Below are 115343 nucleotides of genomic sequence, written 5' to 3' on the forward strand. Positions count from 1 at the left end.
CATTAAAACCCGAATATACGCATGCATCTAATCTATTCTCGCTAAACAAGTTGTAATAACTCGGGAGTCCATATACTAGAATGACGAACTCTTTTGATTTAGAAACTGTTAAAGCCATCGTCATTCTGAACAGCGAGGAACGAGGTGACTCAGAATCTATCATCCGGCTGAGCAGTGGTTAGCTGAGCGGGAAAGAATAGGAGCTTGCTGATACCAGATTCTTAGTTTCGCTGCGGCTCGCTAGAATGACGGACTCTTTTGATCTAGAGGCTCTTAAAGTCATCGTCATTCTGAACAAAGAGGAACGAGTGTGATTCAGAATCTATCATCCGGTTGAACAGTGGCTAAGCTGAGCGGGAAAGAATAGGAGCTTGCTGTTACCAGATTCTTAGTTTCGCTAAAGCTCGATTGAGTGACGAGCTCCTTTGATTTAGAGTCTGTGAAAGCCATCGTCATTCTGAACAACGAGGCACGAGTGTGATTCAGAATCTACGCATAGAGCGCTCCGAGTTTGAAATAAACTGACTGAGCTTGCGAATTACAATGGAAAAGTAACAGCGAATAATGAAGGAGAATGAATCATCGATAAGACACCTTGCGTTTATATCCTAACGTCGAATAACAACGCCGTTCTCTACATAGGTGTTACCAGTCAGCTGCCCCAAAGAATATGGCAACATAAAAATGGAGTGGTGGAAGGGTTTACTAAGAAATACAACGTTCATAAGTTCGTTTACTTTGAGTTATTCGACGATATGGCTAATGCTATAAACCGAGAAAAGCAGCTCAAGCAGTGGAAGCGTGAGTGGAAGTTAGCCTTGGTAAGAGAAACGAACCCTAACTTTCTCAATCTATCTACTGAGTATCAGTAAAAATCATCCCTATCTTTAAACGCGTTTAAGCTAACCACATCCGCTTTTTGTGTCGGTGCCGCTTCCCCTTCTAGCGCTGCTTTGAACTTTACGACCTGTTTTCGCAACTCGTTCATCAATACCACATTGGTGTGATGAGGGTTTTTACACGTGCTGATGACTCTATCAATGTGGCTTTGTTGAGCCCACAATCTTTCTTTCATATCTTCTGATGCGCTTTCGATCATCTCTTTCGCCATCTCATGACGAAATTGCTCAAAAGCTTCTGGATCTCGCTCTGCCATTCGAACCATTTCATCGAATGGAGGAAGCGTTTGGGATGGGATATGACGTAGATTAGACATCGATGCTCTCCAAATCCTTATGGAAATTGCCTTTAGTTACTAAAAGCCTATACCACTAGAAAGAGGAGAGAGGATGAATTCTTCAGCCGTCTCACTTATAAGAGAAGCTTTCAAGCTTGAGATTGAATAAGTGCGGCATGTCGATGTTTGGTTGTGGTGGTTACTGCAGTTGTTGGATGCGGTAAACGCAGCGTCTTTGGCCACTAATGATGTGTTCGGTACGCTCTACTTTGGTGTCACGTCCAAGTAAAGACTGAAAGACACTTAATTCTGATTGGCACAAGCTTGGGCAGCGAGTTGCGGCTTTACAAATCGGACAGTGATTTTCGATCAAGATAAATCCATTCTCATCTTTCTCGAGCTCGGCCATATAGCCTTCTTGCTCTCTTAATGTGACGAGTATTTCTAGTTTGCTTTGCAGAGAGTCGCATTGCTCAAGATGCTGACGATAACTTTGTAATGTGAGTTTTTCCCTTTCTGATGTGACTTTTTCCAGTCCATCTTTGCCAAAGATATGTTCGACAGCTTCTATAAACTGAATGGTCAACTCACCGTGACGGTCAGCAAATTGCTCATGACCTTTTTGAGTGAGAGACCAATGACGAGCAGGGCGACCAACTTTTACTTTTACGTCATGGATAGAAAGAATGCCATCATCTTCTAAACTTTGCAGGTGCTGACGAGCCCCCATAGTTGTCATCCCTAGCTCAGAAGAGAGTTGTTTTGCAGTGACGGAGCCATCACGCTTAACGATTTGCAATATCCTATCTACGGTCTTCATATACCCACCATTTATACGTCAGTACATATTATGCGCGATAGGGTTAGTAAAGAAAAGTGTTGACTTAATTTGAGTGTGGATTTGTAGGGGCTATGTTCATATGAGCCAATATATGTCGTCATTCTGAACGGCGAGGGACGAGGTGATTCAGAATCTATCTTTTGGTTGAGCAGTGGTTAAGGTGGTCAGGAAAGAATAGGAGCTTGTTACTATTAGATTCTTAGTCTCGCTGGAGCTCGCTAGAATGACGAGTTCTTTTAATTTAGAGCTTATTAAAGTCACCGTCATTCTGAACAACGAGGAACGAGTGTGATTCAGAATCTACTGTCCGGCTGTGCAGTGGCTTAGTTGAGCGGGAAAGAAGCGGAGTTTGCTGTTACCAGATTCTTAGTCTCGCTGGAGCTCGCTAGAATGACGAGTTTTTTCGATTTAGAGCTTGCTATGGTAGCCGTCATTCTGAACAGCGAGGAACGAGGTGATTCAGAACCTATCGTCCGGTTGAGCAGTGGTTAAGGTGACCAGGAAAGAATAGGAGCTTGTTACCACTAGATTCTTAGTCTCGCTGGCGCTCGCTAGAATGACGAGTTCTTTTGATTTAGAGCTTATTAAAGTCACCGTCATTCTGAACAACGAGGAACGAATGTGATTCAGAATCTACTGTCCGGCTGTGTAGTGGCTAAGACGAGCAGGAAGAATAGGAGTTTGCTGTTACCAGATTCTTAGTCTCGCTGGTGCTCGCTAGAATGACGAGTTCTTTTGATTTAGAGCTAATTAAAGTCTCCGTCATTCTGAACGGCGAGGGACGAGGTGATTCAGAATCTACTGTCCGGCTGTGCGGAAAGAAAGGCTCAAGCTCAGACTGAGCGAGAGCCTCGAGAAATGCTTAAAGAATAATATCGCGTACTTCTGGATCTTTACGATCTAGGTAGTGAGTCGACTTAATGCGACGAATAGTACGGCATCGACCACGCACGAGCAGCGTTTCTGTGGTTGCAATATTGCCTTGACGAGAGATACCTTCCAGCAAGTCACCTTTAGTGATGCCTGTAGCTGAAAATACCACATTGTCGCTACGAGCCATGTCTTCCATTTTGAGTACAACATTTGCTTTTACGCCCATTTCATCGCAGCGTTTTAGTTCATCTGCACCGTAAATGCGGTTTTCTTCAGTATCGCCTTTTACTTCGTGACGAGGAAGCAGGCGACCGTGCATGTCACCGTCTAGCGCTCGAATTACCGCTGCTGATACAACCCCTTCTGGCGCACCGCCAATACAGTACATCATGTCCACTTCACTGTCTGGCATACAAGTTAGAATAGAGGCAGCGACGTCACCATCAGGCACCGCAAAAACACGTACGCCCATTGCTTGCATTTCTGCAATAACGTCATCGTGGCGAGGTTTCGCAAGGGTAATAACGACTAGGGTATCAAGTGGCTTGTTCAGGGCTTTTGCTACGTTCTCTAGGTTTTCTTTTAACGGCTTTTCTAAGTCAATTACGCCTTTTGCACCAGGGCCAACAACCAGTTTTTCCATGTACATATCTGGCGCTTTAAGAAAGCAGCCTTTCTCACCTGCGGCAAGTACGGCTAGTGCGTTCGATTGTCCCATTGCCGTCATACGCGTTCCTTCAATCGGGTCGACTGCAATATCTACTTCATCACCACCAATACCCACTTGCTCACCAATGTACAGCATTGGCGCATCATCGATTTCACCCTCACCAATGACAATTTCACCACTGATATCTGTTTTGTTCAGTAGCGTGCGCATAACTTCAACAGCTGCGCCATCGGCTGCGTTTTTATCGCCACGGCCAAGCCATTTGTAACCAGCCAGAGCTGCACCTTCAGTCACACGGGAAAATGCCATTGCTAAATCGCGTTTCATGATGTCTCCAAGTAAGCAAGAGGGAAGAAGAATTTGCGCGGCGATTCTATCACAAGGTCGAGTAAACGTTTGCCTTTTTGCGAGGCTTTTACTTTATCTAACTTGAATTTGATCAATACTTAGGGCGATTTTCAGCGTAGCGAGACGCAAAATCCTTGCTCAAAAATGCTTCGGCGACAAGAAAAGTCAGCGTTTAGTGAGATTGCGCTGATTTTTTGACCGAATGATGCAAAATATCGAATATAGTGAGTGTTTCTCATCGCGACGCTGAGTAGAATGAACCTTATATAGGTTAGGTGTGCATCAATCTCGCACATCGTCCCAACGGAATAACATAGGTAGGCCAAGATGTCTTTTGAAGTACTAGAACAACTAGAATCTAAAATTCAAACTGCAGTTGACACAATCACTCTTCTTCAGATGGAAGTCGAAGAGCTGAAAGAAGATAAAGCTAAACTTGCGGAAGAAGCGAACGAGCTTCGCTCTCAACGTGAAGAGCTAGAGCAAAAAGCACAACAAGCACAGCAAGAGCACGCACAATGGCAAGAGCGCATTCGTGCACTACTTGGCAAAATGGACGAAGTGGAATAATTCGGCTTCTTCATTCCAAATTAAAAACACCCGCGTTAAGCGGGTGTTTGTGTTTTAGGGAAGTAGAAAATGTTAAGACAAGGCTAGGCGCTAAGAGCCAAGAGAAGACCCTATAACTTAGACACCTAAGACTCGCTATGCTTCTTCATCCAACTCTAAATCAATATTCAATGGTTCAGGCGACAGGATAATTCCGGTGCTATCAGCATAAATATAATCTTCAGGTAAGAAGCTGACGCCGCCAAAGTTGACTGGTACATCCAATTCGCCAATCCCCTGACTGGTCGCTCCAACAGGAATAGAAGCGAGGGCTTGAATGCCTAAGTTCATATCTTCAAGTTCATCTACTTCACGAACACAGCCGTAAACAACAATGCCTTCCCACTCGTTTTCTTCCGCAATGGTTGCGATTTCTGCATCGATAAGGGCTTTACGTAGGGAACCGCCACCGTCAATTAACAAAACGCGACCAAGTCCATCTTGCTCTAATGTCGCGCGGATCAACGAATTATCTTCAAAACACTTGATGGTGGTGATTTGCCCGGCAAATGAAGCGCGACCGCCAAAGTTACTGAACATTGGTTCAACCACATCTACCTGATCGAGGTAGATATCACAGAGTGCTGAGGTATTGTATTCCATAGCGTACCTTTCTAAACAGAAATTGGTTGTCTTTGAGTATATCTAGGCATTAAGTCAATGCAATGACAATCCTTTTTTAACTTACTAGAGTTTGAGCTACCACAATTGTTGCAAACAAAACGTTGGTGACTAAAGAGCATTTCACGATGACTGGCATCATTGGTGCTATCTGAGCGGGCTTTTGTGTATGCCAAACCGCTTTACCATGATCGGCCACGAAATAAATACTAAGTAAAAATGGCAAGCTAATCCAAACGGGTTTGTCTTGAATTAACAAGTAAGCCGCAAAGGCAAGAATAGCACCGCCAAGTAAAACAAAGTGGTAATGCTTGGCTTTGCGTTGACCCAATCGCACTGCGACTGTGCGTTTACCACACTCTCGGTCGTTCTCGATATCACGCATATTGTTGATGTTGAGTACTGCAACGGCGAGTAAACCGCAGCCTAGAGCAGGTAAGAATAGCGTGGTATCTACGTGACCAGTATGCAAGAAATAAGTACCGGATACGCCGAGTAAACCAAAAAACAAGAAAACTGAAATATCGCCAAGCCCCACGTAACCGTATGGTTTGCTACCCATGGTATAAGCAATGGCTGCGAGAATGGCCAGAATTCCCAGCCCGATAAAAGTGACAATGCTTTCCAGTGAACTTAGTGAATAGAAAACCAACACCAAGCCTGAAATGGCGGTCAGAGCGATGTTAAAGATAATCGCCTGTTTCATCTGTTTCGCACTTACCGCGCCTGACTGCATCGCTCGTAATGGGCCGAGGCGTTTGTCGTTATCTGTACCTTGAACGGCATCGCCATAGTCGTTTGCCAGGTTGGACAGAATTTGCAGCAATGTCGCGGTTACGAAAGCCATGATGGCAATCGTCAGTGAGAAATGACCCGCCGAGTACGCGAGCACGCTACCTGTTAAGATAGAGACCAATGCCAGAGGTAATGTTTTTGGACGAGCGGCTTCAAGCCAGATCTGTAGAGATTGTTTCATGGAAATTTCGTGCTAGTAACCAATGTGCCCAGTATAAGCACAAAGAGGCAGATACGCTATTGACCTAAAACAACTCAGCTAGAAGTCAAAGGGTTATTCAGAATCTATCGTCCGATTGTGCAGTGGTGAAGGTAAGTTGGAAAGAAAGGCGTTTGCTGTTAGCAGATTCTTAGTCTCGCTTGAGCTCGCTAGAATGACCAGGTCTTTTGATTTAGGTGTTGTCAAAGTCACCGTCATTCTTAACAACGAGTGTGATTCAAAATCGATCATCCGATTATGCGGTGGTGAAGGTGAGTGGGAAAGAATAGGCGTCTGTTGTTACCAGATTCTTAGTCTCGCTTGAGCTCGCTAGAATGACGAGACCTTTTTGATTTAGGTGTTGTCAAAGTCACCGTCATTCTGAACAACGAGTGTGATTCAGAATCGATCATCCGATTGTGCGGTGGTGAAGGTGAGTGGGAAAGAATAGGCGTCTGCTGTTACCAGATTCTTAGTCTCGCTTGAGCTCGCTAGAATGACGAGAGCTTTTGGTCTAGATGTTGTCTAAGTCACCGTCATTCTGAACAGCGAGGAACGAGTGTGATTCAGAATCCATCATCCGATTGTGCAGTGGTGAAGGTGAGTGTGAAAGAATAGGCGTCTGCTGTTAGCAGATTTTTAGTCTCGCTTGAGCTCGCTAGAATGACGAGATCTTTTGATTTAGATGTTGTCAAAGTCACCGTCATTCTGAACAACGAGGAACGAGTGTGATTCAGAATCTATCGTCCGATTGTGAAGTGGTGAAGGTGAGTTGGAAAGAAAGGCGTTTGCTGTTAGCAGATTCTTAGTCTCGCTTAAGCTCGCTAGAATGACGAGAGCTTTTGATCTAGATGTTGTCTAAGTCACCGTCATGCTGAACAGCGAGGAACGAGTGTGATTCAGAATCGATCATCCGATTGTGCAGTGGTGAAGGTGAGTTGGAAAGAAAGGCGTCTGCTGTTAGCAGATTCTTAGTCTCGCTTGAGCTCGCTAGAATGACGAGATCTTTTGATTTAGATGTTGTCAAAGTCACCGTCATTCTAAACAAAAAGCCCAGAAACAAGGTTCTGGGCTTTGGTAAAATAGATTGCGTTTAAAGAATAAAGCGGCTTAGATCTTCATCTTCAATTGTGTCGCCTAGGCGCGCTTTCACGTAAGCGGAATCAATAATGAATTTAGCGCCAGATTGCTCCGCTGCGTCGTAAGAGATTTCATCCATCAAGCGTTCCATTACGGTGTGTAAGCGACGAGCACCGATGTTTTCTGTGCTCTCGTTGACCGTCCATGCCGCTTCCGCGATTTGCGTGATACCATCTTCTGTGAACTCGATGTCCACATCTTCCGTTTTCATCAACGCAACGTACTGCTCTGTTAGAGAGGCTTTTGGTTCTGTCAGAATGCGTTTGAAGTCGTTGCTGCTTAGTGCTTCTAGCTCAACACGAATTGGTAGACGGCCTTGCAATTCTGGGATCAAGTCAGATGGTTTTGCCACTTGGAATGCACCAGATGCAACAAACAGAATGTGGTCTGTTTTTACCATGCCGTGCTTGGTTGATACCGTGCTGCCTTCAATCAATGGAAGTAGGTCGCGCTGAACACCTTCGCGTGAAACGTCTGGGCCTGAGCTCTCGCCGCGTTTACAGATCTTGTCGATCTCATCGATAAATACGATGCCGTTGTTTTCAACGTTGAAAATCGCTGCTTCTTTCAGCTCTTCTTGGTTAACCAGTTTCGCCGCTTCTTCTTCCGCTAACGCTTTCATTGCGTCTTTGATTTTCAGCTTACGTTTTTTCTTAGTGTCGCCAGCGAGGTTTTGGAACATGCCTTGCAGCTGGTTAGTCATCTCTTCCATACCAGGAGGCGCCATGATCTCTACGCCCATCTGCGGTGCGGCTACGTCGATTTCAATTTCTTTATCGTCTAGTTGGCCTTCACGCAGTTTCTTACGGAAGATCTGGCGAGTGTGAGAAGACTCTTCCGTTTGCTCTGCTTGACCCCAACTATCACGTGCTGGTGGCAGTAGCGCATCAAGAATGCGTTCTTCCGCTTGTTCTTCTGCGCGGAATTTCACTTTTTCCATCGCTTGTTGATGCGTCATTTTCACAGCGACATCGGTTAGGTCACGGATGATGGTTTCAACTTCTTTACCAACGTAACCCACTTCGGTGAATTTTGTCGCTTCAACTTTGATGAAAGGGGCATTTGCCAGTTTTGCGAGGCGTCGTGCGATTTCAGTCTTACCAACACCAGTAGGGCCAATCATCAAGATGTTTTTTGGCGTCACTTCGGCACGCAAGCTTTCTTCAAGCTGCATGCGGCGCCAGCGGTTACGAAGTGCAATCGCAACCGAACGTTTGGCTTTTTCTTGACCGATAATGTGGCGGTTCAATTCATGAACGATTTCGCGAGGCGTCATTTCAGACATATTCTTTCCTTACTTCGTTACGATTACGCGGTTGGTTTTTCAGGCTCTATTGTTGAGTCTAGCTCTTCTACCGTGTGGTGATGGTTAGTGAAGACACAAATGTCACCCGCGATATTGAGAGCTTTTTCCGCGATCTCACGAGCATCTAGATCTGTGTTTTCTAGTAGGGCGGTTGCGGCAGCTTGTGCGTAAGCACCACCAGAGCCAATCGCAATCAGGTCGTGTTCTGGCTGTACGACATCACCATTACCGGTAATGATTAACGATGCGGTTTCGTCGGCAACGGCAAGTAATGCTTCGAGCTTGCGCAAAGCACGATCGCTACGCCAGTCTTTAGCTAGCTCAACTGCCGCTTTGGTTAGGTGACCTTGGTGCATTTGCAGTTTGCTTTCGAAGCGCTCAAAAAGGGTGAAGGCATCCGCAGTACCGCCGGCAAAGCCCGCTAGTACTTGGTTGTTGTATAGGCGGCGAACTTTGCGCGCATTACCTTTCATTACGGTATTGCCTAGAGATACTTGGCCATCACCCGCGATGACGACTTTATTATTTCGACGTACAGATACAATGGTAGTCACAGTCGACCTCTTGATTATTTCTCTTTGGATTTAATTCAGTATATGGGGGAGGAGAAATGGGGATTCAAGGGGGCAAAAAGAAAGGCCCTAGGATCTTAGCTCCTAGGGCCTGAGTTTAAAGATTTTCTTTCCAAATCGCGCACGGCTCGATTTTCGCGCGTTGCAGTTTATGACGGTCACGTTCTGCATCACGTTTGAACTTATACGGACCTAGCACCACACGATACCATGAACTGCCTTCTTTCTTACGAATCTTGCTCGACATCCCTTGGAACGCGATTGCAAGCTTGCGCTCTTCCGCTTGTGCCTGAGTTTTGTACGCGCCACACTGCATGATGTAAGGAATTTTAGAAACTTCAATTTCTTTAGCCACAACTTCAACTTCACGTTTCGGTAGTGACTCAACATATTCCCATTTTTCTTCTGGTGGTGGCGGCAAGTCTTTTTTCGGCTTTGGTTTGCTGACAGTGGTTGTTGGCTGCTTCACGACTGGTTGTTTAGGTTCTGGGTCGCTACTCAAAAGGTAAAGACCATAGCCAAAACCGCCCACGAGCAAGATAGCGAGCAGGCCACTGCGCCAAGGTTTTTTTCTTCTCGGCGGCTGTTTTTTTGTCGACTTTTTTGGGGCGCCTCGCCCCCGTCTTACATAATCTCTATTTGCCACGGTTATTTCTGGTCATCAAGGATTCTTGCAAATATGTTAATCCAGAACGAGTTGAGAAAACACCCTATTGATAGAATCTTGATAGCTAAAGCGCGACAACGCCCGAGTGTAGGAGTGTGTTTCCGTTCTCACTTACATTTATTCAGGGATACACAAAAAGCAGGAGGGGTAAATAAAAAAGCGGCGCCTTAGCACCGCTTTGGGGATGAATACCTAATCTTTAGGTTAAGGGCGCTGTGGTGGCGCTGCACTTCCACGAATGACGAGATTAGTTTCAAGCAGACGCGAGCCTGAATGCACGTCGTGGCCTTTTAACATCTCGAGCATCATTAGCATCGCTTGTCGACCAATCTCATAGCGAGGTTGAGATATGGTGGTCAACGGTGGATCGCAGTACTGAGCGAAGTTAATGTCATCAAAGCCCACAACAGAGAGATCTTGCGGTACTCGTAAGCCAAGCTTTTTCGCTTCTTGAATTGCGCCGATGGCCATTGTGTCACAGTGACAGAAAATAGCCGTTGGTGGTTCTGGCAATTCGAGCAGTTTACGAACGGCTTTTGCTCCGCCATCAAAAGAGAACTCAGTAATGACACTATATTGTGGATCTTTATTGATGCCGGCACGGCGCAGGGCTTGTTGGTAGCCTTGCTGGCGGAACTGACACAATATTGCTGTATCTGGTCCAGAGATTTGAGCAATGCGTTTATGACCTAATTGGGTCAGGTAATTCACCGCTTCAAATGCTGAGGTCAGGTTATCAATATGTACTGTCGGAAGCTCGAGCTCTGGCGCAAATTCACACGCCATTACCATCGGAGGTAAGTTCTTTTGCTCTGGCTTACTGACATCGAATGGTAGATCTGTACCAAGCAGTAGCATTCCATCTGCCTGCTTAGTAAATACGAGGTTTACGAAAGAGCTTTCGCGTTTCTTCTGTTGTCCGCTATCGCCCAGCAGGACTAGATAGCCATGTTCCATGGCTGCATCTTCAATACCGCGAATAATTTCAGAAAAATAAGGATCACAGATGTCGGGAACGATAGTAACAATGGTTTTTGATTCGTTTCTACGTAAGTTACGCGCTAATGAGTTTGGAGAATAACCCGCTTCAAGTACGGCATCTTCTACTCTCTTTCTTGTAGAAGAAGAGACTTTCTCTGGATTCATTAAGGCTCGAGATACCGTAGCCGTAGACACTCCCGCAAGCTGGGCAACATCCTTCATTGTCGCCATAGTTTTTAACCTCTCATTTATTTTTTGCCAAGATGACGTTATTCCGGTTTGAAATCAGAGTAATCAAACCGAGTGAGAGCTGTATTTGCTCTTCGCTCAGTTCGTGTTAACGAGTGGGAAAATGGATTCTTCACCGCGATATCAATTTGTGGGAATAGTCATTGTTTTAATCTAAGCCTGTGCAAACAAGTCACTTTAGACTTTTCTAATTTGGATAGTCTATTCATTTCTAAAGTGAAAGTTACGGTCTGTTTAACAAAAATTGTAATCTTGGTGTGATTCTGGTCACATTAAATGGTAATTCATTACATAGTTAAACGTTTGCTAGCTGAGATCTTGTGGTTCTATGTCTAAATTCCAGCGTACTTTCTTAGCATTTGGCAACAACTCAATAGCAGGTTTGGCACTGGTTAATAACTTTTGCATCAATGAACGATGCTGAGTTTGCAGTAATAGTTGCCAGCGGTATTTACCAGCCCGCTTAGCCAAAGGTGAAGGAGTAGGGCCTAACACCATGCAGGAATCATCGAACAGAGGGTGTGACTCTAACGTAAAGCGAACCTGACGCAGGAAGTCTTCAACTACCTCACTTTGGTTCGCCTCTGCTTTATACAGAGTCAAGAAACTATAAGGCGGAAGCTGAGCCAGTTTGCGTTCTTCCAGAGCAGTCATAGCAAAGTGGCGATAGTCTTTTTGAAGCAGGGCCTGCAGCAAGCTGTGCTCAGGATGGTGGGTTTGTAGGATAACCTCGCCAGGTTTACTTGCGCGGCCGGCACGACCTGCGACCTGAATAAACAACTGCGCTAGTCGCTCGGAAGCGCGGAAGTCACTACTATAGAGAGAGCCATCAACATCCAAAAGAGCAACGAGTGTTACATTTGGAAAATGGTGCCCCTTAGCCAGCATTTGGGTGCCAATCAGAATTTGATGTTCACCTTTACGAATCGATTCAAGGGCATCTTCCAAACTACCTTTGCGACGTGTGCTGTCTCTGTCGATGCGAATGGCGTTGTATTCTGGAAATAACTGAGCCAATTGTTGTTCGAGTTGTTCCGTTCCTACGCCGACGGTAACCAGTTGAGTTGAACCACACCCCTGACATTGATGAATTACCGGTTGTTGTGAGCCGCAGTGATGGCAGCGTATTTCGTTGCTGTAATGGTGGAACGTATAGTACGCATCACAACGTTTACATTCTGCAATCCAACCGCATTCATGGCACATCAAAGCGGGCGAAAAGCCTCGGCGGTTAAGAAACAACATTACTTGATTGCCCGCTTTTAAATGCTTGCGCATCTCGGCAATCAGTTGGGCAGATAAGCCACTTTCTAAATACTGACCTTTTACATCTAACACTTTATTAGTGGTTGGCACGGCAGAGCCAGCTCGTTGGGTTAGTGTTAAATGGTGATATTTGCCTGACAAGGCATTGTGCAATGTCTCCAGTGCAGGTGTGGCTGAGCCCAGAACAATCGGAACTTGTTCTTTATGAGCGCGCATTACAGCAACATCGCGTGCATGATAACGCAAGCTATCTTGCTGTTTGTAAGAGGTGTCATGTTCCTCGTCCACAATGATAATCCCGAGATCAGCAAAAGGCGCGAGTAGGGCAGAGCGTGTGCCGATAATGATTCCGGCCGCTTTGTCGCGTGCAGAAAGCCACGCATTCAGACGCTCCGTCTCGTTTAACCCGGAGTGGATGACGTCAACTGGCACATTAAAACGGCGTTTAAAGCGGTTGATGGTTTGGGGCGTTAAGCCAATCTCTGGTACTAAAACCAAGGCTTGTTTCCCTTGCTCTAAAACTGGCTTGATAAGGTTGAGGTACACTTCTGTCTTACCTGAGCCCGTGACGCCTTCTAATAAATAGCAAGCAAAACCTGTTTGGCTATTTACACTTGCAATAGCCAGCGCTTGTTCGTGGTTGAGCTTTGGCTTCTCGACGTCGCATTCAACGTGCTGTCCCCACTGGGTGATTACAGGCTTCTTCTCGATACGTTCAATCCAGCCTTTCTCTTCTAAAGACTTTAGTACTGTTGAGGCTATCTCTTGGTCGACAAATTCCTGGTGAGGCAAAGCGCCGTTAACCAACATTTGCAAGACCTTCTGTTGTTTGACCGCTCGACGATCAAGCCCTTGCATCAGCTTGTCTTTACCGGATTCGGTAATTTGCCACTCTTGTAACGTCGCAAAATCTGCAGGCTTTCCTTTACGTAGAGCTGCTGGCATCGCATTGTGTAGCGTATCTCCAAGTGGGTATTGGTAGAACTGGCTGCACCAAGTCAGCAACGAATAAAGCTTTTCAGACCATATCGGCTGAGAATCAAGAACTGCTTTGATTGGCTTGAGTTGATCTTTGGGAAAGTCCGAGTGATTAACCATTGCGGTGACGATGCCGACTAAGGTTTGGCGTCCAAAAGGCACGGAAACGCGTCCACCAATGATCGGAAACAGGTGCCCCGGAATGGCGTAATCAAATTGTTTGTCGAGCGGAACGGGTAATGCCACTCTAGCAATGGTTGGACGCATAAATTCTTAGCTATTAAAAAGAGGGAAAGGAAATGAGAGTCTATTAAAATCGGTATGGAAATTCGAGTAAAGCTATGTGATTCAGCGTGAATCGTGCCTCTATGATTAGTCTGGCTAAAAAAGTGGCGAAAAAGTTGCCAAATGTGTTGATCCGAGCAATGTGATTCTTTACTATATCGCGCCTTGAGATATGGCTTCGGCAATTAGTTGATGCGGTATCCCATTTTATTATTAATTGCGTGTGGTGTGCGGCTTAGATTCGTATAGCGACACGGCCTACTATTGAGGTTATCCCATGAAAGCTGGTATCCACCCAGAATACAAAGCAGTAAAAGCGACTTGTTCTTGCGGCAACTCTTTTGAGTTCAACTCTACTCTAGGTAAAGAGTCTATCCACCTAGACGTATGTGACAAGTGTCACCCATTCTACACTGGTAAGCAACGTATCGTTGATACAGGCGGCCGTGTTGATCGCTTCAACAAGCGTTTCGGTGCACTATCAAGCGGTAAGAAATAATAGCAGCCGCTATTACGATTACAGTTTAGAAAAGGACGCTTCGGCGTCCTTTTTGTTTAATGGCTACCAAGCGAAGAGGGATGTATAGGGTTTGGAATATTCCCGATTATTTTTCACTCAGCGCTTGCAACCTAAAGTGTGATCTGTATAATGCAGCGCACTGGTTAAGCCAGTTGTGAACCAATGAGCAGTGAGGAGCGAGCAAATCTAAGGATTTGTGAGGTAATGTATACTCAGCTTATGTTCGCGGTTAATACAATTAGCTATCTTTTCTTCGGAAAAACTATCCTCAAAGGTGACTTTGGCATATAGGGATAGTTAATCGAAAATTAACTGACAATGCGTCCTAATCTTGGATGCTACGGTTTCACATAAATCAATCGGCATTCTCTCGTCTTGACGAGTTTGAGTGGCGATATTGTTTGTGTAATTTATTAAATTTGGAGCTCTGTCTCATGCAGAACCAACGTATCCGTATCCGCCTAAAAGCTTTCGATTACAAACTAATCGATGCTTCTACAGCGGAAATCGTTGAAACAGCTAAGCGCACTGGCGCACAGGTTCGTGGTCCAATCCCACTGCCAACTCGTAAAGAGCGTTTCACAGTTCTTATCTCTCCACACGTTAACAAGAAAGCACGTGACCAGTACGAAATCCGTACTCACAAGCGTCTAATCGACATCGTTGAGCCAACAGACAAGACTGTTGATGCTCTAATGCGTCTAGACCTTGCTGCGGGCGTTGACGTTCAAATTAGCCTAGGTTAAGGGAGATTAGAAGTATGATTGGTCTAATCGGTCGTAAAGTGGGCATGACCCGCGTATTTACTGAAGAAGGCGTTTCTATCCCAGTAACAGTTGTTGAGGTTGAAGCTAACCGTGTTTCTCAAGTGAAAACTCTTGAAACTGACGGCTACGCAGCAATCCAGGTTACAGCTGGTTCTAAGAAAGCTAACCGTGTAAACAAAGCTGAAGCAGGTCACTTTGCTAAGGCTGGCGTTGAAGCTGGTCGCGGTCTTTGGGAATTCCGTTTAGAAAACGGCGAAGAGTTCGAAGTTGGTTCAGAACTAACTGTTGAACTATTCAACGAAACTAAGAAAGTAGACGTTACTGGTACATCTAAGGGTAAAGGTTTCCAAGGCGCTGTTAAGCGTTGGAACTTCCGTACTCAAGATATGACTCACGGTAACTCATTGTCTCACCGTGCTCCTGGTTCTATCGGTCAATGTCAGACTCCAGGTCGCGTATTTAAAGGCAAGAAAATGGCAGGTCACATGGGTGCTGAGCGTGTAACGACTCAAAACCTAGAGATCGTACGTGTTGACGCTGAGCGCAACCTGCTTCTTATTAAAGGTGCAGTCCCAGGCGCAACTGGCGGCAACGTGATCGTTAAACCAGCTGTTAAAGCATAACGTCTCAGGAGTAAGTAATGGAACTAATGGTTAAAGGTGCCGATGCACTAACTGTTTCCGAAACTACTTTCGGACGTGAGTTTAACGAAGCTCTTGTACACCAAGTAGTTGTTGCGTACGCAGCAGGTGCTCGTCAAGGTACTCGTGCTCAAAAAACACGTTCAGAAGTTTCTGGCGGTGGCGCTAAGCCATGGCGTCAAAAAGGTACTGGCCGTGCGCGTGCTGGTACAATCCGTAGCCCAATCTGGCGTACAGGTGGTGTTACTTTTGCTGCGAAACCACAAGATCACAGCCAAAAAGTAAACAAAAAAATGTACCGTGGTGCTATGAAGAGCATTCTTTCTGAGCTTGTTCGTCAAGAGCGTCTAATCGTTGTTGATAACTTCTCAGTTGAAGCACCAAAGACTAAAGAGCTAGTTGCTAAGCTTAAAGAGCTTGAGCTAACTGACGCTCTAATCGTGACTAGCGAAGTAGATGAGAATCTATTCCTAGCTGCTCGTAACCTATACAAAGTTGACGCACGTGATGTTGCTGGTATCGATCCAGTATCTCTAATCGCGTTTGACAAAGTTGTAATGACTGCAGAAGCAGTTAAGCAAGTAGAGGAAATGCTAGCATGATCACTGAAGAGCGTATCCTAAAAGTTCTACGTGCACCGCACATCTCTGAAAAAGCAACTATGGCAGCTGAGAAAGCGAACACTATCGTTTTCAAAGTAGCTAAAGATGCGACTAAAAAAGAGATCAAAGCAGCTGTAGAAAAGCTATTTGAAGTTGAAGTTAAGTCTGTAAATACTCTTATCACTAAGGGTAAGACCAAACGTCAAGGTCTACGCCAAGGTCGCCGCAGCGACGTTAAGAAAGCGTACGTTACTTTGAAAGAAGGTCAAGATCTTGACTTCGTTGGCGGCGCGGAATAACAGGAGTAGTTAAAAATGGCTATTGTTAAATGTAAGCCGACTTCCCCTGGTCGTCGTCACGTTGTTAAAGTTGTTAACGCTGACCTACACAAGGGCAAGCCATACGCACCTCTTCTAGAGAAAAACTCTAAGAACGGTGGTCGTAACAACAAGGGTCGTATCACAGTACGTCACATCGGCGGTGGTCACAAGCACCACTACCGTGTAGTTGACTTCAAACGTACTAAAGATGGTATTCCAGCGACAGTTGAGCGTCTTGAATACGATCCAAACCGTAGCGCAAACATTGCTCTAGTTCTTTACAAAGACGGTGAGCGTCGCTACATCCTAGCACCTAAAGGTGTTGTAGCTGGTGATGTTATTCAGTCTGGTGTTGATGCACCAATCAAAGCTGGTAACACTCTACCAATGCGTAATATCCCAGTAGGTTCAACAGTACATAACGTTGAACTTAAGCCTGGTAAAGGTGGTCAGCTAGCTCGTTCGGCTGGTGCTTACGCTCAAATCGTTGCTCGCGACGGTGCGTACGTAACTATCCGTCTACGTTCTGGCGAGATGCGCAAAGTTCTTTCTGAAGGCCGTGCAACAATCGGTGAAGTTGGTAACTCTGAGCACATGCTACGTGAACTTGGTAAAGCAGGTGCATCACGTCATCGCGGTATCCGTCCAACGGTTCGTGGTGTTGTAATGAACCCGATTGACCACCCACATGGTGGTGGTGAAGGCCGTACTTCTGGTGGTCGTCACCCAGTATCTCCTTGGGGTATGCCTACTAAAGGCTTCAAGACTCGTAAGAACAAACGCACTGACAAGTACATCGTACGTCGTCGTAACAAGTAATCTATATAAAGAGGAATCGCCATGCCACGTTCTCTCAAGAAAGGTCCTTTTATTGACCTACACTTGCTGAAGAAGGTAGAGAAAGCGGTGGAAAGCGGAGACAAAAAGCCTATTAAGACTTGGTCCCGTCGTTCAATGATCATCCCTACGATGATCGGTTTGACCATCGCTGTCCATAATGGTCGTCAGCACGTACCAGTATTTGTAACTGATGAAATGATCGGTCACAAACTGGGTGAATTCGCACCAACACGTACTTACCGCGGTCACGCTGCGGATAAGAAAGCTAAGAAGCGCTAAGGAGTAGATAATGGAAGCAATTGCTAAACATAACTTTGCTCGCATTTCGCCTCAGAAAGCTCGCTTAGTTGCGGATCTAATCCGTGGTAAATCTGTTGACCAAGCTCTAGAAATCCTAACGTTCAGCAACAAAAAAGCTGCTGCACTAGTTAAGAAAGTTCTAGAGTCTGCTATCGCTAACGCGGAGCACAACGAAGGTGCAGATATTGACGATCTGAATGTCGCAAAAATCTTTGTAGATGAAGGCCCAACCATGAAGCGTATTATGCCTCGTGCTAAAGGTCGTGCGGATCGTATCTTGAAGCGTTCAAGCCACATCACTGTTGTTGTAGCAGATCGCTAGAGACTAGGAGAGTAAGCAATGGGTCAAAAAGTACATCCAAATGGTATTCGTCTAGGCATCGTTAAGCCTTGGAATGCTACATGGTTTGCTAACACCAAAGATTTCGCTGACAACCTAGACGGCGACTTCAAGGTACGTCAGTTCCTTACAAGTGAACTGAAAAAAGCGTCTCTATCACGTATCGTTATCGAGCGTCCTGCTAAGAGCATCCGTGTGACTATTCACACTGCTCGTCCAGGCGTTGTTATCGGTAAGAAAGGTGAAGACGTTGAGAAGCTACGCGCAGCTGTAGCTAAAATTGCAGGTGTACCAGCGCAAATTAACATCGCTGAAGTACGTAAGCCTGAACTAGATGCGCAACTTGTTGGTGACAGCATCGCGTCTCAGCTAGAGCGTCGTGTTATGTTCCGTCGTGCTATGAAGCGCGCAGTACAAAACGCAATGCGCCTAGGCGCTAAAGGTATCAAAGTGGAAGTAAGCGGTCGTCTAGGCGGCGCTGAAATCGCACGTTCAGAGTGGTACCGTGAAGGCCGTGTGCCTCTACACACTCTACGTGCTGACATTGATTACGCAACTTCTTCGGCTCACACTCAATACGGTGTGATCGGCATTAAAACTTGGATCTTCAAAGGTGAAATCCTAGGTGGTATGCCAGCAGCTAACGCTGTAGAGCCTAAAGGCGACAAGCCTAAGAAGCAGCGTAAAGGCCGTAAGTAAGGAGTCGACAGATGCTACAACCTAAACGTACTAAGTTCCGTAAGGTTCAGACTGGTCGTAACCGTGGTCTAGCTAAAGGTACTGATGTAAGCTTCGGCGAATTCGGTCTTAAAGCTGTTGGCCGTGGTCGTCTAACTGCTCGTCAAATCGAAGCGGCACGTCGTGCAATGACACGTCACGTTAAGCGTCAAGGTAAAATCTGGATCCGTGTGTTCCCAGACAAACCAATCACAGAAAAACCACTTGAAGTTCGTCAAGGTAAGGGTAAAGGTAACGTTGAGTACTGGGTAGCCCAAATCCAACCTGGTAAGGTTATGTACGAAATGGGTGGTGTACCTGAAGAATTGGCACGTGAAGCGTTCCGTCTTGCGGCACGTAAACTGCCTTTCAAAACTACATTTGTAACTAAGCAGGTGATGTGATGAAAGCACAAGATCTACGCGAGAAAAGCGTTGAAGAGCTTAACGCTGAGCTAATGAATTTGCTACGCGAACAGTTCAACTTGCGCATGCAAGCTGCGACTGGTCAACTACAGCAAACTCATACTCTGAAAGCTGTACGCCGTGATATCGCACGTGTGAAAACTGTTTTGACTGAGAAGGCAGGCGCATAATGAGCGAAGTAAAACGTACTCAACAAGGTCGTGTTGTTAGCGACAAGATGGACAAGTCTATCACTGTTGCTATCGAACGTTTCGTAAAACACCCAATCTACGGTAAATACGTAAAACGTACGACTAAAGTACACGCACATGACGAGAACAACGAGTGTGGCCTAGGCGACACAGTTGAAATCGCAGAGTGTCGTCCACTGTCTAAGACTAAGTCTTGGACTTTGGTAAAAGTTCTAGAAAAGGCGAAGATTTAATCTCGTTAATTCTATGAAACTAAAGCGGCTCCAAAATATTTTTGGAGCCGTTTATTTTTTGACTACCCAATCACAAAAAAGGGTGGTACAATTCGCGTCCCTTTTAAAGAGGCAGCCCGACCCGTGATGGGTCTAGTTATTAATATTTAGCGGAGCACTAACATGATCCAAATGCAAAGTATGCTGGACGCAGCTGATAACTCAGGCGCACGCAGCGTAATGTGTATTAAGGTTCTGGGTGGCTCTCACCGCCGTTATGCACATATCGGTGACGTCATCAAAGTTACTGTGAAGGAAGCAATCCCTCGCGGTAAAGTTAAAAAAGGTGATGTTCTGAAGGCGGTGGTAGTGCGCACCCGTAAAGGCGTACGTCGTCCTGACGGTTCTGTCATTCGCTTCGACCGAAATGCTTGCGTATTGCTAAACGACAATACTGAGCAACCAATCGGTACACGTATCTTTGGTCCTGTGACACGCGAACTTCGTGGCGATAAGTTCATGAAGATCGTTTCACTGGCTCCAGAAGTTCTGTAAGGAGCACGTAGAAATGGCAGCTAAAATCCGTCGTAATGACGAAGTAATCGTTCTTGCTGGTAAAGACAAAGGCAAGAAAGGTAAAGTAACTAAGGTTCTAGCAACTGGTAAAGTTATCGTTGAAGGTATCAACCTAGTTAAGAAACATCAGAAACCTGTTCCAGCTATGGGTATCCAAGGCGGTATCGTAGAGCAAGAAGCAGCTATCGACGTTTCTAACGTGGCTATCTTTAACGCAGCTACTGGTAAAGCTGACCGTATCGGTTTCCGTTTTGAAGACGGCAAAAAAGTTCGTTTCTTCAAGTCTAACGGCGAAACCGTTTCTAACTAATAGAAGTAATTTGGAGTTCTACTATGGCGAAACTGCATGATTACTACAAGTCGTCTGTAGTCGCTGAACTGACCAAACAGTTCGGTTACACAAGCGTCATGCAAGTCCCTAGAATCGAGAAAATCACCCTAAACATGGGTGTTGGTGAAGCAATCAACGATAAGAAACTGCTAGAAAATGCAGCGTCTGATATGGCAACGATCTCTGGTCAAAAGCCACTTATCACAAAAGCGCGCAAATCTGTTGCAGGTTTCAAAATCCGTGAAGGCTACCCTATCGGTTGTAAAGTAACCTTGCGTGGCGAACGTATGTGGGATTTTCTTGAGCGTTTAATTAACATCGCTCTTCCACGTGTACGTGACTTCCGTGGTGTTAGCGCTAAGTCTTTTGACGGTCGCGGTAACTACAGCATGGGCGTTCGCGAGCAAATCATCTTCCCGGAAATCGACTTTGATAAAGTTGATCGAGTACGCGGTCTAGACATCACTATTACGACGTCTGCTGGTACTGATGAGGAAGGCCGTGCTCTGCTGGCTGCCTTTAACTTCCCATTCCGTAAGTAAGGTGAAGGGTTACTGTTATGGCTAAAAATTCAATGAAAGCACGTGAAGCAAAACGTGCGAAGCTAGTAGCTAAGTTCGCTGAAAAGCGTGCAGCGCTAAAAGCTATCATCAGCGATGTAAACGCATCTGAAGAAGATCGTTGGAACGCGGTTCTTACACTGCAATCTCTTCCACGTGATTCAAGTGCATCACGTCAGCGCAACCGTTGCAACCAAACTGGTCGTCCACACGGTTACCTACGTAAGTTCGGTCTAAGCCGTATTAAGGTTCGTGAAGCTTGCATGAAAGGCGAGATTCCGGGTCTTCGTAAGGCTAGCTGGTAATTGCCACTTAATCATTTGGAGTAAATCATATGAGCATGCAAGATCCGATTTCGGATATGCTGACCCGCGTTCGTAACGGTCAGGCAGCAAACAAAGTTGCTGTAAAAATGCCTTCTTCAAAGCTTAAAGTTGCAATTGCTGCACTACTAAAAGCTGAAGGTTACATCGTTGACTTCGCTGTTGAAGGCGAAGCAAAACCTGAGCTAGAAGTTACACTTAAGTACTTCCAAGCTAAACCAGTAATCGAGCAACTTAAACGTGTTTCTCGTCCAGGTCTACGTGTTTACAAGAAGAAAGATGAACTTCCTTCTGTAATGGGTGGTCTTGGTATTGCTATCGTTTCTACTTCCAAGGGTCTTATGTCAGACCGCGCTGCACGTAAAGCAGGTCTTGGTGGTGAAATCATCGCTTACGTAGCTTAATAAGGAGTAGACTATGTCTCGTGTTGCAAAAGCACCTGTCGCTATTCCAGCTGGCGTAGAGGTGAAACTAAACGGCCAAGAAATCACTGTAAAAGGTGCGAAAGGCGAACTAACTCGCGTTCTTAACAACGCAGTTGTAATCGCTCAGGAAGAAAATAACCTGACTTTCGGTCCTAAAGAAGGTGTTGCTAACGCATGGGCTCAAGCAGGTACTGCTCGCGCTCTAGTTAACAACATGGTTGTTGGTGTTACTGAAGGCTTTACTAAGAAGCTAACTCTTAAAGGTGTAGGTTACCGTGCTGCTATCAAAGGCAACGCTGTAGGTCTAACACTAGGCTTCTCACACCCAGTTGAGCACGAGTTGCCAGCGGGTATTAAAGCTGAATGTCCAAGCCAAACTGAAATCGTGATCACTGGTGCTGACAAGCAACTAGTTGGTCAAGTTGCGGCTGACATTCGTTCTTACCGTGAGCCTGAGCCATACAAAGGCAAAGGTGTTCGTTACGCAGATGAAAATGTGCGTACTAAAGAAGCTAAGAAGAAGTAAGGTAACACTATGGATAAGAAAGCATCTCGCATCCGTCGTGCTACACGTGCACGTCGTAAGATTGCAGAACTGGGTGCGACTCGCCTAGTTGTACACCGTACTCCTCGTCACGTGTACGCACAGGTTATCGCGGCTAACGGCTCTGAGGTTATCGCAGCAGCTTCTACTGTAGAAAAAGCGATCCGTGAGCAAGTGAAATACACTGGTAACGTTGATGCAGCTAAAGCAGTGGGTAAAGCTATTGCTGAGCGCGCTCTAGAGAAGGGCGTAACTGCAGTTGCATTTGATCGTTCTGGTTTCCAATACCACGGTCGAGTAGCGGCGCTAGCAGAATCTGCTCGCGAAGCTGGTCTGAAATTCTAAGGTAGGGTTGGAAGATGGCTAAAGAACAACAAGTTCAAGCGAATGATTTGCAAGAAAAGCTAATCGCAGTTAACCGTGTTTCTAAAACGGTTAAAGGTGGTCGAATCATGAGCTTCACTGCACTAACAGTAGTTGGTGACGGTAACGGTCGTGTAGGTTTCGGTTACGGCAAAGCTCGTGAAGTACCTGCAGCGATTCAAAAAGCAATGGAAAAAGCGCGTCGTAACATGACTACGATCGCTCTAAACGAAGGCACTCTTCACCACCCAGTGAAAGGTCGCCATTCGGGCTCTAAAGTTTACATGCAGCCTGCTGCAGAAGGTACTGGTGTTATCGCAGGTGGTGCGATGCGTGCAGTACTAGAAGTTGCTGGTGTACACAACGTACTATCTAAAGCGTACGGTTCTACGAACCCTATCAACATCGTTCGTGCAACGATCGATGCACTAGGTAGCATGAAGTCACCAGAAATGGTTGCTGCTAAACGTGGTCTAACTGTTGAATCTATTTCGGAGTAAGAACACCATGGCAACTATTAAAGTAACTCAAACTAAAAGCTCAATTGGTCGTCTGCCAAAGCACAAAGCTACTTTGCGCGGTCTAGGTCTTCGTAAAATCAACCACACAGTAGAACTTGAAGATACTCCGTGTATTCGCGGTATGATCAACAAGGTTTACTACATGGTTAAAGTTGAGGAGTAATCAGAATGCGTTTGAATACTCTAGCACCGGCTGCTGGCGCGAAAACTTCTGCGAAGCGAGTAGGTCGTGGTATCGGTTCAGGCCTAGGTAAAACTGGTGGCCGTGGTCACAAAGGTCAAAAATCACGTTCTGGCGGCAGTGTTCGTCCAGGTTTCGAAGGCGGTCAGATGCCTCTGAAACAACGTCTACCAAAATTCGGTTTCACTTCTCGTAAGAGCCTAGTGTCTGCTGAAGTTCGTCTAGCTGAGCTAGCGAAAGTTTCTGGTGACGTAGTTGATCTAAACAGTCTTAAAGCTGCTAACATCATCACTAAGAACATCGAATTTGTAAAAGTTGTTCTTTCTGGTGAAATCAACAAAGCAGTGACTGTTAAAGGTCTACGTGTGACTAAAGGCGCTAAAGCTGCAATCGAAGCTGCAGGCGGTAAAATCGAGGAATAATCTCGAGGAACGAGGTACAGATGGCTAAGAAACCAGGACAAGATTTTCGTAGTGCTCAGAGCGGCTTAAGTGAACTAAAGTCGCGCTTGTTATTCGTAATTGGTGCACTTTTAGTATTCCGAGCCGGCTCTTTTGTGCCGATTCCTGGTATTGACGCTGCTGTACTTGCCGATTTGTTCGAACAGCAAAAAGGTACCATCGTTGAAATGTTTAACATGTTCTCCGGTGGTGCTCTTGAGCGTGCATCTATATTAGCATTGGGCATCATGCCGTATATTTCGGCATCTATTGTTGTCCAATTGCTAACTGTAGTTCATCCAGCGTTAGCTGAACTCAAAAAAGAGGGTGAAGCAGGCCGTCGTAAGATAAGCCAATACACACGCTACGGCACGCTTGTACTTGCAACCTTCCAAGCTATAGGTATTGCAACTGGCCTACCAAACATGGTCGACAATCTGGTTGTTATCAACCAAACCATGTTTACGCTAATTGCTACCGTAAGTTTAGTAACCGGTACCATGTTCTTGATGTGGTTAGGTGAACAAATTACAGAGCGCGGAATTGGTAACGGTATTTCGATACTGATTTTTGCAGGTATTGTTGCTGGATTGCCTTCTGCAATCGGTCAAACAATCGAGCAAGCGCGTCAAGGTGAATTGCATGTACTTCTTCTGTTGCTAATCGCGGTATTAGCTTTTGCAGTAATTTACTTCGTTGTTTTCATGGAACGTGGTCAACGCCGAATCGTCGTTAACTATGCGAAACGTCAACAAGGTCGTAAAGTATTTGCTGCGCAAAGCTCGCACTTGCCTCTTAAAATTAACATGGCAGGTGTAATTCCAGCGATTTTTGCATCAAGTATTATCTTGTTCCCAGGAACATTGGCTCAGTGGTTTGGTCAAAACGGTGAGAGCAGCGCGTTCGGTTGGTTAACTGACGTGTCTTTGGCTCTTAGCCCAGGTCAACCGTTGTATGTAATGCTTTATGCAGCAGCAATTATCTTCTTCTGTTTCTTCTACACGGCGTTGGTTTTCAACCCGCGTGAAACAGCAGATAACTTGAAGAAGTCTGGTGCATTCGTACCCGGTATCCGCCCAGGTGAGCAGACAGCGAAATACATTGATAAAGTAATGACACGTTTAACCCTTGCTGGTGCACTGTACATTACCTTTATCTGTCTGATTCCCGAGTTCATGATGGTCGCGTGGAACGTACGTTTCTACTTCGGCGGTACATCGCTACTAATCGTAGTTGTTGTAATTATGGACTTTATGGCACAGGTACAGACTCATCTGATGTCTCAACAGTATGATTCTGTGTTGAAGAAAGCGAATCTGAAAGGCTACGGCCGTTAATCCGGCGGTAGACTCAGTTTCATTTACGGAGTTTAGCAATGAAAGTTCGTGCTTCCGTTAAAAAAATCTGCCGTAACTGTAAAGTAATCAAGCGTAACGGTGTCGTTCGCGTGATTTGCAGTGAGCCAAAGCACAAACAGCGCCAAGGCTAATTAGCAGAAATTTTTACTTGAAAATGAAGGTTGGGTCGAGTATATTCCTCGGCCTACCTTTTGCGTGCAAAAGAAGTAGTATTCCGCAGCGTATCCATAACGGGCTTTGCTGCGGCTAATTCTTTTATAGAAACACTTAGGAGTGAATAATGGCCCGTATAGCAGGCATTAACATTCCTGATCAGAAACATGCAGTAATCGCTCTAACAGCGATCTACGGCATCGGTAAAACTCGCTCTCAAGCTATCCTAGCTGAAGTGGGTATTGCTGAAAATGTTAAGATCAGTGAACTAACTGAAGAGCAGATCGATCAACTGCGTGATGGTGTAGCTAAGTACACTGTAGAAGGTGATCTACGTCGTGAAGTATCTATGAACATCAAGCGTCTTATGGACCTTGGCTGTTACCGTGGTCTTCGTCATCGTCGCAGTCTACCACTACGTGGACAGCGTACTAAAACCAACGCTCGCACCCGTAAGGGTCCGCGTAAGCCGATCAAGAAATAATCGGGAAGGTAGAGTACAATGGCTAAACAACCAACTCGCGCTCGTAAGCGCGTACGCAAGCAAGTTGCAGATGGCGTTGCGCACATCCATGCTTCTTTCAATAACACAATCGTAACCATTACTGACCGTCAAGGTAACGCTCTTGCATGGGCTACTGCAGGTGGTTCTGGTTTCCGTGGTTCTCGTAAGTCTACTCCGTTCGCTGCACAGGTTGCTGCTGAGCGTTGTGCTGAAATGGCTAAAGAATACGGCCTAAAGAACTTGGAAGTTATGGTTAAGGGTCCTGGTCCAGGTCGCGAATCTACTGTTCGTGCACTAAACGCCGCTGGTTTCCGCATCACAAACATCGTTGATGCTACACCAATCCCTCATAACGGTTGTCGTCCACCTAAGAAACGTCGCGTATAGCGTTTCTAGGACAATTGGAGAAGAATCATGGCAAGATATTTGGGTCCTAAGCTGAAGCTTAGCCGTCGTGAAGGCACTGACTTATTCCTTAAGTCTGGTGTTCGCGCGATCGATACCAAGTGTAAAATTGATAACGCACCAGGTGTACACGGCGCTCGTCGCGGTCGTCTATCTGAGTATGGCGTTCAGCTTCGTGAGAAGCAAAAAGTACGTCGTATGTACGGCGTTCTAGAAAAACAATTCCGTAACTACTACAAAGAAGCTGCTCGCCTAAAAGGCAACACTGGTGAAAACCTACTTCAGCTTCTTGAAGGTCGTCTTGATAACGTAGTTTACCGCATGGGCTTTGGCGCAACTCGCGCAGAAGCACGTCAGCTAGTTAGCCACAAAGCTATCCTAGTAAACGGTAAAGTTGTAAACGTTCCTTCTTTCAAAGTAGCGGCTAATGACGTTGTTTCTATTCGCGAGAAAGCTAAACAGCAAGCTCGTATCAAAGCAGCTCTAGAAGTTGCTGAACAACGTGAAAAACCAACTTGGATTGAAGTAGATGGTGGCAAGATGGAAGGTACATTCAAGCGTATGCCTGAGCGTTCTGATCTATCAGCTGACATCAACGAACAATTGATCGTCGAGCTTTACTCTAAGTAAGGTTTAAACTAAAGAGAGGACACAATGCAGGGTTCTGTAACAGAATTTCTTAAGCCACGTCTAGTTGACATCGAACAAATCAGCTCGACTCACGCAAAAGTAACTCTTGAGCCATTAGAGCGTGGCTTTGGTCATACTCTGGGTAATGCACTTCGCCGCATCCTTCTATCTTCTATGCCAGGTTGTGCTGTAACAGAAGTAGAAATTGAAGGCGTACTTCATGAGTACAGCACGAAAGAAGGCGTTCAAGAAGATATTCTTGAAATTCTTCTAAACCTTAAAGGTTTGGCTGTGCGCGTTGCCGAAGGCAAAGATGAAGTGTTCATTACTTTGAACAAATCAGGCTCGGGCCCTGTGGTTGCAGGTGACATCACCCATGATGGTGATGTAGAGATCGCTAACCCTGAACACGTAATTTGTCACCTAACGGATGACAACGCTGAGATCGCAATGCGTATCAAAGTTGAACGTGGTCGTGGTTATGTTCCAGCTTCTGCGCGTATCCATAACGAAGAAGACGAGCGTCCTATCGGTCGCCTACTAGTAGATGCTACTTACAGCCCAGTAGACAAAATTGCCTACGCTGTAGAAGCAGCTCGTGTAGAACAGCGTACTGATCTAGACAAGCTTGTTATCGATATGGAAACAAACGGTACTCTAGAACCTGAGGAAGCAATCCGTCGTGCAGCTACAATCCTAGCTGAACAATTGGATGCATTCGTAGATCTTCGTGATGTACGAGTTCCTGAGGAGAAGGAAGAGAAGCCAGAATTCGATCCGATCCTACTGCGTCCTGTAGACGATCTTGAACTAACAGTTCGCTCTGCTAACTGTCTGAAAGCAGAAGCGATTCACTACATCGGTGATCTAGTACAACGTACTGAGGTTGAGCTACTTAAAACGCCTAACCTTGGTAAAAAATCTCTTACTGAGATTAAAGACGTACTTGCGTCACGTGGTCTGTCTCTGGGCATGCGCCTAGAAAACTGGCCACCTGCATCAATCGCTGAAGATTAATCGATACTAGTTAGAAGGATTAGGTCATGCGCCATCGTAAGAGTGGTCGTCAACTCAACCGCAACAGCTCACATCGCAAAGCGATGTTCAGCAACATGGCTAGCTCTCTAGTACGTCATGAAGTTATCAAGACTACTTTGCCAAAAGCAAAAGAGCTACGTCGCGTAGTTGAGCCTTTGATTACACTAGCTAAGACTGACAGTGTTGCTAACCGTCGTCTAGCATTTGCACGTACTCGTGACAACGAAGTAGTTGCAAAACTATTTAACGAACTAGGTCCACGTTTTGCTGCTCGTCAGGGCGGTTACACTCGTATCCTAAAAGCTGGCTTCCGTGCTGGTGATAAAGCTCCAATGGCTTACATTGAGCTTGTAGATCGCCCAGCTGCTGAAGAAGCTGCTGAGTAATCAGTTCGTAAGAACGAGAAAGCCGAGCATTAGCTCGGCTTTTTTGTATCTGTAATTCAGTAAACCTTTATATCCAGCCTGCATTTATTTCAACCGATGCAGACTGGCAATTTAAAAAGTGATTATCACTTACGCTTATTTACTAGTATTCCACAACCCGCCCAACGAACTTAGAAGCCCTTCGCTAGCGCCTTGCTTGTTCAAGTAATCCAAGATTACTGGAGCAAACTGACTGATCATAGATGGGTCTAAACCTAACGTATCGAATGCACTTTTTACTGCACTGATATTCTCAATATTTCCTAGTAAGCTTTGTGCTCCTTGCAAGTTTGAAAGTCCAGGAATCAAAGACTGTAATTCACTACTATTTTCTTGCGAAAGCTGGCTTTGAGCCAAAGCGAGTAGTGCACCACTGCCTCCGGCTGCTTGCTCAGTGGATACTGGTAATTGGCTAGTTAGCATGTCTGTTAATGGAGACGACTCGGTGTTCAAGCTGCTGCCGACCATGTCCATCAGGCCACTTTCTTTACTTTTTTGAGTGACTGAATCTAAGAATGCGTGCGCACTACCAATGTTGATTGATAGGAGTGCTAGAGTTAGGAGTGTTTTACGCATAGTACCTCCAAAGGTTGAGCGTTTTTTAAAAGTGATTTTATTTTTAAAGGCTATCAGAGTGAAAGGTTCAGAGGTGAGAAAGTTTATTCAGTTTAGACAAAAAAACGGCGCTAGTGCGCCGTTTTATTTAATCATAATTGAAAATGGTTTCAATTAGATAATATCTAATAGTTCTACTTCGAAAACTAAAGCTGCAAATGGAGGGATAGCCGCACCAGCGCCACGCTCACCGTACGCAAGATCTTGTGGTACGTATAGCTTCCACTTAGAGCCAACAGGCATTAGTTGTAGTGCCTCTACCCAACCTTTGATTACACCTGTAACAGGGAATTCAGCAGGTTGACCGCGAGATACAGAGCTATCGAATACAGTACCGTCAGTTAGCTCACCGTGGTAGTGAACGCGAACTGAGCTTTCTGCTGTAGGAACTGCACCAGTACCTTCAGAAATGATTTCGTACTGAAGACCAGAGTCTAGAACGTTAACTTCAGGTCGTAGAGCGTTGTCTTTTAGGAACGCTTCGCCTTCTGCTGCCGCAATTTTTGCTGCTTCTTGGCGAGCTGTTTCTGCACGAGTGTGAAGTTCTTGTAGTGCTTTGTTGATTTCATCAATTTCGATTGATGGCATGTCACCAGTTAGTGCTGTTGCAATACCCGCTGCGATAGCATCAACGCTAAGACCTTCAAGACCAGAGCCTGCAAGTTGCTGACCCATTTGCAGACCAATGCCGTAGCTTGCTTTTTGTTCTGCAGTTTCAAATTTAATTTCAGACATGAATGTCGCTCTTATTAGGAGTGATAAAGGTAACAGGATATCAGTTTCGAGCTTAGGTTTAAATGATTGCGACTGAATGCTTAATTGAGGCGGCCAGGTTGTGACTTATCTCTTACTCCAAGTGAAATTTCTGCTAATTTAATCCCAATTCCATTTTAGTTTGGTGAAAAACATATACTCTCCGCGTCGGTATTTTTATACTGACCGTAGAAGTATTAAGGGACTCATTACAATGAATCGTCGCAGAAAGAAAAAGCAGCAAGTCGACTATGTCGAATTGGTTAAACAAAAATTCGCTGCTATCGACTGGAAGCAGCCGTTCAACAAAGAGCAATGGTTGGAGCGTATACAGCCTGTTAAGCAGTTTTGGTTGCGTCTGCCTAAATTTCATCAGCGTGCTTTGATGGTCTTAGTGCCATTGATTCTGGTACTCCTTGTTATTCCTTTGCCAAATAAAACAGATCAACCAGTTGAGCAGACTGAGGTCGATCATCAACGCGTAGCGATTGAGCTGAACGCGCAGAGTTTAAGCCAGCAGAGAACCTCTCAGAACTCTGGACCGAAATCTGAAGACTGGAAAGAGTACACGGTTAAAAATGGTGATACATTAGCGCAGGTTTTCAGAAGTAATCAGCTCTCTATGGCGGATCTTAGCGCTCTGGTCAAAATAGAAGGCAGTGATAAGCCGCTAAGTCAAATAAAGCAGGGACAGTTGATTCGCTTTAAGCTTAGTGACGAAGGCGAGTTAGATATGCTACAGCTGGAAAAAAGTGGGCGGTCCGTTATGTTTTTCCGTTTGTCGGATGGGACCTTTGGGCGTAACAAGTAAACGCTTCAAATGAAAAGACGCGAATATATCGCGTCTTTTTAGTTAGTTTTTTAATTCGATTAGTTTTCATAGTAACCAATCGAATTGAAACTTATAGCGCTACGGATTCTTTCCGCATATCCACATGAGGGATACCATCTTCAAGGTAGCACTCTGAGATAACCTTGAATCCATGACTTGCATAAAACTGGATGAGGTGTTCTTGAGCACCTATATCTATTGTCTGCCCTGGCCATAATGTTTCGCATTGTGCCAATGCCTTGTCCAATAACTTATGACCTAAGCCACCGCCTCGCGCGGTCTGCTTTGTCACCACTCGACCAATACTCACATTGTCATACGTAGTGCCTGCGGGCAGTAATCGTGCGCAAGCAACCAGTTCATCACCGTGATAGCCTATTAGATGATAAACGCCTTCGAGTGTGTCCTTACCATCAAGTTCAGGATAAGGGCAGGTTTGTTCAACAACGAATACATCCACACGCAATTTCATCATTTCATACAGCTGTGTGGTTGTTAGCTGAGCAAAGGGCAAAGTAATCCAAGTGAGCATGTTGTCATCCGTAATGAGAATAGAGTGACTGACTTTACTTTGTTTTGAGCTCATACTCATTAACAAAGGTTAATTAGCACTGGTTTTCCCACCAAATCTGGTGATAATGTGCCCTCTTTCCATCTCACCTGAGGATATCCCCGTGAGCAAACAAACATTCGATCAAGTAGGGCTTAACCCAGCGTTACTTGCCACACTTGATTCCCTGAACTATACCCACATGACGCCAATTCAAGCTTTGAGCTTGCCTGCAATCCTAAAACATCGTGATGTCATCGGGCAGGGTAAAACGGGCTCAGGTAAAACCGCTGCATTTGGTTTAGGGGTTTTATCGAACCTCAACGTCAAACGCTTTCGTGTCCAGTCATTAGTACTGTGTCCAACGCGTGAGCTTGCAGACCAAGTAGCGAAGGAAATTCGTACTTTAGGTCGCGGCATTCATAATATTAAAGTGCTTACTCTCTGCGGTGGGATGCCTATGGGGCCACAAATTGGTTCGCTGGAGCATGGTGCGCATATCCTAGTTGGTACTCCTGGTCGTATTTTGGATCACCTTGAAAAAGGCCGAATTGATCTTAGCGAACTGAATACCTTGGTGCTAGATGAAGCTGATCGCATGTTGGACATGGGGTTCCAAGACGCATTAGATGCAATCATCGATGCAGCGCCAAAGCAGCGTCAAACTCTACTTTTCAGTGCTACTTTTCCAGAAAAAATTGAGCAAATTGCGCAGCGTATAATGCAGACACCGGAAGTGATTAAGGTGGAATCGACGCATGATACCTCAAGCATTGCGCAGTACTTCTATAAAGTTGAAGGCTCGGAAGCACGTGATGAAGCATTGGCGAATTTGCTGCTGACTCACCAGCCAGAGTCCGCGGTGGTTTTTTGTAATACCAAAAAAGAAGTGCAAAGTGTCGCAGATGAGTTGCATCACAAAGGATTCAGCGTTATCGATATCCATGGGGACTTAGAGCAGCGTGAACGCGACCAAGCATTGGTGCAGTTTGCTAACAAGAGTGTGTCTATCCTTGTTGCAACAGACGTTGCAGCGCGTGGTTTGGACGTTGATAATCTTGATGCTGTCTTTAACTTTGAGCTATCGCGCGATCCTGAGGTTCATGTGCACCGTATTGGTCGTACAGGTCGTGCGGGTAGTAAAGGTTTAGCGTTCAGCTTTTTTGGTGAGAAAGACGGTTTACGTGTAGCTCGTATTGAAGAATACCTAGAGATGGACGTGGTACCAGCAACATTGCCTGCCAAATCAAATCAGCAGCCATACCAAGCGAAGATGGTTACGATTAACATTGATGGCGGTAAGAAACAGAAAGTACGACCGGGTGATATTTTAGGTTGTTTGACAGGAAAAAATGGTATTCCAGGCTCTCAAGTCGGAAAGATTCACCTGTTCCCTGTACGCGCTTATGTTGCCGTCGAAAAGTCTGTGGCTAAAAAGGCTCTACAGACCATTAGTAACGGCAAGATGAAAGGGCGCCAATTCCGGGCGCGAATTCTTAAATAGCTCAAATAGCAGAGAAAAAGCTCTTCGTTTGAAGAGCTTTTTTCTTTTTTGAGTTTATTTGAGAGTGTGATCTTTGGTTAAGCGCGCTTTGATTCGGCTCAAACTGATTGGCGTAATGCCGAGGTAGGCCGCAATTTGACTATCGGTAATACGTTGCTTTAAATCTGGGTAATGAGCGCAAAATAATTGATATCGTTCTTCTGGAGAGTAGAGCAACATAAAGCGTTCTTTGTTCTCTTTATTAATCAGTTGGTTTTCGAGTAGCTTTAAGTAAATGGCGTGCTTTTCTGCTCGCCAGTGATGCAACGTTTCAATTGGCAAGCAAAATAGCTGACAAGCGCTCAGCGTTTCCAATAAGTAAGGCGAAGGTTGGTCCTTTATTATGCTCTCAAACCCGATAACCCAGTCCTTCTCCCAATAAAATTCTTTACTGAATTCTTTGCCGTGCTCAGTAAGATAGCTTGCGTGGCATAACCCCTCAATGATGAAGTAAAGGTGTGAGCTAAACTCCCCTTGGTGATTAAGAATGTGGCGTGTAGGCAGTTCGAGCAACTCACCATTTTCAATAAGTTGGTTTGCTTCTGTCTCTAAAAAGCCATGTTTGACTAAGTCTGAAAAAAGATCGCTGTGCATGTGATAACTCAGAAACGGTTTTCTTTATTTTAACGGGTTTTATTGATAACAAAAAAGCGGCTCATGAGAGCCGCTTAGTGTTGTTGTCAAATCAACCTTATTTATTCAGATCGATTTGATAAATTGCGAAACCAATGTCGTCTGTTGACACGCGTTTCATTGGGTATTGTCCTTTCTCTTTGATGAACTGCGCCGCTTTATCGCTAGGGGAGGTTTCGAAACGAATATCTAGCTTGTTATCGGACTTAATCGGTGCGAAAGACCAGTTGTTGTCAGCGCTTGGTGTCACTTCTCCTTTTTCTTCACTCACGCGAGAAATATAAGTGGCGACGACAGAGCGGTTTTCATCTGGTGCGTCAAACGCAATGAAATCTGGGCCTGTACCAGGGAAAGTATTGCTATAAGCACGGTAGTTATTGGTTGCGATGATGAAATCTTGCTTCGGATTGAAAGGCTTACCGTTGAACGTCAGGTTCACAATACGCTGAGAATCTGGATTAATCACTTTACAATCCGCATCGTACTTCGGCGGTTGGGTAACGTCGATTTGGTAGTTAACCCCATCAATAACATCGAAGTTGTAAGTACGGAAATTATCCCAATCAATCAAAGATTGCGGTTTAGGATTGTTGATGTCGATGTGGTTGAATTGACCCGCACTGCACTCTAGCCATTCGCGAACTTCTTTACCTTTCACTTTCATCGCAACCAAGGTGTTTGGGTATAAGTAAAGATCGGCCGCATTACGAAAGGTGAGCTGACCGGATTCTACTTCTGTAAAGTTATTCGGATCGTTCTTACGACCGCCGACTTTAAATGGTGCTGCCGCACTCAGTACTGGAATGTCAGAAAGGTCTGGGTCGCCTTGAATAAAGCGTTCTACGTAGTCTTTCTGAGCAAGGTTAACGATTTGAATGGTGGGGTCGTCCTGCACTAATGCCAAGAAGCTGTACATGACATCATTTGCTTTGCCGATTGGTTGGTTTACAAATTCACGAGTGCCTTTGTGATCTTCTTCTAACGCTTTCACAATATCTTCATCGGCTTTAGCTAATGACTTCTTATTTACTTTATCGAAGATAGGGCGTGCTTCTGCTTGGCCTTCGATGACTTGCCATCTGCCGTCTTTCTCTTTCAGCATCAAATCCATCACACCTACGTGACTTCCCCAGCGACCCGGCATCACGGACGTTACACCATTGATGGTCCCTTTATCTATATCAACACCAGGTAGGTTTGCGAAGTCTTTCCCTGGGAAGACGGCGTGAGAGTGGCCAAAAGCAATCGCATCAATACCTTCAACTTCTGTGAGGTAGTAAACAGAGTTTTCAGCGCCTAGTTTGTATGGATCAGTAGAAATGCCCGAGTGTGGAATCGCCACAATCACGTCTGCGCCTTCTTTCTTCATTTGAGGAATCAGTTTCTCTGCTGTTTCCTTAATGTCTTTAGCAAAGACTTTGCCTTCTAAGTTCTTCTTATCCCATACCATAATTTGTGGTGGTACAAAGCCGATGTAACCCACTTTTATTTGATGCGCTTCGCCGTCTGTGTCTTTAAATGTGTGAGTTTTGATGAGGTAAGGCTTGAAGTAATGCTCACCGGTTTGTTTATCAAATACGTTTGCATTGATGTAAGGGAAGTTTGCCCCCTTCAACGTCGTTTGTAGGAAATCTAAGCCATAGTTGAACTCATGATTGCCAATGTTGCCCACATCGTAGTCTAGCTTGTTCATCGCTTTGTAGACTGGGTGCACGTCGCCGGGATTAATCCCCTTTGCCGCCATGTAATCGCCCATTGGGCTGCCCTGAATTAAATCACCGTTATCTACTAGTACCGTGTTTTCTGTCTCGGACTTAGCTTGTTTCACTATTGTCGCTGCGCGACTTAAACCGATTTGCTGTGATGGTTGGTCTTTGTAGTAATCGTAATCCATCACGTTGGTGTGAATGTCGGTGGTTTCGATAATACGAAGCTTGATGGTATCGGCCATTGTTGGGCCAGCAAGCGTTAGCATGCCACTTAATACTGCGAGGGAAATAGGATGAACTGCCACTTTCATTTGGTGCTCCAATTCAATGATAAGGGGAAATCGTACTGCGTAATGTATCAAACACAGATGCAACTCGATGATAAAGATACAGAAAACTGTGAACATTAATCAGTTTACTGAACCTTATTCATATTAACCGCCGACTTTTTCACGCTTTTGAATGAGACCAAACAAAAACTTCTTAGCAGATTTTTGAATAAAAAATGAAATTTTAGAATTTCAGGTAATATAAACGCCCCGCCATAATGCTTGCATAACGATATCAATGGACGATGAGCAAGCACATGGCAACGAACGATTCAGTCACTTCTTTTCCTAAACCAAAGCCCCGGTTAGTTTCTGACAACCCAGTCGCTGGTGTTACTCGTTTTGCAAAGCAATCGCTACAGCCTGGTGAAGTCGCCTTAGTAGGTGCAGGACCAGGCGATCCTGAACTTCTGACGGTGAAAGCACTGAACTGCTTGCAGCAAGCTGATGTGGTTTTGTACGACTACTTGGTGTCTGAAGAAATCATGGCATTGATTCCAAGCGATACGATTTTGGTGTGCGTTGGGAAGCGAGCTGGGCATCACAGTGTGCCGCAGGAGAAGACGAATCAGCTTTTGGTGGATTTTGCCAAGCAGGGCTACAAAGTAGTGCGCATTAAAGGTGGGGATCCGTTTGTATTCGGTCGTGGTGGTGAAGAGTTAGAAGTGCTTGCTGATGCCGGCGTTCGTTTTCAAGTTGTCCCTGGCATTACCGCAGCAGCTGGCGCAACCGCTTATGCTGGTATTCCACTGACTCATCGTGATTATGCGCAATCGGCCATCTTTGTGACTGGCCACTTGAAAGAAGAAAGTGATGAGATGGATTGGTCCACGTTGGCGCGTGGGAATCAGACTTTAGTGATCTACATGGGGCTGATGAAATCACACTATATTCAGAATCAACTCATTAAGCATGGTCGTTCAGCGTCGACTCCGATTGCCATTATTGAGCGTGGCACGCAGATTCAACAAAAAGTATTTACGGGAGAACTCTCCCAACTCTCTGATTTATCGAAGGAAGCACAGTCGCCATCTTTGATTGTTGTCGGAGAGGTAGTGCGACTGTCTCAAAAGTTAGACTGGTTTTTGTCTAGTACTGAATTCAACAAAAGTGCTATTGCCAACTCCATATAATTTCAGACCAAAGATTAGAGACGTAATGCGCCTTCAAGCTTAAAAAGGAAATACAAAACATGGACCAACAACGTTTAACTCACCTTAAACAACTCGAAGCGGAGAGTATCCACATCATCCGTGAAGTTGCGGCTGAGTTTGATAACCCAGTCATGATGTATTCGATTGGTAAAGACTCATCAGTGATGCTGCACCTTGCGCGTAAAGCTTTTTACCCAGGTAAGATTCCATTTCCATTGCTGCATGTCGACACCGATTGGAAGTTCCGCGAGATGATTGAATTTCGTGATCGCACCGCGGCCAAATACGGTTTTGAGCTTTTGGTACATAAGAATCCAGAAGGTCTAGCCATGGGCTGTAGTCCGTTTGTTCATGGTTCTTCTAAGCACACTGACATCATGAAGACTCAAGGCTTAAAACAAGCGCTGAACAAGTACGGTTTTGATGCGGCCTTTGGTGGCGCGCGCCGCGACGAAGAGAAATCACGGGCGAAAGAGCGCGTGTATTCATTCCGCGATAAGAACCATACATGGGACCCTAAAAACCAACGTCCTGAGCTATGGAAGACGTACAACGGTCAGGTTAATAAGGGTGAGAGCATTCGTGTATTCCCGCTGTCTAACTGGACTGAGCTTGATATCTGGCAATACATCTATTTAGAAAACATCGAGATCGTGCCGCTTTACCTCGCGGACAAACGCCCAGTTGTTGAACGCGATGGCATGCTGATCATGGTTGATGATGATCGTATGGAGCTTCAACCGGGTGAAGTGATTGAAGAGAAGAGTGTGCGCTTCCGTACCCTTGGTTGTTATCCATTGACTGGGGCCATCGAGTCTGAAGCAAACACTTTAACTGGCATTATCGAAGAGATGCTGGTGGCAACGTCGAGTGAGCGCCAAGGCCGAGCGATCGACCACGATCAGTCAGGATCGATGGAGCTTAAGAAACGTCAAGGTTACTTCTAAAGGATCTAAGGAAAGATAATGAACAGTGCAGTTGAAGCTCAATTAGCCGAGCTTGGTATCGAAGGCTATTTAACACAACACCAGTACAAGTCGTTACTTAGATTCTTGACTTGTGGCTCGGTGGATGACGGTAAAAGTACATTAATCGGTCGCTTACTCCATGACTCAAAACAAATTTATGAAGATCAGCTAGCGGCAGTGCACTCAGACAGCCAACGTGTGGGCACCACGGGTGAAAAGCCTGACCTTGCGTTGTTGGTCGATGGCTTACAAGCTGAGCGCGAGCAGGGGATCACGATTGATGTAGCTTACCGCTATTTCTCGACGCAGAAACGTAAATTCATCATTGCAGATACTCCTGGACACGAGCAGTACACACGTAACATGGCTACAGGTGCATCGACATGTGACTTAGCTGTGATTCTAGTTGATGCACGTAAGGGCATTCTCGATCAAACTCGTCGTCACTCTTTCATTTCCAACCTGTTGGGTTTGAAGCACTTTGTTGTGGCGATCAACAAGATGGACTTAGTGGATTACTCCCAAGAGCGCTTTGAAGAGATCCGCGACGAGTATCTGAAGTTCTCTGAGAATCTGACAGGGGATATTGATATTCAAATCATCCCGATCTCAGCGCTTGAAGGGGACAATGTGGTGGATAAAGGCCAAAACCTGACTTGGTTTAAAGGCCCATCATTGCTTGAGCTTCTTGAAACGGTCGATGTGGATCAAGAAAAAGGCGCGGGTGAGTTCCGCTTCCCTGTGCAATACGTTAATCGTCCTAACCTCGATTTCCGTGGCTTTGCGGGGACCATTTCTTCTGGTTCGATCAAAGTCGGTGATGCGATTAAAGCATTGCCATCGGGTAAAACGTCAACTGTGGCACGTATTGTGACATTTGATGGTGATATTGAAGAAGCTCGTGCCGGATTAGCTGTCACTCTGACGCTAAGCGATGAGATCGATATTAGCCGTGGAGATTTGATTGTTCTAGATAATGCTCAAGTGGAAACCACAAACCATTTGCTTGCCGATGTGGTGTGGATGACAGAGCAACCCCTGCAACCGGGTCGTGACTATGACATCAAAATCGCAGGTAAGAAAACCGTAGGTCATGTTGAAGCGATTCGTCATCAATATGACATTAATAATCTCTCGACTCATAGCTCGGCAGAGCTGCCATTGAATGGTATTGGTTTGTGTGAATGGTCTCTTAATGAGTCAGTCGCGCTGGACAATTATCAAGACTGTGCAGATACCGGTGGCTTTATCATTATCGATCGTCTGACAAACGTGACGGTTGGTGCTGGCATGGTTAAAGAGAGCCTCGCCGTGGTTGAGCGCGATTTGACGGACATCTCTGCGTTTGAAGTTGAGCTTAATGCGCTTGTCCGTAAACACTTCCCACACTGGGAAGCAAAAGACGTCAGCCAGTTTCTGAAAAAGTAACTGGCTTACCCAAGTACGATAATTTCAGGCTCTGTCTGCTGTTGTACTTGGGGCGTCGCTACCTAACTGAATTGCGAAATGTCGTTAGGTATTCTCCTAATACCAGAATGCTTCGGTGGAGCCCAGAAAACCGAGCATTCTGATGTTCTTTTCGCTTGCGCTGATTTTTGTCTGTTTACTCGTTTGTCGGTGTTTCATGGATAAATGAGTCGTTGTTGTGCCCTTTGGGGCTATTTGGTAAGGAAAGGCTATGTGGGAACAAGGGTTTGTGTTAGCGATTTTGCTTGGCATTATCACTTGCTTGCTTGTCACGAAAATTAAGCCTAGTTACGTCTTTGCGGGTGCCGCTTTTATTGCATTCATGGCTGGGATGATGGATTCAGCCACTATCGCATCCAATTTTACCAACTCTTCATTGTTAACCCTGGTTCTATTGATTCTTGCATCCTGTGCTCTAGAAAAAACACTGCTGATCAGTTGGGTGAGCCGAAGTATCTCTGAGGGCCAGTTAGGCAGCGTGATTGCTAAGCTCGGTGTATCGACCGCCTTGCTTTCTTCATTTACGAATAATACCGCTGTGGTTGTCTCATTGATTGGGGCGATTAAGCGTAATCAGCAGCATGCACCTTCGAAATTACTTATTCCCTTGTCTTACGCCGCCATTTTTGGTGGCACGTTAACTTTGATTGGTACGTCGACTAACTTAATCATCAACAGCTTTGTCGAAGACGCAGGCTTACCGAGCCTGAGTTTTTTTACACCTACGATGATAGGTTTGGCTGTGCTGGTGGGAGGGATGCTGATTCTTATCCCACTGAGCTACTTGCTACCGAATTATGATGATCAAAACCAAGAAGATTTACCTTACTTTCTTGAGTCTCGCGTTGAGCCAGGCTCACCGCTAGTTGGGCGTACGATCAGCGAGAATAATTTACGTGCGCTGCGCAAACTGTTTCTTGCAGAAGTGGTGCGCGATGGTGTTACTGTTTCTTCTGTGGGACCGGATTTTGTGCTCAATGCAAAAGACCGCCTGTTATTTTGTGGCGATGTTGAGAGCGTCGCGACCCTGCAAGAAATTCCGGGCCTCAAGTTGTTTGGTCAGCAGCACTTAAATGGGCAAAACTTTATCGAAGTTGTGGTGAGCTCGTCGGCGACGTTTTGCTACAAAACCCTCAAAGAGAGCCGATTCCGCGACCGATTCGATGCCGTTGTTGTGGCGATTCGCCGAGGCCACGAACGCCTAGAAGGTGGCTTGGGTAGCATTACCTTAGCGCCTGGGGACACGTTAGTTCTGGTTCCAGGCAAGCGTTTTGAGTCTGAACGCCGAGCTCATCGTAAAGAGTTTGTTTTAGTGCATGACTTGGACTCTAGCGCTCGGCTTGATACGAATAAGTCTTCCATTGTATTACTGGGCTTTGCAGCCGTAATTGGATGCGCTCTATTAGAGTTAGTACCGATTATTAAAGGTCTAGCTGCGTACCTTATCGCGCTTATTGCGTTTGGTATTGTGCAGATTTCAGAACTGCGCCGCCGTTTTCCGATCGATATCGTCGTGATTGTAGGTTCCGCTTTGTCTATTGCTCAACTGATGATCTCTTCTGGATTGTCAGAAAGAATGGGAGTGATGTTTATTGAAGCGTTTAATGGCTGGGGAGTATTTGGTGCCTTGGTGGCGACTTATATCATGACATTGGTACTCACTGAATTGGTGACAAACAATGCCGCGGCTGCGCTTTCTTTTCCTATCGGCTATAGTATGGCGGTGGGTTATGGCGTGGATCCGATGCCATTCATCATGGCGGTTTTGTTCGGCGCGAGTGCGAGCTTTATCTCTCCCTACGGTTACCAAACTAACCTGCTGGTGTACAGCGTAGGAAATTACAAATTGACCGACTACGTGAGAATTGGAGTGCCAATTTCGATTGTGTACTCTGTATTAGTACTTACTTTGATCCCGGTCTTTTTCCCGTTTTAATTCCGATATTTACAAGGATACGTTATGACTGCCGAAACGACGGTAAAAGATGAAAACATTGTTTGGCACCAGCATTCGGTTGATAAACAGTTTCGTGCTGAATTAAAGAAGCAAAAACCTGCCGTATTGTGGTTTACCGGCTTATCTGGAGCGGGTAAATCAACCGTAGCAGGTGCGTTGGAAAATCGCCTTGCAGCATTGGGTTACCACACCTATTTATTGGATGGTGACAATGTACGGCATGGTTTGTGTAGCGATTTAGGTTTTTCTGAACAGGACCGTCGCGAGAACATTCGTCGCATTGGTGAACTGGCGAAGTTGATGGCAGATGCGGGTTTAATTGTTCTGTCGGCGTTTATTTCACCGCATCGTGCAGAGCGGAAGTTAGTGCGCGATTTATTGCCAGAAGGCGAGTTTATCGAAGTGTATGTCAATGCATCTCTAGAGGTTTGCGAAGGTCGAGATCCTAAGGGTTTATACCGTAAAGCCCGTGCGGGAGAGATTCCTAATTTCACTGGTATTGATTCGGAATATCAAGCGCCAGAGAACCCTGAAATCGATTTGCCCGCGGGAGAAAAGAGTGTCGATGAGCTGGTGGATTTGTGCTTAATCGATCTTAAACAACGCGGTGTGATCCGATAAAAAAGCATTTAGATCATAGGTGACCTAAAGCTCTTTGAGCTGCTTGAGAAGTATTTGGATCATAGGTGATCAAATGCTTCTCAAGCTGGTTAGACGGTATGATGAACCGTACTTTTAGCTTCACTATGGACACTAAATCTATGATTTAACAGTGCAAGCATTTGATCGTAGTATTCGGCATGTGGTTTGTTTCCGAGCAAGGTACAGAGCTCATTACCTGTGGGTGTGAAGCGGTAATATAAAAGGCGGACACCTTTACTGTTTACGTTCAGTGACAAGTTTTTACCTTGGTAGGTGAGGACCAACGGTGTCTCGATACTAATTTCGCCAGATTCAAGTTCGGCACTGTGCAGCAGCCCTAATTCAATTAAGAGCAACAAGCTTGAATACGGCAGTTGAAAACTTCCCATATTTAGGCTGTTGGCGACGTCTCGCTTGCCGAAGCTAAATATGCCTCCTTGCGCTTTGTAACCAATCAACAGTTTTCTGCTGTGATCCCCTCCAAAACTGCACGCTAAAGAGGCGGCTCTTTGCAGAGTTTGTGCTTCCTTTGGTGACATATCTTTGAGGGTTTTCAACGCTTTCATGGATGTTGAGCCCGGATTGGTCACTTCACGCTTCATCACTTGAGCCCATAGCTTTTGCATCGCGCTGTTATGGATGTCTTGAGCCATCTCAAAAAATCGATGCAACCAATCTTGGTCTGGCTCTCCCGCTGTCTCATCTCGGCATGAACTGTGCGCTAATTTTAAAATCTGTTCTAAGTTTTTTTGTCGCTGTTCTTGGCGTCGTTGCTCTCGCAATTGGGCTCTTTCAAACGCAGATTTGGCTGGCGGTTCGGTTTGCAGTAAGGCGTCAAGACCGTGTATTTGGGCTATGGTTTTTACCTTACTAGCACTGTCTTTTATGTAGCCTTGTTTCTTTTCTTGTTGCGTATTTTTTTTTGTGTCTGACTGATGTTCGATGACAACAGGTTGCTTTGTCGGGTCTGCCATTCGTTTTCCTACCAAGAACTGCGTGGTTCGCACGTTTAAATTTACACCTTATCTGACCAAGCGACCAGACAGGAGTTCTCAGTTTTTGAACGAATAGGGCTATTCAAAATGATAATGAGTTGTTAAAATTGTTATCGTTATTTTGGAGGGGCTATGAAGTTCTCAGAAGCAGGTAAACTCAAAAAGCACCTGTCGATAGCGTTTCTTTTGGTTATTTATGTGGGCGTATTAGCGTATTTATCTCGTTATATCGTGTAGCACAAAGCTAAAAAAGGCGCCAGTGTGACGCCTTAGGTGTAGCGAGGCTTATCGACGACTTAAATTACATATCGTCGTAGGCTTCTATTTCTGATCCCTCAATAACGTAAGCCGTTTCTGCCAGTTCGTGGTTTATCGTCTCGGTTTTCAACGTTCCAACCACATATATAACATCCCACAACTCTTGAACAGGCGCGCCTTTCGGAAACTTCACGTAAATGATCTGGTTTGGAGGCGGTGGTGGCACGTGAATACAAGCTCCAAAATATGGCACCAATAAAAATTCGGTGACGGTATCGGCATCACCTTCAAGTGGGATAACAAACCCCGGAATTTTAACTTGGCTTCCGTTCAGTTCTGGTCGAACGTTACCAATCTTGGACTGCTGGGCTGCGCCACCACTGTGATCAGATGCGGGCATGCCTATACTGTCGAACAATTTACGCTCTTTTTCTGGAACAAGGTCAATCCAGTCAAGCTTTAATGGTTCTTCGCTGGCCATAACAGGCGCTGTGAATGCGACGACCAGCAAGCAACTTGCGAGTATTTTTTTCCACATTTTATTAAATCCTTATTGTCATTCCGTCACTCAGTGACTGTCGGTAGGCGCGGAGTGCGGGAATGAAACCAATCACAATACCAGCGCATTGTACGAAACCTAATAGCATCCACTCATAAGTAGATAAGATGCTTAAGGTGAGATGTATTCCATAGTGCTGTTGGATGATCGGCTGCGCGATAGCAAGAATGGCATACAGCCCAGTAACGCCAGTAATAATACCAGCAGCAGTAAGCAAGCTGGCTTCACTAATTAAGAGTGAGAAAACATGACGAGGCCTTGCTCCCATGGCACGCAAAATCGCCATTTCACGGCGGCGTTCCTGTAGGCTAGTTAATAGACTGCTTAACATACCTAGCAACCCTGCGATCACGACAAAACCAGATACTGCCATTAGGGCTTGCTCTGCAACCGACATCATTCCCCATAACTCATGCAACGCAACGCCGGGCATAATGGCGCTGAGCGGCTCTTTGGGGTAGGTGTTAATTTGTCTTTGCAGGGCGAAAGTTTGAATACGAGATTTCAAACCAACGAGCATAGCGGTAATTTGTTTGGGCTGAAAGTCTCTGTTTTTGAGATCTTGTGCCTTGGGTGTCGGGCCCAAACGCGCACCACTTTCCCATCCGACGTGAATGGCTTCGATGGCTTCCAATGATACATGGACAGTTTTGTCGACTGGTGTTCCTGTAGGAGCAAGGATACCGACAACTTTAAATGGCAGATTGTCATGACGGCTAAAGCCAACGTCGCTAATGCCGTGGGCAATGATGATTTCGCTACCGATATCATAACCAAGTTGTTTAGCGACATCAGAACCTAGCACGGTTTCAAATAAACCATTGAATTCTCTACCCTTGCCAAATGTTAGTGGTTGCTTACTTCCAAACTTGTAATGCTCAAAGTAACTGTGATTGGTTCCCATAACTCGGAAGCCTTTATGCGAGTCGCCAAGCGAGATTGGAATAGCCCAATCGACTGAACGATGATTGGCAAACTCTTGGTAGCTTTTCCAATCGATGTTGTTGGTCGCATTACCAATACGAAACACAGAATAGAGCAATAGGTTCACTTGCCCAGAGCGTCCACCAATAATGAGGTCTGTGCCTGAAATTGTATTGGCGAAGCTATCCTTGGCTTGAGTTCGGATACGCTCGACGCCCAAGAGGAGTACCACTGAAATCGCAACGGTCATGATGGTTAGAATTGCCGTCGCTTTGCGGTTCATCAAGCTTTTCCAGGCGAGCTTTACAACAGCACTCATGATATGGCTCCTAGGCTAGATACTTGATTAATGTCGGGTAGATTGAGCGTGCGATCGAATAAGGGTTCGAGTGTTGGGTCGTGGCTAACGAATACCAGTGTGGCATTGGCTTGATTCGCTTGCTCCATAAGGAGCTCAATAAATGCTTTACGATTGTCATAGTCTAAAGCTGAGGTTGGTTCGTCAGCGATCACTAACTCTGGATGTCCTATCAGAGCTCGAGCCGCAGCCACACGTTGTTGTTGACCAATACTCAATTCAGAGACAGGGCGTGTATGAAGCTCGTTTGGCAAGTGCAGTCGTTCTAGTAGGGCCTGAGCCTGTTCATTTAACGTTTGAGATGAGGCACCTAAATGGGCACGGTCACGTCGTATTTTACTGAACTGACATGGCAATAATACGTTTTCAAGTACGTTAAGGTACGGCAATAAATTGAACTGTTGAAAGATGTAGCCAATATGATTGGCGCGAAAGCGGTCTCTCTGACTGGCACTTAAACTAGCAAGGTCAGTATCGAGTACAGATAGAGAGCCTGAAGTTAATGTGTTAATCCCCGTCAACAAAGCGAGCAAGGTCGATTTACCGCAGCCACTTGGACCTTTGATAAACACATGTTCGCCTTGTGTAATGTGTAATTTGGGGATGTGGATGGTCGCGTTGGTTGAACCGGGCCAGAAAAATTGGGCATCCTCTAGCTCGACAACATTTGGTGTGGTTTCAGTCATATTAAATCACCAAAGCTGTGGCGTGTAAGTGGGTACTTACACGCCACTCGTGTTATTTGATTGCGATTTGGGTGTTATCTTTGCTTAATTTAATTGCTGATTGCATGGTATCAGTGAATATATTGACGCTGATGGACTCTGTAGTTGGGAATTGGTTAAACCAATCGGTTTGGATTTGGCTAAGCTGATTAACTTGTTCGCAATTGAAGCGATATTGCACCGAAAATTCACCGTGACCGCCATGATCGTGCGCCTCATCATGATCGTCATGGTGGTCATGTTTATCATGATGTTCATTATGATCATGGTGTTCGTGTCCTTCATGATCGTGATGTGCATGGTCATCATGGTCGTGCTCACTATGATCATGTTCCTCATGAGTTTCGCTTAGGTTGTGGCTCACGTAAGCTTCTTCAACATTACAATCAGCTTGTGAGTTAATAGCGAACAATGCGTTGCTGTCTTCGAGTGTAGCGACGGCTTGTTTAAGCGCTTGCTCTTGTTGTGCGTTTTCTGGAGCATGTTCGAAACCCACAACATCAGCTCCAGGAGCTGTGATCTCTACTAACAGATCTTTGCCATCTTGGGCGATATTAAACTCGACGTGACCATGCACATGAGCACCATGCTGGCGGTATTCGTTTGCATTCGCTGCTGTCGATAAAGTGAGGCCAATAGCAAGGGCTAAAACGTGTTTTGATGACATTGTATTTTTCCTAATTTTACTGGCATTAACCAAAGGCGGTATTGCTCAGATTCGAGTTTCACTAAGTTATTGTTCCTGACACACTAGGTGCGGAAATGAACTCAATAATTTTGAGTGTGGAATAGTTTGGAAATTAAGCAAAATAAGGAGGGGCACGAGCAGCGCCAAGAACTTCTTCGCCGTACACGAGATGCAAAAAAACATGATGATGCTGGGCGCGCGTAAAAGTCGGTGTAGAGAGGGTAGGTTGTACCTTTGCTATACCGTGCTGAACACCAGAAAATAATTGGCAATGATGATGGGTATGATGGTCGGGCGTCAGATCGACTTGATGGAGTACAACCGCAAAGTTCCAAGCGATCAGCAACGCAACACTGAAAAATAAAGCAGTGCGATACCAATATCTTAGTGTTTTTTGCTGGTGGTGGTACATCTGAGCTCCTCTTACCGACTGTTATAATATAACACCCATAATGAATAAAAGTTCACTCTTTTGTTGGCTAGCAGAAAAATTTAACTCCACACATACGTGCCGAAAAATATTGGTAATACTCTCTGTGGAAGTGTCGCACTTATAAACAGCAGAGTTGTCACTGCCCATGCTTCTAATCAAATTCATATAGCTCCTTACAACAAGAACAAGGAGCCATTCAATGAAGCTAGATGTTCTGTTTAATAAGCTCAATAACTTTTGTTATCTCATCTTGCTCAAGTGCGCCCTCTTTGACGAACAGAACTTTGCCCGTTTTGTCTTGAACAATAATGGCCGAGCTTTCTTCTTTCAGGTCCCAAGTATTAGCAACTACGCCATTTTCATCAAGAACCATGGATGACCAAGGAAACTCTTTTTTGCTGTCTTGAGCTGAAGACTTCACGAACGAGCCAGTCCCCCAAATTGCATCATCTTGGTTGATGATAGTCGTCGTCTGGTAGCTTTCTTGTGGAAAATTTTCCGCTGTTATTGCTGACATTAAAGGGGCATTCATTTCTTTTGAACTGCTACGGCCTGCAATGGCTTGAATAACACGAACTTTGCCTTGCATATGTTGAGTTGCCCAGGGTTGGTATGCAACGCCTTCGCCTTGTAAAACAATCTCGCCGTAAGCGGCAACATTGACAGGAGGAACGCTTTTACCCACTGACAAGTTGTGTGCAAAGGTCAAGCTTGGCGTTAAGGCCAATAGCAGAGGTAGGAGAGTCTTAGTTTTCATATTGTTATATTCCGTACGAGGTTTGGAAGCTTCCAGTATATATCCAGATCTTAGAAATTTGTAGGACCGTTTATAACATTTATTTAACGTATGGAGTGGTGTAATCTTGCGTTATATTTAGAATTTGCTAAAATGAGTTCCGTCGCAAATTGCGCATTAAGATTGCAGAGGAAAAATAAGCAATCCGTGTTTTCTCAAAGGAATTGAGGTGAGTTATGCTACGTGAGTTTGCTGTATATCGACCATTACAAGTGGCCCGTTTTGTTAAAACGTTGTTCAAAGGTCAGTTTTTTATTGTTGGGGTTGGCTGTTTTCAGTTCGACAATGGCAAAGTGTTACTACCTGACGTCAACGATCATAAAAGGCTCACCATCTTTAAAGAAGTCAACCAAGTGATAGCATCATTATCGGCTTAGTTAGCTTGGTACCCACTTAGATTTAGAAAAGAGCGACCATATCGGTCGCTCTTTTTGTTGCTGGTTAGGTTTATCCTTGGAGGCTTGGTGGGAAGCAAACTCCCGTTCCTCCGATGCCACAGTAACCATCAGGGTTTTTCGCCAAATATTGCTGGTGGTAGGTTTCCGCAAAGTAATACGGACCTGCTGGTTGTATTTCGGTGGTGATGTTCGCGCGTTGCTCTTCTTGCAGTGCTTGTTGATACAAGAGTTTCGATTTCTCTACGCTCTCGAGTTGCTCCGTCGAATAAGTGTAAATTGCAGAACGATATTGAGTACCTAAGTCGTTACCTTGACGCATTCCCTGAGTTGGGTCGTGTTTTTCCCAAAAAACAGCCAGTAGCTTTTCTAATGAGATGACGCGTTCATCGAAAACGACTCGTACGACTTCTGTATGACCCGTTTTACCTGTACAGACCTCTTCATAGGTGGGATTGGGTGTGTACCCCCCAGCGTAACCGACCGAAGTGGATACAACGCCGTCGAGTTGCCAAAATACGCGCTCAGCGCCCCAAAAACAGCCCATTCCGAGCAAAATCTGCTGTTGGTGTGACGCAAGAGGCGCCTTTAGGTTAGATTTATTTACAAAATGATGATCGTCAATCTGCATTGGTTGATCTCTACCTGGCAAGGCATCTTCTATACTGATCAATGTTTGTTTGTTGAGCATGGTATTTGTCCTTCAATACGTGTCTTAAATTTGCGAACTTTTTCATTTCGTCTGTATCTGATGCTGTGATGACATAGACCGCGTTAAACCTATTAATATTACAGACTTAGAATCTAATTGGCGTTATCATTATTTACGTTTACTTAACCTCATTCAGCCATAAAAGCATGATAAAAAAAGCTCTCCCCACCATTGTTGGCCTGTTTGCCTTTTCTCATGGTGCCTATGCCGATGTTTCTTTGACTTTGAAAGGCATTGATGGCGCTTTAGAAGAGAATGTCAGTGCGTATCTATCATCTATTCCAGAGAAGGATTACTCCACTTCTCTGCGTTTTCAAGCGAGATTAGATCAAAGTATCACTGAAGCGCTTAACGCGCTTGGGTATTATCATGCAAAAATTTCATACTCTATTCCTGAAGCGAATGATGAGTTAATTGTGCTCATCAAGCCGGGCTTGCCAGTGAAAGTGAAAGTCATGGATGTGGTCATCACTGGAGAGGCCAAGGACGATGAAGAATTTGCAAAACTTATTGAGCGCTCTCCGCTCAAAGTTGGCCAAGTTTTGAATCAAGGCCAATACGACAGCCTTAAGTCAGGCATTCGTAACTTGGCGCTTCAGCGTGGTTACTTCAATGGCGAGTTTACGCTAAGTCGATTAGAGGTTATCCCTGATCTGAACGAAGCTAATGTCCGTTTGCACTACAGCAGTGGAATACGTTTCAATTTTGGCGACGTTTCTTTTATTGGCAACCACATCTGGGAAGACCGTGTCGCATCACTACAACCTTTTAAAGAAGGGGACCCATACAACGTTTCGAAGCTGGGCGAGTTTAACCAGAAGCTATCAAATACGGAGTGGTTTTCCTCAGTTTTTGTTGAGCCTGAATTGGATAGGCTTGATGATGGCCGAGACTTGCCAATTAAAGTGTCTTTATCTCCTGCTTCGAAGAATCAGATCGAGACGGGTATTGGTTACTCAACGGATGTTGGCGTTCGAGGAACGTTGAAGTGGAAGAAACCTTGGGTGAGCTCCCGAGGACACAGTTTCAACACTGCTTTATCCCTATCTAAGCCAGAGCAAACCGTGACTGCTTCTTACAAAATTCCTTTAGAAGATGTCGCTAACGATTATTATCAAGTTCAATATGGGCTTAAAAACCTAGACAACCGTGACACGCAGAGTATCGAGTCTAACCTTGCAGTGGAACGTCATTGGTTAGCAGACGGTGGTTGGCATAATACCGTTTATGTTCGTCATTTGTACGAGAGCTTTACGCAAGGTTTACAAGATGATGAATTCAACTTCGTACTTCCAGGTGCGACATTTTCTCGGACTAGGGTTCGAGGGGGCAATATGCCAATGTGGGGAGACAAGCAAAGCATCACTATTGAGTATGGTGATACCGCTATGCTTTCTGAAACTAGAGTGCTCCGCTTAATTGGCTCGACTTCTTGGATTCGTGGTATTGGAGAGAATCATCGTGGTTTGTTCCGCCTAGAAGGTGGTGCGAATATTACCGATGAACTTGAAAAGCTATCACCGTCGCTGCGTTTCTTCGCTGGTGGTGACAATAATATTCGTGGTTACGGCTATGAATCTATTTCACCTGTGGATGAGAGTGGTGCTTTGACGGGTGGTAAATACATTGTTAGCAGTACATTAGAATACCAATATCGTGTTTATGGAAACTGGTGGGCTGCAACGTTTTACGATATTGGTGATGCGTTTAATGAAACACCAGATTGGAAATCAGGTGCTGGTGTTGGTATCCGCTGGGCGTCTCCGGTGGGCCCTGTTAGTTTTGATTTTGCATGGGGGTTGGATGCAAAACCAGAACGAGAGTTTCGTATCCACTTCTCATTGGGGCCTGAGCTATGATCAAAATGATGTTTAAGTGGACCAAATGGCTGTCGCTCAGTTTGATTGGTCTATTGCTGTTGCTCATCATTATTGTCGCGACAGTTTTGTTTACCCACCCAGGCCTCAAATTTGCCTTGTGGGGAGCTGAAAAAGCATTACCACAATTGCAGATTGAAAAAGTGCAGGGTTCATTGTTTCCTCGCTTCGAACTGCATAACGTCAGTTTTGTCGATGAGTCTTTGAATATCGACGCCAAAGTTGAGCGTTTAGCTTTGGCAGTGAACTTCCGCTGTTTCTTTGACCCTAAGGTCTGTGTCGATGAGTTAAGACTGCAGGGGCTTGACTTTAAGATGCCAGAGCTACCGCCAGCAAGCGAGGAGCAAGAGGAAACACCACCACTGCGTTCTATCAGTACGCCAGTGCCAATTTTTGTTAATAAAGTCAGCTTTAATGACATCAATGTCAATGTGCTGGGCAATCAAATTGATTGGCAAACATTCTCGACCGCTTTGTCGATGCAGGGTGATCGTTTGGTGATCGCACCTACCGCGTTGAAAGACATTAATGTGGCTTTAGCACCAAGTGAGGCTGAACCTGAAGCGGCTGCCGAGGAGCCGAAAGAAACTGACGTTACGCCGCAAGATATTGTGTTACCCGAAGTATGGATTCCACTGACGGTTGAAGCGCGTCGTCTTGATATTCACAATTTCAAACTGGCGGGTGAAACGCCAGTGATCGTCAATCATCTTGGTTTGGTTGCAAGAGCAGGCGGTGAACGTGTTGATGTCAAAACGTTAGAGCTCGACATGCCAGAAGTGGAAGGCAAGTTGAGCACACAAGTGACGCTTTCTTCTGATTACCCTATCAAAGCGCAACTGGACGCGTTAGTGAAGCAAGCGGATGCGAAGGGACAAAAACTGTCGCTTTCGGTCTCGGGTTCGGTTGGTGATTTGTCACTAAATGCTACGCTTTCTGAGCTTGTACAAGCGGAGATCAAAGGTGATATTCAACCGCTTAAAACGCAGTTACCGTTTGATGTCGTGATTAAAAATGTACAGGCGCAATGGCCGCTATTTGGACAAAGCGATTACCAGGTTTCTGTACCAAGCTTGGTGGCAAAAGGCTCACTTGATGGCTATGAAGTCGCATTAGAAACCAAAGCGTCAGGCAAAGATATTCCCGCCGTTGATGTCGCACTAAACGGCAAAGGTACGTTAGAGCAAATTGACCTCGAAAGCCTTGTAGTGAAAACCTTAGGGGGCGAACTCTCTGGGAAAGTCATGGCCAATTGGGCCGCGCCAATCAACTGGCAAGCTGACTTAAACCTGAAAAACATTCAACCAGGTTTAAAATGGAAAGAAGCCGAAGGGGATATTAGCGGTAATCTTTCGACTTCGGGGTCGTTAACAGAACAAGGCGGTTGGCAAGTCAGTTTGCCTAAGTTAGACATTGACGGCATTTTGCGAGGTTATCCGCTGAATGTTGAAGGGCAACTTGAAGCGTCTGATAAAAACGGCAAAGGCGAAGACATCCAACTTACCACTCAGGGTTTAGCGCTTTCTCATGGTCCAAACCAACTCAGTGCAAAGGGTAAGATCGATAAGCAAATTCTGATGGATGTTGAGGTTAACTTCCCTGATTTTGCGAAAAGTGTTCCGGATCTTGCAGGTAAAATGCAAGGTAAAGTCGCACTACGTGGTAGCTTGAAAGAACCAGACATCAATCTTGATCTCGCTTTAAATCAGATAAACTGGCAGCAACAGGCGAACGTAGAAACGATCACCTTAAAGGGTGATGTGAAGCCTCTGCCAGCACCAAAAGCGAACATAAGCCTAATTGCGAACAACATTACCTATGACGACATAAAAGTTGATAGTGCTGACCTTGAAGTCTCTGGGGATGAAAAACTGCATCAACTGACGCTCGATGTAGTGTCTGACCTGGTGTCGACCAGTTTAGAAATTGAAGGGACATTCCAGCAGAAACCAGAAATGATTTGGAATGGGGCGCTGCGCCGCTTGACGCTGAGCTCGCAACAAGGCCCGTGGGCGTTGCAAAAATCGACCGCGGTGAAGGTCAATATCGACAAACAGATCGCGAACGTTCAAGCGCATTGTTGGTTGCAAGCGGAGTCGAGCGTATGTCTAACCGAAGACATTAGTGTCGGTAAGAGTGGCCAGGCGAAGTTAGCTATCAATGATTTTGATTTTGACCAAATCAAACAATTCCTGCCGCCAGAAACCAAGCTGCAAGGCTCGGTTAATGCACAGGCTTTTGCTAAATGGGCACCAGAGAAAAAGCCTGAAGTAACCTTAAGTGTCAATATGCCAAAAGGCCAAGTTGAACAAGCGCTTGAACAGCCAATTAAAGTCGGTTGGGAAAGCTTCAACTTTAAAGCAGCATTAGCGAAAGACAAGCTTGATGCCGAGTGGCTATTTGATGTGAAAGATAACGGTGACTTGTCTGGTAAGGTTTCTTTACTGAATGTCTCGTCTGAAAAGCCCACTATTGATGGTAAGGTTTCACTCTCTACGTTCCACTTGGATTTCTTGGCACCGTTGATTGGTGAGTACAGCTTGTTTAAAGCAAACATGAATACTGACCTAGCGATATCAGGTGACGTCATGCATCCGAAGGTGAACGGCCAGTTCTTGATTGACCAAATGAAGCTACAGGGTGAAGTCACACCGATAGATATAAACTCAGGGCAGGTCGTCATCAACTTTAAAGGCCATCAAGCGGACTTGGATGCCGGAATTTTAACCCCGGATGGTGAGTTGAACGTTACCGGTGATGCCGACTGGCAGGACTTACAGAACTGGCGCACTAAAGCGCGTGTATTTGCTAAAGAGCTCAATGTTGATTTGCCTCCAATGGTAAAAATCAAAGTGGAGCCTGACATGACAATAGATGTGACCCCTCAGCTTGCGAAAATTGAGGGTGATATTAATTTGCCATGGGGCAGAATTGTCGTCGAAGAGCTTCCACCAAGTGCGGTAGGCGTATCGAGTGATACCGTTATTCTCGATAAAAACTTGCAGCCAGTGGACGATGTGGCTGCGATGCCGTTTGATGTGGAAACGAACATCAACATTAAAATTGGTGATGACTTCCAACTTGCCGCTTTTGGTTTAAAAGGTGGGTTGAAAGGGAACCTAAACGTGACACAAAAAGACAAAGGTCCTTTCATCGTTGGTGAAGTGAATGTTGTCGACGGTTCTTATCGTTCGTTTGGTCAGGACTTATTGATTAAAGAAGGTAAGATTCTGATGAATGGTCCACCAGATCAACCTTACTTGTCTATCAAAGCGATTCGTAATCCAGACAATACCCAAGATGATGTCATTGCGGGGGTACAAGTGTCAGGCCCAGCATCTGATCCGAGTATAGAAATTTTCTCAGAGCCCGCGATGAACCAAGCCAATGCACTTTCTTATCTACTTCGTGGTCAAGATATTGATGGTGAAGCCGGTGGTAATGCAATGACGACTACCTTAATTGGTTTAAGCTTGGCGAAGAGTGGTCGTGTGGTTGGTGAAATCGGTGAAGCCTTTGGCGTACAAGATTTACAGCTGGACACTGCTGGGTCGGGCGATGATTCGCAAGTGACGGTGAGTGGTTATATTCTGCCAGGTTTGCAGGTGAAATATGGTGTCGGCATCTTTAACTCCCTAGGTGAGTTCACTGTGCGTTACCGATTGATGCAAGACTTGTATTTAGAAGCAGTATCTGGTGTAGATAGCGCCGTTGACCTACTCTATCAGTTTGAGTTCGATTAAAGTGCTTTAACCTAAGCATACACAGTCATGACTAAGGAGTGGTTATGCAGCATTTGATTTTTGTCTACGGCACGTTACGCAAGGGAGAGTACAACCATCAGTATTTGCGCTCGGCGCAGTTTCTTGGTTTACATGAAACGGATGCTCAATTTGCAATGTATGACTTAGGCCCTTATCCAGCGTTGTCTGATGGGCAACGCTCGATTCAAGGTGAAGTGTACCTGATTGACAGTGAAACCTTATCTGAGCTAGATAGGTTAGAAGATGTGCCAGTGGAATATCGCCGAGAGAGCATCGTTACGCCTTTTGGCCAAGCTTGGATCTACTTATATCAAGATACTGAGCAATTAACCGAAGAAATCGCTTCCGGAGATTGGTGTCAAAAGGTGTGAGCTATACTGACATTATCAATAGCAACGAGCTAAACACTAAGGAGTCACGATGAAAGCATTCGTAATTGGAGTAATGGCGTTGCTTCTTGCTGCATGCGCACAAACAACACTACCGACTTCGAATAATGTGACCGATTGGCAAGTGTTTGGTAGGCAGTCAGCTTTAGATGGATTACGGGAGTTATCTGAGGAGCGAATTGCGAAGCTGGATGATGTTAACCATGCGACGCCAGAACTGATAATGGCTTATCAAGCGGGTTACCAGCAAGGCAAACAAGAGTATTGTGAGCAAAGTGCTTATATGCTCGGTGTTATCGGGCGGCCGTATTTTGGCATTTGTGATGATGTTGACCCCTTCTTTCAACATGACTACGACGCTGGACGAATGTCTTCAGCAGGCGCACCTATCTAGTTGACACAGGTAAGATGAAAGCAAAAGAGCTGCCCTAGAGCAGCTCTTTTTAATTTTGTATCAGCAGTGATGCTTATTTTTTCTGAGCTCGTTCGTAAGATTCTAGGATTTCAGCTTTGGCGGCAGCAACATCTGCCCAACCATCCACTTTCACCCATTTGCCTGCTTCAAGCTCTTTGTAACGCTCAAAGAATTGCGTGATCTGCGCTTTCAATAGTTCTGGGATATCGTCCACATCTTGGATGTGCTCGTACTCTTTCGAGATTTTTGAGTGGGGAACCGCAAACACTTTTGCATCTTCACCCGATTCATCTGTCATCTTCAAAACGCCAACAGGACGGCAGCGAATGACTGAACCTGGCATGAGTGGGTATGGTGTTGGTACCAATACGTCGACTGGGTCGCCATCAAGAGACAGGGTATTGTTCACGTAGCCATAGTTGCATGGGTAGAACATTGGTGCAGACATGAAACGGTCGACAAATACAGCACCAGAGTCTTTATCTACTTCGTACTTGATTGGATCTGCATTTGCAGGAATTTCGATAACGACATAGATATCTTCAGGCAGCGACTTGCCTGCTGGTACATGGTTTAAGCTCATTAGAATATTCCTTTTCATTAACGATGAGTCACACAAAAGCGGCTTCATCTGATGATAAATTCGCGTTTCACTTTAGCGACAAAAACGCGGCAGGTAAACACCTGCCGCGTTGGACAAAGGTCTGAAATTATTCTTCGTCGCGGTGCAGTTCAAGGAACTCTTCAACTTTGCGAACCATGTTCTTCGAACCCACAAAGAAAGGTACACGCTGGTGCAACTCAGTAGGCTTGATGTCCATAATGCGATTCACGCCGTCCGATGCAATGCCGCCAGCTTGCTCAATGAGGAATGCCATAGGGTTACATTCGTAAAGCAGGCGTAGCTTGCCTTGCGGGTGGCTTTGTGTGCTTGGGTAAAGGTAGATACCGCCTTTCAGTAGGTTGCGGTGGAAATCAGCAACCAGCGAGCCAATGTAGCGAGAAGTGTATGGGCGACCGTCTTCTGGCACGTTTTCTTGGCAGTACTTGATGTACTTCTTCACCCCTTGAGGGAAACGAATGTAATTACCTTCGTTGATGGAGTAGATCTTACCATCATCAGGAATCATCATGTTTTCATGAGAAAGACAGAAGCTGCCGATAGATGGGTCGTAAGTAAAGCCGTTTACGCCGTTACCAGTTGTGTATACCAACATGGTGGAGGAGCCGTAAATCACGTAGCCCGCAGCCACTTGTTTGTGACCAGGTTGTAGGAAGTCTTCTTCAGTTGGTGGAGTACCGATTGGAGAAACACGACGGTAAATCGAGAAGATAGTACCAACAGAGACGTTCACATCGATGTTAGAAGAACCATCAAGTGGGTCCATCAATACTACATATTTGGCGTTTTGGTTGAGTTCTTTATTGAACGCAACTGCTTCGTCTTCTTCTTCACTGGCAACGCCACACACTTGATCACGAGCTTCAAGCGCGGCTTTGAACTTATCGTTCGCGTAAACATCGAGCTTTTGCTGATCTTCACCTTGGACATTTTCCGTGCCTACAGCACCAGTGATATCACCGAGACCCGCTGCGTTGATTTCGCGGTTAACGATTTTTGCAGCTAAACGAATGGAGGCTAAAAGGGATGATAGATCACCGCTAGCGTGGGGGAAATCCGCTTGTTTTTCGACAATGAACTCGCCTAGGGTGCGCAGTCCTGACATGGTTAATCCTTACATTTTCATTTCATTGGGGGTAGTGCGCAAGTGAGCATCTCTTTATGGATGTTAAACGATTGCGCTGGATGTAAGTTTAAGTCGCAGATCTTTTTAATGGTAATGAAGTAACTGTTTGAGATCTCAATTTATTTGTAGACTTGTTTGAGGGATTCATCAGTAAGCAAGAGGTTGTACAGTCTGTGTTCAACCTTGTCATATTTGTGAAAGGGACTGCAAGAAGAAGGCTAAAGTCACTCGCTTTTCAGGCGGTAATCGCGATAATGAAAGCATTAAAGAACGCATTACAAGGTTTAGTTTATGCACATTCATATCTTGGGTATCTGTGGCACATTTATGGGCGGCGCTGCGATTTTAGCGCGCCAATTAGGGCATAAAGTCACTGGTTCTGATGCCAACGTTTACCCACCGATGAGCACGTTGCTTGAGTCTCAAGGTATTGAAATTATTGAAGGCTTCGACCCGTCTCAACTCGACCCTCAACCAGACCTTGTTGTGATTGGTAATGCCATGAGCCGTGGCAACCCGTGTGTCGAGCATGTGCTCAACACTAACATGCGTTACACCTCTGGCCCGCAGTGGCTCAACGAGTTTTTGCTGCATGATCGGTGGGTATTGGCGGTATCGGGTACACATGGGAAAACGACTACGTCGAGCATGCTTGCTTGGATACTTGAAGATTGTGGTTATCAACCGGGTTTCTTAGTCGGTGGGGTACTCGGTAACTTCGGAGTGTCTGCTCGTTTGGGTGAAAGCATGTTTTTTGTCGTTGAAGCGGACGAATATGACAGTGCTTTTTTCGATAAGCGTTCTAAGTTTGTGCATTACCATCCTCGCACTTTAATCATGAACAATCTTGAGTTTGATCATGCTGATATCTTCGATGATCTAGAAGCGATCAAGCGCCAATTCCATCATTTAGTGCGAACGGTTCCCGGCAATGGCTTAATCTTAGCTCCGAAGCAAGACCAAGCTTTGGCGGATGTATTCGAGCGTGGTTGCTGGACAGAAAAGCAGTTTTCAGGTGTTGATGGCGACTGGCAAGCGCACAAATTAGTGCTTGATGGCTCAAAATTTGACGTTGCGTTGCAAGGCGAGAAGGTTGGTACCGTCGAATGGAATTTGGTGGGTGACCACAATGTGGATAATGCGCTGATGGCAATCGCTGCTGCACGACATGTTGGAGTCACTCCGGATCTTGCTTGCCAGGCATTAGGGCGTTTCATCAATACCAAGCGCCGTTTAGAGCTGAAAGGTGAAGAACAAGGTGTGACGGTTTACGATGATTTTGCGCATCACCCAACGGCAATTGAACTTACTGTCGGTGGTTTGCGTAACAAGGTAGGTGAAAAACACATCCTTGCTGTGTTGGAGCCGCGTTCTGCCACCATGAAGCGAGGTGTACACAAAAACACACTTGCAGAGTCACTACACAGTGCAGATGAAGTCTTCTTGTTCCAGCCAGATAATATCGAGTGGTCTGTGCAAGACATTGCCGACCAATGCACACAGCCAGCGTTTGTCGATGCGGATATAGATAACTTTGTAGCCAAGATCGTCGAACGTGCGCGACCAGGTGACCAAATTCTAGTCATGAGCAACGGTGGCTTTGGTGGTATTCACGGAAAACTTCTTGAGCAGTTAAAACAAAAAGCCTGATTGATATGCAAAACAAAACACAACCCTCTCATAAAAAAGCCATCACGTTGGCATTAACGGGTGCTTCTGGTGCTCCCTACGGCCTTCGTCTTTTAGAATGCTTGGTTGCGGCGGATTATCATGTCTACGTTCTGATTTCTTCGGCGGCTCGTGTTGTGATGGCAACCGAGCATAATCTTAAGCTACCAAGTGGCCCAGAAGCGGCGCAGCAAGCATTGGTAGAGCACCTGAACTGCAATCGAAATAACATCACCGTTTGCGGTAAAGATGACTGGTTCTCACCGGTTGCGTCTGGTTCTGCTGCACCAAAGCAAATGGTGGTTTGCCCATGTTCTGCGGGAAGCGTTGCAGCGATTGCGCATGGTATGTCAGATAACTTGATCGAGCGGGCCGCTGATGTGGTAATGAAAGAGCGCGGGCAGCTGTTGCTCGTGGTTCGCGAAACACCATTTTCAACGCTACATCTGGAGAACATGCACAAACTGTCGCAAATGGGCGTCACCATCATGCCAGCAGCTCCAGGCTTCTATCATCAGCCAAAGAGTATTGAAGACTTAGTGGATTTTATGGTGGCGAGAATTCTTGACCACTTAGGTATTGAGCAAGGTTTGGTGCCTCGTTGGGGTTATGACCAGCGCTCGTGAGCTGATTGTGTAACCACTCAAATACCTTTACAATCCATCCAACTCATCGGGGAGCAAACCCATTTAGCATTGAGTCAATCAATGCATTGGGGCGCTGAGACCTAAGTGTTTAACTAGGGACCCGTATTACCTGAACCAGATAATGCTGGCGTAGGAATTGAGTCTGGATATTGGAAGTCCTTAATAGCCGCCTCAAACCCTGTGCCGCTCAACTTATTTCTCTGAAATACTCATGGAGAGCGAGCAGTGAAACCCACTCTAAATCTGATTGCCCTAGCTGTAATTACTTCAACTTCAGCGTTTGCTGCTGAAAACCCATTAACTATTTATACCTACGATTCTTTTGCCGCAGATTGGGGGCCGGGTCCTAAAATCGAGCAAGCTTTTGAAGCAAAATGTGGCTGTGACGTTAACTTCGTAGCGTTGGACGATGGTGTGTCGATTCTGAATCGTCTTCGTCTTGAAGGCGGTAATAGCAAAGCGGACATCGTATTAGGTTTGGATAACAATCTGATGGCAGAAGCGAAGAAAACCGGTCTGCTTGCCGAGCACAATGTAGATACGTCCAATACAGTGTTACCAAACGGTTGGAGTGACACGACGTTTGTACCGTACGATTACGGCTACTTCGCGTTTGTGTACAACAAAGAGAAACTGGCTAATCCGCCGAAAAGCATGAAAGAGCTGGTGGAAACGCGCGACGATCTGAAAGTGATTTACCAAGATCCGCGGACTTCAACGCCGGGCCAAGGCTTAATGCTATGGATGAAATCTATTTATGGCGACGATGTGACGCAAGCGTGGCAGAAGCTAGCGAGCAAAACCGTAACGGTCACGAAAGGTTGGTCTGAGGCGTATTCTATGTTCCTCAATGGTGAGTCCGATTTAGTGCTTTCTTACACCACTTCACCTGCGTACCACTTAATTGCGGAAAACGATTCGAAGTTTGCTACGGCGAATTTTGCTGAAGGCCACTACATGCAAGTTGAAGTAGCCGCCAAAGTGAAAGGGGCAAAAAACTCAGAACTTGCTGATCAATTTATGAGTTTCATTTTAAGTGATGAGTTCCAATCGGCGATGCCAACGGGTAACTGGATGTACCCAGTCACTGACGTTGAGTTACCTAAAGGTTTTGAAACTTTGAGTGTTCCAAGCAAGTCGTTGAGCTTTAGTGCTGATGAAGTGGCAAAAATGCGTAAGTCTTGGATTCGCGAATGGCAAAGCGCATTGACGTTTTAGCTGACGTTTCCACCCTCATCTGAATGAGATAGGTTTTACCTTTGAATTCTGTTCCAAAAATAGGTTTAGGGGTCGCGATGATCATCGCGACCTTTGTTATTTCTGCCCTAGGTGCTTTGATTGTTCAAGCCCCTTCACTTGATGTGTCTGTGGTATGGGGCGACCCGTACTATCAACATGTCACCAAGTTCAGTTTCTACCAAGCGTTTCTTTCCACATTGCTCAGTGTTGGCTTTGCCATTCCAGTAGCGCACGCACTTTCGCGTCGCCAATTTATTGGTAAATCATTACTGCTTAAGCTGTTTGCATCGACACTGGTTTTGCCGGTTTTGGTTGGTGTTTTTGGGCTGTTAGCGATTTATGGCAACAGTGGTTTGTTGGCGCAGTGGTTGCAAAGTTTCGACACTAAACTGCCATTCTCTATTTACGGTTTGAACGGCATTTTACTCGCCCATGTGTTCTTTAATTTACCTTACGCGGCACGATTGCTTCTGCAAGCCTTGGAGTCTATTCCTGCCGAGCAGCATAAGCTTTGCGCGCATCTTGGGATGAGCCATTGGGATAAGTTTCGCTGGGTAGAATGGCCGCGTTTAAGGCAGCAGCTTCCCCACGTTTGTGGGTTGGTGTTTATGTTGTGCTTTACCAGTTTTGCCACTGTAATGGCGTTGGGGGGCGGGCCAAAATCCACCACCATTGAATTGGCCATTTACCAAGCGATTAAGTTTGATTTTGATTTACAAGCTGGGGCGTTATTGGCGCTGTGGCAGATGCTGTTATGTGGACTGCTTGCTATTGGTGTGCAGAAGTTAACAAGGCCTGTTTCTATCAGTGCTGGAAGCACATCGGTACAGCAATATTTAACGAAGGATCATGGGTGGTCAAAAGCTTGGGATAGCTTTTGGATCATAGGTGCCTTTTTACTGGTAATACCGCCGTTATTGATGGTGTTACTGAGTGGCATCAACCAACAAGTTTGGACAGTATTAACCGATGAGCGTTTTTGGTTTGCGCTATTGAACTCCCTCAAAGTCGCCTGTGTCGCTAGCGCGCTTGCGGTCGCTGCAGGGGTGTCCATACTATTGACCAGTCGCCGTTGGCGGTTGCAGTACAAAAACACGCGAGCCGATCAGATAGAGTTAATCGGCACCATTATTTTGGTGACTCCAGGTCTGGTGATTAGCACCGGTTTATTCTTACTACTGCGCGCATTTACCGATGTTTTTAGCTTGGCATTTTTTGTCGTGATTTTGGTGAACGGTTTGATGGCTTTGCCTTACGTGATCAAAACGCTAGCGCAGCCAATGCTGCACATTGAACAACAGTATCAGTATGTATGTGCCAGCTTAGGCATGCGTGGCTGGCAACGGTTTAAAGTGGTGGAGTGGCAGGCGCTACGCAAGCCGTTTGCACATGCGTTTGCGATCAGCTTTATGTTTGCAATAGGGGATTTAAGTGCCATCGCACTGTTTGGTGGACAAGAGTTCCGCACTTTACCTCTGTATTTATTCCAGTTGCTTGGCAGTTATCAGATGGACGCGGCTGCGGTGGTATCGGTGACCCTATTGTTGTTGAGTGTGGGCTGTTTTGCCTTGATTGAGAAAGTATTGAAAACGAAGGAGAGAGCGTAATGTTAGTGTTGGATGATGTGCAGTACACCTACCAACGTGAACTGTTTCGTTTTGACTTAACGATTGAGCAAGGACAGATTGTGTCGCTGATGGGACCAAGTGGGGCAGGGAAGTCAACCTTGCTGGCGTTGGTGGCAGGATTCATCCATCCTGACCGTGGTGATATTTGTGTTGATGGTGAGTCCATTGTGCGTAAAGAGCCTTATCTGCGTCCGTTCTCTATGTTGTTCCAAGAGCACAATTTGTTTGCTCACTTATCGGTGCGTGACAACATCGGTTTGGGCTTACACCCAGGGCTAAAGCTTACGGTGGACCAAAATCGTCAGATTGAACAAGCCGCGCAGCAAGTTGGTGTTGCAGAGTACCTCGACCGTTTGCCAGAGCATCTTTCTGGTGGCCAGCGTCAACGTGTTGCCTTAGCGCGTTGTTTTGTTCAGCCTCATCCCATGTGGCTATTGGATGAGCCGTTCTCGGCGCTTGATCCGGTGTTGCGTGAAGAGATGCTGAGCTTGGTAAAAAAACTCGCAGCAGAGCGGGGAATAACCGTATTGATGGTCACGCACCATTTAAGCGATGCCAAAGCGATTGCCAGCCACTTTGTGTTTGTGGCAGATGGTAAAGTGGAAGCCGCGGGTGATATGTCTGCATTGAGTGAACAGCATGCTAGTGAGAAGCTTGCGGCATTTATCCGAGCAGCATGCTAGTGCCTGATAGTTGCTAGGTTATGCTTCTCCGCAACACAAACCATGCCGAGGTCCAAATTCAAATTGAGATCTTAAGCTCATGATATGGTCAATCATTGCTTGTACACGCCGTGGGCGGTTTGCTCCAGGACGATAGACTAAATAAATAGGCATTGGTACCGTGTGCCATTGCGGTAACACTCTGACTAAGGTGCCACTTTCTAGCTCTTGCGTCATGTTCTGCACAGGTAAGTTAGCGATGCCTAGTCCTTTAAGTGCGCCTTTCAATATTGCTTCTACAGTTGTACTTGAGAAGTTACTGGTTATTGAAACATTGACGGTATTATCGTGTGAGATCAGCGTCCAAGGCCCTATTTCTGAAACATATTGATACCTCAAACAGTTGTGTTTTGTCAGATCTTCTGGCGTTTCAGGTACGCCGAACTCAGCTAAATACTCAGGGCTAGCAGCCAGGACTCGAGTGGTATAGCCTAATTTTTTTGCGATCAATCGATCATCAACTATCTGACCGACTCGAATTGCCATATCAAAGCCGTGTGAAAACAGATCAACAAAATCGTTCGATGCTTCTAACGCAATTTGTACTTTTGGCCATTGTTTTAAAAATGGCAAAAAGATGTGCTCCGCCATATACGCATCCAACGCTGGTGGCGCGGAAATCCGCAGCCGGCCTTGGATCTGTTGTTCCATCTCCTGAACGTCATGGCCAATTGAGTGGAATTCCTCAACTAAGCTTGCAGCACGCTCTAAAACCATTTGGCCAGCTTCGGTGATCACTAACTTTCGGGTTGTGCGCTCTAGGAGTTTGGCTTCAAAGTGTTGTTCGAGTTTGGTTATGGCTTTGCTAACAGTAGATTTTGGTAGGTTTAACTCCAGCGCGCACTTGGTTAAGCTCAGTAGTCGACAGCTTGTGACAAAGATAGAAAGCGTTCTAAAGTCAATTGTTTCTAAATTGCGAACAATCACTTTCAATTATCCATATTGTTTCAATATTAATCTGATTATAGTCTGGCATCTCATCCTTAGCCATCAAGTTATTGTCATTTGAGGTAAACAACATGTCCAACTCTGTAGACTTATTTTCTCCTATCGAACTCGGTCAATTAGCATTAGATAACCGTGCCATTATGGCGCCTTTAACGCGAGCTCGTGCTGGTGCGGACCATATTCCTAATGACCTTATGGTTGAATACTACGCTCAACGTGCGAGTGCCGGACTTATCATTGCTGAATGCACCATGGTGATGGAAGGTACGTCTGCTTTCATGGCAGAGCCGGGCATTTACAGCGAAGAGCAAATCGCAGCTTGGAAAAAGGTAACGGATGCGGTTCATGAGAGAGGCGGTAAGATTGTACTGCAAATTTGGCATGCGGGACGAGCTTGTCATCCTGATCTGAATGAAGGAAAAACACCTGTAGCGGCGAGCGCATTGGCCATTCGTGATGAATTAGTCCATACCCCTTCGGGTAAGCAAGCATATACGGTACCACGAGCACTCGAAGTGGATGAGATAGCTTCCATTGTTGCGGGGTTTAAACAAGGTGCAGAAAACGCCAAGAAAGCCGGCTTTGATGGGGTCGAGATACATGGCGCCAATGGTTATCTTATTGATAACTTCCTTCGTGACGGTTCAAATTTACGTACCGATGAATACGGTGGCTCGGTTGAAAATCGTGCTCGATTTTTACTTGAGATAGTGAAAGAAGTCGTTGAGGTATGGGGACCTGGAAGAGTCGGTCTGCGCACATCTCCGCTAAATGGATTTAATGACATGAAAGACAGTGATCCAGTTGGCTTGGTGCGTTACTTAGCAGAGCAACTTAATTCTTTCGATCTTGCTTATTGGCACGTGATGCGTGCGGATCTGAAAGGCGTACAAAAAGCAGATGTTCTCAAGCCAGCACGCGAAAACTATCAAGGTCACTTAATGGCGAACGTGGGCTACAGTGCACAAGAAGCGGCAACAGCAATTGCAGAAAACAAAGTTGATGTGGTCGCATTTGGCGTTCCCTTTATCGCAAACCCAGATTTAGTTGAGCGATTTAAGAAAAATGCACCTCTTAATGAGGCGAAACCAGAACACTTTTATTTGGGTGGAGCAGAAGGTTATACCGATTACCCAATGATGGCATAACCCTTACTTGTTTAATATAAAAAGGACGCTAATGTTAGCGTCCTTTTTCGTTTCTGTATTTACTTAGCCTTGCGGTTTTACGACCATCACATTGATTGGAGAATATTCCACAACCTTACTCGCGACAGAGCCAAGCATTACTTTATTGATTTTAGAGCGCTTGTGACTTGGCATAATGATGAGATCAGCGCCTAAACGTTCTGCATAATCAAGAATGGTCGCGTAGGCCTTGCCTTCAGCAACATGCACTTGGTAAACCACATCTTCAGCAATATGCTCATTAGCGAAAGTTTTTAGTTGCTGCTTCACGTCTTGCTTCATTTTGGCCGCAGCATCTTTCGGAAAGTATGTGGCAACCATCGACATGTGAATACCAGGTAGTACCGTCAGAAGATGGATTTGAGCATTTGCTTGCTTTGCCTGCCAAACCGCTAGTTCAACCGCTCGGTCTGAAAAGCCTTGGTCATTTAGATCAACCGGAACAAGAATTTGTTTGTACATTCAATGTCTCTCATTAAGGCCCCTTTATCCTCGGGGCCAAATCGGTTATGCGCTCAATTGTTCCTTACGAGCACGACGTTTTTGGTTCATTGCAAGCACCAGCAAAATCATTAAGCATGGTACAAACACCCACTCTTTCATCGGACGGTCTGCATCCTGGATAACCCACTTGATTTCCCAATCAAAGTCGATACCTGCGGACTCTGCTGGACTACCAAATTCAACCATATCGACAATCATTTTGTTGTCACTTTCGGTCAGCATCAGACCCATAGATGAAATACGTGCGTCTGCTGTTGTCGCACTGTCTTCGAATGGAAGACGAACCGTTTTCTCAATGTAGTCGCCCTCAAGGTTTTCACCGGCAACACGTAACTCCAATGATTCTCCTACATTTAGTGTTTCCGTGATTTGAGCTACCTCAACGCCAGGAGAAAGAACTTTCGCTGGGTACAGCATGTCCCACCAAAAACCTGGACGGAAAAACGAAAACGTCAGTACTAATAATAGGACTGTTTCCCACCACTTGTTACGCGTGAACCACCACCCTTGAGTTGCCGCAGAGAAAATCAGCATTGCAATGATCGATGAGATGACCGTGAGTGCCAAATGCCACCAAGAGTCGATCCCCATTAACAATAGCTGGGTATTGAACACAAACATGAACGGCAAAATAGCGGTTCGAATATCGTAAGTAAAACCTTGGATACCGGTACGAATTGGATCTGATTTCGCAATTGCTGCTGCTGCAAAAGCCGCAAGGCCTACAGGTGGGGTATCGTCGGCCAAAATACCAAAGTAGAAAACGAACAAGTGCACCGCTATCAACGGAATAATTAAGCCATGCGCTGCGCCGAGCGTAACAATAACCGGCGCCATTAGCGTAGAGACCACGATGTAGTTCGCCGTTGTTGGCAGACCCATCCCCAGAACCAAGCTAATGATGGCGGTAAAGAGCAGCATAAGAATGATGCTGCCACCAGAGATAAACTCGACGAAGTCGGTCATCACTAGGCCGATACCCGTTAGTGTAACAACACCAACAACGGTGCCCGCTGCCGCGGTTGCAACGCCGATACCAATCATATTGCGCGCACCAGAAACTAAGCTCTCGGCAAGATCGACAAAGCCATCTTTGGTTTGCTGAAGCATGTCACCTTGCTTTGACAGCAGTGCAATCAACGGACGTTGAGTAAGCAAAATGAAAATCATGAACACCGTTGCCCAGAATGCCGAAAGGCCAGGTGAGAAACGTTCGACAGTCAAACACCAAACCAATACGACGATAGGGAGTAGGTAGTGCAAGCCTGACTTAACGGTTGGGCCAGGATCAGGTACTTCTGTTAATTCTGCATCAATCTCAATTGCGCCATCTTGCACGTGATTTGCTGAGACTTTCACCAACCCAACGTACGCGATTAATAGTGCGACGGTAACAATTGGTGTCGCGGCATCACCAAAGACGTCCTTTGTCCAACCCACTCCGTAGTAAACCAATGCGCTGATCACACATAATCCTAAGATTGTGCCAGTAAAGGACAGCAGACTTTGTACTAGTGTTGGGTTGTGGCGACGAGGAAGGCCCGTCATGCCTGCTTTACATGCTTCAAGGTGAACAATGTAAATTAAAGCAATATAAGAGATTAGCGCTGGAAGTAGGGCAGCTTTAATCACCTCAACGTAGGAGATACCGACGTATTCCACCATCAAAAATGCTGCTGCACCCATGATTGGCGGTGTTAACTGACCATTGGTTGAAGCCGCTACCTCTACCGCACCCGCTTTTGTGCCGGGAAAGCCAACACGCTTCATCAGTGGAATCGTAAAGGTGCCAGTTGTTACTACGTTTGCGATTGAAGAACCAGAAACCAGACCAGATAAACCTGATGCAACAACGGCCGCTTTAGCTGGACCACCTTTCATATGGCCAAGTAACGAGAAGGCAACTTTAATGAAGTAAGCACCAGCACCAGCGCGTTCCAGCATTGCTCCAAACAATACAAACAAGAAGACAAAAGAGGTAGAAACACCTAGCGCAACCCCAAATACGCCTTCTGTTGTTAGCCACAAGTGGGACATGGCCTTGTTCAAGCTTGCCCCTTTGTGTGCGATAACGTCAGGCATGTAAGGGCCTGCAAAGGTGTAAGTAAGGAAAACAGCAGCCACGACCATCAATGGTGGACCAAGAGCTCGGCGTGTTGCTTCTAAAAGGAGGATCATACCGATAACAGCAACAACGATATCAACCGTTGTCGGTGCGCCTGAGCGTCCTGCTAGCTCGGTATAAAAAAGGTATATATAGGCTGCTGAAAAGCTGCCAGCCAACGCGAGTATCCAATCAACAAGAGGGATATGATCGCGAGGAGAATTCTTCATCGCTGGATAAGCAGTGAAAGCCAAAAAGATCGCGAAAGTAAGGTGGATAGATCGCGCTTCCGTGTCGTTCAGTACGCCAAAATTGAAAATAAATGGTAACGGGGATGCGTACCATAATTGAAATAGTGACCAACACAGAGGAACAAACCAAAGGATTCGTCCTTGCATTCCCGAAGGGCTACGTGCACCTGTGTCTGCCTGAGCCACCATTTCTTGCACATCTTGTGACGGAGCTTGATTCGTCGCCATGTACTTTTTCCTTATTATTGATGGTCCTGTCTGATTTTTATCGAGAACCACACTTCGCCTCTATCAGTGTAGTGAATGGAGCGAAGTTTGCTTTCGAGTATTTTGCTGCCTGAACTCAAAGTGTTGATTGTTGGATACTCTGTTAGGCGGCGTTTAAGTTTTCTTGGGTATGAGCTCGCAGTTTTCAGAAGAAAACTGGCGAATGAAGCATACAGTTAGAACGTGCTACAACCTGTATGCTCAAACAGGCAGAAAATATTCTTTCCTGCCTGTATGTAGAGTCTGAGGTAATTACTTAATTAGACCCATTTCTTTGTAGTATTTTTCTGCACCTGGGTGAAGAGGAATAGAAAGACCAGCTTTCACCATGTCTTCTTTCTTCAAGTTTGCGAATGCAGGGTGTAGACGTTTGAAGGTATCAAAGTTTTCAAACACAGCTTTTGCCACGTTGTAAGCGACATCGTCTGAAACATCAGAGGTCGTTACCATTGTTGCTGCAACACCAAAGCTGTTTACGTCTTTGTCTGTACCGCGGTACATACCAGCCGGTACTGAGCTAAAGGCGTAGTATGGGTTGTCGGCAACAATTTTATCGATTTTAGGGCCTGTTGCTGAAACTAGCTTCGCATCACATGATGTGGTTGCTTCTTTGATTGAACCGTTCGGGTGGCCGACCATGTAAATGAAGGCGTCAATTTTGTTATCACAAAGTGCCTGAGAGCGTTCAGAGCCTTTTAGCTCAGACGCCAATTTGAAGCTGTCGTTTGTCCAACCCATCGCTTCCATGACAACGCCCATCGTTGCACGGTCACCAGAGCCTGGGTTACCGATGTTTACTCGCTTACCTTTCAGGTCTTCAACGTTTTCAATACCTGAATCTGCACGCGCAATGATGTTGAAAGGTTCTGTATGAAGAGAGAACATTGCGCGTAGCTTCTTGTACGGGCCTTGTTCTTCAAACTTGCTCGTACCGTTGTAGCCGTGGTACTGCCAATCCGATTGCACGATACCAAAATCTAATTCGCCTGCACGGATAGTGTTAACGTTGTAAATTGAGCCACCAGTCGATTCTACTGAACAACGGATGTTGTGGTCTTTACGACCTTTATTTACCAACTTACAGATAGCACCACCAGTTGGGTAGTAAACACCAGTCACAGAGCCAGTACCGATGGTAATAAACTCTTGAGCGTTAACTGCGCCTGCGCCCATTACGGCTGCAGCGATAGCGCCTACTTTGAGAAGTTTGTTAAATGCCATGAATTTCCCTTCCTTATATTCATTATTTACCCGGAAATAACCATAAATCACTTCTGGAGTTTCCTATTTGGAAACGGCACCTTTTTCAATCCAATCGTTTGAAAAAGCGAGCGAATCATAACAAAAAATTGGCAGAAAATTATCCAATTGTTAAATGTTATAGTTGATAAGTCTGAATTTTGTATCAGGGGATAGGATTCAATTTGTGATTTAATTCTTTTTATAACAATTACTTAATTAACGTTTAGTGACTGAAATGAAAAAGATCAATTGCGTGATGTTAATCACAAAATGGGTGGTTAAAGAACGAGCGGAGTAAGCAAAAAATTTACATAAATTATGGGCTACAAAATGAGACTTCTTTTATAACCCACAATGAGTTAGCTGATTGAAGCTTTATAGAACTTAACCAGTATATTCGAACAGCTCGCACACTGATTTGAAGAGTTGCTCAGTCGTAATTGCCATGGTTGGCGTAATGAAAATGGTATCGTCACCCGCGACAACGCCAAGAATACCTTCGGATTTACCGAGTGAATCAAGCAAGCGAGCAATCAACTGTGCTGCACCTGGGCCGGTGTGAATTACCACTAACGCTGCATTACGATCGATGTCTAGTACCAGTTCACGCAGAGAGCTGCTGACTGTTGGGACACCTAGCTCAGCAGGAAGACAGTAAACCATTTCCATTTTTGCATTGCGCGTACGGACGGCGCCAAATTTAGTCAGCATACGTGAGACTTTAGATTGGTTGATACTCTCAAACCCTTGCTGTTTGAGTGCGTCAACAATCTCGCCCTGTGAGCCAAAGCTTTCTTCTTTTAACAGGGCTTTAAAGGCGCGAACTAAGTTGTCTTGTTTTTCTGAATTGCGCATAGTCATTACAAATCTCTTATTACGGGTCAGCAATTTTGCATATTCTCGCATATATATTCAGGCGGTGCCAAAGAGTCCCAGGATTATGTTAGATGCGTCACTGTAAACTATATACCACATAGAATTCTTTAGCGCGCTGAAGTAGGGCTGTATCTGTTTTCTTGAATTCCTTGTCATTTCAACAGAATAAAAGAATAATCCAAGCCCCATTTGTAGCACGGTAACAGCGAGTTGCGCGAGGTCGCAAAGCTAGCGTTAATTGATTGTAATCAAGTTGTGATTCCGATAGCTTTATTTAAGTTGGTTACAAACTACCCTACGAATACGTTTATAAGAGAAATACTCTCAAGGAGAACTACATGAAAGTAGCCGTTATTGGTGCCGCTGGTGGCATCGGTCAAGCCCTGGCCCTTCTACTTAAGAACCGTCTTCCTGCTGGTTCTGATCTAGCCCTATATGATATTGCTCCAGTAACTCCTGGTGTGGCCGCTGATCTTAGCCACATCCCTACGCCAGTTTCTATCAAAGGTTACGCTGGTGAAGATCCTACTCCAGCACTAGAAGGCGCGGATGTTGTGCTAATTTCTGCTGGTGTTGCGCGTAAGCCAGGTATGGATCGTGCGGATCTATTTAATGTAAACGCTGGTATCGTTAAATCGCTAGCGGAGAAGATTGCGGTTGTTTGTCCGAAAGCTTGTGTTGGTATCATCACAAACCCTGTAAATACAACAGTGCCAATTGCTGCTGAAGTTCTTAAAAAAGCGGGTGTTTATGATAAGCGTCGTCTATTTGGTGTAACAACGTTGGATGTTATCCGTTCAGAAACGTTTGTTGCTGAGCTAAAAGACAAAGATCCAGGTGACGTTCGCGTGCCAGTAATTGGTGGTCACTCTGGCGTAACGATCTTACCTCTACTGTCTCAAGTGGAAGGTGTTGAGTTTACAGCTGAAGAAGTAGAAGCATTAACGAAACGTATTCAAAATGCAGGTACTGAAGTTGTAGAAGCGAAAGCGGGTGGTGGTAGTGCAACACTATCAATGGGCCAAGCTGCATGTCGCTTTGGTCTGTCTCTGGTTCGTGCTCTTCAAGGTGAAGAAGGCGTAGTTGAGTGCGCTTACGTTGAAGGCGACGGCGAACACGCGACGTACTTCGCGCAACCTGTGAAACTGGGTAAAGAAGGCGTTGAAGAAGTACTAAGCTACGGCAAACTCAGCGATTACGAAAAGTCTGCATTAGACGGTATGCTAGAAACACTAAATGGCGACATCAACATTGGTGTTGAATTCGCAAAGTAATCTAGAAAGCCTATATAAGAAGAAAGCCGATCATTTTGATCGGCTTTTTTGATCCTTGATTTCTCAACTTCGTAAAAATGGTCGAATAAAACCACGTAGTGAAGGAGAAGATGATGGAAGCGAGTCGAATCCGTAAAGGCATGGTTGTTGAGTGCCAACAAGGCGTCGGTACGATATTAGTGGTCGATCATGAAGCAGAGACAGTATTGTTGTCCAAACAAGGGACTGAACAGCAGCTCGCCGTTAGCTTTGATGAAATAGAAGATGATCCACAACTGCATGGCGGTAGTGACAGATATTACTAGCGCCTCCGGCGTCGTCATTAGGTATCAAACGTAAAAAAGGAAGAGCATGCTCTTCCTTTTTGCTATAAGTCTTGCGTTATGGGTAGCTATTGATTACTTCGTGCGTTGTACTGCGACATGAGCCAGAGTAACAAGCGCTTGTTTGTATTCAGACTCTGGCAACACTGATAGTTCTGCGATTGCTTTGTCTGCTTCTTCTAGAGCTTTTTGCGTTGTGTATTCCAGAGAGCCTGCTTCTTTCATGACCGCAAGAATTTCTTCTAAGCGATCCATGCCATTCGCTTTCTCAATCGCTTCACGAATCATGATGGCGTTTTCTGGTGTGGTATTACGCATAGCATGGAGCAGAGGTAAAGTTGGCTTGCCTTCGGCCAAGTCATCACCCACATTTTTACCCATGTCTTCGCCATCAGAAGTGTAATCCATGACGTCATCAATGAGCTGAAACGCAGTGCCTAGATACTTACCGTAATTTTGCATTGCGATTTCCACATGCTCAGGAGCATCATTTAAGATTGCACCGATTTGAGTTGCGGATTCAAATAAGCGCGCAGTCTTAGAGTAGATGACTTGCATGTAGCTTTCTTCTGTCGTGTCAGGGTCGTTACAGTTCATCAACTGCTGTACTTCACCTTCGGCGATCACGTTTACGGCATTGCTCATTAGTTTAAGGATCTTCATGGATCCTAGTTCCGTCATCATCTGAAATGAGCGTGTATAGATAAAGTCCCCAACTAATACGCTAGCCGCATTGCCAAATGCTGCATTCGCAGTGGCTTTACCACGGCGCATGTCTGATTCATCTACCACGTCATCATGCAGCAAAGTCGCTGTATGGATGAACTCAATAAACGCAGCTGCCATTGTATGACCATTGCCTTGGTAACCAAGTGCACGGGCTGACAGTATCGCTAAAAGCGGTCTTAGACGTTTGCCTCCACCACTCACGATATAAAAACCGAGCTGGTTGATTAAAGAGACATCAGAATTAAGTTGGGCTTGAATTGTTTCATTCACTTTTGCCATGTCATCGGCAGTAAGCGCTTGGATAGTTTTAAAATCCATCGTATATCCGGCTGAAGTTAGACCCTGCAAGGCTTATTCGATTTATATAATTGTCGAATAATACACTAAAAAACGTTGATTAATACATTACTAAAGGGCATGATTGCCGCACTTTTCTTTGGCGATTAGCTTTTCGCCAATTTTTTCAAAATATGGCTTGTCATAGGAGCATCTATTCTGTAGAATCTGCGCCCTATTGATGATTAGTTTAGCGCACACCCTCAAGAAAGGCTGTGCGGAAAAAGCGGAGTAAAATATGTACGCTGTTTTCCAATCTGGTGGTAAACAACACCGTGTAAGCGAAGGTCAAACTCTTCGTTTAGAGAAATTAGACGTTGAAACTGGTGCAACTGTAGAATTTGATAAAGTTCTTCTTGTTGCTAACGGCGAAGACATCAAAGTTGGTGCTCCTCTTGTAGAGGGCGGCAAAATTGTTGCTGAAGTTGTACAACACGGTCGTGGCGATAAAGTTAAAATCGTTAAGTTCCGTCGTCGTAAGCACTCTCGTAAGCAACAGGGTCACCGTCAGTGGTTCACTGAAGTGAAGATCACTGGTATCAACGCTTAATCTATTAGGAGAGTTTAACAATGGCACACAAAAAAGCTGGTGGTTCTACTCGTAACGGCCGCGATTCAGAAAGCAAACGTCTAGGTGTTAAGCGTTTCGGTGGTGAATCTGTACTTGCAGGTAACATCATCGTTCGTCAACGTGGTACTAAGTTCCACGCTGGTAACAACGTAGGTATCGGTAAAGACCACACTCTATTCGCTCTTACTGAAGGTAAAGTGAAGTTCGAAGTGAAAGGTCCTAAGAACCGTAAGTTTGTAAGCATCGAAGCTGAGTAATTAGGTTTTTAACCAAATTACTTAATAGCTTTAAGCTGAATTCAAAAGCCCTGCCGAATCGGCGGGGTTTTTTATTTGTGGCAGTCGACATATCGAAGTTTCTCGCTAAGATCCTAAGCGATTTGAATCTGGGAGCTTAGATCTGTCATCTGCTAAAATTGTCGGATGACATAGTAAGATTTAATCCACGCACGAAGTAGTCGGAGTAAAAGATGAAGTTCGTAGATGAAGCGGTAGTAAAAGTTCAGGCTGGTGATGGCGGTAGTGGTGTTGTCAGTTTCTGGCGTGAAAAATTCATCACTAAAGGTGGCCCTGATGGCGGTGATGGCGGTGACGGTGGTGATGTTTATATCCAAGCCGATGAAAACCTAAATACCCTGATTGATTACCGTTTCCAGCGCTTCTACGAAGCTGAGCGTGGTGAAAACGGTCGCGGTGGTAACTGTACAGGTAAGCGTGGTAAAGACATCGTTCTTCGTGTACCTGTGGGTACGCGCGCTGTGGATATCCACACAAATGAAATCGTGGCGGAAGTTGCTGAACACGGTAAGAAAGTGATGATCGCAAAAGGCGGTTGGCACGGTCTAGGTAACACGCGTTTCAAATCTTCAGTAAACCGCGCGCCTCGTCAGAGAACATTGGGTACAAAGGGTGAAGTACGCGAAATTCGCCTTGAGCTATTGCTTCTTGCTGATGTGGGTATGCTTGGTCTACCTAATGCTGGTAAATCAACCTTTATCCGCGCAGTATCAGCAGCAAAACCGAAAGTCGCTGATTACCCATTCACGACGTTGATCCCAAGCTTGGGTGTCGTAAGTGTCGTACCAGAGAAAAGTTTTGTTGTTGCAGACATCCCTGGTTTGATCGAGGGTGCAGCAGATGGCGCTGGCCTTGGTATTCGATTCTTGAAGCACTTAGAGCGTTGTCGAGTGTTGCTGCACATGATCGATATTATGCCAATTGATCAGTCCGATCCGGTGCAAAATGCATTGACGATCATTGATGAATTAGAACAATACAGCGAAAAACTGGCAAGTAAGCCGCGCTGGTTAGTGTTCAACAAAGTTGATCTAATGCCTGAAGAAGAAGCGAATGAGAAGATCCAAGAAATCTTAGACGCACTAGGTTGGGAAGACGAGTACTTTAAGATCTCGGCGATCAATCGTAACGGTACTAAAGAGCTTTGTTACAAACTGGCTGACTTTATGGATAACCTACCTCGCGAAGAGGAAGAAGTGGCTGAAGAAGATAAAGTTAACTTCATGTGGGATGATTACCATAAAGATGCGATGGCGGGTAAAGACGTTATCACTGAAGATGACGACGATTGGGATGACTGGGACGATGAAGAAGATGACGGTCACGTTGTCTACGTTCGTGACTAATCAGAACGGTCAAACAATGCCTGTTTGCCTATAATTCATTAAGCCGCAATTATTTATTGCGGCTTTTTTTGTATCTAAATCATATTTAGGTGATGTGATTTACGGCACAATAACCGATACGTCGTGTTTTTTGAGGGTTAGTTTGGCCCTCGCGCGTATGAATGAGTAACACCCTAAAAGGAATTAGACTTATTTATGACTCTAGAAACCATACCGCCTAGAGAGTTGGCGGTATCTACTCAACGATCGATTTCTCGTCTTGTCGCCCAAGCCGGACAAATGCTACTTGCTCATGGTGCTGAAAGTACTCTTGTGAGCGATATTATGCGTCGTATTGGCCTTGCTTGTGGGGTGAATGAAGTTGCGGTAGCACTATCAGCTAATGCATTGGTTGTGACGACGGTAATGGATGGGCATTGCATCACCACCACCCGAAGCTGCGCTGATCGTGGCATCAATATGCGCGTTATTACGCAAATTCAACGAATCTGTATCATGATGGAACGTGGTTTGCTCGATTCAACCATGGCGCAGAAAAAGCTGAACGCTATCAGTCCAGAGCGTTATAACCGCTGGTTGGTGGTGTTTATGATTGGCTTGTCTTGTGCGGCATTCAGTCATCTAGCTGGTGGTGATTGGGGAGTCTTCATCATGACCTTTTTAGCTTCAGCTGGTGGCATGATCGTTCGCCAAGAAATTGGTCATCGTCATTTCAACCCTCTATTGAACTTTGCTGCGACCGCTTTTGTGACTACCTTAATTTCAGCACAGGCGGAAATTTACCAAATCGGTAATCTACCTACCGTAGCAATGGCATCGTCGGTATTAATGCTTGTACCTGGTTTCCCACTCATTAACTCTGTCGCAGATATGTTGAAAGGCCACATTAATATGGGGATTGCTCGATTTGTGATGGCTAGTTTACTAACGTTGGCGACATGTTTGGGGATCGTTGCTGCGATGAGTGTAACTGGAATTTGGGGGTGGGCAATCTAATGAGTTTATTTGATTTGATGTTTGGCCTGTTGAATGACATGTTTTTTGCGGCGATTCCCGCCGTAGGATTTGCATTGGTTTTTAACGTGCCACAAAGAGCTTTAGTGTATTGCGCTGTTGGTGGCGCGATTGGTCATGGTAGCCGCTACTTGATGATGCAGTTTGGCATTCCTATTGAGTGGGCAACCTTTTTTGCTGCGACGTTAGTTGGGATGATTGGTGTGTACTGGTCTCACCGTTTTCTCGCGCATCCAAAAGTGTTTACTGTGGCTGCTTTGATCCCGATGGTGCCGGGTGTGTTTGCTTACAAAGCAATGATCGCTATGGTAGAGATCAATCATGTTGGCTACTCACCCGAGCTTGTTGCAACCTGTATGGAAAACTTTCTTAAGGCCATGTTTATTATTGCAGGTTTAGCAGTTGGTCTTGCGGTTCCAGGGCTGTTATTCTATCGCCGCAGACCTATTGTATAAGGACCTAACATGATCATTAGTATGATTGCCGCGATGGCCGACAATCGCATCATTGGCAAAGACAATCAAATGCCTTGGCACCTTCCCGCCGATTTCGCTTGGTTTAAGCGTTGTACCATGGGAAAACCGGTTGTGATGGGACGCAAAACCTATGAGTCTATTGGTCGCCCTTTACCTGGTCGCTTGAATATTGTTATTAGCCGTGATGAGACACTAAAGATCGAAGGTGTCACTACCGTAACATCGATTGAGCAGGCTCTGGAAGTCGCAGGTGATGTGGAAGAAGTGATGATCATTGGTGGTGGTGCGATTTACACCACTTGTCTGCCTATGGCCAATAAACTGTATGTAACACACATTGAAGCGGCCATTGATGGTGATACTCAGTTCCCAGATTGGGGAGACGAGTTTAAGGAAACTTACTCAGAAATGTATCAAGCCGATGAGAAGAACGCCTACAACATGCGCTTTACTGTGTTAGAAAAGTAATTCGAGATTAACACCGCGTAGTTAATACGGTAATGCCGTTCGTATAACAGCGAGCGGCCATCCCAACCTACCGTCATCCTGAAAAGCGACGAAAGAGCGAGATTCAGGAGCCTCTATACGAGTACTTTGTTGTCAAAGGTATTTCTATCTATTCGCAGCGCGAGGATATTAGATTTCTAGTCTCGTTAAGGCTCGTTGGAATGACCCTACAGGAGGTGTTAAGTGACAGGTATTCCTCCTACTATGGATTATCGACTGTTATTCAGTGTTTAACTTAACGCATCCTGAGTAAAAATTTTCTTATCTTCCCAACGGATCATGGTTAGGCTTCCGCCCCAAACACAGCCAGTATCTAGCCCGATGACTTCGCTGTTCATATAACCTTGCAGTGCAGCCCAGTGCCCAAAGAGCACCGCTTTGTTTAAGTGGATACGTTTAGGCACCTCAAACCATGGAATAAGTTCGTTACCGGAAACTTGTTGCGGTGGCAATTTACAATCCATATCCAAACGACCATCAGGGAAACAAAAGCGCATCCGCGTAAAAGCATTGATAATATAACGGTATCGGTCCAAACCCTGTAGATAGTCATCCCAGGAATCAGGTTGATTGCTGTACATGTTTTTTAATAGCCAAGGCAGCTCTTCACTTTGGATGATGCGCTCAACTTCACGGGCACACTTTCTCGCTGTTTTTAGATTCCACTGCGGTGATATGCCAGCGTGACACATCACGAACTCGTCATGCTCGGCCATTAGAGGTTGCTGAGCTAGCCATGTCAGTAGTTCCTCTTTGTCAGGGGCCGTGAAAATAGGTGCGGTTCTATCTTTGTCTTTGACCTTTTTTATCCCGTGAGCCACTGCAAGAAGGTGAAGGTCGTGATTACCAAGCACGACGATTGCGCTTGCGCCAAGTGACTTCACAAAGCGTAACGTTTCTAATGATTTAGGCCCTCTGGCGACCAAATCACCAGCAAGCCAAAGTTGGTCTTTTTTCGCAGAGAAAGATACTTTTTCTAGTAGTCGCTGCAATTCATCAAAACAGCCTTGGATGTCACCAACAATATAGGTAGCCACTGAATCTCCAATTTACTAATTTAAAACATTTGGAACAGCCAAGCGAAATGGTTCAATTTCGGTGATGAACTCTTGCCCTTTCTCATCCAGCATTTTGTAGTGTCCTTGCATAACGCCGACAGGGGTTTCTAACGCGGTTCCGCTACTGTACGTGTATTCATCATTGCTTGGAATAAAGGGCTGCTGGCCTACAACTCCGTCACCTTCAACCGTCATTTGCTTGCCATTCGAGTCTGTGATTAGCCAGCGGCGGCTCACTAACTGTACGGTTTGTTGGCTAAGGTTTTTGATGGTGATGATATAAGCGAAAACGTAGCGTTGTAGCTCTGGGTTGGACTGTTCTTCGATGTATTTGGTGTGAACTTGAATTTTGATGCAAGGTTGAATGACGTCCATGTGCACTCCTCAGAAACGTAATATCCCAATAATAATAAGCCAAACCTACAAGGGTTTGGCTCATTGTTTGAGTTCTTAGTGCTGCGGGTTATCCGCAAGCCAGTTCGCCATTGCGACGAATTGTTCTAGCGTCAGGTTCTCTGGACGCATGCTTGGATTAACACCTAGCTCTTCTAGTACTTCTGTGCTTAACAACGATTTGTAGCAGTTACGAACTGTTTTACGACGTTGGTTAAAGCCTTCACGACAAACGCGATCGAGCAAACGCAGATCTTTCGCCGGGCATGGCAGCTCTTCGTAAGGCACTAAACGAACAACGGCAGAATCCACTTTCGGTGGTGGAACGAATGCCGTTGGCGGTACTTCCAGTACTGGTACCACTTTACAGTAGTACTGAGCCATTACCGTCAAACGGCCGTAAGCTTTGCTGCCAGGGCCGGCGGCTAAGCGGTTTACCACTTCTTTTTGCAGCATAAAGTGCATGTCTTGAATGTCTTTATGGAACTCAAAAAGGTGGAACATCAATGGTGTAGAGATGTTGTATGGCAAGTTACCAAAAATGCGCAGCTTGTTGTTTGGCTTCACTAGTTGAGTGAAGTCAAAACGCATAGCGTCACCCTCATGGATGGTCAACTTATCTGCCAGTTCAGGGTGAGTACGTAGGCGTTCCGCCAGATCGCGGTCTAATTCGATAACTGTGAACTTATCTACTTCACGACCTACTGGCTCAGTGATTGCACCAAGACCAGGACCGATTTCAACCAGGTTTTGACCTGGTTTTGGGTTAATCGCTGATACGATTCCATCAATAATGTATGGATCGTTCAGGAAGTTTTGACCAAAACGTTTACGCGCTTTGTGTCCTAAATGGACATCATTTCTCATTGTTTCTTCTCTACCAAATCTATCGCATGCGTGAGCGCTGTTCGGAAACTCCCTGTATCCGCTTGACCTGTCCCTGCCAGATCTAATGCAGTACCGTGGTCCACCGATGTTCTAATAAAAGGTAGACCAAGAGTAATGTTTACTGAACGACCAAAGCCTTTGTATTTTAATACTGGCAACACTTGATCATGGTACATGCCTAAAACAGCATCAGCATCATTTAAATATTTTTCATTGAAAATGGTATCAGCCGGCAGAGGGCCGATCAGGTTGATACCTTTTTCTTGTCGAATTTTTTCCAGTGTCGGAGTGATGGTCTCGATCTCTTCACGACCTAAGCAGCCATCTTCGCCAGCATGAGGGTTAAGCCCGCAAACGTAGATGTTTGGTTGTGCGATAGCAAACTTTTCTACAAGGTCTTTATGAAGAATATCGATGATTTTTTCTAATCGCTCTTCGGTGACAGCTTTGGACACATAAGCTAAAGGAATATGTGTTGTAACCAGCGCCACGCGCAGTCCTTCCGTTGCTAGCATCATTACGACTAGCGGCGTTTGTGACTTCTCGGCGAAAAATTCAGTATGACCACTGAATGCAACACCTGCGCGATTAATCACCCCCTTATGAACAGGGCCGGTGACAATAGCATCAAATTCATCATTCATACAGCCTAAAGCCGCTCTTTCTAGCGTTTTTAGTACATAGTGGCCATTCGCTTCATTGAGCTCGCCTGCGACCGCAGGTTCCGATATTTGGATATGGTCAACGATAAGCGTGCCCGTTTTTTGTGCTTTAGGTGCTTCTTCTGGATTGTAATCAGACAGTTGGACTTCGATGCCAAGCTGCTTGGCTCGCTCCGTCAGCATATTCTTATCGGCACAGACGACAATTTGGTGCGCCCAATCTTCTTTCGATAGGGCAAGCACTAAGTCTGGGCCGATACCCGCAGGTTCCCCTGCGGTTACGACAATTCTACGAATTGTATTAGTTGTCATTGTTGTCATCCACGATTTCAACAAACGCACTTGCGCGTAGCTCTTGCATCCATGCGCCCGCTTCTTCATTAAATTTACGATTAAATAGAATACGGTAAGCTTTGTTCTTCATCGCTGAGTCAGTGCGGTCAACTTGGCGACGATCCAACACTTCAACGATATGCCAGCCGTGAACGGTTTTGAACGGTTCGCTGATTGAGCCAACTGGCAGAGTTTCTACTTGGTGCTTAAATTCTGGCACGTAAAGATCTGGTGTTTGATAACCTAGTTCACCGTCTTGTGCTGCCGAGCCAGGATCTTGACTGTATTGTGTTGCCAATTGAGCGAACGTTGCTTCACCGGCTTTGATGCGGCGTACAAATTCATTCAGTTGCTTCTTCGCCCCTTCGTCGCTCAGAATCACGGTTGGTTTAATCAAAATATGACGCGCATTTACTTCCGTTACCGCAACCGTTTCTAGGCCTTTTACATCCTCTATTTTTAGGATGTGGAAACCAACGCCACTACGGAAAGGACCAATAATGCTGCCTTTGTTTTGCATCTTGATCTGATCAGCAAAGATGGTTGGCATCTCTTCTTTACGCATCCAGCCCCAGTCACCACCTTGTAAAGCTTTAGGACCTTTTGAGTAGGTGTAGGCCATCTCCGTAAAGTCTGCACCTTCGTTTAGCTTTTTCGCGAGCGCTTTAGCTTCTGCTTCTACAGCTGACTTTTCTTTATCGTCAGAGAAGCGCAGTTGAATGTGTCCAATTTTGTATTGAACAGTCGCATTGGTTTCTTGTGATAGTTGCTCAGCAAGGCTATCGACCTCTGCTGGAAGGATATTAATACGGCGACGAACCAGTGCATTGCGAGCTTCTGATGCGGCGATTTCCTTACGAATTTGTTCGCGGAATTCTGGGTAACTTAAACCTTCACTTTCTACAGAAGCAGCGAGTTGTTCTACCGATTGCTCATTATTACGTGCGATCTCTGCAATCGCTTGGTTTAAACGGTTGTCGTCAATACGCACACCAATACGGTCTGCTTCTTGGCCTTGCAACGTATCAATGATAAGTTTTTCAACGACTTGTTCTTTTAACACGCTGGTAGAAGGTAAGCTCTTTCCACTTTGACGAGCGTTGGCTTGCAGCGTTTTCATCGCTGTTTCGATGTCGCTTTGTAGAACTACACCGTCGTTCACGATGACCGCAACCTTATCGATCTCTACTGGTGCTGCAACCGCTCCGCAAGAGAGTAGGGTCGTGAATAAGATTGATTTCCAAATTTTCATTTAAAATTCCGTCAGTATTTTTGAATAGGCGTCTTATTCATTTAAGACGCCTATTTTGATTAATTGTTCAGATAGAATGGGCGGCCGTACTTAATCGCGTTGTCAGAACCATCCAGTTCTTTGACAGCAGTGTCTTCACGCTGGTTGGTCGCAAAGCCTTGAATACCGAAGTTAACGCTGAAGTTATTTTCGTATTCAGGTGATGCCCCGGTGCTGCCTATAGCTTGGTCTTCCCAACCAAGCAATTGGTTTGAGTAAGTGACGCCAATGTACCAACAGTCAGATTGGTAACGTAGGCTCGCTAACCATTCTAGGTCCGCATTTTCATTGAGGTCGTAGTAGTATTGACCACTCGCAGACCAGTTCGGGTTGAACTCGTAGGCCGCTACAATACCTGCTTGAGAAATACCTTTACGAGTAATTGTGTCTAGGTTTTCGAGAATGATCGTATCTTCGATGTATTCACGTGTAACGTAGCGATAGTTACCCTGAATAAAGCCGCCGTTGAATTGGTATTCCAAGGTACTGTTTGCCAACTGCATGGAGCTCAAATCAATATCGTATTGAATTCCACCGTGATAGAACAAGTAATCGTTGTAGTTGAAATCAGCTTCAATCGCCCATGATGAGTAATTGGTGGTCTCATCCGGAAGATTTGGGCTGTTGCTCAGTTTGGTCTTTTTATCGAAGTAGTAAATCTGACCAAATGAAACGTTAAGACGCTCTTTATAGTCATCATCAAAGAAGCGAGTACTCGCACCGTAGCTTAACTGGTTCGCCGAGGCGATTTTATCAATGCCACTGTACTTACGACTGCGGAATAGCCCGTAGTAGTCGGTTTGTAGCAAGGTGGTATCGTAGTTGTAGATGTTGGTTTGATCTTCTTCAGGTACGTACAAGTACTGCAGCTGAGGCTCCAGTGTTTGGGTGTAGCCCTTGATCCAGCTTGTATCTCGTTCTAAGTAAAGTTGCGCATGCGTACGGAACTCAGGAATAACACGAGAAACTTCATCATCCAACTGGTTTTGCAAGTTTACATCTGTCAAACCCGTTAAGTCTTGAGAGTAATACGTAGAGAGCACGCGCGCTTCTGTTGTCCACGTTGCCCATGAGTTTGAGAGCGGTAATGTAAGCCCTGGTTCAATGTGAACACGGGTCGCATTTGGTCGCGCAGCATCGCTGGTATCGAAGCGGCTGACTTGGCTCTTCACGTCAAAGTTAAGGTAGTCTCCCCACAACGGCGTGTAGTAGTTCAAGTCTAACTGAGGAAGCAGGCGATAAGGGCGGTTCTCTTCTTTCAATAAGATTTGGAAGTCACGAACGGTTAACGAGGCATCCCAGAAGTCAGAACGATATTGTACTTGTCCTTCTTGAACCAGTTGACCATCTTCACGGTTACCAATGTCGGAGTCGAGATCGAGGAAGTAATCAATATCACTCACTTTTGAGTAATCGACTTTGACTATCCACTGTTTATTGATGATACCGTCGTGTTTAACTTGGTAGCCCCAACGAGACTCGTCCTGATATTTGCGATCACTATTGAGGTATTCGCCTTTGATTTCTCCATTTCCCCAACCATCTGTTAGGTAGCGGAAGTCAGTATCGAGTTTTGTACCACGTTGCTGCATGTAGAGCGTGGTGAGTGTCATGTCATATTGAGGCGCGATGTTCCAATAGAATGGCACCTCGACTTCCATACCATCACTAGAACCGTACGATAAAGAAGGGAAGAGGAAACCCGTTTTGCGCGTATCTCCAATTGGCATGGTTAGATACGGCACATAGAAAACAGGCACATCTAACACTTCAAATCGAGGATGGTGCAGCGTCGCTGTCTCTTCATCTTGGTCAACATCGATGCCTGACGCAACCAATCGCCATGAATTATCGCCTTGAGGGCACGATGTGATAGAGCCGTCTTCGAGTTCATAAACCGACTGACCTGTGCGGGCGATATAGGCCGCAGTGCCTCGGCCTTGTTGGCAAAGGAACTGATAATCGGTGTTCTCAAGTGAAAACGTATCTTGATTAATGTCGTTAGTAACACGATCAGATCGAGCTTTGACTTGGCCGTCATTGAAAGTCACGTTGCCTTCGGCAACCACGACGTTGTCTTGTTGGTGCAGCGTTACGCTATCTGCGGTAATTTTCTTCTGGCCTTGGGTGACTTGTACATTACCTGAGTACTGAGCTTTGTCACCATTGATGGCTTGCAGGGTGTCAGCTTCTACCACTACTGGGGTATTAAGAGCGTCCTCCTCGCCACTTGTATCGACCAAACATTGATCTGTGGCGGGCATTTCCTGCACACTATCATGGATATTCGCTTCAGCTTGAGTGGTGGGTACAAACAAGGCGGTGCTGATAGAGGCCGCTAAAAATGTGCGGGAGAAATGTTGCATTGAATTGAACTTTCCTGTGTCACTACTACTCGATGGCTATAGGGCTTGTTGTACCCTAGCGTAATAGCCAAATGAATCAACTATAGTCGCATTTATCCCAGCGTATTGATTCACTGTGGCATAATGACGACAAAATAGCTGCAAAGATAAGCAGGCGAAATGGCCTAGCCGAAATAAAACTAATTCCATTATCATAAAGGAAATCGTTGCATCCGGCACTATAAGACCGCCGTCGTCGATAAAAATTCATTGATAGAGAACACATAATGCATATTTTTGGCAAAATTCTGGGTGCCTTTTTTGGCTTGTTACTTGGCGGGCCGCTAGGTTTACTCTTTGGCTTATTTATTGGCCATCAATTCGATAAAGCACGTCGCTTGAGTCAAGCCGGGTTCTCTACTGGCGGCTTTGGAAAAGGGCCAAGTCAAGCTCAGCGCCAAGAAGAGTTTTTTAAAGCGGCGTTTGCGGTAATGGGACATGTGGCAAAAGCGAAAGGCCAAGTCACCAAAGAGGAAATCCAACTGGCTTCAGCCATGATGGACCGCATGAATTTGCATGGCGAACAGCGTCGCGCAGCGCAAGACGCGTTTCGTGAAGGTAAAGACAGCGACTTTCCGTTAGAAGATGTTCTTGTTCGTGTGAAAATTTCGACAGCTGGTCGCTTTGACTTGTTGCAATTTTTCTTAGAGCTGCAAATCTCGGCGGCCTTTGCAGATGGCTCGATCCACCCGAGTGAACGAAATGTACTACACAAGATTGCACGTGGTTTGGGTTTCTCTTCTGAGCAATTAGAGCGTCGTTTGCAAATGCAAGAAGCCGCATTTCGTTTCCAAAGCCAGGGCGGTTTTCATGGTCAGCATCAAGGCCAATCTTCAGGTGGTAGCTGGCAACAAGCTTCACAAGCGGATCAGTTGGCCGACGCGTACAAAATTCTGGATGTGTCTTCAGATGCAGACAGTAAAACCGTTAAGCGTGCTTATCGTAAACTGATGAACGAGCATCACCCGGACAAATTGATGGCTAAAGGTTTACCACCAGAGATGATGAACGTCGCGAAAGAGAAATCTCAAGAGATTCAAAACGCTTACGATCTTATTAAGAAGGTTAAAGGCTTTAAGTAGTCGGACGTTTTCTATCAAACATTTGGATGTAAAAAAGGGCACTCAGTGCCCTTTTTTTTTCATGTCTTAGTCTTTGAGTTGCCGGTGTCTTTAGCTTTTGGCCTATTATGTCCCTAATGCTAATTGACCTCACATCCCCCAGTTTAGTTGGCTTGATTCAAGTCCCAATCGTATTCGTATTTCACTTTGCCAGAGAAGTTTTTGTATTGCGGTGCGTACTTTGCGATGTGTTTGAAGATTTGTTTTTCTCCACCAAAGTCCGTTGCAAACCAATCATAAATAGAAGACAGCTGTGCCGTGTTACCTTGGATAGATACGCCTTTGCTGCTGTTGATAAATGTTTTGGCGGCACTATCCAGTAGAGCTTGCGTGTTGTCAGCAGTGAATGCTTGAGCTTGTAGGTTAGGGCATCCCAAACTTGCACAATTTACGGCGTAATGCGTTCTTGGGTCATTCCAAATTGGACGCAAAATTCGATGTTCAATATCGTTTAAAGTTAGATCCTTCCCGTTGACCACGACCACATCGTCTCCCCAAGGACCAAAGCTAAATAAACCACCTAGCTTGGTGATTGATTCGACTGGATAGTTATCCAAAATAAGATCTACCGTGATGGCGTTGTAAAGGTTTACCCAATAGGCATATTGCTCTGCTTGGCTGTATTGTAGAGGGTCTAGTTTTGCCAAACGCTGGATGTATTGTTTCAGCTTGGTTTTATCGACAGAGGAGACTTGGCTGTAACGAAACAAGGTATTCTCGCCTTGTTCAACTAAATAAGTATCGAGTAGTTGTTGCCATTCTTGATGAGAAATTTGGGTTTGGTTGGCTTGATTCGATTGTTTCCAATATGGCCATAAGTCGGATTTTGGAGCGGAAAATGTCGAGAAAGAAACCAGAGCACACAACAGCAATAACAGACGCTTCATAGAGATACCTTTGAATGAGATATTGTTGATAGTGTAGACCAGTTTAGTGCTTGTTTTCTTTCAGTAATCAGTGGTCTTTATTCGCCGTCATTCTGAGGAGCATAAGCGATATCAGGAATCTAATACCCACAAACTCTTGAGTAAAGACAGTATGAATCTGCACAGTGCGCTCTGGCAGTAGATCCTGAATTACACTCCTTCGTCGCTGCTCAGGATGACGAATTTCAACAGAGGCGTTCGGTATTCTGTAAGCAAAGCGATATGAGAACAGTTACCCAAAACATTAAAAGGGCCGACAATTGCCAGCCCTTGATTTGTGTATTTACTAACGCGTCTTAACGCAAGAAGCTTGGAATATTCGCTTCGTACTCGGCAATCTTATCTTCGTGCTGAAGGGTTAGACCAATGTTGTCCAAACCGTTTAGCAAGCAATGACGACGGAACGAATCGATTTCAAAGCTGTACTCTTTGCCGTTGGCGCGAACCACATTCGCTTCTAGGTCTACTTCCACTTCTGCGCCTTCATTCGCCTCAACAAAATGGAAGATTTCATCCACTTCTTGCTCAGTCAAGCGAACTGGTACCATTTGGTTGTTGATCGAGTTGCCGTAAAAAATATCGGCAAAGCTTGGTGCGATCATCGCTTTGATGCCGTAATCCGCTAGTGCCCACGGTGCGTGCTCACGAGATGAGCCACAGCCGAAGTTCTCACGAGCCAGCAAGATAGACGCGCCTTGGTAGCGAGGTGCGTTCATCACGAACTCTGGATTTGGCTGTTCGCCAGCATCGTCTAGGAAGCGCCAGTCATGGAATAGGTGCTTACCAAACCCTAGGCGGGAGACCTTTTGTAGGAACTGCTTTGGAATGATGGCATCAGTATCAACGTTCGCTGCATCTAGAGGAACAACTAAGCCTGTGTGTTGTTTAAAGCCTGACATTGGTTTGCTCCTTAGTCTAGTTCACGAATATCTACAAAGTGACCAGCAATTGCTGCCGCCGCTGCCATCGCAGGGCTCACTAGGTGGGTACGGCCATCACGACCTTGGCGGCCTTCAAAGTTACGGTTTGAAGTAGACGCACAACGTTCATGTGGACCCAAACGGTCATTGTTCATTGCTAGACACATCGAGCAACCTGGCAGGCGCCACTCAAAGCCCGCTTCTTTAAAGATAACGTCCAAGCCTTCCGCTTCTGCTTGCGCTTTTACTTGCTCAGAGCCAGGAACGATTAGCGCTTGAACGTGAGGCGCGACTTTGCGACCTTTCGCTACTTCAGCGGCTGCGCGCATGTCTTCGATACGTGAGTTAGTACAAGAACCAACGAAGACTTTATCGACGTTGTAATCAGACAATGACTTGCCTGCCTCTAGGCCCATGTAAGCCAATGCTTTTTCTGCAGATGCTTTTTCTACTGGGTCGGCAAAGCTTTCTGGTGCTGGGATAGGTTGATCTACTGCGATCACTTGGCCTGGGTTAGTACCCCAAGTGACTTGTGGTTTAATATCTGCTGCGTTTAGTGTCACGACTGCATCAAACTGAGCATCATCGTCAGTTTTTAATGTCTTCCAGTATTCTACTGCTGCATCAAAGTCGGCACCTTGAGGTGAGAATTTACGGCCTTTGATGTATTCGAACGTGGTTTCATCTGGCGCAATCAAACCGGCTTTCGCACCTAGCTCTATCGCCATGTTACATACGGTCATGCGGCCTTCCATTGAAAGGTCAGTGATCGCTTCACCACAGAATTCAACTACGTAGCCTGTACCGCCTGCTGCTGTCGTTTCACCGATGATGGCTAGCACAATGTCTTTCGCCGTGATACCCGGAGCCACTTTGCCTTTCACTTCGATCTTCATCGTTTTAGCGCGCGCTTGTTTTAGCGTTTGAGTTGCTAATACGTGCTCAACTTCTGATGTTCCAATACCAAAAGCTAGCGAGCCGAACGCACCGTGTGTAGCAGTGTGTGAGTCACCACAAACAATGGTCATGCCCGGTAGGGTAATACCAAGCTCTGGGCCCATAACATGCACAATACCTTGGTATTTGTGGTTGATGTCGTAAAGCGTAACGCCAAACTCTTCACAGTTTTTCGATAGCGTTTCCATCTGGATACGAGCCATCTCACCCGATGCGTTGATGTCTTTGGTGGTTGTCGAAACGTTGTGGTCCATGGTGGCAAAAGTTTTGCTGACCTGACGCACTTTACGACCTTTTTCACGCAAGCCGTCAAATGCTTGCGGAGACGTCACTTCATGTACCAAGTGACGGTCGATGTACAAGATTGGGTTTTCCCCTTCTGCTGCGACGGCAACGTGTGCGTCGTAGACTTTTTCGTATAATGTTTTGCCCATTGTTTGCTTCCTTTCCTCGTTATCCTTGTTGCTTTGTTTTAGCACCAATGACTTAGAGGTAAGTCATTGGTGGATAGAGGATTTAGTATTTATTATGAATCTGTTTTGTATTAAGAGTTTAAGATGTACTCAGCGATCTTATCGCCCATCTCAGGCGTCGAAAGTGCAGGGTTGTCACCAGCAAGGTCACCCGTTAGCTCACCCGCTGATAGTGCTTTTGAAACTGCCGTTTCGATGTCTTGTGCCGCTGTTTCCTCACCTAGGCTATAACGCAGCATCAGTGCAGCAGATAGGATTTGTGCCACAGGGTTAGCGATGTTCTTACCTGCGATATCTGGTGCACTGCCGCCTGCTGGCTCGTACAGACCGAATTTGCTTTCGTTTAGACTTGCTGATGGCAACATACCCATAGAGCCTGTGATCATCGCGCATTCATCAGAAATGATGTCGCCGAAGATGTTTGAACACAGCATTACGTCGAACTGAGCAGGGTCTTTGATAAGCTGCATAGTCGCGTTATCAATGTACATGTGTGACAACTCGACATCTGGGTAGTCTTTTGCGATTTCTTCGACTACTTCACGCCATAAAATAGAGCTTTGTAGAACGTTCGCTTTGTCGATAGAGCACACTTTCTTGCGACGTAGACGAGCAGACTCAAAAGCGATTTTTGCAATACGTTCGATCTCAAAGCGGTGGTACACCTCAGTATCAAATGCTTTTTCTGTTGCGCCTTCACCTTCACGACCTTTCGGTTGGCCGAAGTAGATACCACCCGTCAGTTCACGGACTACCACGATGTCAAAGCCGCGACCCGAGATGTCTGCACGTAGCGGTGAGAAAGCTTCAAGACCTGAGTGAATTTGCGCTGGACGTAAGTTACAGAACAGTTGGAAGTGTTTGCGTAGTGGAAGTAGGGCACCGCGTTCAGGTTGGTCGTTTGGTGGTAAGTGCTCCCACTTAGGGCCGCCAACCGAGCCGAATAGGACTGCATCAGACTCTTCACATGCTTTTATTGTGCTCTCTGGAAGTGGACAACCGTGATTGTCGATCGCGATACCACCTACATCATGCTCGTCACGCTCAAACGCAATACCATGTTTCTTTTCGATTGCATCCAATACTTTATGTGCCTGCGCCATTACTTCCGGGCCAATGCCGTCACCGGGTAGGACGGCAATTTTGTACGATTTGTCTGTCATGTTAATCCTTTAAGTTTTCTAATTTTGAGCTTAATTATTTCAACGAGCGTGTTCTTTCCTGAGCCGTGTAGCCCGGTTGTTATTACACAGTCGCAATCTTTTTCTGCTTCATTTCTTCGATTTTATCTGCACGATGAATGCTGTTAATAACGTGCAATAATGCTTGGCCGGAAGCCTCAACGATGTCGGTGGAAACACCCGTACCGTGGTATTTGCGACCTTTGTAGTTGGCAATGATGTCTGCTTGACCCAAACCATCTTCACCTTCACCTTTCGCGGTTAGGTCGAATTTATCCAGAACGATGTCGTAGCCTGTCACGCGGTAGATACATTGGTATAGCGCATCAACTGGGCCATTACCGACCGCTGCTTCACACATTTCTTCATCACCGCATTGCATTTTGATGCTGGTGGTAGCCATTACGCTGCCAGACTGCACGCTTAGGTAGCTCAATTTGTAGAAGTCATCTTCTTCACGCAAGTTCGAGAAGTGCATTAGGGCTTCTAGGTCGTAATCGAACACTTGGCCTTTGCGGTCAGCAAGTTTCAAGAAATCCGCATACAGTGCGTCTAGGTTGTACTCGTCTTCGTTGTAACCCATGGTGTCCATATGGCTCTTCACGGCAGCGCGACCGCTGCGGCTGGTTAGGTTCAGAGCTTGGTTTTTTAGGCCAATAGACTCAGGGGTCATGATTTCGTAGGTATTCTTATTCTTCAACATGCCATCTTGGTGGATGCCTGAAGAGTGGCTAAACGCATTTGCACCCACAATTGCTTTGTTGCTTTGAATAGGCATATTGCATAGCTGGCTAACCAACTTACTGGTGCGGTGAATTTCATCATGCTTAATGCCAGTGTGAACGCCCAAAAACTCTTGACGAGTCTTGATGATCATTGCGATCTCTTCAAGTGAACAGTTACCCGCTCGCTCTCCAATGCCATTGATCGTGCCTTCTATCTGACGTGCGCCAGCTTGAACGGCGGCAATAGAGTTGGCAACTGACATCCCCAAATCGTCGTGACAGTGAACGGAGATGATCGCTTTATCAATGTTCGGAACGCGGTTAAATAGAGTTTCAATAATCCCACCAAACTCACTTGGTACGGTGTAGCCAACGGTATCTGGAATGTTGATTGTACTCGCACCTGCATTGATGGCGGCTTCTACCATGCGACATAGGTTGTCGATTGGAGTACGACCAGCATCTTCACAAGAAAACTCGACATCATCAGTGTAGTTACGTGCATGTTTAACGGCGTTGACTGCCATTTCTAGTACATCGTCGTAGCTGCGGCGTAGTTTGTCTTCTACGTGAATGGTGGAAGTGGCTAAAAACGTGTGGATACGGAATTGGTCAGCCACTTTTAATGCTTCAGCGGCAGCATCAATGTCTTTCGCAACGGCACGCGAAAGGGCACAAACTCGACTGTTTTTTATGTTTTTTGCGATGGTTTGTACAGACTCGAAATCACCTGGTGAAGAGATTGGGAAGCCAGCTTCGATAACATCAACGCCGAGTCTTTCCAGCGCATAGGCAATCTGCAGTTTTTCTTTAACCGTCAAGCTTGCTGACAACGCTTGCTCGCCATCACGCAATGTGGTGTCGAATATAATGACCTGATCGTTCATGTTTGCTTCCTTCCTGATTTCTGCACTTTCGCGCAAGTGAATCGTTTACTTCCAGTATTTAGATATAAAAAAACCCGCATTCTCATGCGGGTTCTTAGAAATTGGTGTGGTTATTTTTCTTCCACAGCCTACCCGCGCGAACTGGTCACGATCAGGAGGAGGCTAAGCAGGATAGAAAAATGAGCTGACATAGTTGTTAAGCTTTCCACATAATTAAGTTAACAAATTAGTACCGCACTCCATGAAGCGCGTCAACCCTAAAGTCGATTTTTTATTCATATCGGATGAGTCTTTTCGTTTGCTTGAAAAAAATGATGCACTAAGTGAAACAACATGATGCGATAGAAACGTGCTAGAAGAAGTAAGTTCTCATCAAGTTTGCGACGTTTCATTACCGAAACAAGCATCGGGATTGCGACTTGTCACACAAAGGTCCGAATTGTTTGGCAAAAGTTTTGAATGACCATTTATAGTAGTGCAGTTGCACTAGGTAAAAGAAATATAAGGGTTAGGGAAAGAATGAGGTTAACAAAACAATTTGGACGTTCAGCCATAGTACTTACTCTGGTCAGCTTGTCGGGTTGTCAGCTGTTTCAATCGCAGACCTATGTGGAAGTGGCTTCCCCCGTTGTTATGAATGATCACTCACAGAGCGTCATGGTCATCAATGATCAAATGGATCGATTTTTGAGTTATGAAGGACGCGAATCGTTCTTGAATCAGATGCTTGTTGCCCTTGAGTCTGACAGCCGAAATAAGTTTAAAGGTAAAGATCCGGAAACGTATTCTTGGTGGAAGATCCGTGTCCAGCCTAGTGAGAAACAGCAAGCGGAAGTTTTCCGACCAACCACTGAAGGTGTCGATACCTCAAACCCAGTAGAGTTTATGGATGTCTCTTACCGCTCTAAGACCACATTAAACCTACGCTCCAAACCGAGTCTTGAAGGGGCAAAGCTTGGCGTATTATCGAAAGGGGAAGTCTTTAATGTGCTAGCAAAAGTGGTTGATCAACCTTGGTTTCTCGTTGAACAGAAAGGAGTGATAAAAGGTTATGTCCATAAGGATTATGCGCGCAGCAATGTGATAAATCGTGACATTTTATCTACTCAGCCTAACCCTCTACTAGAGCCTAACTCGAGTAAAACGGAGAAAACGAGTATAGAGCATGAACTGTCGGGAAACTATACTTGCCGCTCACTGAGCTATGAGCTTACAAAAGATGGCGACATTACGACAGGCTCTTTGCGCGCCTGCCGCAAGAAGAGAAAAGTCTGGTATATAGACACCCCTCAACCGCAACCATCAAACCGTTCTTAATGTTCTATTTTTATGGTTATGCCCAATAGATAAATTGTTGGGCACACCTTAATTTGGCCTTTGTCATTAATTGTCCAAACTCCCGTCATGCTGTTGTCACCTAAACCTCCTACTTTTCACACAAAGGCGTTGTCAAAGTAAGGAAAGGTCACATGCGAACCATAGAGACAATTACACAGCCAATTGCAACCATTGCTAAGTTTGATTTAGCGCTCTCTAGTGTTTGTCTTAAGCACCGTTTTAATCAACAAGTCGCCAATATCAGTAAAGGAGTTTCCCACAGTGGTGACGGGCATCTTTACTTGGTGTTGGGGTTATTAGCTTGGTATTTAGATAAGGAGCAAGGAGTCTGGTTTTTACTGGCGGGTTTACTTGCTTTTGCTATCGAGCTACCAATTTATTGGACGCTGAAAAATAGTTTTAAGCGTCGTCGCCCTGAAGAGCTTAGTGCACTCCTTCCTGCTTTTATTACCCCCTCTGATCGCTATAGTCTTCCTTCAGGACACACTGCCGCTGCGTTTGTCATGGCGACGCTGATTGACCATTTCTATCCGAGCCTAGGCGTTGCTGCATTCTTTTGGGCAAGTTTAATCGGAACCGCGCGAATCTTATTGGGTGTGCACTTTTTTACCGATGTCATCATTGGTGCACTGCTTGGCAGTCTCTGTGGTGGATTAGCGATTGCGATGTTAGGAGGCTAATTGATGAAAATCTTGTACGGTGTTCAAGGGACAGGAAACGGACATATTGCACGCGCAAGGGCGATGAGTCATGCGTTTAAAGAGCACGATGTTGAGGTCGACTTTTTGTTTTCTGGGCGAGCGCCGGAAAAATACTTTTCAATGGAAGCATTTGGCGATTACCAGACTCGCCGAGGCTTCACCTTTATTACCGAAAAAGGCTCTGTAAACTACGCGAAAACAGCATTGAATAACAATTTGGTGCAGTTTTTCAAAGAAGTTAAGCAACTCGATCTGTCGTCCTACGATCTTATCATTAATGACTTCGAACCTGTGACTGCGTGGGCAGCGAGACAGCAAAATAAGCCTTCTATTGGTATCAGCCACCAAAATGCTTTCCGTTATCCGGTGCCACTAAAGGGAGCAAGTTGGTTAGATAAATCCGTCATTGAATACTTTGCGCCTTCTCAACACCACCTTGGTTTGCATTGGCATCATTTTGATCAACCTTTGTTACCACCGATAGTGCATACCGTCGATAGCCAAGCAGAAAACGACGACTTCGTGTTGGTGTATCTACCGTTCGAATCGATTGAAGATATCTCAGACTTATTGTTCCACTTTAATCAACAAGCGTTTATCTGTTATCACCCGGATGTGATCGAATGTGAGCAGGTAGAAAACATAGAACTGCGCCCTTTATGCCACAGCAACTTCCAGCATCATTTGCATCGCTGTAGTGGTGTCATTGCTAATGGTGGGTTTGAGCTTCCTTCAGAAGCCTTGTCTTTGGGGAAAAAATTGTTACTAAAGCCACTCGCGGGTCAATTCGAGCAGCAGAGCAATGTTGCGACCTTAGAAGATTTAGGGCTTGCGATGTCGATGGAGAGCTTAGACATTTCCGCAGTACGCCAGTGGCTAAAGGAGCAACAAGCCGAAAGTGTGAAATACCCAGATGTTGCTCAGGCTATTGTTCATTGGGTACTGCAAGGTGCATGGGATTCAAAAGCAGAGTTATCCAGACAGCTGTGGGAGCAGGTTGATTTTCCAAGTTACGTGTCGAACATTTAAGTACGTTGTTCTAAGTACATTGTTCCTTCCATTTTTGACACGATTTTGTTGCAGCCTTTCTGTTTGGAAGGCTGCATTTTTATTCTTCCTCTCTCATTTCTATTCAGTGTGTATTTGCTGATAATTTGACTGATAAGTGCAAAATTCAATCAGAGATATAGCTGCTATATGTTGTTCCTATCCCAACCAATAACCGAGCTAAATGCATGCTTGTGTTAACCACCTGTCCTATCAATTTGCTAAATACGTCCTCAAAGAATGCATTTTTACGTGTTTTATAGTTTTTTATGTTTTTATCAAGCTTTTGTTATTTAACGAATAAATACCTAATTGGCTAAAATTTACTGATTAAATATCAATCTAGTTGCGAAACCGCAATCGATTAGTTGATAGTACAGTTCGAGCCGGAAGTATCCGGACGATAAATATAATAAAAAGTTAGGTTATCTATTCGTAAAATGATTCGAATCCAGCCGCCGTCTTTTGTGCGAGATGGGATTCTATTCGTTATGAATTTAATGAACAAAGTTGACGATTACAAAAGAGGCGCACTCAATGTTAGAGAAGAAAGACGCGATGAGCGCAATTGCTAGCTACCGTATGGAAAGCACTTTGCGTGGTGTAGATTTAAACCTACTGACTGTATTTGATGCTGTAATGCAAGAGCAAAATATTACTCGTGCAGCACATAACCTAGGCATGTCTCAGCCGGCGGTAAGTAACGCCGTGGCACGCTTAAAAGTGATGTTTAACGACGAGCTATTCATGCGCCAAGGCCGTGGTATTCAGCCTACGCAACGAGCACGTCAACTGTTTGGCCCTATTCGCCAAGCACTACAGCTGATTCGCAATGAACTTCCTAGCTCTGTATTCCAACCAGAATCTTCGACTCGCTTATTCAAGCTTGCGATTTGCAGCCCTTGTGACATGCGTTTTGCTCCGAAGATCATGGCAAAAGTGAATCAACAAGCACCAAACGTTCAGCTTCACCTAGATGCAGAATTTGACCGTTTGTTGTCTGAGCGTATGCGCTACCAAGAAATTGATTTCGTGATCGACTACGCTCGTTTTGATGAGCAAGGTTTCTCAAGCACTGAAATCTTCAAAGATGAATTAGTGGTTATCGCATCAAAAACACACCCACGCATTCAAGGTGGTGTGACGGCTGAGCAACTGCTTAACGAAAAGCATGCGAAGTTATCGAAAGTGCATGGCCAACGTAGTTTCTCAGAGCAAGCGTACCGTGAACTGGATTGCCAAGCGGCGTATGAAGGTTCTAGTTTAAGCAACCTACTATACGTGGTGGGTCAATCTGAGCTTGTGACTATTGCACCACGTTGGATGGCGGAAAATGCGGTAAACAGCGATCAACTGCAAATTCTTGATTTTCCATTTGCGAACAAAGAAATCAGCGGTTTCTTAAGCTGGCATGAATCAAGTGAAAAAGATAAAGGCCACATTTGGCTACGCGATCAACTGATGATCACTTGTGGTGAAGTCGTTGCCGCAAAATAAGATGACGTTTGGTCTTCTCGATTAGACCATATTGGTAATCATCAATTTTTACAATTCATTGGTCCCCGAGCGATTTTTGTCTCTCGGGGCTTTTTGTTTTCGTAATCAACAATCGAAACAGTAAGTTAAATGGAGTAATCATTCAGCAATTTGAGGTACGTTCGCGACGTATAAGTGATAGTTGTCTCTTATTAGTGATAAGTTTGATACTGGTCAGTTGCGTTTTAGCAAGCCGTGAGTACACTTGTTCGCTCAATTAGCTTACGCCTGTAAGCCAAAAGGTAAGTAAAAGAATGGCCAAGTTAGATTTTCATATCGTTAAACGTATTCGTGAACAAATTGCGAACGGTGGTACACGCGTTGCACTCAAGCATAAAGTGGGTGAGGAGTGGCAAGGTATTACGTGGACGCAATTTGGTCAGCAAGTTGATGCTTTATCACTTGCACTTTTGGCTCAGGGATTAGGAGTCCAAGATAAGATCGGCATTTTCTCGAACAACATGCCGCAATGGACGATCGCTGATATCGCAGCACTGCAATTACGCAGCGTGACAGTACCTATTTACCCAACCAATACTGCCGCCCAGTCGGCGTACATCATTAACAATGCAGACGTCAAAGTTCTGTTTGTTGGTGAACAGCCTCAATTTGATGCAGCAGTGAGCATTTTCGACCAGTGCGAACAGTTAGAGCTCATTGTTGCGATGTCTGATGATATAGAACTTGGCGATCATGATTTCGTTATCTCTTGGCAAGCATTTGTTGCCAAAGGCGACACTACATATCAAGTTGAATTGGACGTGCGTTTAGATCAGGCAAAAGAAGATGATCTACTCACGCTGATCTACACCTCGGGTACAACAGGCCAGCCAAAAGGCGTTATGTTGGACTACGCAAACATTGCGGCGCAATTGGAAGGGCACGATCAGCGCTTGAGCCTTTCTCAAAGTGACGTGTCATTATGTTTCCTTCCGTTGTCACACGTATTTGAGCGCGCTTGGACTTTTTATGTATTGTACAAAGGGGCGACCAACTGCTATTTGCAAGACACCATGCAAGTACGTGATGCACTGAGCCAGGTGCGACCTACCGTGATGTGTGCCGTACCGCGTTTCTATGAGAAGATCTTCTCTGCGATTCACGAGAAAGTGTCTCGCGCGCCGATTCATCGTAAGATCATGTTTACTTGGGCAGTCAACATGGGCGCAAAAATGGCCGCTTGTCATCAAGAAAAACGTCAGCCATCGCTCTTGCTGCGTAAGTCATACGCTTTGGCGGATAAGTTGGTTCTGAGCAAACTGCGTGCGCTACTTGGCGGGCAAATCAACTTTATGCCTTGTGGCGGTGCAAAGTTGGATGAAACCATCGGTCGATTCTTCCATGCGATTGGTATCAACGTTAAGTTGGGCTACGGCATGACTGAAACCACGGCGACAGTATCGTGTTGGGATGATAAATGTTTTAACCCCGACTCTATTGGTATGTCGATGCCTGGCGCACAGGTTAAGATTGGCGAAAACAACGAGATTCTGGTTCGTGGTCCAATGGTGATGCGTGGCTATTACAAAATGCCAGAAGAGACGGAAAAGACCTTTGATGAGCACGGTTTCCTAAAAACGGGCGACGCTGGTTACATTGATGAAAATGGCAACTTGTTCATCACCGATCGTATCAAAGAGTTGATGAAAACTTCAGGTGGTAAATACATCGCTCCACAAATGATTGAAGGTGCGATTGGTAAAGACCACTTCATCGAGCAAATCGCAGTCATTGCGGATACTCGTAAGTTTGTTTCTGCGCTTATCGTGCCTTGTTATGACTCGCTAGAAGAGTACGCGAAAGAGCTGAATATCAAATATCACGATCGCGTTGAGTTGATTAAGCACCACCAGGTGGTCGAAATGCTTGAGAAGCGTGTGAACGATCTTCAAAAAGAGTTGGCAAAGTTTGAACAAGTGAAGAAGTTTAAACTGTTACCAAGAGCTTTCTCTATGGATGATGGTGAGTTAACGCCAACTCAAAAACTTCGTCGTAAAGTCATCAATGACAAATACCAAGATGAAATTGAAGAAATGTATAAGGAAAAGTCGGATAAAAAGTAACTTAAGCTGACTTAGATTTTATATTGATGAAAAAATCCCCAGTGATGTGATCGCGCATTGCTGGGGATTTTTGTTTGTATTGATTTTTTCTGTTTTTCTCGTCAAATAACGCTATTTCGCACCCTATAGCTAAAAGCTTATGAAATAATGTTCTTTTTTTGAGCGTTAACTTTTTAGGTTGTACTGTGAAATAGGAGATGTGTGGCTGCTATTCCTACTAACATTCTAATTACTAGTATCTTGTTTAAAAAGTAGATCAATCTCTCATTAGACCCTTTGATAATAAAACGTTACATTTGTTGGGTAACCTTGCGGGATGTTATGACGAACGCAAGACATAGCCGAAAACGTGGAAGTATTTCGATTAGGCTACGAATAAGACCTAGACTATGTAAAACCAGACCAATCCGTTGACCTTACGGTGAGGAAACTGGCTAAGGAGAGCAATTATGACAGCAATGTTGTCAGGCGCAGAGATGGTGGTTCAATCTCTGATAGAAGAGCACGTAGAGCAGATCTTTGGCTACCCAGGTGGCTCTGTTTTGGATATCTACGATGCACTGCATGCCAAAACCGATCAAATCAAACACGTACTTGTAAGGCATGAGCAAGCCGCCACTCATATGGCAGATGGTTACGCTCGAGCTACCGGTAAACCGGGTGTCGTACTTGTGTGCTCGGGGCCGGGCGCGACCAATACCATTACTGGTATTGCCACGGCTTATATGGACTCTATCCCAATGATCGTTATCTCGGGTAACGTACCGAATAGCCTAATTGGTAATGATGCTTTCCAAGAGTGTGACATCGTCGGTGTCTCCCGCCCAGTGGTCAAACACAGCTTTTTAGTAAAAAAAGCGGAAGATATTCCTGAAACAATCAAAAAAGCGTTTTATATCGCGACTACAGGTCGACCTGGTCCAGTTGTGATTGATTTGCCAAAAGATGTAATGAACCCGCAAATCAAACTGCCTTATCAATATCCAGAAACGCTTTCAATGCGCTCTTACAAGCCGACAACTTCGGGCCATAAAGGCCAGATTAAAAAAGCGCTTAAATCGCTATTAGAAGCGAAAAAACCAGTGCTTTATATCGGTGGTGGTGCGGTGATTTCTGGCGCCCATGAACATATTTTAGAGCTTTCCGACAAACTGAACCTACCCGTTGTGAGTACTTTGATGGGCTTGGGGGCATTCCCGGGTACACATAAAAACTCACTGGGCATGTTGGGTATGCACGGCACTTACGAAGCTAATATGGCAATGCATGAAGCGGATCTTATTTTTGGTATCGGTGTGCGTTTTGATGACCGTACAACCAACAACCTTGAAAAGTACTGCCCAAACGCAAAAGTGATGCATATTGATATCGATCCGTCATCGATCTCGAAAAACGTGAAAGTGGATTTGCCGATCGTAGGTTCTGCGGAAAAAGTGCTGACAACCATGCTCGGGCTGCTTGCAGAGCAAGGTAGTGGAAATGATCAAGATGCTATCACCGCATGGTGGGACGACATTCAAGTATGGCGTGACCGCAACTGCTTGTCTTATGAAACGTCTCCAGAACGAATCAAGCCACAGCAAGTAATTGAAACGCTGCACAAGCTAACTAATGGTGACGCATATGTGGCGTCTGATGTGGGCCAGCATCAGATGTTTGCGGCGCTGTACTACCCATTCAATAAGCCGCGCCGTTGGATAAACTCTGGTGGTCTTGGCACCATGGGATTTGGTCTTCCGGCTGGCATGGGCGTGAAGTTTGCCATGCCACAAGAAGAGGTCGTGGTTGTGACTGGTGACGGCAGTATTCAGATGAATATTCAAGAATTGTCGACAGCCATGCAATACGACATTCCGGTGAAGATCATCAACCTGAACAACCGATTCTTAGGCATGGTAAAACAGTGGCAAGACATTATTTATCAAGGTCGTCACTCTAATTCTTACATGAGTTCTGTTCCTGACTTTGCAGCGATTGCAGAAGCTTATGGTCACGTCGGTATTCGTATCGAAACGCCTGATCAGCTCGAAGAAGGGCTACAAAAAGCGTTGGATATGAAAGATCGTCTGGTGTTTGTGGACATCAACGTAGACGAAACCGAACACGTATACCCGATGCAAATCAAAGGTGAGGGTATGGATAAAATGTGGCTAAGCAAAACGGAGAGAACTTAATATGAGACACATTATTTCATTGCTATTGGAAAACCAACCGGGTGCGTTGTCTCGTGTTGTTGGTTTGTTCTCTCAACGTGGTTACAACATTGAATCTTTGACGGTATCACCGACTGATGATGAAACCCTGTCGCGAATGAACATTACCACGACATCTGATGAGATGCAGTTGGAACAAATTCAGAAGCAGTTACACAAACTGATCGATGTGCTGAAAGTACAAGAAGTCACCGAGTATGAGCACATTGAGCGTGAACTGATGATGGTGAAAGTGAAAGCCAGTGGTTTTGCGCGAGCAGAAGTGAAGCGGACGGCAGACATCTTCCGTGGCCAGATCGTGGATGTCACGGCTTCCCAATACACCGTACAACTTGCGGGTACGAGTGAAAAGCTAGATGCCTTCATTCAAGCGATATCCGAAGTGACCGAAGTTGTCGAAGTTGCTCGCAGTGGTGTCGTTGGCATTGCGCGAGGAGAGCGAGCCCTCAAACCTTAACTCTCTGATTGCATATAGAAAAGCCACTTAATCTAAGTGGCTTTTTTGTTTAGAAAATAACAATTAATGATATAATTGTCGTTTTAGTAAGCATGATAGGCATTAGACGTGTGAAAGTACCTAAGCGAGTCGGCACCTTATTGGCGACAGCACTATTTTTTAGTGCACTCACTGCCGCTTACTACTATCAGAAATATCTGACGTTGTTAGAAAACAATGTTGAGAACACCGCTCAAGAAGCGTTACATCAATTGGCCTATACTGGCCGTGAATACAGCAATATTCAGGATCAAATCGAAACGATCAGTGACCTACTTGGTCACAGCCAAAGTCTGTATGAATATCTGCGCCAACCTAACCGGGTGAACCGTTCCATCTTAGAAGACATGTGGATCTCGGTCGCAATCAATCAAAAGTTGTATAAGCAAATTCGCTTTCTTGATGTTTCTGGTCGAGAAAAAGTGAGGATTAATTATGAGATTGAAACAGGCGCTGCGTTGCCCGCGATCAAATTGCAAAATAAGTCAGAGCGAGATTACTTTCAATTCGCTAAGAACTTAGACGATGGCGAAATCGCTTCGTGGGGGATAGGTTTAGAACGAGAGTATGGCGAGTTAGTCTATCCCTATAGCCCGTCACTGCGTATTTTGATGCCTATTTCGCTTAACGGAAAGCGCGAAGGGTATCTTGTGCTTAATGTTGATATTGACTATTTATCCTCTCGACTCAACTATTCGTCAGTGCTTGATTTCCATATTGAGCTGATTAAGAGTGACGGATTTTACATTGATAGCCCTAAATCAGCTCGTTTGTATGGCCATATAATTCCCGCTCGCTCTCAATTTAATTTTGGCCGGATGTACCCAAACATTTGGCGTAGTTTAAATTCAAAAGATTCGGGCTATGCTTACAATGGTTCGAATTTGGTCGCGTATCGCACCATCCAGTTTGTTTCTAGCGAACCTCTTCATCTGGTTATTGATCTTACCAATGAGCAGTTATTATCCCGAGCTCAGAGGGATATTGATGACTTAATCCAAGAAGCGTTTTTTGTTCTAAGTTTGGTGCTCGGCTTCACTTTGCCGACGGCAGCCCTTGCTCTGCATTATCGGCGTCATAGTATGGAATCGAAGTTGGCTCGAGCTGCTCTTGATGGTATGACTGCGGTGATGATCTCGGATGCTTCACATAGAATCATCATGGTTAATCAAGAGTTTGAAAATATGATGGGTTACTCAACCAAGCATGCCCAAGGTTGGAGTGCACATCATTTAATTCTCTTACCTGAAGATCTCGAAGCAAACCTGAGTATCTGGAAAACACTGAAGAGTGAACACGTATGGGAAGGGGAGATTCGTTGTCGAACTAAGTTTAATCAAGTCTTTACTGCAATAATGCGTATTCAGGCGAATTTAACCAAATCAGGTAAAGTGAGTTATTACATTACGTCGCTGGTGGATATCTCTGGGCAAAAAGAGTTAGAAGAAAAATTACGAAACCTAAGCGAAAAAGATGGCTTGACGGGGTTGTGGAACCGCCGAAAATTTGAAGAGCAATTGGCGCAATATGCGGGGATTATTGAACGCTATCCTGATAGCCCTCCTGCTTGTTTGGCGTTGTTTGATATTGACCATTTTAAGCGTATTAATGACGAGCTAGGCCACGACGAAGGAGACAAGGTGATTTGTAGTGTCGCAGAAACCCTCCTAGAAGAAGTCCGCAGCACAGACTTTGTATCTCGTGTCGGTGGTGAGGAATTTGCAGTGATCATGCCGCATACAACACTAGAAGAGGCTGAAATTGTATTGAACAGGCTACGTGTCGCGGTTCAAATGCGTAGTGATAGAGGCATTACTGTCAGTGCTGGGTATAGTGATTTAACCTCTGATCGTACAAGAACGTATAAATGTGCTGATATTGCTTTGTATGAGTCAAAAAGTGCAGGGCGTAACTGCGTATCGCTGTGTCATAGTTATGATGATATTGCTTAGTGCTTTTACAAAAACGAAAAAACGGGGATAGACCCCCGCTTTTTAGTCTCAGCGTTATTCGCTAGCCAGTATGCGACATTGGTTGTCGATGGCGGCTTCGATACACTGTATTGACTGTCTCAAATAACGCTCTAGATAACCTAAAGCATCCTGACTCTTTTTGTCTAGCGATGCCTTCATCAGTATTTCTTGCTCATCGAGATTACAGTGCCCAGGGTTCCCTGTGCCTAAAATCTGCATCGCGAAGTATTGGTAGCGTTTAATTTTCGTGAGTAGATCGCGGAAAAACCCAAACATATTGACAGAGCCAGCACCTTCAAACAGCGCAGTAAGAAACTGATTTTGGCGCTCTTCCCATTCCCTCCAACAAAAGCTTTCGCCAGGTTTTACTCGGGATAACTTGTGATAAGCAGTTAGTACATCCAGTTCCCATTTTTCATCGCCAATCATAATTGCCTTACTGAGTAAGCATGCGGAGACCATTTGCAGGCTTTCGTACAAGTCATGTAACTCATCTTTACATACAGGTGCAACCCAGCAGCCTTTTTGCGGCTCGAGTTTGACGTATTTGCTCCAAGATAATTGCACCAATGCTTCTCGAATGGGTGACGCTCCTACGTTGTACTTCTCTTTGAGTTCGGCAACCACGAGTTTTTGACCTGGTTTAAGCTCGCCATCGAGAATATCCTGACGGATCATTCTTAATACTTTGTCGGTAAGAGTGGGACTAGACACATACACCTCATAGAAACTTTAATCGTGACGATAAAATTAAACAGTACGAAATTCTGATAGAGGTAAATAATACAATTAGCCTATTATGAGAGCAAGAAAGCCATATAAAAAAGGAGGGCATAAGCCCTCCTTCTCAAGAAACTGAAGTGTTAAAAGTTCAGTCTTATAGCACGTGTACAGAAGCTGTGTTCGTAGTACCTGAAGCAACTAGAGCGCCAGAAACCATAACAACGATATCGCCTTTGTTACCTAGACCTGATTCTAGAGCAAGTTCTTTACCCGCTACGTAGAATGCGTCAGTGCTTTCGATTGAATCAACAACTACAGGAGTAACACCTTTAGTTAGAACTAGCTGTGCAGCAGTTTTCTTGTTAGTTGTTAGCGCTAGAATGTTTGCAGTTGGGAAGTACTTACGTACTGAACGTGCAGACTTACCGCCTTCAGTTGCAACAACGATAAGTGGAGCAGCTAGTTTCTCTGCTGTGTCTACTGCGCCTTTACATACTGCTTCAGTGATGCGTAGACGTGGGCTGTCTAGACGAGAACCTAGCTCAGCTTTTAGCGCTGAATCAGTACGGTTCGCGATTTGAGCCATGATAGTTACCGCTTCAACAGGGTATTTACCTTTCGCCGTTTCACCAGAAAGCATTACTGCGTCAGTACCGTCCATTACCGCGTTAGCAACGTCGCCTGCTTCCGCACGAGTAGGACGTGGGTTGTTGATCATAGAATCAAGCATTTGAGTTGCTGTGATAACCATCTTACGTGCACGGTTACACTTCTCGATCATCATTTTCTGAGCGAAGATTACTTCTTCAGCTGGGATTTCAACACCTAGATCACCACGTGCAACCATGATGCCGTCAGAAAGCTCTAGGATCTCGTCGAAGTTATCAACACCTTCTTGGTTTTCGATCTTAGAGATGATGTGGATGTTCTCGCCGCCGTTTGCAGCAAGTACTTCACGGATTTCTTGAACGTCAGACGCTTTACGGATGAAAGAAGCTGCTACGAAGTCAACGCCTTGCTCACAACCAAACTTAAGGTCGTTCTTATCTTTTTCAGATAGTGCAGGTAGGTTTACAGAAACGCCAGGAAGGTTAACACCTTTGTTTTCGCCTAGTGCACCGTTGTTAAGAACTTTACATTTAACTTCAGTTTCCGTCTTAGAGATAACTTCCATCTCGATTAGACCGTCGTCTACTAGGATAGTGTTACCTACGTTTAGGTCTGCTGCGAAACCAGCGTAAGTTACTGCAACTTTATCTTTGTTACCTACAACTGAAGTGTCAGTTGTGAAAGTGAATTCTTGACCTGCTACTAGATCAACATCGTTACCGCCTTCTAGCTTGATAGTGCGGATTTCTGGACCTTTAGTATCTAGAAGAATTGCTAGTGGTTTGCCAGTAGCTTCCATTACTTTACGGAAGTTCGCGATACGAGTGCCGTGTTCTTCGTAGTCACCGTGAGAGAAGTTAAGGCGCATTACGTTCATGCCTGCGTTAACTAGTTCAGTTAGCTTCTCTACAGATTCTGTTTTAGGGCCAATCGTACATACGATTTTGGTCTTTTTCATGGAAGATACTCTCCGGTAAGTATAGTTACAATTTGAAAGTCGGTTATTTACTCTGAAGTCAGGACGTTTTTGATGACATTTAGTACCTGTCACCCACCGATTTTTCGTCTCATTATTAGAACTTCAGATTCTGAAAGTCTTTCACCAAGTTTAGTCATTTTATGACTAAAAGATCGGCGATTTTGGTTACCTTTTTGTGACTAATCCCACTTTATATGCAGAAAGTTGCAAAAAAATAGCCTTCAATTCTGTAATTTTTTTTCTTTTCGGTGGCGAATTCTACCACTGAATGAATCCAATATCACTGTTTAAGAATTGTCTTAGGACAAGGTTTTATCGAGAAATATTAATTTTTTGGATCGAAATAAATGGACTTAAAAGTTTCGGTTTGACTATAATAAGTTTCACATCGAAACTTAAAATCAAAACTTAAATGTCGAAACGAAATACTCAATTAAGAAGACACGCCATTTCTAACTTGGTTTCTGAACTAGGAGAAGTCAGCGTTGATGAACTTGCTCAGAAATTCGAAACCTCAGAGGTCACGATTAGAAAGGATTTAGCTTCTTTAGAGAAAAACGGCCAACTTCTACGCCGCTATGGCGGTGCGATTGCTATCCCAAAGGAAGTCATTCACGAAGAATTGGGCGCTAATGTTTCGACTCGAAAGTTAAGCTTAGCAAAAGCAGCAGCATCATTGATTCGCGATCATAATCGCATCGTGATCGACAGTGGCAGCACGACTGCCGCGCTGATTCAACAGTTGAATGACAAACGTGGCTTAGTGGTCATGACCAACTCGTTGCATGTTGCTAACGCCCTAAATGAATTAGAGAGCGAACCGACACTGCTGATGACTGGCGGTACTTGGGATACGCACTCAGAGTCCTTTCAAGGCAAAGTAGCCGAATCTGTATTACGAGCTTACGACTTTGACCAACTATTCATCGGTGCGGATGGCATCGATCTCGAGCGTGGAACCACGACATTTAATGAATTGGTTGGCTTAAGTAAGGTAATGGCAGAAGCGTCACGTGAAGTGATCGTAATGATCGAGTCCGAAAAAGTCGGCCGTAAGATCCCAAACTTAGAGCTCGCTTGGCATCAAGTTGATGTGTTGGTGACCGATGCAGATATCCAAGCAGAGCATAAAGTACAGATTGAACAACATGGCGTGAAAGTCATTTGCGCCTAATAATGTAATCAGTTTCATATTTTACTTCCCTCTGGATAAAGGCCTTTGCTTGCTGCCTCTATTTGAAATCATGGCTAGGGAAGAACAAAACTACAAACGGAGATAAACACATGTGTGGAATCGTAGGTGCAGTAGCACAACGAGATGTTGCAGAAATTTTGGTTGAAGGTCTACGCCGCTTAGAGTACCGCGGTTACGACTCTGCTGGCGTTGCGGTTGTTGATGGCGAATCAAACCTAACGCGCGTTCGTCGCTTGGGTAAAGTACAAGAATTGGCTGATGCAGTAGAAGAAGCAAAAGTGATCGGCGGAACTGGTATTGCGCACACTCGTTGGGCGACGCACGGTGAACCTTCTGAAATCAATGCTCACCCACACATGTCTGGTGATATCGCAGTGGTCCATAACGGCATCATCGAAAACCATGAAGAGCTGCGTGAGCTGCTTCAATCTCGTGGCTACGTGTTTGAATCGCAAACGGATACAGAAGTTATCGCACACATGGTTGAGTGGGAACTTCGTACTTCAGAAACGCTATTAGAAGCGGTACAAAAAACAGCAAAACAACTTGAAGGCGCATACGGCACGGTAGCGTTGGATCGCAAAGATCCTTCACGCATCGTAGTAGCGCGTTCAGGCAGCCCGATCGTGATCGGTTTTGGTGTGGGTGAAAACTTCCTAGCGTCTGACCAACTTGCATTACTCAACGTTACGCGCCGTTTCATGTACCTAGAAGAAGGGGACGTAGCAGAAATTACTCGCCGTGAAGTCACTGTGTTTGATGCAACGGGTGAGCCAGTTGAGCGTGAAATTGTTGAATCTAATGCAGAGCATGATGCAGGTGATAAAGGCCAATACCGTCACTTCATGCAAAAAGAAATCTATGAGCAACCTAAAGCGTTGATCAACACAATGGAAGGTCGTATCACGGCAGACTCTGTTGTGACAGACGCGATCGGTGTGCACGCGGCAGACATTCTAAGCAAAGTAGAACACGTACAAATCGTCGCGTGTGGTACGTCTTACAACGCAGGTATGACGGCACGTTACTGGTTTGAAGACATTGCTGGCGTTAGCTGTGATGTAGAAATCGCGTCTGAGTTCCGTTACCGCAAGTTTGTGACTCGTCCAAACAGCCTATTGATCACGTTGTCTCAGTCTGGTGAAACCGCTGATACCCTAGCAGCACTTCGCCTAGCAAAAGAGAAAGGTTACATGGCGGCGATGACCATCTGTAACGTAGCGGGTTCCTCTTTGGTTCGTGAATCAGATTTTGCATTCATGACTCGCGCTGGTGTTGAAATCGGTGTGGCTTCAACTAAAGCGTTCACGACTCAACTTTCTGCACTACTTATGTTGGTAACGGCACTGGGTAAAGAGCAAGGTCGCATCAGCAAAGAGAAAGAAAAAGAGATTGTTGAAGCGCTACACGCACTTCCTAAGCAAATCAACGCGGCACTTTCTTTCGAGAAAGAAATTGAAGCACTAGCAACGGATTTTGCAGACAAGCACCACACATTGTTCCTAGGCCGTGGCGAGTTCTACCCAATCGCGATGGAAGCGTCTCTAAAACTGAAAGAGATCTCGTACATCCACGCAGAAGCGTACGCGGCGGGTGAACTGAAACACGGTCCTCTGGCTCTAATTGATGCTGACATGCCAGTTGTTGTGGTTGCACCAAGCAACGACCTACTTGAAAAGCTAAAATCAAACGTTGAAGAAGTGCGTGCGCGTGGCGGCCTTCTATACGTATTCGCAGATGCAGACGCAGGCTTCGAAGGCGATGAAACAATGAAGATCATCACAATGCCTCACGTTAGTGAAATCACGGCGGCGATCTACTACACCATCCCAATGCAGTTACTGTCTTACTACGTAGCACTGATCAAAGGTACGGACGTAGACCAACCACGTAACCTGGCGAAAGCGGTAACGGTTGAGTAATTACGCTTAACAGCAAAAATCCAAGCGGCACATGCGAGAGTATGTGCCGCTTTTTTATTTAAGCCCACTTTAAGGGGGTGAGTTATTGACCCAACTGGTGAGCGGTTAGAATTGCAGAGTAGACATTTTCTGCCGTCACTGGGAATGGCATATTGTGGATGGTTTCTCCCTCGGCCGTTGAAGCTTCGGCGACCTCGCGCAACTTAGCGTGATTAAGCTCTTTAACGCCCATATCAAATAAGTTGGTTGGTAGACCTACAGAGCGGCAGAAGGCGAGAACCGTATTAATCTCTTCCATCGCTGCGTTTTCTAGCACCAATTGAACAAGTGTGCCGAACGCGACTTTCTCACCATGATAGAGATGATGACACTCTTCAAGCTTAGTTAGGCCGTTATGAATAGCGTGAGCACCTGCCAGGCCACTGCTTTCAAAACCGATACCGCTTAGGTATGTATTGGCTTCAATAATATTTTCTACCGCTTTGGTGCTCACACCATTTTCTACCGCAGCTTTTGCTTTTAAACCATCTTCAAGCAAGGTTTCATAGCAAAGTTTCGCAAGAGCTTGCGCTGAACGTGTCGCTAAACCACCAGCCATTGTTGCCTTACCAGAGGTCATGTTGGCTCTGGCTTCAAAGTAGGTGGAAAGCGCGTCACCCATCCCCGATACCAGTAGGCGAACAGGGGCTTTGGCGATGACTGATGTATCCATGATGACCATGTCTGGGTTTTTAGGGATCATCAAGTATTCCGCAAATTCACCTTCTGGTGTGTATATCACCGCAAGAGCAGAGGTTGGCGCATCAGTCGAGGCAATCGTAGGAACCACCACGACAGGAATTTTGGTGTAAAACGCAACGGCCTTTGCTGTATCTAACGTTTTACCGCCACCAATACCGACAATGACATCATGTTTTTGAGTCGCACAAATGTCCGTGATGCGTTCAATCTCAACGCGCGAACATTCGCCACCAAAAATGTTCATAGTGAGTGGAAGCTTTTCGTCAGCAAAGCTTTGCTTGACGTCATCACCAACCAGGTTAGTCACGAACTCATCGGCAATTACTAACGGACGTTCACCCAATGTTTTCACATAGTGAGCGATAGATGTAAGTACTTGTTCACCTTGGACGTATTTGCTTGGGCTGATAATAATTTTGTCCATAATTCAAACCTTTAACCTTTTTTATGTGTGTTTTGGACTGCAATGAATATCCATTGTAGGGATAAGGTTTATATTAGGTTTGGTGTGGTAAGTGGTGAAGGATATCTCTGGTTTTGTTCCATGCTTTTATGACCTCTGTGTCAAACCGACTGTCAGAAGTAATAAGCATCAGCATGCTTTATGGCGACGATCACTATTCAGGACAATTTGTCGTTTTACGTTTCATATTGAAACAAAAATGCCGAAGTTTTTGTTTCAATATGAAACAGATTGATTTTTGTTGAGCACGCTTTTTCTCTGTTTAAGATGAATTCATACCCTACATAAAAATATAAATGGAATGAGATAGAACGATGAAAAAGTTAATTAACCAAGTTGATGATGTTGTATTGCAGCAAATGGAAGGTCTGGCATTGTCCCGCCCTGAGCTAAAAGCGAACTACGAACCTCGTTACATGTGGCATGAGGAAACTCCGGGGCAAGTGGCACTGGTTTCTGGTGGTGGCTGTGGTCATGAACCTTTGCACGCAGGTTTTATTGGTAAAGGCATGCTGACAGGCGCCTGCCCAGGAGAGGTATTTACTTCACCTACGCCTGATCAAATGTACGAATGTGGCAACCAAGTGAATACCGGTGAGGGCGTGCTGTTTATCATTAAAAACTACACCGGTGATGTGTTGAACTTTGAAACGGCTGTGGAGCTGCTTCATACCGATGGTATCAAAGTTGGGTCGGTGTTGGTGGATGACGATGTTGCAGTCAAAGACAGCCTATACACCGCTGGTCGCCGTGGCGTTGCTGGAACGGTATTGGTTGAAAAGTTAGTTGGGGCTGCCGCGAACAAAGGTTATTCGTTGGAGCAATGTGAAGCGCTGGCTCGTCGCGTTAATAACCACTGTCGTTCATTTGGCGTGGCGCTTAATGCTTGTGTTGTACCCGCAGCAGGTAAACCATCTTTTGTTCTGGAAGATGATGAAGTGGAGTTTGGTGTTGGTATCCATGGTGAACCAGGTATCAAGCGAGTGAAATACACCGATGTCGATACGTTAGTGGATGAAATGTTTGCTGAAGTTGCTGAAAACACACCTTATCAGCGCACATTGCGTATTTGGAATCGTGACGAAGGTGAATGGGATGAAGTGGAATCCAGCATTGAGCCTTTCGCCGCTGAACACGACTACATCGTGATGGTGAATGGTATGGGTGGTACGCCAACTTCAGAGCTTTACGGAGTGTACCGCCGTCTGGCTCATAACTGCGAGCAAGCAGGGTTCCGTATCGTGCGTAATATGGTTGGTAACTTTTGTACGTCACTTGATATGGAAGGCGTTTCCATTACGTTGCTGAAAGCAGATAAAGAGATGTTGGAGCTGTTTGATGCTCCTGTCGATACGGCTGCAATCAAGTGGTAACAGGGGGGATCAAACATGCAAATTGAAAAACAACATATCGTTCACTGGTTAGAGTTATGTGCGAAAACGTATCAAGAGAATCAAGATTTTCTGACCGACCTTGATCGTGATATTGGTGACGCAGACCATGGTCTCAATATGAACCGAGGCTTTAAAAAAGTTGCTGAAAAACTGCCGCAATTTGCGGACCAAAATATCGGCAGCATTCTCAAGAATACGGGCATGACCTTGCTTTCTAGTGTCGGTGGGGCAAGTGGCCCGCTGTATGGCACGCTGTTTATTCGCACGGCTGCCGCTGTCGGAACTCGAGAGCAACTAACGTTTGAAGAGTTGGTTGATGCACTAAAAAGCGGTGTGGATGGCGTGGTGTCTCGTGGTAAAGCGGAACTGGGTGATAAAACCATGTGTGATGTTTGGTTACCCGTTTTGGTTAGCGTGAAGGCGTCGTTAGAAAATGGCATGAGCGCTGACCATTTATTGAATGAAATGGTTGAGCTAGCAGAAACAAATGCGGTTGCCACGATTGAAATGTTGGCGAAAAAAGGGCGAGCAAGCTATTTAGGTGAACGTAGTATTGGTCACCAAGACCCCGGCGCAACCTCTTCTTTGTTAATGATTAAAGCACTACAGCAGGCAATAGCAGGTAATTAAGATGGTGGGAATTGTAGTTGTATCTCATAGTCGTCGCCTTGCAGAAGGGGTGGCCGAGCTTGCCACCCAAATGACGCAAGGCAAAGCCAAGCTTGCGATTGCGGCTGGGGTTGATGATCCAGAGAACCCGATCGGAACCGATGCCATTGCCGTGATGGAAGCGATTGAGCAGGTACAAGATCAACAAGGGGTTGTTGTATTGATGGATCTTGGCAGCGCGTTGCTTAGCACGGAAATGGCTCTGGATCTGATTGATGATCATGTGAGGGAAAATGTCACCCTTATCTCGGCCCCTATTGTTGAAGGAACCATGGCGGCGTCGGTGGCTGCCGCCGCCGGACTGCCTTTATCGACGGTAGTCGAAGAGGCACAGAATGCGTTAAGCGTAAAACAAGAGCACCTTGGTGATCAGCCACTAACATCCGCTGAGATAGCGCCAGTATCAGAGAGCTTTGAGCAAGAATGGACATTTGATTGGGTAGTGCAAAATCCGCATGGATTACATGCTCGTCCCGCTGCGGCCATTGTTGGTGCACTCGCGCCTTTTGACTGCCAATTATGGTTGAAAAAAGGCGAGCTCCGTGTGAACGCGAAAAGCTTAAACAGCATTGCGAAACTTGGCGTTCGTAGCCAAGAGACGATCACGCTGTGCGCACTCGGCTCTCAATCCAGTGAAGCAATCAAGGCATTTGAAGCCTTAGCTTATGAGCACTTCGGAGAAAAAGAGGCGGTTGAGCAAGGCATTATCGAACCTGAAGAAAGTTCAGATACTCTGCTCGATGGCATGGCCTCAAGTCAGATTGAAGGTGCTGTTGTTGGTATTCGAGTCAATGACGGTATCGCTACTGCTCCTGCTGTCCTTTTTACTCATGAAATGCCAGCAGTGCCTGAACGTGATTTCCAAAGTGAACAAGATGAAATTGAACGGGCTAAGCGTGCGATAGGCGTGGTTGTTCAACATTTGCAGGAGCAAGCGAAGCAGCCGAAAGGGGAAATATTTTCCGCTCATAGCATGATGCTCAGTGACCCAGAATTATGGGCATCGGTCGAGTCGCGAATTCAAACGGGCATGATAGCCGAGCAAGCTTGGGTAGAATCACTGCAAGCGTTGGCCGAAGAGTTTCGCCAGGCAGAAAGTCAGTACATGCGGGAACGCGAAGCAGATGTCCATGATATCGCACGCCAAGTTATGGTCGAAATGACAGGCGTAACGCCTAATGCCATCGACATTCAGGAACCGAGTATTTTGTTGGGCCGCGACCTGATGCCTTCTGATGTGGCTGGGCTTGATAAATCGAAAGTGCTTGGTATCTGTTTGAGTGAGGGAGGGAAAACCTCTCACAGTGCGATTCTTGCTCGTGCGATGGGTATTCCTGCCATCGTTAAAGCTCAGGGCTGCCTTGATGCTGTGCGTGCTGGTCAAGTGGTGACTATTGATGGCTTCCGAGGGCATTTATGGTTCTCTCCTTCAGATGCCGTACAGCAGGAATTAGAAGCTCAGCAAATTGAGTGGCAAAGCACCCGACAAAGTACACTAGCGAGTGCTCAGCAAGCCGCAGTCACCTGTGATGGTGTCTATATTCCAGTATTCGCCAATATTGGTGGACCGAAAGATATTGATGATGCACTAACATCAGGAGCTGAGGGCGTTGGTCTATTCCGGACTGAGTTTCTATTTCAAAACAGTGATGAGTTGCCGACTGAGGAAGCGCAATACCAAGTGTATCGTGATATTGCTGCCGCACTTGGTGATAAGCCACTTACGATTCGTAGTCTAGATGTTGGCGGTGATAAGCCTTTAGCCGCTTATCCTATGCCAGCAGAAGATAATCCATTTTTAGGTTTGAGAGGGGTGCGGTTGTGCCTTCAACATGAGTCATTGTTTACCGCTCAACTTCGAGCCATTCTGAGAGCCTTTCACGAGCAACCGAATATTCAATTGATGATACCGATGGTGGCTCAGGTTGAAGAAGTGAGAAAAGTAAAAGCGCTGTTGGCGCATCAAGCAAACCAACTCGGCTTGGATGCGACTCATTTGCCCGTTGGTATTATGATTGAGGTGCCAGCCGCGGTATTAAATGCTGATGCGTTAGCCCAAGAAGTCGACTTTTTCTCTATCGGCACCAATGATTTGACTCAATATGTTATGGCCGCCGATCGAGGTAACGCCGCTGTTGCTGAATTGGTGAACTACTTTGAACCATCGGTACTAAAAGCCATTGAGCTCACGTGTGCAGCAGGCGATCGCGCGGGCATACCGGTTAGTATGTGTGGTGAGATGGCTGGCGATCCAAATGCCACAGAAACATTGCTTCGCGTGGGGTTGCGAAAATTCAGCGCCAGTTCGAGTATGCTCCCGGGACTAAAAGCGCAGATTCGTCAGCTGTCTGTCGATGTTTAATCGAAACCGTATCGTTAGTACATCTATACCGGCGTGCTTACGCCGGTTTTACTTTTGTTATAGGAACTCCAATTCACGACTTAATACAGCTTCATTTGCTCCTGCAGCCCAAACTTATTAATTTTTCTCCATAAGGTCGTGCGGCCAATTTGCAATGCTTTCGCCATATCATGCATTTTGCCATCACACTGATTCCAAGCCTGAACAATCGCTCTTCTCTCGGCTTCTTCTAACGTGATTACTGGCGTATTTTCTGCGGTATGGCGAGAATTCAGTTTAATGTCTTCAGGAATATCGTTCAGCTTGATTAAGTTGGAACTGCGGTTAAGCAAAATTCGCTCAGTTCGATTTCTTAATTCAGAGTTGTTGCCTGACCAACGAAAATTCATCAACGCTTCCAGTGCGACTGGCTCTATCGAGATCGTCACATTGTGGCGGCGTTCATAATGGCTGATAAGCTGCTGGACGAGAAATTCAATGTCTTCTTTACGCTTTCGTAGTGGCGGAATATGCAGCTCGTTCGAGGAGATTTCATAATAAAGTTGCCGACCAAATGAGCGTTGAGTGACATACTCGCTGATCTCTGAAGCGGTGCTCGTGATAAGTTGAAAGTCTACGGGGATCAATCGCAAACTGTCGCTGCGGCTGACGAGCCCAGTTTTTAACAACTTAAGTAGCACGGCTTGTAAATCGGGCGACAGATATTCCACCTTTTCTAAAAAGAGCGTACCGCCATGGGCGAGCTCAAACTTTGAAGGCATGCCTTGCCCTTCGTCATACCCCAGGGTTTCTTTGACCAGTTGCTCTGTATTGATGGAGCGGCAGTTGAGCGTAATGAACGGCCCTTCTTTGTAGGTGCTTTCGTTATGAATCGCCATGGCGAGAGTGGCTTTTCCTACACCTTCTTCACCCGTAATTAGAATCGGTGATTTGGACTTTATGGCCCGTTTTGCCACGGTAATGACATGCTTCATTTTTCGTGAAATGACGGGCAAAGTGCTGAACGTATAGCGCGCACTGCCACCTATTTGTTGTTGAGCAAGTTCGCGAATTTTATCGATAGGGTGCAAGAACAATAAGTGTGTGCCGTCATTGAGTGGACGCAAGGTGATGATCGCCTCAACAAACTCGCCACGAACCTCTACCGTTGTGAGTTTACGGTTTATGCTCGCACCTGACTCAATACTAGTAAGGACATTCGGTGGGAAGCGCAAAACAGAAAAGACTTCTTTATCCAAGACCTGACTGGCTTCAATGTTTAACAAGCGCTCGGACTGGTGATTTACCATGGTTATACGGCTCTCTTCATCCCAGGCCAGAAGGCCGTCATCCATGCACTCTAACGTTGCGTTATGCGCACAAGTGAGGCGGTTCATGTTTTCTTGTTCCGACTGAATGTGGATTTGCAAGCTGACTTCTTTCGCGCTCGACGCGATGATGACTAAGTCTTCTTTCTTATAGCTTTCCGCTTTTCTGAAAAGGCATGTTGTACCGCGTAATTTGCCAAATTGGTCGAAAACAGGCGCCGCTACAGAGGCATAAGAGTGCAAGTGGCGATTGAAATGTTCGGCAGCAAAAACTTCACACGGGATATGAGTATTGATACAGAGATTGACTGCATTTGTGCCTATCTTTCCTTCGGAGAGAAAGCAGCCTTGTTTTATGCCGAGTGCTTGCATCTCTTGTCGCATAGAGTCGTGCCCGACGGTGGAGAGAATACAGCCGTTGCCATCGGTTACCATCAATACCAGGTCTTCGTCACCAAGCATATCGTACGTATCTTCAAGTACGGTCGTGGCGCATTCGATGAGATGTTCATTGCGCTTCATTAGAGATGAGAAGGTAAATCCAGAGGCAATATGTGGTTTTGACCAGGTGTAAGGGCTGCATTGCTTTATGCAACGCTCCCACGACTCGAGGACGGGAGTGCGGGAAAATTCTGGAGATACCCAGTGGTGTTTCTGGAAAAACTCCCACTTAGTTTTAGTGTCTTCGATTGAAAGCATGCGATACCGTTTCAATACTAGCGATAGATTGGTCTGATGTTACAGAGACATCGGAATATGGACTGTGATGGCTTTCACGCACGTTGTATAGAAGAATGTGCAAAAAGAGGGGCGAGTTGA

General features: G+C 45.4%; 117 protein-coding genes and 1 riboswitch. Of the genes, 71 read left to right on the plus strand and 46 right to left on the minus strand.

Annotation, left to right across the window (positions count from 1 at the left end; genetic code table 11):
• Positions 1-605: 605 nt before the first annotated feature.
• Positions 606-872, plus strand: a complete 267-nt coding sequence (locus R7R78_RS07855) for a GIY-YIG nuclease family protein (RefSeq protein WP_318070181.1) — start codon at positions 606-608, stop codon at positions 870-872.
• Here the strand turns inward: R7R78_RS07855 and R7R78_RS07860 are convergent.
• From R7R78_RS07860 to glpX, 3 genes are all read right to left on the minus strand, one after another.
• Positions 866-1216, minus strand: a complete 351-nt coding sequence (locus R7R78_RS07860; protein ID WP_054576874.1) for a DUF3135 domain-containing protein — start codon at positions 1214-1216, stop codon at positions 866-868. The two genes, R7R78_RS07855 and R7R78_RS07860, sit on opposite strands and share 7 nt — an antisense overlap.
• A 160-nt stretch (positions 1217-1376) precedes the next feature.
• Complete coding sequence (locus R7R78_RS07865; RefSeq protein ID WP_137281673.1) at positions 1377-1997, minus strand: helix-turn-helix transcriptional regulator; 621 nt, start codon at positions 1995-1997, stop codon at positions 1377-1379.
• A gap of 883 nt (positions 1998-2880) precedes the next feature.
• Positions 2881-3888, minus strand: coding sequence for a class II fructose-bisphosphatase (gene glpX / locus R7R78_RS07870; protein WP_225473397.1), 1008 nt, complete (start codon positions 3886-3888; stop codon positions 2881-2883).
• Positions 3889-4236: 348 nt separating this feature from the next.
• On the opposite strand from glpX, the gene zapB reads away from it, so the two are divergent.
• Positions 4237-4479, plus strand: coding sequence for a cell division protein ZapB (gene zapB, locus R7R78_RS07875; protein ID WP_005379536.1), 243 nt, complete (start codon positions 4237-4239; stop codon positions 4477-4479).
• Between the two features lie 135 nt (positions 4480-4614).
• Here zapB and rraA read toward each other — a convergent pair whose 3' ends face one another.
• From rraA to priA, 7 genes are all read right to left on the minus strand, one after another.
• Entirely contained in the window at positions 4615-5121 is a 507-nt protein-coding gene (rraA, locus tag R7R78_RS07880) for a ribonuclease E activity regulator RraA (protein ID WP_225473399.1), read from the minus strand.
• Positions 5122-5197: 76 nt separating this feature from the next.
• The gene (locus R7R78_RS07885; RefSeq protein WP_005379538.1) at positions 5198-6115 is read right to left on the minus strand and encodes a 1,4-dihydroxy-2-naphthoate polyprenyltransferase; all 918 of its coding nucleotides are present in this window, start codon (positions 6113-6115) and stop codon (positions 5198-5200) included.
• Between the two features lie 1111 nt (positions 6116-7226).
• Complete coding sequence (hslU, locus tag R7R78_RS07890) at positions 7227-8558, minus strand: HslU--HslV peptidase ATPase subunit (protein WP_132936723.1); 1332 nt, start codon at positions 8556-8558, stop codon at positions 7227-7229.
• A 23-nt stretch (positions 8559-8581) separates the two neighbouring features.
• The gene (hslV, locus tag R7R78_RS07895) at positions 8582-9133 is read right to left on the minus strand and encodes an ATP-dependent protease subunit HslV (protein WP_033905999.1); all 552 of its coding nucleotides are present in this window, start codon (positions 9131-9133) and stop codon (positions 8582-8584) included.
• Between the two features lie 115 nt (positions 9134-9248).
• Entirely contained in the window at positions 9249-9797 is a 549-nt protein-coding gene (gene ftsN / locus R7R78_RS07900; RefSeq protein ID WP_017820300.1) for a cell division protein FtsN, read from the minus strand.
• A 225-nt stretch (positions 9798-10022) separates the two neighbouring features.
• On the minus strand, positions 10023-11051 hold the full coding sequence (gene cytR / locus R7R78_RS07905; protein WP_254901949.1) for a DNA-binding transcriptional regulator CytR: 1029 nt from the start codon (positions 11049-11051) through the stop codon (positions 10023-10025).
• A 303-nt stretch (positions 11052-11354) separates the two neighbouring features.
• Positions 11355-13559 carry a primosomal protein N' gene (priA, locus tag R7R78_RS07910; protein ID WP_225473400.1) on the minus strand — a complete coding sequence of 735 codons (2205 nt, stop codon included), beginning with the start codon at positions 13557-13559 and terminating at the stop codon, positions 11355-11357.
• Positions 13560-13854: 295 nt separating this feature from the next.
• Here priA and rpmE point away from each other — a divergent pair, with 295 nt between their 5' ends.
• From rpmE to rplQ, 29 genes are all read left to right on the plus strand, one after another.
• Positions 13855-14076, plus strand: coding sequence for a 50S ribosomal protein L31 (rpmE, locus tag R7R78_RS07915; protein ID WP_005379546.1), 222 nt, complete (start codon positions 13855-13857; stop codon positions 14074-14076).
• 455 nt (positions 14077-14531) lie between these two features.
• Positions 14532-14843, plus strand: coding sequence for a 30S ribosomal protein S10 (rpsJ, locus tag R7R78_RS07920; protein ID WP_004410492.1), 312 nt, complete (start codon positions 14532-14534; stop codon positions 14841-14843).
• A gap of 14 nt (positions 14844-14857) precedes the next feature.
• Entirely contained in the window at positions 14858-15487 is a 630-nt protein-coding gene (gene rplC, locus R7R78_RS07925) for a 50S ribosomal protein L3 (protein ID WP_005379555.1), read from the plus strand.
• A 17-nt stretch (positions 15488-15504) separates the two neighbouring features.
• Positions 15505-16107 carry a 50S ribosomal protein L4 gene (gene rplD, locus R7R78_RS07930; RefSeq protein WP_005379556.1) on the plus strand — a complete coding sequence of 201 codons (603 nt, stop codon included), beginning with the start codon at positions 15505-15507 and terminating at the stop codon, positions 16105-16107.
• On the plus strand, positions 16104-16406 hold the full coding sequence (gene rplW / locus R7R78_RS07935) for a 50S ribosomal protein L23 (protein ID WP_004398471.1): 303 nt from the start codon (positions 16104-16106) through the stop codon (positions 16404-16406). The genes rplD and rplW overlap by 4 nt, the downstream gene beginning before the upstream one ends.
• 15 nt (positions 16407-16421) lie before the next feature.
• The gene (rplB, locus tag R7R78_RS07940; protein ID WP_005383168.1) at positions 16422-17246 is read left to right on the plus strand and encodes a 50S ribosomal protein L2; all 825 of its coding nucleotides are present in this window, start codon (positions 16422-16424) and stop codon (positions 17244-17246) included.
• 21 nt (positions 17247-17267) lie between these two features.
• Entirely contained in the window at positions 17268-17546 is a 279-nt protein-coding gene (gene rpsS / locus R7R78_RS07945; protein WP_004394525.1) for a 30S ribosomal protein S19, read from the plus strand.
• Positions 17547-17556: 10 nt separating this feature from the next.
• Positions 17557-17889, plus strand: a complete 333-nt coding sequence (rplV, locus tag R7R78_RS07950; RefSeq protein ID WP_005383164.1) for a 50S ribosomal protein L22 — start codon at positions 17557-17559, stop codon at positions 17887-17889.
• Between the two features lie 18 nt (positions 17890-17907).
• Positions 17908-18606 (plus strand): 30S ribosomal protein S3, encoded by a 699-nt coding sequence (rpsC, locus tag R7R78_RS07955; protein ID WP_005383161.1) that lies wholly within the window; start codon positions 17908-17910, stop codon positions 18604-18606.
• Positions 18607-18617: 11 nt separating this feature from the next.
• A complete protein-coding gene (gene rplP, locus R7R78_RS07960; protein ID WP_005379577.1) occupies positions 18618-19028 on the plus strand; it encodes a 50S ribosomal protein L16 in 411 nt (136 codons plus the stop codon).
• Positions 19028-19219, plus strand: a complete 192-nt coding sequence (gene rpmC / locus R7R78_RS07965; protein ID WP_005379576.1) for a 50S ribosomal protein L29 — start codon at positions 19028-19030, stop codon at positions 19217-19219. Before rplP ends, rpmC begins: the two co-directional genes overlap by 1 nt.
• Positions 19219-19473: a 30S ribosomal protein S17 gene (rpsQ, locus tag R7R78_RS07970; RefSeq protein ID WP_005379575.1), complete on the plus strand. Its 255-nt coding sequence runs from the start codon at positions 19219-19221 to the stop codon at positions 19471-19473. The genes rpmC and rpsQ overlap by 1 nt, the downstream gene beginning before the upstream one ends.
• Positions 19474-19635: 162 nt before the next feature.
• On the plus strand, positions 19636-20007 hold the full coding sequence (rplN, locus tag R7R78_RS07975) for a 50S ribosomal protein L14 (protein ID WP_004410450.1): 372 nt from the start codon (positions 19636-19638) through the stop codon (positions 20005-20007).
• 13 nt (positions 20008-20020) lie between these two features.
• The gene (gene rplX / locus R7R78_RS07980; protein WP_005379574.1) at positions 20021-20338 is read left to right on the plus strand and encodes a 50S ribosomal protein L24; all 318 of its coding nucleotides are present in this window, start codon (positions 20021-20023) and stop codon (positions 20336-20338) included.
• A gap of 23 nt (positions 20339-20361) precedes the next feature.
• Positions 20362-20901 carry a 50S ribosomal protein L5 gene (gene rplE, locus R7R78_RS07985; RefSeq protein WP_005379573.1) on the plus strand — a complete coding sequence of 180 codons (540 nt, stop codon included), beginning with the start codon at positions 20362-20364 and terminating at the stop codon, positions 20899-20901.
• 17 nt (positions 20902-20918) lie between these two features.
• Positions 20919-21224, plus strand: a complete 306-nt coding sequence (gene rpsN, locus R7R78_RS07990; protein ID WP_004410442.1) for a 30S ribosomal protein S14 — start codon at positions 20919-20921, stop codon at positions 21222-21224.
• A 29-nt stretch (positions 21225-21253) separates the two neighbouring features.
• Positions 21254-21646, plus strand: a complete 393-nt coding sequence (rpsH, locus tag R7R78_RS07995; protein WP_005379572.1) for a 30S ribosomal protein S8 — start codon at positions 21254-21256, stop codon at positions 21644-21646.
• 13 nt (positions 21647-21659) lie between these two features.
• Positions 21660-22193: a 50S ribosomal protein L6 gene (gene rplF, locus R7R78_RS08000; RefSeq protein WP_005379570.1), complete on the plus strand. Its 534-nt coding sequence runs from the start codon at positions 21660-21662 to the stop codon at positions 22191-22193.
• A 9-nt stretch (positions 22194-22202) separates the two neighbouring features.
• Complete coding sequence (gene rplR / locus R7R78_RS08005; protein ID WP_005379568.1) at positions 22203-22556, plus strand: 50S ribosomal protein L18; 354 nt, start codon at positions 22203-22205, stop codon at positions 22554-22556.
• Between the two features lie 14 nt (positions 22557-22570).
• Entirely contained in the window at positions 22571-23074 is a 504-nt protein-coding gene (gene rpsE / locus R7R78_RS08010) for a 30S ribosomal protein S5 (RefSeq protein WP_004745894.1), read from the plus strand.
• A 7-nt stretch (positions 23075-23081) separates the two neighbouring features.
• The gene (rpmD, locus tag R7R78_RS08015; RefSeq protein ID WP_005379565.1) at positions 23082-23258 is read left to right on the plus strand and encodes a 50S ribosomal protein L30; all 177 of its coding nucleotides are present in this window, start codon (positions 23082-23084) and stop codon (positions 23256-23258) included.
• A gap of 5 nt (positions 23259-23263) precedes the next feature.
• Positions 23264-23698 (plus strand): 50S ribosomal protein L15, encoded by a 435-nt coding sequence (gene rplO, locus R7R78_RS08020; RefSeq protein ID WP_005383155.1) that lies wholly within the window; start codon positions 23264-23266, stop codon positions 23696-23698.
• Positions 23699-23718: 20 nt separating this feature from the next.
• Positions 23719-25053 carry a preprotein translocase subunit SecY gene (secY, locus tag R7R78_RS08025; protein ID WP_005379562.1) on the plus strand — a complete coding sequence of 445 codons (1335 nt, stop codon included), beginning with the start codon at positions 23719-23721 and terminating at the stop codon, positions 25051-25053.
• A gap of 38 nt (positions 25054-25091) precedes the next feature.
• Entirely contained in the window at positions 25092-25205 is a 114-nt protein-coding gene (rpmJ, locus tag R7R78_RS08030; protein ID WP_000868186.1) for a 50S ribosomal protein L36, read from the plus strand.
• Positions 25206-25354: 149 nt separating this feature from the next.
• Positions 25355-25711 (plus strand): 30S ribosomal protein S13, encoded by a 357-nt coding sequence (gene rpsM / locus R7R78_RS08035; protein WP_005383154.1) that lies wholly within the window; start codon positions 25355-25357, stop codon positions 25709-25711.
• Positions 25712-25729: 18 nt separating this feature from the next.
• Positions 25730-26119 (plus strand): 30S ribosomal protein S11, encoded by a 390-nt coding sequence (rpsK, locus tag R7R78_RS08040; protein WP_001118870.1) that lies wholly within the window; start codon positions 25730-25732, stop codon positions 26117-26119.
• Between the two features lie 27 nt (positions 26120-26146).
• A complete protein-coding gene (gene rpsD, locus R7R78_RS08045; RefSeq protein WP_005383146.1) occupies positions 26147-26767 on the plus strand; it encodes a 30S ribosomal protein S4 in 621 nt (206 codons plus the stop codon).
• A gap of 24 nt (positions 26768-26791) precedes the next feature.
• On the plus strand, positions 26792-27784 hold the full coding sequence (locus tag R7R78_RS08050) for a DNA-directed RNA polymerase subunit alpha (RefSeq protein ID WP_005383143.1): 993 nt from the start codon (positions 26792-26794) through the stop codon (positions 27782-27784).
• Positions 27785-27810: 26 nt separating this feature from the next.
• Positions 27811-28191: a 50S ribosomal protein L17 gene (gene rplQ / locus R7R78_RS08055; protein ID WP_005383141.1), complete on the plus strand. Its 381-nt coding sequence runs from the start codon at positions 27811-27813 to the stop codon at positions 28189-28191.
• A 135-nt stretch (positions 28192-28326) separates the two neighbouring features.
• Here the strand turns inward: rplQ and R7R78_RS08060 are convergent, their stop codons facing one another.
• Both R7R78_RS08060 and R7R78_RS08065 read right to left on the minus strand, forming a co-directional pair.
• The gene (locus R7R78_RS08060; protein WP_017820297.1) at positions 28327-28806 is read right to left on the minus strand and encodes a DUF2780 domain-containing protein; all 480 of its coding nucleotides are present in this window, start codon (positions 28804-28806) and stop codon (positions 28327-28329) included.
• A 153-nt stretch (positions 28807-28959) separates the two neighbouring features.
• Positions 28960-29580 (minus strand): FKBP-type peptidyl-prolyl cis-trans isomerase, encoded by a 621-nt coding sequence (locus R7R78_RS08065; RefSeq protein ID WP_005383137.1) that lies wholly within the window; start codon positions 29578-29580, stop codon positions 28960-28962.
• A 232-nt stretch (positions 29581-29812) separates the two neighbouring features.
• On the opposite strand from R7R78_RS08065, the gene R7R78_RS08070 reads away from it, so the two are divergent.
• Complete coding sequence (locus R7R78_RS08070) at positions 29813-30409, plus strand: LysM-like peptidoglycan-binding domain-containing protein (RefSeq protein WP_017820296.1); 597 nt, start codon at positions 29813-29815, stop codon at positions 30407-30409.
• Between the two features lie 91 nt (positions 30410-30500).
• Here the strand turns inward: R7R78_RS08070 and R7R78_RS08075 are convergent, their stop codons facing one another.
• The gene (locus R7R78_RS08075; RefSeq protein WP_017820295.1) at positions 30501-30962 is read right to left on the minus strand and encodes a GNAT family N-acetyltransferase; all 462 of its coding nucleotides are present in this window, start codon (positions 30960-30962) and stop codon (positions 30501-30503) included.
• Between the two features lie 142 nt (positions 30963-31104).
• On the opposite strand from R7R78_RS08075, the gene dbpA reads away from it, so the two are divergent.
• A complete protein-coding gene (dbpA, locus tag R7R78_RS08080) occupies positions 31105-32484 on the plus strand; it encodes an ATP-dependent RNA helicase DbpA (RefSeq protein WP_005379583.1) in 1380 nt (459 codons plus the stop codon).
• A gap of 54 nt (positions 32485-32538) precedes the next feature.
• On the opposite strand, the gene R7R78_RS08085 is transcribed toward dbpA, so the two are convergent.
• Both R7R78_RS08085 and cpdB read right to left on the minus strand, forming a co-directional pair.
• On the minus strand, positions 32539-33117 hold the full coding sequence (locus tag R7R78_RS08085) for a Crp/Fnr family transcriptional regulator (RefSeq protein ID WP_213871821.1): 579 nt from the start codon (positions 33115-33117) through the stop codon (positions 32539-32541).
• Positions 33118-33214: 97 nt separating this feature from the next.
• Positions 33215-35176, minus strand: a complete 1962-nt coding sequence (cpdB, locus tag R7R78_RS08090) for a 2',3'-cyclic-nucleotide 2'-phosphodiesterase (RefSeq protein ID WP_225473401.1) — start codon at positions 35174-35176, stop codon at positions 33215-33217.
• Positions 35177-35451: 275 nt separating this feature from the next.
• On the opposite strand from cpdB, the gene cobA reads away from it, so the two are divergent.
• The 5 genes from cobA (at position 35452) to cysC (ending at position 41361) form a co-directional block, all read left to right on the plus strand.
• Positions 35452-36327: a uroporphyrinogen-III C-methyltransferase gene (cobA, locus tag R7R78_RS08095; protein WP_031780800.1), complete on the plus strand. Its 876-nt coding sequence runs from the start codon at positions 35452-35454 to the stop codon at positions 36325-36327.
• A gap of 59 nt (positions 36328-36386) precedes the next feature.
• Positions 36387-37295 (plus strand): sulfate adenylyltransferase subunit CysD, encoded by a 909-nt coding sequence (cysD, locus tag R7R78_RS08100; protein ID WP_005379592.1) that lies wholly within the window; start codon positions 36387-36389, stop codon positions 37293-37295.
• Between the two features lie 18 nt (positions 37296-37313).
• Positions 37314-38744: a sulfate adenylyltransferase subunit CysN gene (gene cysN, locus R7R78_RS08105; RefSeq protein ID WP_017633444.1), complete on the plus strand. Its 1431-nt coding sequence runs from the start codon at positions 37314-37316 to the stop codon at positions 38742-38744.
• A gap of 250 nt (positions 38745-38994) precedes the next feature.
• Entirely contained in the window at positions 38995-40719 is a 1725-nt protein-coding gene (locus R7R78_RS08110; RefSeq protein ID WP_005379596.1) for an SLC13 family permease, read from the plus strand.
• Positions 40720-40743: 24 nt separating this feature from the next.
• Positions 40744-41361 carry an adenylyl-sulfate kinase gene (gene cysC, locus R7R78_RS08115; RefSeq protein ID WP_005379598.1) on the plus strand — a complete coding sequence of 206 codons (618 nt, stop codon included), beginning with the start codon at positions 40744-40746 and terminating at the stop codon, positions 41359-41361.
• A gap of 89 nt (positions 41362-41450) precedes the next feature.
• Here the strand turns inward: cysC and R7R78_RS08120 are convergent, their stop codons facing one another.
• The 7 genes from R7R78_RS08120 to R7R78_RS08150 all read right to left on the minus strand — a co-directional run bounded on the left by R7R78_RS08120 (position 41451) and on the right by R7R78_RS08150 (position 47079).
• Positions 41451-42356, minus strand: coding sequence for a TIGR03899 family protein (locus tag R7R78_RS08120; RefSeq protein ID WP_005379599.1), 906 nt, complete (start codon positions 42354-42356; stop codon positions 41451-41453).
• Between the two features lie 322 nt (positions 42357-42678).
• Positions 42679-43173 carry a DUF3299 domain-containing protein gene (locus R7R78_RS08125; RefSeq protein ID WP_005379600.1) on the minus strand — a complete coding sequence of 165 codons (495 nt, stop codon included), beginning with the start codon at positions 43171-43173 and terminating at the stop codon, positions 42679-42681.
• Between the two features lie 4 nt (positions 43174-43177).
• The gene (locus R7R78_RS08130) at positions 43178-44437 is read right to left on the minus strand and encodes an ABC transporter permease (RefSeq protein ID WP_053306844.1); all 1260 of its coding nucleotides are present in this window, start codon (positions 44435-44437) and stop codon (positions 43178-43180) included.
• Positions 44434-45162, minus strand: coding sequence for an ABC transporter ATP-binding protein (locus R7R78_RS08135; protein WP_042522447.1), 729 nt, complete (start codon positions 45160-45162; stop codon positions 44434-44436). Before R7R78_RS08135 ends, R7R78_RS08130 begins: the two co-directional genes overlap by 4 nt.
• Before the next feature lie 52 nt (positions 45163-45214).
• A complete protein-coding gene (zrgA, locus tag R7R78_RS08140; RefSeq protein WP_225473402.1) occupies positions 45215-45868 on the minus strand; it encodes a zinc uptake protein ZrgA in 654 nt (217 codons plus the stop codon).
• Between the two features lie 133 nt (positions 45869-46001).
• Positions 46002-46301: a DUF2607 family protein gene (locus R7R78_RS08145; RefSeq protein ID WP_005379608.1), complete on the minus strand. Its 300-nt coding sequence runs from the start codon at positions 46299-46301 to the stop codon at positions 46002-46004.
• A gap of 226 nt (positions 46302-46527) precedes the next feature.
• The gene (locus R7R78_RS08150; protein ID WP_132936730.1) at positions 46528-47079 is read right to left on the minus strand and encodes a YtfJ family protein; all 552 of its coding nucleotides are present in this window, start codon (positions 47077-47079) and stop codon (positions 46528-46530) included.
• Positions 47080-47294: 215 nt separating this feature from the next.
• Here R7R78_RS08150 and R7R78_RS08155 point away from each other — a divergent pair, with 215 nt between their 5' ends.
• Entirely contained in the window at positions 47295-47495 is a 201-nt protein-coding gene (locus R7R78_RS08155) for a DUF1107 domain-containing protein (protein WP_005379612.1), read from the plus strand.
• 70 nt (positions 47496-47565) lie between these two features.
• Here R7R78_RS08155 and msrA read toward each other — a convergent pair whose 3' ends face one another.
• Positions 47566-48204, minus strand: a complete 639-nt coding sequence (msrA, locus tag R7R78_RS08160) for a peptide-methionine (S)-S-oxide reductase MsrA (protein ID WP_225473403.1) — start codon at positions 48202-48204, stop codon at positions 47566-47568.
• Between the two features lie 167 nt (positions 48205-48371).
• Here msrA and R7R78_RS08165 point away from each other — a divergent pair, with 167 nt between their 5' ends.
• The 4 genes from R7R78_RS08165 to R7R78_RS08180 are packed head-to-tail and all read left to right on the plus strand — an operon-like array spanning position 48372 to position 54649.
• Complete coding sequence (locus R7R78_RS08165; protein ID WP_005383121.1) at positions 48372-50084, plus strand: autotransporter assembly complex protein TamA; 1713 nt, start codon at positions 48372-48374, stop codon at positions 50082-50084.
• Positions 50081-53845, plus strand: a complete 3765-nt coding sequence (locus R7R78_RS08170; RefSeq protein WP_225473404.1) for a translocation/assembly module TamB domain-containing protein — start codon at positions 50081-50083, stop codon at positions 53843-53845. The genes R7R78_RS08165 and R7R78_RS08170 overlap by 4 nt, the downstream gene beginning before the upstream one ends.
• A gap of 44 nt (positions 53846-53889) precedes the next feature.
• On the plus strand, positions 53890-54237 hold the full coding sequence (locus R7R78_RS08175) for a gamma-glutamylcyclotransferase (RefSeq protein ID WP_005379626.1): 348 nt from the start codon (positions 53890-53892) through the stop codon (positions 54235-54237).
• Positions 54238-54286: 49 nt separating this feature from the next.
• The gene (locus R7R78_RS08180) at positions 54287-54649 is read left to right on the plus strand and encodes a DUF2799 domain-containing protein (RefSeq protein WP_042522443.1); all 363 of its coding nucleotides are present in this window, start codon (positions 54287-54289) and stop codon (positions 54647-54649) included.
• Between the two features lie 73 nt (positions 54650-54722).
• Here R7R78_RS08180 and ppa read toward each other — a convergent pair whose 3' ends face one another.
• A complete protein-coding gene (gene ppa, locus R7R78_RS08185) occupies positions 54723-55253 on the minus strand; it encodes an inorganic diphosphatase (protein WP_005379635.1) in 531 nt (176 codons plus the stop codon).
• Positions 55254-55380: 127 nt separating this feature from the next.
• Positions 55381-56397, minus strand: coding sequence for a class 1 fructose-bisphosphatase (gene fbp, locus R7R78_RS08190; RefSeq protein ID WP_005383114.1), 1017 nt, complete (start codon positions 56395-56397; stop codon positions 55381-55383).
• A gap of 312 nt (positions 56398-56709) precedes the next feature.
• Here fbp and mpl point away from each other — a divergent pair, with 312 nt between their 5' ends.
• The 5 genes from mpl to thiQ all read left to right on the plus strand — a co-directional run bounded on the left by mpl (position 56710) and on the right by thiQ (position 62283).
• Positions 56710-58068: a UDP-N-acetylmuramate:L-alanyl-gamma-D-glutamyl-meso-diaminopimelate ligase gene (gene mpl / locus R7R78_RS08195; protein ID WP_225473405.1), complete on the plus strand. Its 1359-nt coding sequence runs from the start codon at positions 56710-56712 to the stop codon at positions 58066-58068.
• A gap of 5 nt (positions 58069-58073) precedes the next feature.
• The gene (locus tag R7R78_RS08200; RefSeq protein WP_005379640.1) at positions 58074-58712 is read left to right on the plus strand and encodes a flavin prenyltransferase UbiX; all 639 of its coding nucleotides are present in this window, start codon (positions 58074-58076) and stop codon (positions 58710-58712) included.
• A gap of 37 nt (positions 58713-58749) precedes the next feature.
• Positions 58750-58886: riboswitch (TPP riboswitch) on the plus strand.
• Between the two features lie 72 nt (positions 58887-58958).
• Positions 58959-59951, plus strand: coding sequence for a thiamine ABC transporter substrate binding subunit (gene thiB / locus R7R78_RS08205; RefSeq protein WP_215810562.1), 993 nt, complete (start codon positions 58959-58961; stop codon positions 59949-59951).
• Positions 59952-59992: 41 nt separating this feature from the next.
• Entirely contained in the window at positions 59993-61579 is a 1587-nt protein-coding gene (gene thiP / locus R7R78_RS08210; protein WP_140367199.1) for a thiamine/thiamine pyrophosphate ABC transporter permease ThiP, read from the plus strand.
• The gene (gene thiQ / locus R7R78_RS08215) at positions 61579-62283 is read left to right on the plus strand and encodes a thiamine ABC transporter ATP-binding protein (protein ID WP_005379648.1); all 705 of its coding nucleotides are present in this window, start codon (positions 61579-61581) and stop codon (positions 62281-62283) included. Before thiP ends, thiQ begins: the two co-directional genes overlap by 1 nt.
• 18 nt (positions 62284-62301) lie before the next feature.
• On the opposite strand, the gene R7R78_RS08220 is transcribed toward thiQ, so the two are convergent.
• On the minus strand, positions 62302-63249 hold the full coding sequence (locus R7R78_RS08220; protein ID WP_005379650.1) for a LysR family transcriptional regulator: 948 nt from the start codon (positions 63247-63249) through the stop codon (positions 62302-62304).
• A gap of 92 nt (positions 63250-63341) precedes the next feature.
• Between R7R78_RS08220 and R7R78_RS08225 the strand changes: the two genes are divergently transcribed.
• Positions 63342-64418: an alkene reductase gene (locus R7R78_RS08225; RefSeq protein WP_225473406.1), complete on the plus strand. Its 1077-nt coding sequence runs from the start codon at positions 63342-63344 to the stop codon at positions 64416-64418.
• Positions 64419-64481: 63 nt separating this feature from the next.
• Here the strand turns inward: R7R78_RS08225 and R7R78_RS08230 are convergent, their stop codons facing one another.
• The 4 genes from R7R78_RS08230 to argR all read right to left on the minus strand — a co-directional run bounded on the left by R7R78_RS08230 (position 64482) and on the right by argR (position 69680).
• Complete coding sequence (locus tag R7R78_RS08230) at positions 64482-64919, minus strand: universal stress protein (RefSeq protein ID WP_005379654.1); 438 nt, start codon at positions 64917-64919, stop codon at positions 64482-64484.
• Positions 64920-64964: 45 nt separating this feature from the next.
• A complete protein-coding gene (locus tag R7R78_RS08235) occupies positions 64965-67544 on the minus strand; it encodes a TRAP transporter permease (RefSeq protein ID WP_005383099.1) in 2580 nt (859 codons plus the stop codon).
• Positions 67545-67835: 291 nt separating this feature from the next.
• Positions 67836-68804 (minus strand): TAXI family TRAP transporter solute-binding subunit, encoded by a 969-nt coding sequence (locus R7R78_RS08240; RefSeq protein ID WP_005379657.1) that lies wholly within the window; start codon positions 68802-68804, stop codon positions 67836-67838.
• Between the two features lie 405 nt (positions 68805-69209).
• Positions 69210-69680 (minus strand): transcriptional regulator ArgR, encoded by a 471-nt coding sequence (gene argR, locus R7R78_RS08245; RefSeq protein WP_005379659.1) that lies wholly within the window; start codon positions 69678-69680, stop codon positions 69210-69212.
• Positions 69681-70039: 359 nt separating this feature from the next.
• Here argR and mdh point away from each other — a divergent pair, with 359 nt between their 5' ends.
• Both mdh and R7R78_RS08255 read left to right on the plus strand, forming a co-directional pair.
• The gene (gene mdh / locus R7R78_RS08250; protein ID WP_005379660.1) at positions 70040-70975 is read left to right on the plus strand and encodes a malate dehydrogenase; all 936 of its coding nucleotides are present in this window, start codon (positions 70040-70042) and stop codon (positions 70973-70975) included.
• A gap of 113 nt (positions 70976-71088) precedes the next feature.
• Positions 71089-71280, plus strand: coding sequence for a hypothetical protein (locus R7R78_RS08255; RefSeq protein WP_005379661.1), 192 nt, complete (start codon positions 71089-71091; stop codon positions 71278-71280).
• Positions 71281-71373: 93 nt separating this feature from the next.
• Here the strand turns inward: R7R78_RS08255 and ispB are convergent, their stop codons facing one another.
• Positions 71374-72345 carry an octaprenyl diphosphate synthase gene (ispB, locus tag R7R78_RS08260; protein ID WP_005383097.1) on the minus strand — a complete coding sequence of 324 codons (972 nt, stop codon included), beginning with the start codon at positions 72343-72345 and terminating at the stop codon, positions 71374-71376.
• 256 nt (positions 72346-72601) lie between these two features.
• On the opposite strand from ispB, the gene rplU reads away from it, so the two are divergent.
• The 6 genes from rplU (at position 72602) to folA (ending at position 76534) form a co-directional block, all read left to right on the plus strand.
• Entirely contained in the window at positions 72602-72913 is a 312-nt protein-coding gene (rplU, locus tag R7R78_RS08265) for a 50S ribosomal protein L21 (protein WP_005383096.1), read from the plus strand.
• A 20-nt stretch (positions 72914-72933) separates the two neighbouring features.
• Positions 72934-73191 carry a 50S ribosomal protein L27 gene (gene rpmA, locus R7R78_RS08270; RefSeq protein ID WP_005383095.1) on the plus strand — a complete coding sequence of 86 codons (258 nt, stop codon included), beginning with the start codon at positions 72934-72936 and terminating at the stop codon, positions 73189-73191.
• Positions 73192-73403: 212 nt separating this feature from the next.
• On the plus strand, positions 73404-74576 hold the full coding sequence (cgtA, locus tag R7R78_RS08275) for an Obg family GTPase CgtA (protein WP_042522432.1): 1173 nt from the start codon (positions 73404-73406) through the stop codon (positions 74574-74576).
• Between the two features lie 195 nt (positions 74577-74771).
• Positions 74772-75572 (plus strand): threonine/serine exporter family protein, encoded by an 801-nt coding sequence (locus tag R7R78_RS08280; RefSeq protein WP_005379664.1) that lies wholly within the window; start codon positions 74772-74774, stop codon positions 75570-75572.
• A complete protein-coding gene (locus tag R7R78_RS08285) occupies positions 75572-76045 on the plus strand; it encodes a threonine/serine exporter family protein (protein WP_005379665.1) in 474 nt (157 codons plus the stop codon). The genes R7R78_RS08280 and R7R78_RS08285 overlap by 1 nt, the downstream gene beginning before the upstream one ends.
• 9 nt (positions 76046-76054) lie before the next feature.
• Positions 76055-76534, plus strand: coding sequence for a type 3 dihydrofolate reductase (gene folA / locus R7R78_RS08290; protein ID WP_005379666.1), 480 nt, complete (start codon positions 76055-76057; stop codon positions 76532-76534).
• Positions 76535-76803: 269 nt separating this feature from the next.
• Here folA and apaH read toward each other — a convergent pair whose 3' ends face one another.
• From apaH to lptD, 6 genes are all read right to left on the minus strand, one after another.
• Positions 76804-77610: a bis(5'-nucleosyl)-tetraphosphatase (symmetrical) ApaH gene (gene apaH / locus R7R78_RS08295; protein WP_005383087.1), complete on the minus strand. Its 807-nt coding sequence runs from the start codon at positions 77608-77610 to the stop codon at positions 76804-76806.
• Positions 77611-77625: 15 nt separating this feature from the next.
• Positions 77626-78006, minus strand: coding sequence for a Co2+/Mg2+ efflux protein ApaG (gene apaG, locus R7R78_RS08300; protein ID WP_005379668.1), 381 nt, complete (start codon positions 78004-78006; stop codon positions 77626-77628).
• 75 nt (positions 78007-78081) lie between these two features.
• On the minus strand, positions 78082-78891 hold the full coding sequence (gene rsmA, locus R7R78_RS08305) for a 16S rRNA (adenine(1518)-N(6)/adenine(1519)-N(6))-dimethyltransferase RsmA (RefSeq protein WP_005379669.1): 810 nt from the start codon (positions 78889-78891) through the stop codon (positions 78082-78084).
• Complete coding sequence (gene pdxA, locus R7R78_RS08310; protein WP_225473407.1) at positions 78888-79886, minus strand: 4-hydroxythreonine-4-phosphate dehydrogenase PdxA; 999 nt, start codon at positions 79884-79886, stop codon at positions 78888-78890. The genes rsmA and pdxA overlap by 4 nt, the downstream gene beginning before the upstream one ends.
• On the minus strand, positions 79876-81159 hold the full coding sequence (gene surA, locus R7R78_RS08315) for a peptidylprolyl isomerase SurA (RefSeq protein ID WP_005379672.1): 1284 nt from the start codon (positions 81157-81159) through the stop codon (positions 79876-79878). Before surA ends, pdxA begins: the two co-directional genes overlap by 11 nt.
• A 59-nt stretch (positions 81160-81218) precedes the next feature.
• Positions 81219-83564, minus strand: coding sequence for an LPS assembly protein LptD (gene lptD / locus R7R78_RS08320; protein ID WP_005379673.1), 2346 nt, complete (start codon positions 83562-83564; stop codon positions 81219-81221).
• A 266-nt stretch (positions 83565-83830) separates the two neighbouring features.
• Between lptD and djlA the strand changes: the two genes are divergently transcribed.
• Positions 83831-84685, plus strand: a complete 855-nt coding sequence (gene djlA / locus R7R78_RS08325) for a co-chaperone DjlA (RefSeq protein WP_005383076.1) — start codon at positions 83831-83833, stop codon at positions 84683-84685.
• A gap of 143 nt (positions 84686-84828) precedes the next feature.
• On the opposite strand, the gene R7R78_RS08330 is transcribed toward djlA, so the two are convergent.
• From R7R78_RS08330 to leuA, 5 genes are all read right to left on the minus strand, one after another.
• Positions 84829-85611: a DUF547 domain-containing protein gene (locus R7R78_RS08330; protein WP_170893667.1), complete on the minus strand. Its 783-nt coding sequence runs from the start codon at positions 85609-85611 to the stop codon at positions 84829-84831.
• A gap of 335 nt (positions 85612-85946) precedes the next feature.
• Complete coding sequence (gene leuD, locus R7R78_RS08335) at positions 85947-86549, minus strand: 3-isopropylmalate dehydratase small subunit (protein WP_042522424.1); 603 nt, start codon at positions 86547-86549, stop codon at positions 85947-85949.
• A gap of 11 nt (positions 86550-86560) precedes the next feature.
• Positions 86561-87961, minus strand: coding sequence for a 3-isopropylmalate dehydratase large subunit (gene leuC, locus R7R78_RS08340; protein WP_005379681.1), 1401 nt, complete (start codon positions 87959-87961; stop codon positions 86561-86563).
• A gap of 110 nt (positions 87962-88071) precedes the next feature.
• Entirely contained in the window at positions 88072-89163 is a 1092-nt protein-coding gene (leuB, locus tag R7R78_RS08345) for a 3-isopropylmalate dehydrogenase (RefSeq protein ID WP_225473408.1), read from the minus strand.
• A gap of 82 nt (positions 89164-89245) precedes the next feature.
• Complete coding sequence (gene leuA, locus R7R78_RS08350; protein WP_005379685.1) at positions 89246-90793, minus strand: 2-isopropylmalate synthase; 1548 nt, start codon at positions 90791-90793, stop codon at positions 89246-89248.
• Positions 90794-91312: 519 nt separating this feature from the next.
• Here leuA and R7R78_RS08355 point away from each other — a divergent pair.
• The 8 genes from R7R78_RS08355 to R7R78_RS08390 all read left to right on the plus strand — a co-directional run bounded on the left by R7R78_RS08355 (position 91313) and on the right by R7R78_RS08390 (position 102139).
• Positions 91313-92110, plus strand: a complete 798-nt coding sequence (locus R7R78_RS08355) for an SH3 domain-containing protein (protein ID WP_225473410.1) — start codon at positions 91313-91315, stop codon at positions 92108-92110.
• Between the two features lie 152 nt (positions 92111-92262).
• On the plus strand, positions 92263-92811 hold the full coding sequence (locus R7R78_RS08360; RefSeq protein WP_005379690.1) for a phosphatase PAP2 family protein: 549 nt from the start codon (positions 92263-92265) through the stop codon (positions 92809-92811).
• A 3-nt stretch (positions 92812-92814) separates the two neighbouring features.
• Positions 92815-93861 (plus strand): MJ1255/VC2487 family glycosyltransferase, encoded by a 1047-nt coding sequence (locus R7R78_RS08365; protein ID WP_005379691.1) that lies wholly within the window; start codon positions 92815-92817, stop codon positions 93859-93861.
• Between the two features lie 555 nt (positions 93862-94416).
• Positions 94417-95376: a LysR family transcriptional regulator CalR gene (gene calR / locus R7R78_RS08370; RefSeq protein WP_005379693.1), complete on the plus strand. Its 960-nt coding sequence runs from the start codon at positions 94417-94419 to the stop codon at positions 95374-95376.
• Between the two features lie 293 nt (positions 95377-95669).
• Positions 95670-97478, plus strand: coding sequence for an AMP-dependent synthetase/ligase (locus tag R7R78_RS08375; RefSeq protein ID WP_137281686.1), 1809 nt, complete (start codon positions 95670-95672; stop codon positions 97476-97478).
• 449 nt (positions 97479-97927) lie between these two features.
• Complete coding sequence (locus R7R78_RS08380; RefSeq protein WP_005379695.1) at positions 97928-99652, plus strand: acetolactate synthase 3 large subunit; 1725 nt, start codon at positions 97928-97930, stop codon at positions 99650-99652.
• Position 99653: 1 nt separating this feature from the next.
• Entirely contained in the window at positions 99654-100148 is a 495-nt protein-coding gene (gene ilvN / locus R7R78_RS08385) for an acetolactate synthase small subunit (protein ID WP_005379697.1), read from the plus strand.
• A gap of 110 nt (positions 100149-100258) precedes the next feature.
• Positions 100259-102139 (plus strand): GGDEF domain-containing protein, encoded by a 1881-nt coding sequence (locus tag R7R78_RS08390; RefSeq protein ID WP_005379698.1) that lies wholly within the window; start codon positions 100259-100261, stop codon positions 102137-102139.
• Between the two features lie 54 nt (positions 102140-102193).
• Here the strand turns inward: R7R78_RS08390 and R7R78_RS08395 are convergent, their stop codons facing one another.
• Both R7R78_RS08395 and pykF read right to left on the minus strand, forming a co-directional pair.
• On the minus strand, positions 102194-102880 hold the full coding sequence (locus R7R78_RS08395; protein ID WP_225473412.1) for a GntR family transcriptional regulator: 687 nt from the start codon (positions 102878-102880) through the stop codon (positions 102194-102196).
• Positions 102881-103037: 157 nt separating this feature from the next.
• Positions 103038-104450 (minus strand): pyruvate kinase PykF, encoded by a 1413-nt coding sequence (gene pykF / locus R7R78_RS08400; RefSeq protein WP_005392243.1) that lies wholly within the window; start codon positions 104448-104450, stop codon positions 103038-103040.
• 433 nt (positions 104451-104883) lie between these two features.
• Here pykF and R7R78_RS08405 point away from each other — a divergent pair, with 433 nt between their 5' ends.
• Both R7R78_RS08405 and glmS read left to right on the plus strand, forming a co-directional pair.
• Positions 104884-105645, plus strand: a complete 762-nt coding sequence (locus tag R7R78_RS08405; protein ID WP_151514452.1) for a DeoR/GlpR family DNA-binding transcription regulator — start codon at positions 104884-104886, stop codon at positions 105643-105645.
• Between the two features lie 110 nt (positions 105646-105755).
• The gene (gene glmS / locus R7R78_RS08410) at positions 105756-107588 is read left to right on the plus strand and encodes a glutamine--fructose-6-phosphate transaminase (isomerizing) (RefSeq protein WP_033906046.1); all 1833 of its coding nucleotides are present in this window, start codon (positions 105756-105758) and stop codon (positions 107586-107588) included.
• Between the two features lie 82 nt (positions 107589-107670).
• On the opposite strand, the gene R7R78_RS08415 is transcribed toward glmS, so the two are convergent.
• Positions 107671-108753, minus strand: a complete 1083-nt coding sequence (locus R7R78_RS08415; RefSeq protein WP_005487429.1) for a glycerol dehydrogenase — start codon at positions 108751-108753, stop codon at positions 107671-107673.
• Between the two features lie 353 nt (positions 108754-109106).
• Between R7R78_RS08415 and dhaK the strand changes: the two genes are divergently transcribed.
• From dhaK to ptsP, 3 genes are read left to right on the plus strand one after another with little or no spacing between them, the layout of a single operon-like run.
• A complete protein-coding gene (dhaK, locus tag R7R78_RS08420) occupies positions 109107-110165 on the plus strand; it encodes a dihydroxyacetone kinase subunit DhaK (RefSeq protein ID WP_005383055.1) in 1059 nt (352 codons plus the stop codon).
• Between the two features lie 15 nt (positions 110166-110180).
• Positions 110181-110816: a dihydroxyacetone kinase subunit DhaL gene (dhaL, locus tag R7R78_RS08425; RefSeq protein WP_005379705.1), complete on the plus strand. Its 636-nt coding sequence runs from the start codon at positions 110181-110183 to the stop codon at positions 110814-110816.
• 1 nt (position 110817) lies between these two features.
• Entirely contained in the window at positions 110818-113217 is a 2400-nt protein-coding gene (gene ptsP, locus R7R78_RS08430) for a phosphoenolpyruvate--protein phosphotransferase (RefSeq protein ID WP_225473413.1), read from the plus strand.
• 80 nt (positions 113218-113297) lie between these two features.
• Here ptsP and dhaR read toward each other — a convergent pair whose 3' ends face one another.
• Positions 113298-115223 (minus strand): dihydroxyacetone kinase operon transcriptional regulator DhaR, encoded by a 1926-nt coding sequence (dhaR, locus tag R7R78_RS08435; protein ID WP_025768380.1) that lies wholly within the window; start codon positions 115221-115223, stop codon positions 113298-113300.
• Positions 115224-115343: the final 120 nt, after the last annotated feature.

This window comes from Vibrio sp. 2134-1, from assembly GCF_033339495.1.

Coding starts and splice junctions, on each gene's coding strand:
- rplO (WP_005383155.1), top strand. CDS start 23,264: ATGCGTTTGAATACTCTAGCACCGGCTGCTGGCGCGAAAACTTCTGCG.
- surA (WP_005379672.1), bottom strand. CDS start 81,159: ATGAAAATTTGGAAATCAATCTTATTCACGACCCTACTCTCTTGCGGA.
- R7R78_RS08070 (WP_017820296.1), top strand. CDS start 29,813: ATGAATCGTCGCAGAAAGAAAAAGCAGCAAGTCGACTATGTCGAATTG.
- R7R78_RS07865 (WP_137281673.1), bottom strand. CDS start 1,997: ATGAAGACCGTAGATAGGATATTGCAAATCGTTAAGCGTGATGGCTCC.
- mdh (WP_005379660.1), top strand. CDS start 70,040: ATGAAAGTAGCCGTTATTGGTGCCGCTGGTGGCATCGGTCAAGCCCTG.
- djlA (WP_005383076.1), top strand. CDS start 83,831: ATGCATATTTTTGGCAAAATTCTGGGTGCCTTTTTTGGCTTGTTACTT.
- R7R78_RS08150 (WP_132936730.1), bottom strand. CDS start 47,079: ATGAAAACTAAGACTCTCCTACCTCTGCTATTGGCCTTAACGCCAAGC.
- rpsS (WP_004394525.1), top strand. CDS start 17,268: ATGCCACGTTCTCTCAAGAAAGGTCCTTTTATTGACCTACACTTGCTG.
- R7R78_RS08235 (WP_005383099.1), bottom strand. CDS start 67,544: ATGGCGACGAATCAAGCTCCGTCACAAGATGTGCAAGAAATGGTGGCT.
- apaG (WP_005379668.1), bottom strand. CDS start 78,006: ATGGACGTCATTCAACCTTGCATCAAAATTCAAGTTCACACCAAATAC.
- dhaL (WP_005379705.1), top strand. CDS start 110,181: ATGCAAATTGAAAAACAACATATCGTTCACTGGTTAGAGTTATGTGCG.
- glpX (WP_225473397.1), bottom strand. CDS start 3,888: ATGAAACGCGATTTAGCAATGGCATTTTCCCGTGTGACTGAAGGTGCA.
- R7R78_RS08165 (WP_005383121.1), top strand. CDS start 48,372: ATGATAAAAAAAGCTCTCCCCACCATTGTTGGCCTGTTTGCCTTTTCT.
- ilvN (WP_005379697.1), top strand. CDS start 99,654: ATGAGACACATTATTTCATTGCTATTGGAAAACCAACCGGGTGCGTTG.
- rpmC (WP_005379576.1), top strand. CDS start 19,028: ATGAAAGCACAAGATCTACGCGAGAAAAGCGTTGAAGAGCTTAACGCT.
- R7R78_RS08130 (WP_053306844.1), bottom strand. CDS start 44,437: ATGAGTGCTGTTGTAAAGCTCGCCTGGAAAAGCTTGATGAACCGCAAA.
- dhaR (WP_025768380.1), bottom strand. CDS start 115,223: ATGCTTTCAATCGAAGACACTAAAACTAAGTGGGAGTTTTTCCAGAAA.
- lptD (WP_005379673.1), bottom strand. CDS start 83,564: ATGCAACATTTCTCCCGCACATTTTTAGCGGCCTCTATCAGCACCGCC.
- rplP (WP_005379577.1), top strand. CDS start 18,618: ATGCTACAACCTAAACGTACTAAGTTCCGTAAGGTTCAGACTGGTCGT.
- hslU (WP_132936723.1), bottom strand. CDS start 8,558: ATGTCTGAAATGACGCCTCGCGAAATCGTTCATGAATTGAACCGCCAC.
- rsmA (WP_005379669.1), bottom strand. CDS start 78,891: ATGAGAAATGATGTCCATTTAGGACACAAAGCGCGTAAACGTTTTGGT.
- R7R78_RS08135 (WP_042522447.1), bottom strand. CDS start 45,162: ATGACTGAAACCACACCAAATGTTGTCGAGCTAGAGGATGCCCAATTT.
- rplN (WP_004410450.1), top strand. CDS start 19,636: ATGATCCAAATGCAAAGTATGCTGGACGCAGCTGATAACTCAGGCGCA.
- leuA (WP_005379685.1), bottom strand. CDS start 90,793: ATGAACGATCAGGTCATTATATTCGACACCACATTGCGTGATGGCGAG.
- rpsD (WP_005383146.1), top strand. CDS start 26,147: ATGGCAAGATATTTGGGTCCTAAGCTGAAGCTTAGCCGTCGTGAAGGC.
- thiQ (WP_005379648.1), top strand. CDS start 61,579: ATGTTAGTGTTGGATGATGTGCAGTACACCTACCAACGTGAACTGTTT.
- priA (WP_225473400.1), bottom strand. CDS start 13,559: ATGCGTCCAACCATTGCTAGAGTGGCATTACCCGTTCCGCTCGACAAA.
- rpmJ (WP_000868186.1), top strand. CDS start 25,092: ATGAAAGTTCGTGCTTCCGTTAAAAAAATCTGCCGTAACTGTAAAGTA.
- argR (WP_005379659.1), bottom strand. CDS start 69,680: ATGCGCAATTCAGAAAAACAAGACAACTTAGTTCGCGCCTTTAAAGCC.
- rpsE (WP_004745894.1), top strand. CDS start 22,571: ATGGCTAAAGAACAACAAGTTCAAGCGAATGATTTGCAAGAAAAGCTA.
- R7R78_RS07885 (WP_005379538.1), bottom strand. CDS start 6,115: ATGAAACAATCTCTACAGATCTGGCTTGAAGCCGCTCGTCCAAAAACA.
- pykF (WP_005392243.1), bottom strand. CDS start 104,450: ATGAAAAAGACCAAAATCGTATGTACGATTGGCCCTAAAACAGAATCT.
- dhaK (WP_005383055.1), top strand. CDS start 109,107: ATGAAAAAGTTAATTAACCAAGTTGATGATGTTGTATTGCAGCAAATG.
- R7R78_RS08170 (WP_225473404.1), top strand. CDS start 50,081: ATGATCAAAATGATGTTTAAGTGGACCAAATGGCTGTCGCTCAGTTTG.
- R7R78_RS08360 (WP_005379690.1), top strand. CDS start 92,263: ATGCGAACCATAGAGACAATTACACAGCCAATTGCAACCATTGCTAAG.
- R7R78_RS07860 (WP_054576874.1), bottom strand. CDS start 1,216: ATGTCTAATCTACGTCATATCCCATCCCAAACGCTTCCTCCATTCGAT.
- R7R78_RS08155 (WP_005379612.1), top strand. CDS start 47,295: ATGCTACGTGAGTTTGCTGTATATCGACCATTACAAGTGGCCCGTTTT.
- zapB (WP_005379536.1), top strand. CDS start 4,237: ATGTCTTTTGAAGTACTAGAACAACTAGAATCTAAAATTCAAACTGCA.
- glmS (WP_033906046.1), top strand. CDS start 105,756: ATGTGTGGAATCGTAGGTGCAGTAGCACAACGAGATGTTGCAGAAATT.
- R7R78_RS08285 (WP_005379665.1), top strand. CDS start 75,572: ATGAGTTTATTTGATTTGATGTTTGGCCTGTTGAATGACATGTTTTTT.
- R7R78_RS08065 (WP_005383137.1), bottom strand. CDS start 29,580: ATGTCTGAAATTAAATTTGAAACTGCAGAACAAAAAGCAAGCTACGGC.
- rplB (WP_005383168.1), top strand. CDS start 16,422: ATGGCTATTGTTAAATGTAAGCCGACTTCCCCTGGTCGTCGTCACGTT.
- zrgA (WP_225473402.1), bottom strand. CDS start 45,868: ATGTCATCAAAACACGTTTTAGCCCTTGCTATTGGCCTCACTTTATCG.
- R7R78_RS08375 (WP_137281686.1), top strand. CDS start 95,670: ATGGCCAAGTTAGATTTTCATATCGTTAAACGTATTCGTGAACAAATT.
- R7R78_RS08110 (WP_005379596.1), top strand. CDS start 38,995: ATGTGGGAACAAGGGTTTGTGTTAGCGATTTTGCTTGGCATTATCACT.
- pdxA (WP_225473407.1), bottom strand. CDS start 79,886: ATGACAACTAATACAATTCGTAGAATTGTCGTAACCGCAGGGGAACCT.
- R7R78_RS08365 (WP_005379691.1), top strand. CDS start 92,815: ATGAAAATCTTGTACGGTGTTCAAGGGACAGGAAACGGACATATTGCA.
- ptsP (WP_225473413.1), top strand. CDS start 110,818: ATGGTGGGAATTGTAGTTGTATCTCATAGTCGTCGCCTTGCAGAAGGG.
- fbp (WP_005383114.1), bottom strand. CDS start 56,397: ATGTCAGGACTGCGCACCCTAGGCGAGTTCATTGTCGAAAAACAAGCG.
- R7R78_RS08050 (WP_005383143.1), top strand. CDS start 26,792: ATGCAGGGTTCTGTAACAGAATTTCTTAAGCCACGTCTAGTTGACATC.
- R7R78_RS08175 (WP_005379626.1), top strand. CDS start 53,890: ATGCAGCATTTGATTTTTGTCTACGGCACGTTACGCAAGGGAGAGTAC.
- rpsQ (WP_005379575.1), top strand. CDS start 19,219: ATGAGCGAAGTAAAACGTACTCAACAAGGTCGTGTTGTTAGCGACAAG.
- R7R78_RS08330 (WP_170893667.1), bottom strand. CDS start 85,611: ATGAAGCGTCTGTTATTGCTGTTGTGTGCTCTGGTTTCTTTCTCGACA.
- calR (WP_005379693.1), top strand. CDS start 94,417: ATGTTAGAGAAGAAAGACGCGATGAGCGCAATTGCTAGCTACCGTATG.
- leuD (WP_042522424.1), bottom strand. CDS start 86,549: ATGTCAGGCTTTAAACAACACACAGGCTTAGTTGTTCCTCTAGATGCA.
- rpsN (WP_004410442.1), top strand. CDS start 20,919: ATGGCTAAAAATTCAATGAAAGCACGTGAAGCAAAACGTGCGAAGCTA.
- R7R78_RS08060 (WP_017820297.1), bottom strand. CDS start 28,806: ATGCGTAAAACACTCCTAACTCTAGCACTCCTATCAATCAACATTGGT.
- R7R78_RS08380 (WP_005379695.1), top strand. CDS start 97,928: ATGACAGCAATGTTGTCAGGCGCAGAGATGGTGGTTCAATCTCTGATA.
- cysN (WP_017633444.1), top strand. CDS start 37,314: ATGAACAGTGCAGTTGAAGCTCAATTAGCCGAGCTTGGTATCGAAGGC.
- rpmE (WP_005379546.1), top strand. CDS start 13,855: ATGAAAGCTGGTATCCACCCAGAATACAAAGCAGTAAAAGCGACTTGT.
- rplE (WP_005379573.1), top strand. CDS start 20,362: ATGGCGAAACTGCATGATTACTACAAGTCGTCTGTAGTCGCTGAACTG.
- leuB (WP_225473408.1), bottom strand. CDS start 89,163: ATGACAGACAAATCGTACAAAATTGCCGTCCTACCCGGTGACGGCATT.
- rpmA (WP_005383095.1), top strand. CDS start 72,934: ATGGCACACAAAAAAGCTGGTGGTTCTACTCGTAACGGCCGCGATTCA.
- R7R78_RS08120 (WP_005379599.1), bottom strand. CDS start 42,356: ATGGCAGACCCGACAAAGCAACCTGTTGTCATCGAACATCAGTCAGAC.
- leuC (WP_005379681.1), bottom strand. CDS start 87,961: ATGGGCAAAACATTATACGAAAAAGTCTACGACGCACACGTTGCCGTC.
- rplF (WP_005379570.1), top strand. CDS start 21,660: ATGTCTCGTGTTGCAAAAGCACCTGTCGCTATTCCAGCTGGCGTAGAG.
- rpsH (WP_005379572.1), top strand. CDS start 21,254: ATGAGCATGCAAGATCCGATTTCGGATATGCTGACCCGCGTTCGTAAC.
- rplW (WP_004398471.1), top strand. CDS start 16,104: ATGATCACTGAAGAGCGTATCCTAAAAGTTCTACGTGCACCGCACATC.
- R7R78_RS08180 (WP_042522443.1), top strand. CDS start 54,287: ATGAAAGCATTCGTAATTGGAGTAATGGCGTTGCTTCTTGCTGCATGC.
- R7R78_RS08230 (WP_005379654.1), bottom strand. CDS start 64,919: ATGTACAAACAAATTCTTGTTCCGGTTGATCTAAATGACCAAGGCTTT.
- rpsM (WP_005383154.1), top strand. CDS start 25,355: ATGGCCCGTATAGCAGGCATTAACATTCCTGATCAGAAACATGCAGTA.
- R7R78_RS08415 (WP_005487429.1), bottom strand. CDS start 108,753: ATGGACAAAATTATTATCAGCCCAAGCAAATACGTCCAAGGTGAACAA.
- rplC (WP_005379555.1), top strand. CDS start 14,858: ATGATTGGTCTAATCGGTCGTAAAGTGGGCATGACCCGCGTATTTACT.
- rpsC (WP_005383161.1), top strand. CDS start 17,908: ATGGGTCAAAAAGTACATCCAAATGGTATTCGTCTAGGCATCGTTAAG.
- ispB (WP_005383097.1), bottom strand. CDS start 72,345: ATGGATTTTAAAACTATCCAAGCGCTTACTGCCGATGACATGGCAAAA.
- cysC (WP_005379598.1), top strand. CDS start 40,744: ATGACTGCCGAAACGACGGTAAAAGATGAAAACATTGTTTGGCACCAG.
- rpsK (WP_001118870.1), top strand. CDS start 25,730: ATGGCTAAACAACCAACTCGCGCTCGTAAGCGCGTACGCAAGCAAGTT.
- R7R78_RS08240 (WP_005379657.1), bottom strand. CDS start 68,804: ATGGCATTTAACAAACTTCTCAAAGTAGGCGCTATCGCTGCAGCCGTA.
- R7R78_RS08405 (WP_151514452.1), top strand. CDS start 104,884: ATGTCGAAACGAAATACTCAATTAAGAAGACACGCCATTTCTAACTTG.
- rpsJ (WP_004410492.1), top strand. CDS start 14,532: ATGCAGAACCAACGTATCCGTATCCGCCTAAAAGCTTTCGATTACAAA.
- R7R78_RS08225 (WP_225473406.1), top strand. CDS start 63,342: ATGTCCAACTCTGTAGACTTATTTTCTCCTATCGAACTCGGTCAATTA.
- rpmD (WP_005379565.1), top strand. CDS start 23,082: ATGGCAACTATTAAAGTAACTCAAACTAAAAGCTCAATTGGTCGTCTG.
- secY (WP_005379562.1), top strand. CDS start 23,719: ATGGCTAAGAAACCAGGACAAGATTTTCGTAGTGCTCAGAGCGGCTTA.
- cysD (WP_005379592.1), top strand. CDS start 36,387: ATGGACCAACAACGTTTAACTCACCTTAAACAACTCGAAGCGGAGAGT.
- msrA (WP_225473403.1), bottom strand. CDS start 48,204: ATGCTCAACAAACAAACATTGATCAGTATAGAAGATGCCTTGCCAGGT.
- R7R78_RS08145 (WP_005379608.1), bottom strand. CDS start 46,301: ATGTACCACCACCAGCAAAAAACACTAAGATATTGGTATCGCACTGCT.
- folA (WP_005379666.1), top strand. CDS start 76,055: ATGATCATTAGTATGATTGCCGCGATGGCCGACAATCGCATCATTGGC.
- R7R78_RS08085 (WP_213871821.1), bottom strand. CDS start 33,117: ATGCACAGCGATCTTTTTTCAGACTTAGTCAAACATGGCTTTTTAGAG.
- mpl (WP_225473405.1), top strand. CDS start 56,710: ATGCACATTCATATCTTGGGTATCTGTGGCACATTTATGGGCGGCGCT.
- cobA (WP_031780800.1), top strand. CDS start 35,452: ATGGCAACGAACGATTCAGTCACTTCTTTTCCTAAACCAAAGCCCCGG.
- rplD (WP_005379556.1), top strand. CDS start 15,505: ATGGAACTAATGGTTAAAGGTGCCGATGCACTAACTGTTTCCGAAACT.
- rplR (WP_005379568.1), top strand. CDS start 22,203: ATGGATAAGAAAGCATCTCGCATCCGTCGTGCTACACGTGCACGTCGT.
- cgtA (WP_042522432.1), top strand. CDS start 73,404: ATGAAGTTCGTAGATGAAGCGGTAGTAAAAGTTCAGGCTGGTGATGGC.
- ppa (WP_005379635.1), bottom strand. CDS start 55,253: ATGAGCTTAAACCATGTACCAGCAGGCAAGTCGCTGCCTGAAGATATC.
- R7R78_RS08075 (WP_017820295.1), bottom strand. CDS start 30,962: ATGCTCACTTGGATTACTTTGCCCTTTGCTCAGCTAACAACCACACAG.
- rraA (WP_225473399.1), bottom strand. CDS start 5,121: ATGGAATACAATACCTCAGCACTCTGTGATATCTACCTCGATCAGGTA.
- rplQ (WP_005383141.1), top strand. CDS start 27,811: ATGCGCCATCGTAAGAGTGGTCGTCAACTCAACCGCAACAGCTCACAT.
- rplU (WP_005383096.1), top strand. CDS start 72,602: ATGTACGCTGTTTTCCAATCTGGTGGTAAACAACACCGTGTAAGCGAA.
- R7R78_RS08280 (WP_005379664.1), top strand. CDS start 74,772: ATGACTCTAGAAACCATACCGCCTAGAGAGTTGGCGGTATCTACTCAA.
- R7R78_RS08125 (WP_005379600.1), bottom strand. CDS start 43,173: ATGTGGAAAAAAATACTCGCAAGTTGCTTGCTGGTCGTCGCATTCACA.
- cpdB (WP_225473401.1), bottom strand. CDS start 35,176: ATGAAAGTGGCAGTTCATCCTATTTCCCTCGCAGTATTAAGTGGCATG.
- R7R78_RS08355 (WP_225473410.1), top strand. CDS start 91,313: ATGAGGTTAACAAAACAATTTGGACGTTCAGCCATAGTACTTACTCTG.
- rplX (WP_005379574.1), top strand. CDS start 20,021: ATGGCAGCTAAAATCCGTCGTAATGACGAAGTAATCGTTCTTGCTGGT.
- R7R78_RS08200 (WP_005379640.1), top strand. CDS start 58,074: ATGCAAAACAAAACACAACCCTCTCATAAAAAAGCCATCACGTTGGCA.
- R7R78_RS08255 (WP_005379661.1), top strand. CDS start 71,089: ATGGAAGCGAGTCGAATCCGTAAAGGCATGGTTGTTGAGTGCCAACAA.
- rplV (WP_005383164.1), top strand. CDS start 17,557: ATGGAAGCAATTGCTAAACATAACTTTGCTCGCATTTCGCCTCAGAAA.